Source organism: Streptomyces sp. NPDC044571, assembly GCF_040647115.1.
Lineage (GTDB): Bacteria > Actinomycetota > Actinomycetes > Streptomycetales > Streptomycetaceae > Streptomyces.
Genome location: NZ_JBEZBN010000022.1, coordinates 1 through 104,165, shown reverse-complemented (window position 1 = coordinate 104,165; position 104,165 = coordinate 1). Strand labels below are relative to the sequence as shown.

The window sequence follows — 104,165 nt, the reverse complement described above, 5'->3', positions numbered from 1 at the left end:
GGGTTGGGTGGCGCCCGGCCGGGCGGGGGCCCCCCCCCCCCCCCCCGCGCCCGCCGGGGGGGCCCCCCCCGCCGGGCCCCCCCCCGCCCGCCCCCCGCCGCCGACCCTCAGCTCAGCACGCGCAGCAGCTGAACCGACCGCGCCGGGACCGTCAGCGTCTGCCCGCCCCGGTGCCGGGTACCCGGGGGGGCGGCCTGGTCCTCCCGCGAGGTGTCCAGCACCAGTTCGTACTCGGCCGCCCACGGAGGACCCGGCAGCACCCACGGCACCGGCCGGTCCCCGGTGTGCAGCAGCGTCAGGAAGCTGTCGTCGCTCACCTGCCGGCCCCGCTCGTCGCGGCCCGGGATGTCCCGGCCCGACAGGTACATCCCCAGCGCGGCCGCCGGCGCGTACCAGTCCCGCTCCGTCATCTCCGTACCGGCCGGGGTGAACCAGGCCAGGTCCCGCAGCCCGTCGGCGCCCTGCGGCCGCCCCGAGAAGAACGCCCGCCGCCGCAGCACCGGATGCGCCTGGCGCAGCGCCACCAGCCGGGAGGCCAGCGCGAACAGCTCCCGCCAGACCGGGTCCTCCAGCAGCGACCAGTCCACCCAGCCCGTCTCGTTGTCCTGGCAGTAGGCGTTGTTGTTGCCGCCCTGGGTGCGGCCGAACTCGTCGCCCGCGACCAGCATCGGCACCCCGGTCGACAGCAGGAGGGTGGTCAGCAGATTGCGCAGCTGCCGCCGCCGCAGCCCGCCGATCCGGGCGTCGTCCGTCTCGCCCTCCGCCCCGCAGTTCCAGGACCGGTTGTCGTGGGTGCCGTCCCGGTTCGCCTCCCCGTTGGCCTCGTTGTGCTTGCGCTCATACGAGACCAGGTCGCGCAGGGTGAAACCGTCGTGCGCCGTCACGAAGTTCACCGAGGCGTACGGCCGCCGCCCGCCCCACGCGTACAGGTCGCTCGACCCCGACAGCCGGTACCCCAGGTCCCGTACGTCGGGCAGCGCGCCCCGCCAGAAGTCTCGGACGGCGTCCCGGTACCGGTCGTTCCACTCCGTCCACAGCGGCGGGAACGCCCCCACCTGGTAGCCACCCGTGCCCACGTCCCAGGGCTCCGCGATCAGCTTGACCCGGCGCAGCACCGGGTCCTGGGCGATCACCGCGAGGAACGGCGAGAGCATGTCCACGTCGTGCATCGAGCGCGCGAGCGCCGCTGCCAGGTCGAAGCGGAAGCCGTCGACCCCCATCTCCGTCACCCAGTAGCGCAGCGAGTCGGTGATCAGGCGCAGCACGTGCGGGCGCCCCGCGTGCAGGGTGTTCCCGCAGCCCGTGTAGTCGGCGTAGCGGCGCTGGTCGGACTGGAGCCGGTAGTAGCCCCGGTTGTCGATCCCGCGCAGCGACAGCGTGGGGCCCAGCTCGCCGGCCTCCGCCGTGTGGTTGTAGACCACGTCGAGGATGACCTCGATCCCGGCGGCGTGCAGGGCCCGGACCATCCGCTTGAACTCGCCGACCTGCTGTCCGGCCGTACCGGAGGAGGAGTACCCGGCGTGCGGGGCGAAGTAACCGATCGAGTTGTAGCCCCAGTAGTTGCGCAGCCCCTTGCGCAACAGATGGTCCTCGTGCGCGAACTGGTGCACCGGCAGCAGCTCGACCGCCGTCACCCCGAGCCGGGTCAGGTGCTCGACCGCCGCCGGGTGGGCGAGCCCCGCGTACGTGCCGCGCAGTTCCTCGGGGACGCCCGGATGGCGCATGGTGAACCCGCGCACGTGCAGCTCATAGATCACCGAGTCGGCCCACGGGGTCTTCGGCCGGACGTCGTCGGCCCAGTCGTCGTCATCGTGGACCACGACCCCCTTGGGCACGAAAGGGGCCGAGTCCTGGTCGTCGCGCACCGTGTCGGCGATGTACTGCTGGGGCCAGTCGCGCACGTGCCCGTACACCTGCGGCGGCAGCGTGAAGTCGCCGTCCACGGCCCGCGCGTACGGGTCCAGCAGCAGCTTCGCCGGATTGAACCGGGCGCCGGTCCACGGGTCCCAGCGGCCGTGCACCCGGAACCCGTACCGCTGCCCGGGGTGCACGCCCGGCAGGAAGCCGTGCCAGATCTCGTGCGTGAGCTCGGTGAGCGCGCACCGGGTCTCGGTGCCGTCCGCGTCGAAGAGGCAGACCTCCACCGCCTCCGCGCCCTGGGCCCACAGCGCGAAGTTGGTGCCGGCCGTGCCGTCCGGGCCGCTGTGGAAGCGGGCCCCCAGCGGGTGCGAGGACCCGGGCCACACCGCGGGGCCCGGAAGCGCGCGGACCCGTAAGGCCGGCCGGCCGTTGACCTGGGGGAGGGGCGGGGCGGCGCCCTTGCCCCGCACCCCGTTCCCGGCGGCCACGGGGTGCGCGGCGACGACGGCCTTCACCGCCCCGGCGGCTTCGACGACCTCGGCCGCGTTCACGGCATCCACGGCATCCACGGCCTCCATGGCGTTCGCGGCCTCCACGGCCTCCACGGCGGCGGGTTCCACCGCCTCTTGCTCGGCTGCGCTCGACACTGCCCGCCTCCACGGCTCCTGGGTACCGTCGGGGGAGGGAGTGCGGCCCCGGGCGTCCCGGCCCGGGCCCGCCCCCCGTCTGGTCCTTCCCACTGTTCTGCCCGGACAGTTCTGCCCGGAACGTGCCCCGCCCTCACGTTTCCCCCGGAGGGGGCCGGTCGTTGGAGGGATCGTGACACTTCTGACGAGGCGGGCAGGGGCGGGATTGGCCGCCGTGGCGGCATGGGCGGCCCTGCTGGGCGGACTGGCCGGCTGCACCGGGGGCGGCGGGGCGCCGGTCGAGATCCAGCTGCCCGGCAAACCCCGGTCGCCGGACGAGGCCATCCGGATCACCCCCGAGGACAACGCCAAGGGCGTCCCGGCGGATGGCCCGCTCACCGTCAGGGTGCCCGAGGGCCGGCTGGAGCGGGTCGTGGTCACCAAGGTCGAGGACGCCCAGGAGGAGAAGGTCCCCGGCGCGATCGCCGCCGACGGCCTGAGCTGGAGCCCCGACCCGGCCCACGGACGGCTCGCGCTCGCCGCCAAGTACACCGTGGACGCGGTCGCGCTCGACGGGCACAACCGCCGCCAGGCCCGGCACACCACCTTCACCACCTACGTCCCCGAGGAGCGGTTCATCGGCTACTTCAAACCCGAGAACCGCTCCACCGTCGGCACCGGCATGATCATCTCCTTCAAGTTCAACCGGTCGATCGAGAACCGCGCCGACGTCGAGCGCGCCATCACCGTCACCTCGAAACCCGCCGTCGAAGTGGCCGGCCACTGGTTCGGCCGCGAACGACTGGACTTCCGGCCCAGGCGGTACTGGAAGCCCGGCACCGAGGTCACCGTGAAGATGAGCCTGCGGGACGTCCAGGGCGCCCCCGGCTCGTACGGCATCCAGGACAAGACCATCTCCTTCACGGTGGGCCGCTCCCAGGTCTCCACCGTGGACGCGGCCGCGCACACGATGGAGGTCCGCCGCGACGGGCAGCTCGTCTCCACCCTCCCCATCACCGCGGGCGCGCCCAAGAACACCACCTACAACGGGAAGATGGTGGTGATGGAGATGTTCGACGTCACCCGCATGAACGGCCAGACGGTGGGCTTCGGCGGCGAGTACGACATCCCCGACGTGCCGCACGCCATGCGGCTCACCACCTCGGGGACCTTCCTGCACGGCAACTACTGGGCCAGCCCGGACACCTTCGGCTCCACCAACGTCAGCCACGGCTGCGTGGGACTGCGCGACGACAAGGGCGGCGGCTCGGACACCCCGGCGGGCTGGTTCTTCGACCGGACCCTGATCGGGGACGTGGTGGAGGTCGTGAACTCCCAGGACAAGACCGTCGCCCCCGACAACGGGCTGGGCGGCTGGAACATGTCCTGGGCCAACTGGGTCGCCGGCTCCGCCGTCAGCTGAGTGACGGTGGGTCGGTCCCGGCCGACCTCCCGATTCTTGGTGCGGAACGGTGACATGACCGTTTCTCTTCGTGATCCCTGCATGTGATTTCCTGTCGGCAAGCGCGCGACTGTCCGCGCGCGGGGGACATGGGGAGAAACAGAGTGAACGTGCAGCCGATACGCGGCCGCGCCCGCCGCACCGGCCTGCCGGCCCTCCTGCTCGGAGCGGCCCTGCTGCTCACCAGTGCGTGCAGCGGCGGTGGTACAGGCGGCGGAGGCGGCGACAACGCCGGTGGCGGAGGGGGCGGCAAGACCGGCACCGAGGCCTCCAAGGCCGTGGTCAGCGTCAAGCCGGACGACGGGGCCAAGGAGGTCGCGACCAGCGGCGTCCTGAAGATAACCAGCACCGGCGGCAAGCTCACCACGGTGACCGTCGCCGACACCAAGGGCAACGCCGTCGAAGGCAAGCTCGCCGCGGACGGCGCGAGCTGGGAGCCGGCCCGGAACCTGGCGTCCGCCACCGAGTACAAGGTGCACGCGGTCGCGAAGGACGAGGCCGGCCGGGAGTCCGCCAAGGACACCACGTTCACCACCCTCACCCCGACCAACACCTTCGTGGGCCACTACACGCCCGAGGACGGCGAGACCGTCGGCGTGGGCATGCCGGTGTCGATCAACTTCAGCCGCGGCATCACGAACACCGACGCCGTCGAGAAGGCCATCACGGTGACGGCCGAGCCGTCCGTACCGGTCGAGGGCCACTGGTTCGGCAACGACCGCCTCGACTTCCGCCCCGAGAAGTACTGGGCCGCCGGCACCAAGGTCACCGTGAAGATCGCCCTCGACGGCGTCGAGGGACGCCCCGGCGTCTACGGCAAGCAGACCCGCACGGTCAACTTCACCATCGGCCGCTCGCAGGTCTCCACCGTCGACGCGAGCGAGCACACGATGCAGGTCGTCCGTGACGGCCAGGTGCTCAAGAACCTTCCGATCACCGCGGGCGCCCCGTCGACGACCACCTACAACGGGCAGATGGTCATCAGCGAGAAGTACAAGGTGACCCGGATGAACGGCGCGACGGTCGGCTTCGGCGGCGAGTACGACATCTCCGACGTCCCGCACGCGATGCGCCTGTCGAACTCCGGCACCTTCGTCCACGGCAACTACTGGGCCTCCTCGGGCACCTTCGGCTCGGAGAACGTCAGCCACGGCTGCGTCGGCCTCAAGGACGTCCGCGGCGCCGGTGACGGCAACCAGCCCGCCGCCTGGTTCTTCAACGAGTCGCTGATCGGCGACGTGGTCATCGTGAAGAACTCCAAGGACAAGCAGATCGCCCCGGACAACGGCCTCAACGGCTGGAACATGGACTGGGCGGAGTGGATCAAGTAGCCACCCCGAGCGCGTAGTGCGGTGGCCCGGTGCTGTGACCCACAGCACCGGGCCACCTTGCGTTAACCGGCGCTAACCTTCCCCGTATGACCATCTCTCTCGAAGTCTCCGAAGGCGTCGGCACCATCCGCCTGGACCGGCCGCCCATGAACGCCCTGGACATCGCCACCCAGGACCGGCTGCGCGAGCTCGCGGTGGAGGCCACCGAGCGTGCCGACGTCCGTGCGGTGATCCTCTACGGCGGCGAGAAGGTGTTCGCGGCCGGCGCGGACATCAAGGAGATGCAGACGATGGACCACGCGGCGATGGTCGCCCGGTCCCGCGGACTGCAGGACGCCTTCACCGCCGTGGCCCGGATCCCCAAGCCGGTCGTCGCGGCCGTCACCGGCTACGCCCTGGGAGGCGGCTGCGAGCTGGCGCTGTGCGCCGACTTCCGGATCGCCGCCGACAACGCCAAGCTGGGCCAGCCCGAGATCCTGCTGGGCCTGATCCCCGGGGCCGGCGGTACCCAGCGGCTGTCCCGGCTGATCGGCCCGTCCAAGGCCAAGGACCTCATCTTCACCGGCCGGATGGTCAAGTCCGACGAGGCGCTCGCCCTCGGGCTCGTGGACCGCGTCGTGCCCGCCGCCGAGGTCTACGAGCAGGCCCACGCCTGGGCCGCCCGGCTCGCCCAGGGGCCGGCCCTCGCGCTGCGCGCCGCCAAGGAGTGCGTGGACGCGGGCCTGGAGGCGGACATCGACACCGGCCTGACCATCGAACGCAACTGGTTCTCCGGCCTGTTCGCCACAGAGGACCGCGAGCGCGGCATGCGCAGCTTCGTCGAGGAAGGCCCCGGCAAGGCCAAGTTCCTCTGAGACCAGGCGGATCCGCCGGAACCCCGGTGACCGGTTCCTTCCTGGGGGTGGATTAGCCAGGCCTTAAAGGACCCTTAAGGCAGGGTGGTGATCCACTCTGGGTGATCGTCTCCTCGCCCGGTGTCATCCCAGGTCAACCCGCATCGCACGGGGGCCGGTTGCCTCGCGCATATGACGGGACGCCCCCTCGGGAGCATCTGCTCCGGGGGGTGTTTTCCCGCGGAACGGCCCGGGCGGGCCGGTCGGCCGTCCATGATGGGTGCATGGCGGGCCTGGAGGGTGTGGAACAGCCGCGGCAGCGCAACAGCGCTTCCGCCGTACGGCTGACGGCGGCGGCGCTTGAGGACGAACAGGGCCTCAAGGCGCTGGAGTTGTACGGGAATCCCGCCGAGGCGGAAGTGACGCTGCCGTCCATGCCCGAGTCGGCGAGCACCGCCCGCCGGCTGACCCAGTGCGTGGTGATCCGCCTCTGGGGCTTCTCCCCGCAGATCGCCGAGCACACCGTCCTGCTGGTCTCCGAGCTCGTGGGCAACGCGGTGCGCCACACCGGGGCGCGCTCCTTCGGTCTGCGGCTGGTGCGCCGGCGCGGCTGGATCCGCGTCGAGGTGCGTGACCCCTCCCGCGGGCTGCCGTGCCTGATGCCGGTCCATGAGCTGGACACCACCGGGAGGGGGCTCTTCCTCGTCGACAAGCTCTCCGACCGCTGGGGCGCCGACCTGCTGCCGCGCGGCAAGATCACCTGGTTCGAGATGCGGGTGGCCGACCGCTGAGCCCCCGGATGCGCCAGAAGCCCCCGTCCGCCGCTGGTGGGGCGTCGTGGGGGCTTCATGGGTGCGCCGAGGATCGAAGGGGGTGTGATCCTCGGCGTGGCGACTTCGCTCGGGTCAATGGGGAAGCCGTGATTCCGACTATGGCAGACGGGCGAGCAAACGCCAAAAGTCCCAACTTGGACATAAGTGTGCATATCCTAAGAGTTTCCACCTAAATCCTAGGTGAGGTCGGCCACTCACCTCGCAATCCATGAATGACTATCCACCGCTGTGGGTGAATCGTTGATCGCACAGCGAACAGGCCCCCCATGTGGCCCTGCTCGGCAAACATCCCGAAATGGGTCAATCATTACCTTCCGGGTCATCCACCCCTTAAATGGGCGGGTGCTCTGCTACCCGGACCGCCGATCAGCTCTCCGCGCGGGCGCGGCGGTCGCCGCCGGTACCCTCGCCGCCGCCTGCGGGACGGACACCCGCACCCCGTCCGCCCGACCGGCCGCCACGCCCGGCGACCGCGGAGCGCCCCCGAAGTCCGGCCGGGCCCAGGCGGCCGCCCCGGCCCCCGCCCCGCGCCGGTTCCCCGGGCAGCCCGTCGAAATCGCCCACGGCCCGCGCGAGCGCCCCCGGGTCGCCCTCACCTTCCACGGCAACGGGGATCCCGCCACCGCCCGCGCCGTCCTCGCCGAAGCCGAGAAGGCCGGTGCGCGGGTCACCGTCCTGGCCATCGGCAGCTGGCTCGACGCCCATCCCGACCTGGCCCGCCGGGTCCTGGACGGCGGCCACGAGCTCGGCAACCACACCCAGCGCCACCTCGCCATCAACGCGATGCCCGAAGCGGAGGCCTATGCCGAGATCACCGGCTGCGCGCAGCGGCTCAAGCGGCTCACCGGCTCCATCGGCACATGGTTCCGCCCCTCGCAGACCCAGTACGCCACCCCGCTCGTCCAGAGGCTGGCCCAGCGGGCGGGCTACCCGCACGTCCTCTCGTACGACGTGGACTCCCTCGACTTCACCTCGCCCGGCGCCGCGGCCGTCATCCGCACCGTCACCGGGACGATCCGCAGCGGATCGGTGGTGAGCCTGCACTTCGGCTACGCGGACACGGTCGACGCGATGCCGTCCCTCCTCGAAGAACTCGCGCGCCGCAAGTTGCGCGCGGTGACCACCACGGAGCTGCTGACCTCATGACGACCACCCGCCTTCCCCGGAAGGCCACCGTGCTGCTGGCCGGTCTGGTCCTCGCCGCCCTGGCCGGCTGCGGATCGGCCGACAAGAGCCCCGCCGAGGCGCTCGGCTCCGAAGCCCCGGCCCTTCCCCCCGTCAAAGCCGTCCCGGCACCGCCGCCGGGACTGGCCGGAATGCCACCCCTGATCGACCCCCACGACGTGTACGCGGCCGACCGGCCGAACCAGCTCTCCCCGGTGGTGAAGAACTTCCCCTCCCGCGTCTACGTGCCGAACACGACCTCCAACACGGTGTCCGTCATCGACCCGAAGACGTACAAGGTCATCGACACCATCCCGGTCGGCGTCCAGCCGCAGCACGTGGTGCCCTCCTGGGACTTGAAGACCCTGTGGGTCAACAACAACCGCGGCCACACCCTCACCCCCATCAACCCCGCGACCGGCGAGGCCGGCCATCCCGTCGAGGTGCACGACCCGTACAACCTGTACTTCACGCCCAACGGCAAGTACGCGGTCGTGATGGCCTCCATGGACCGCGAACTCGTCTTCCGCGACCCGCACACGATGAACCGGGTGAAGACCGTCCCGGTGACCTGTTTCGGCGTCAACCACGCCGACTTCTCCGCCGACGGCCGCTACTTCATCGTGAGCTGCGAGTTCTCCGGCGAGCTGCTCAAGGTCGACACCGAGCGGATGGAGGTCATCGGCCAGCAGAAGCTGCCGTTCGAGGGGGCGATGCCGCAGGACGTGAAGGTCTCCCCGGACGGGAAGACCTTCTACGTCGCGGACATGATGGCGCACGGCATGTGGGTGCTCGGCGGCGACGCCTTCGACACCCCGAAGCTGCTGCCCACCGGCAAGGGCTGTCACGGCCTCTACGTCAGCCGCGACTCGAAGGAGATGTACATCTCCAACCGCGGCGAGGGCAGCATCTCCGTCTTCGACTTCACCCAGAACAAGCTCACCAAGAAATGGGAGCTGCCGGGCGGCGGCAGCCCCGACATGGGCGGCGTCTCCGCCGACGGCAAGGTGCTCTGGCTCTCCGGCCGCTACAACTCCGAGGTCTACGCGATCGACACGGCCACCGGCCAACAGCTCGCCCGGATCCCCGTCGGCGGCGGCCCCCACGGCCTGGCCGTCTACCCGCAGCCCGGGCGCTACTCCCTCGGGCACACCGGCATCTTCCGGTAGGGCGGGCGCAGGGCATGACGATGCCCCGGGAGCCCGCACAAGCTCCCGGGACACCGTCGTCCACTCACCAGGCGACGGGAAGCCGTTCCGGCAGCCGCTTGATGAAGCCCGTACGCCAGACCAGGTTCTCCGCGGGCACCGCGAGCCGCAGTTCGGGCAGCCGCTCCACCAGCACCCCCAGGGCGATCTCGGCATGGGTCCGGCCCAGCGCCGAGGCCGGGCAGAAGTGCCGGCCCGCGCCGAAGGCGAGGTGGGCGTTGGCGCTCTGGCGCTCCAGGTCCAGCTCCTGCGGACGCTCGAAGGCATCCGGGTCGAAGTTGGCCCCCTCCAGCAGGACGAGCACCAGCTCCCCCTCCTTGACCAGCACCTCGCCGACCTGGACGTCCGCCAGGGCGATGCGCGGCAGGCCGTCACCCACGGACAGGTTCCAGCGCAGCAGCTCGTCGACGGCACCGCCCATGCGCTCGGGGTGGCGGCGCAGGTAGCCGATCAGCTCCGGCTTCTGGAGCAGGGCGAGGACGGCGAGGGTCAGGAACGCCGACGTGGACACGGCCCCGGCGCCGAAGAGCGACACGGCGACCGTCGCGAACATCTCGTCGGTCAGATGCGCCGACTCCGGGTCGGCCTCCCGCAGGTCCGCGAACCGGCCGAGCAGCCCCGTACGCTCCTCGGCGGGCCGTGCGAGCTGCGCGTGGAACCGGTCGACGAAATAGCCGACGTCCTTGTACCAGTTGAGGGCCGAGTCGGCGAACGGCTCGCGCGCGGTCATGAACGCGACGTCCAGGCCGGACATCAGCCGCCGCCAGTCCTCGAAGGGCACCCCGAGGACCTGGCAGTGCATGGCCGCCGAGAAGGGGTCGGCGAACCCCGCCCGGAGGTCTGCGGGGCCGCCCTCGGCGATGATCGCGTCGAGGAGCTCCCCCGCCGTGGCGCGCAGCCGGTCCTGCAGCCCCTTCTGGCGCGGGTTGAGCGCCTTCATCACCGCGTTGCGCAGCCCGGCGCTGTTGATGTTGCCCATGTTGTTGACGACCTCGGGCGGGATCGTCAACGCGTACTGGCGCGGAACGCCGGCGTTCGCCGTGTCCTTGAGGCTGAAGCGCTCGTCCTCCAGCACCTGCTTGGCCAGCGCGTAGCTGCTGACCAGCCAGGCCGGATCCCCGGTGAGGGTGCGGACCCTCGCGACCGGGGCCTTCTCGCGCAGCCAGGTGCACTCCTCGGGGAGCACGTCGCCGCGGCGGGAGAGGGGGAAGTCGAGGAGGGCCTCGGTGTGGCTGCGGCGGTCGGCTGCGTGGCTGCCCTCAAGCTGCTCGACGCTCATCGACGGTCCCTTCGGTCGGTGCATGGATCGTGGGCGGCGCGGACGCAGCGGCCTCGGGCCGTACGACGGCGTACGCCTGGTTGCGGGTCGCGCGCAGGCCGCCGCCGCGCGCGAAGAGGACGTCCGTCAGCGGCATCTTGACGTGGTAGGCCGCCACCGAGGACGGCACGTCGAGAATGCTGGGGGTGTCCACGAAGAACGGCAGCTCTGCCGCCATGTAGTCGAAACACACCTGCAACTGCCCGGTGGTGATGGATTCACCTTCCGGCAACTTCGAGCCGACAAAGTGGAGGGCCATTTCCTCGCAGCCCTTGCGGAATTCGTCATCGGTCTCAAGGAAATGCAGTACGCGTCGGTGCAGTAGTTGGTAAACGGGGTTCGGTTGGAACTCTGAAAGTGCCCTCACGCGGATCTCCGCATGGGGGTCGCCTGCTTCCTCCACGCCCTTGAGAATCCGCCGTCGCACCGCTTTGATCTCCTTTGTGGCGCGCTTCTCCGCGTGCTCCCGGGTGTAGCCGAAAGCGGCGAACATCCGGTCCACGTGCAGATCTGCGTACACGAAGTCGACCTGCGCGAAGCGGGCGGTGGCCCATCGGGCGAGACTGCTGATGCGCTCGGAGCTGAAGTAGCTGTTTCCAGGACTCACTCCGATGAGCACATGGTCGCCGTCTTCCCAGATATGGCGGCAAGTGCGGGTGAAGGGCAGAACTTCGAATGATGCGTCGGCTGTGATCGTCACCTGTGTGATCGCCCTTGTTGCCGCTTGTCCCTGGGAGCCCTGCGCTCCTGGTGTGGCGGCAATGTCGGTACGTTATGCCGTGACCCCGGAACGTGACAAGTCCGGGGCCGATTTCTTGGCTGGAATTGTTGCTTCCGCATCGCGGAAGAGCAATTGAATTTCTATCTGCCGGCCGAACGGGACCCGCGGGACGGGCGTGGTCCGGCTGGCGCTACCCTGAGCCGGTCAACAAGCACCAAGAAGGGGTGGACCCAGTGGCGGACATCGAGAACGCGCGGACGACGTTCGGCAAGTTCGACGCGAACGGCGACGGCTTCGTCACGGCCGACGAGTTCCGTGCGGCCATGGCGGAGATGGGCGACCCGTTCGTCACCGGCCCGGTCGCGGACGCCGTGATCGCCGCCAAGGACGCGAACGGCGACGGCCTGCTCAGCTTCGACGAGTTCTGGGCCTCCCTGAACAAGTAGGCGTCACGCCGGGCCCCCGTCCCGCCCCGTGCCGGGCGGGACGGGGGCCTGCGGCTGCCCGTCGGCGGCGGTCATGTCCTCGACCACGCTGACGGCCTCCTCCAGCCAGTGCAGCCAGAACGTCTCCAGGCTGATGCCGCCGTGCAGCACGAGCCGGCGCAGCCGGTCCTCGTCGGAGGCCGGCCCCGGGCGGAAGTCCTTCTCCTCGATGGCCTCGTACGTGGCCAGCTGGCGGCGGTGCAGGTCGCGGTGGCGGCGCAGTTCCGCGGCCAGGCCCTGCGGACCGACGACACCGGCCGCCCGGATGCGCAGCAGCAGCGGGTCCCGGATGGCCTTCGGATCCTGGCTCTCGCCGACCCACCGGGCGAGCTCCGCGCTGCCCGCGGGCAGCACCTCGTACTCCTTCTTCTGCCCCCGTACGGGTGCCTCGCTGGGCAGCGCCCGGATCAGGCCCGCCTCCTCCAGCCGGCCGAGCTCCCGGTAGATCTGCTGGTGCGTCGCCGACCAGAAGTACCCGATCGACTTGTCGAACCGCCGGGTCAGCTCCAGCCCGGACGAGGGCTTTTCGAGCAGGGCGGTGAGGATGGCGTGCGGGAGCGACATGCGGTCATCCTAGGTTCGCGGCGGTCTCAGGCGTCGGGCGCCGCCAGGGACGCCAGGGCGCCGGGCGTGCGCGGGCCCGGAACGTGCGGCGCCAGCAGGCCGTGGGCGCGCAGGAAGGCCGTCACCGCCGGGGACCAGGCCTGGCGCAGGCCGGCCGAGGCCAGCAGCTCCGGGTCCGAGAGGAGGCTCTCGGCCGGGCCGAAGCGGATCCCCGCCGGGGTGAGCACCGCCGCGTCGTCGGCCCAGCGGACCGCCAGGTCCACGTCGTGCGTGGCCATGACGACCGTGGTGCCCTGTGCCCGCAGACCCGCCAGGACGTCCAGGAGGCGTTCCTGTCCGTCCGGGTCGAGGCCGGCCGTCGGCTCGTCCAGGATCAGCACCCGCGGGGCCATCGCCACCGCGCCGGCGATCGCCGCGCGCTTGCGCTGCCCGTAGGACAGCAGATGCGTGGGGCGCTCCCGCAGGGCGGTGATGTCCAGCGCCGCGAGCGCCGCGTCCACCCGCTCCCGGACCTCCGGCAGCGGTAGGCCCAGGTTCATCGGACCGAAGGACACGTCTTGTTCGACCGAGGCCGCGAACAGCTGGTCGTCCGGGTCCTGCACGACCAGCTGGACGGCGGAGCGCAGCCGGGTCAGCCCGGCGCGGTCGTGGGCCACCGCGCGCCCGCCCAGGCGCAGTTCGCCCGGCGCCGGACGAAGGCCCCCGCTCAGCAGCCGCATCAGTGTGGTCTTCCCGCTGCCGTTGCGGCCGAGCAGGACCAGCGCCCGGCCCTCGGCGATGGCGAAGTCCACGCCGGACAGGACCGCCGGGCCGTCCTCGTACGCATAGCCGGCGCCGGACAGTTCCACCAACGGGTTCACAGGTAGAGCCCCTTCAGGGTGAGGGTCAGCGTGATCAGGGCGGCGAGCAGGGCTCCGGACGCCGCCAGGAACCGCCAGGACACGGCCGCCTCGGGTACGAGCACCCGCAGCGCGCCGTCGTAGCCCCGCCCGGCCAGGCCCACCTGGAGCCGGGCCGCGCGGTCGAAGGCCCGTACGAACGAGGTGGCGGCGAGCCCGGCGAGCGAGCGCCACACCGCCGCCCGCCCCGCCTGCCCCAGCCGGGCCGCCTGGGCGCGCCGCACCTGGGCCAGGGAGTCCAGCAGCAGGAAGCCGATCCGGTACATGACCAGCGCCACGTCCACCACCGGTGCCGGGACCCCGGCCCGGACCAGCCGGGGCAGGACGTCCGAGACCGGGGTGGTGAAGGCGAACAGCAGTATCCCGAGGGAGGCCGCGGAGGTACGCAGCAGCAGCTCGGCGGCGTGCCGCGGGCCGTCCGGGGCCGGCGCGAGCAGCCCCGCCGGGCCGCCCACCGCGAACAGCAGGGGCACCGCCCCCGTGAAGCAGAAGCCCAGCGGAATCCGGAAGGCGCGCCAGAGCTGCCGGCCGGACACCCCAGCCGGGCCGAGGAGCACCGCGAGCGTTGCGGCGGCGGTCAGGGGCCCGCCCGGCCAGGGCGGCAGGCACACGGCCGTGACCGTGAGCCCGAGCCCCAGGAGGGCCTTCTCCAGTGGATGGCGGCCTCGCCAGCGGCTGCTGTGGGCCGCCACGTCGATCGGCAGCACCGGCTACGACTCCGCCGACTCTGCTCCGGCCTCGGCCCGCGCCTGGGCGAGCCCCTGGCGGCGGCCCTTGCGCACCCCGAAGTAGTACGCGAGCACGCCCGCGCCCAGCGCGGCCTGCAGGGCGAACAGCGCCGACTCCACCTCGCCGGAGGGGGGCTCGTACAGGGGCGAGAACCACGGCTCGTAGTCCGGCTTGAGCTCCGTGATGGCCATCTCCGCCTGGGCGTCCGCACCGGTGAAGGGCTCCTCCTTGCCCTCGCCCATGCCCAGGGCGATCGGCAGGACGGCCAGCGCGGCCACCAGGAGCAGCAGCAGGCCGTTGACCTTCGCGTTGCGGCTCATCTTCCGGCTCATCAGACGGCCGCCTTCTGCTCGGTGGAACCGGTGAGCTTCGCCACGCCCAGCCGGACCAGGTCCGACTTGCTGGACTGCATCAGCAGCCGCATCACGAGGACGGTGAGCAGGCCCTCGCTGACGGCCAGCGGGATCTGCGTGACCGCGAAGATGCCGCCGAACTTCAGGAGCGCGCCCGGGAAGCCGCTGCCCGGGTCCGGGAAGGCCAGGGCCAGCTGCACGGAGGTCACGCAGTAGGTGACCAGGTCGGCGAAGAAGGCGCCGAAGAAGACGGTCACCATCAGCGGGACGCCGGAGCGCCGCAGCAGCACGTAGACCCCGTAGCCCGCCCAGGGGCCGGCGATGGCCATGGAGAAGACGTTCGCGCCGAGTGTGGTCAGGCCGCCGTGGGCCAGCAGCAGCGCCTGGAAGAGGAGGGTGATCGTGCCGAGCACCGCCATGATCGGCGGCCGGAACAGGATCGCCCCGAGCCCGGTCCCGGTGGGATGCGAGCAACTTCCCGTCACCGAGGGGATCTTCAGGGCGGACAGGACGAACGTGAACGCACCGGACGCTCCGAGCAGCAGCGTGCTCTCCGGGTTCGCCTTCACCTCGCGGGTGAGGGCGCGTACGCCGTGGACGACGAACGGAGCGGACGCGGCGCCCCAGGCGACCGCGTGCAGCGGGGGCAGGAAGCCCTCGGCTATATGCATGAGTGGGAGACCTCTCCAGCACCTCGTGGATGGACAACGCGCCCCGGCCGGTCTCCTGGCTCACGGGTGATGATGCCCGGGCTCCGCCTTCCCGGGCCGTGCGAAGACTCCCGCGCAGCCCAGTGGCTTCCCGCTGGGGGCACCCCAGTGGTGGCTGGGGGAGGAGCCGGACTTCCCGTTCACAGTGGCGAGGGCCGCACCGGATTTCCACCGGTTTCCCGAACACCAAGGCCCGCTGACCCTAGTCGGCCGGACGGACCGGTAACAACCCGGCCCAAACCCGCCCACAGGACGGAGGGATTCCGTTTCGTCGCCCCGCCTCCCGTCCCCCGCACGGGTGCGGCCCGGTGGCGGCCCCGGTCGCCCGTGCCCAGGCTGGGGGCGTGGCTGCCGACTACGACTACTCCGACCTCAGCGCCGTCTACGTGAACTGCACCCTCAAACGTTCCCCCGAGACGAGCAACACCGAGGGGCTGATCGACCGGAGCCGGGCCGTCATGGAGGCGGCCGGCGCCCGTACTTCGCTGATCCGCGCCGTCGACCACGACATCGCGACCGGCGTCTGGCCGGACATGACCGAGCACGGCTGGGAGAGCGACCAGTGGCCCGTCCTCTACAGCCAGATCATGGCCGCCGACATCCTCGTGCTGTGCGGACCGATCTGGCTCGGCGACAACAGCTCCGTCATGAAGCAGGTCGTCGAGCGGCTCTACGCCTGCTCCTCGCTCCTGAACGAGCAGGGGCAGTACGCCTATTACGGACGGGTCGGCGGTGCCCTGATCACCGGCAACGAGGACGGCGTGAAGCACTGCGCCATGAACGTCCTCTACAGCCTCCAGCACCTCGGCTACGCCATCCCGCCGCAGGCGGACGCGGGCTGGATCGGGGAGGCCGGGCCGGGACCCTCCTATCTCGACCCGGGATCGGGCGGCCCCGAGAACGACTTCACCAACAGGAACACGACCTTCATGTCCTGGAACCTGATGCACCTGGCCGCACTGCTCAAACGCGCGGGCGGGATCCCGGCCCACGGCAACCAGCGCTCGGAGTGGGACGCGGGCTGCCGCTTCGACTTCCCGAACCCCGAGCACCGCTGAGGCCGCCGGTGCCGGTCAGCCGCAGGTGTTGCGGTGGGCGACGTCCAGCACGAACCGCTCGGGCGCGTGCAGCGTGAAGGTGCGGAAGGCCGGCTTGCCCCGGAAGGCTGCGCCGAAGGTGACGTACCCCTCGAAGTCACCGGTCAGCGCGAGCCCCTTCAGCCGGGGCAGATGGATCGTGACGAGCTTCGGGCCGTGGTAGACGCTCTGCCCGGCACGGTTGTGCGCCTCGGCGGGATGCAGGCGGATCTGGAGGAAGTGCGTGCCGGCCAGGGGTACGGGCTTGCCGGACCCGTCCTGGACCAGCTTCGGCACGCGGGTGACGGCGACCTGGGGGACGTGCCCCCGCAGGTCGATGACGATCCGGTCGTACGTGCAGTGCCCGCCCCAGCGGGCGTTGACGACGAGCGGAGTGCGCGGGGCGGTGGCGGTGGCCGGCGCGGTGGAGGCCGGAGCGGCGAGAGCGGTCCCGGCGGTGAGCAGGGCTCCGGTGGCGAGGGCCACCACCCGCCGGCGGTGCGGATGGTTCATGGCGTCCCCCTGATTCGGGAGAGACGGGGACAGTGTCATCGGGAAAGACATCCCCGCTCTTCCCGCGGTTCCACCCGAAACGGGCAAAATCGGTAAAAACTTCTCAGCGGGTCAGGAGGGCGTCCAGCTCGGCGTCGAGGTCGTAGTACCGGTGCTCCCGGCCCCGCGGCACCAGCTCGACCAGCCGCCGGCACAGCATGCGCACGTCCTTCGCGCGGGCGGAGACGACGCAGCCGTGCACACCGTTGCTGAAGGAGAGGAAGACGCGGGGCTCGCTGCCCGCCCACCCCGGCCACACCCGCACGTCCCCGTCACCGGTGGCGCAGGCCTCCCCGTCGAGCAGCAGGTCCCGGGCGAACACCCAGCGGGCCAGGCGGGTCCCGTCCCCCAGGAAGTCGACGCACAGCTCGTAGGGCCGCTCGGGCCGGTAGACGAATGCGCCGAGGATCGGCAGCGGGGCCGGTGCGGCATCCAACAGGAGGGGGAGGACGCCGTGCTCGGTGCCGGTCATGGGGTGGGCCTCTCTTCGGGCGCGGGTCAGGCGCGGGCGAGGATCGCGGGTGTACCCGCGACTACCCCCGTCCGGCGAAAGTCCTCACTCCCAGGCCCCTGATTTCCCCGAATCCGCCGTCCGGCCCAACCCCGCCGGGCGCCCCGGGCCCCTCAGCACTCGATGACGTTGACCGCGAGGCCGCCGCGGGCCGTCTCCTTGTACTTGACCTTCATATCGGCGCCCGTCTCCTTCATGGTCTTGATGACCTTGTCGAGGGAGACCTTGTGGGAGCCGTCGCCGCGCATCGCCATCCTGGCCGCCGTGACCGCCTTGACCGCGGCCATGCCGTTGCGCTCGATGCACGGGATCTGCACCAGGCCGCCGACCGGGTCGCAGGTCAGGCCCAGGTTGTGCTCCATGCCGATCTCGGCCGCGTTCTCCACCTGCTCCGGGGAGCCGCCGAGGACCTCGGCCAGGGCGCCGGCCGCCATCGAGCAGGCCGAGCCGACCTCGCCCTGACAGCCGACCTCGGCGCCGGAGATCGAGGCGTTCTCCTTGAACAGCATGCCGATCGCGCCCGCCGCCAGCAGGAAGCGGACCACGCCGTCCTCGTCCGCCCCCGGGACGAAGTTCATGTAGTAGTGCAGGACCGCCGGGATGATGCCCGCGGCGCCGTTCGTCGGGGCGGTGACCACCCGGCCGCCCGCCGCGTTCTCCTCGTTCACGGCCATCGCGTAGAGGGTGATCCACTCCATCGACAGCGCCTGCGGGTCGCCCTCGGAGCGCAGCTTGCGCGCGGTGTTCGCGGCCCGGCGCTTGACCCGCAGGCCGCCCGGCAGGATGCCCTCGCGGGACATGCCGCGCGCGACGCAGGACTGCATGACCCGCCAGATGTCCAGGAGGCCCGCGCGGATCTCCTCCTCCGTACGCCAGGCCTTCTCGTTCTCCAGCATCAGGGAGGAGATCGACAGGCCGGTCTCCTTGGCCAGGCGCAGCATCTCGTCGCCGCTGCGGAAGGGGTACTTCAGCACCGTGTCGTCGAGCTTGATCCGGTCCTCGCCGACCGCGTCCTCGTCGACCACGAAGCCGCCGCCTACCGAGTAGTACGTCTTCTCCAGCAGCGGGGCCCCGGAGGCGTCGTACGCGAAGAGGGTCATGCCGTTCGCGTGGTACGGCAGGGACCGGCGGCGGTGCAGGATCAGCTGGGTCGCCTCGTCGAAGGCGATCTCGTGCGCGCTCCCTATCTCCGCGCCGAGCAGGCGCAGCCGGCCGCTCTGGCGGATGCGCTCCACCTCGTCGTCCGCGGTCTCCACGTTCACCGTGCGCGGGGAGTGGCCCTCCAGGCCCAGCAGGACCGCCTTGGGGGTGCCGTGGCCGTGGCCGGTCGCACCGAGGGAGCCGAACAGCTCGGCGCGCACCGAGGCGGTCTCGGCGAGCACGCCGTCCTTCTTCAGCCGCGTCACGAACATGCGCGCCGCGCGCATCGGGCCGACGGTGTGCGAGCTGGACGGACCGATGCCGATCGAGAACAGATCGAAAACGGAGATGGCCACGTTGGCGGACTCCCGGGTCATCCCCATGGTGGTGGGGAGCGGACCGTCCAGTCGCTCTCGCACGGTGGCGAGGCGGCCGACGGAGGGGCGGACTTTGCAGGGATTTGGGCAAAGGGCGCCTCGTGGGCACCCTTGCCCGGTTCATCAGCGTACGTCAGTTCGTGCGGGGGACGGTTACGCCGGCCTGTACGGCGGCTGTCGCGGTCTCGACGTACAGGACCGCGGGTCCGGACCACGAGAAGGGCCCGGCCCTGTGCGGAGCAAGGCCGGGCCCTCCCAAGCCGTTGCCTAGAGCGACGGGTACAGCGGGAACTTCGCGGCGAGCGCCGAGACGCGCGCCTTCAGGGCCGCGCTGTCGTACGTCGGCTTCAGCGCCTCCGCGATGACGTCGGCGACCTCCGTGAAGGCCTCCGCGTCGAAACCGCGGGTGGCCAGGGCCGGCGTACCGATCCGCAGACCCGAGGTGACCATCGGCGGCCGAGGGTCGTTCGGGATGGCGTTGCGGTTGACCGTGATCCCGACCTCGTGGAGGCGGTCCTCGGCCTGCTGGCCGTCCAGCTCGGAGTTGCGCAGGTCGACCAGGACCAGGTGCACGTCGGTGCCGCCGGTGAGGACGTCCACGCCCACGGCCTTGACGTCGTCCTGGACCAGGCGCTCGGCGAGGATCTTCGCGCCGGCCAGGGTGCGCTCCTGGCGCTCCTTGAACTCGGGCGAGGCCGCCACCTTGAACGAGACGGCCTTGGCCGCGATCACGTGCTCCAGCGGGCCGCCCTGCTGACCGGGGAAGACCGCGGAGTTGATCTTCTTGGCCAGCTCCTGCGTCGACAGGATGACACCGCCGCGCGGACCGCCGAGGGTCTTGTGCGTGGTGGTGGTGACGACGTGGGCGTGCGGCACCGGGTTCGGGTGCAGGCCCGCGGCGACCAGACCCGCGAAGTGCGCCATGTCGACCATCAGGTACGCGCCGACCTCGTCCGCGATGCGGCGGAAGGCGGCGAAGTCCAGCTGGCGGGGGTAGGCGGACCAGCCGGCGACGATCAGCTGCGGCTTGGACTCCTTGGCCAGGCGCTCGACCTCGGCCATGTCGACCTGGCCGTCCTCGCCGACGTGGTACGGGACCACGTTGTAGAGCTTGCCGGAGAAGTTGATCTTCATGCCGTGGGTCAGGTGACCGCCGTGGGCCAGGTTCAGGCCCATGATCGTGTCGCCCGGCTTCAGCAGCGCGAACATCGCGGCGGCGTTCGCCTGCGCACCGGAGTGCGGCTGGACGTTCGCGGCCTCGGCGCCGAAGAGCGCCTTGATGCGGTCGATCGCGATCTGCTCGACCACGTCGACGTGCTCGCAGCCGCCGTAGTAGCGGCGGCCGGGGTAGCCCTCGGCGTACTTGTTGGTCAGGACCGAGCCCTGGGCCTCCATGACGGCGACCGGAGCGAAGTTCTCCGACGCGATCATTTCCAGGGTCGACTGCTGGCGCAGGAGCTCGGCGTCGACGGCGGCGGCGACGTCCGGGTCGAGCTCGTGGAGAGGGGTGTTCAGAACAGACATCAGGGTCCCCTGGGGGTCAGTTGCCGGCGGTGAGCTTGGCGTACTCATCGGCGGAGAGCAGGTCCTTCGGCTCGTCCGTGATGCGTACCTTGAACAGCCAGCCGCCCTCGAACGGTGCGGTGTTCACGAGGGCCGGGTCGTCGACGACGTCCTGGTTGAACTCGACGATCTCGCCGGTGACGGGGGAGTACAGGTCGCTGACCGACTTGGTCGACTCCAGCTCGCCGCAGGTCTCGCCCTCGGTCACCGTGTCGCCGACCTCGGGGAGCTGGGCGTAGACGACGTCACCGAGCGCGTTGGCCGCGAACTCCGTGATGCCGACCGTCGCGACGCCGTCCTCGACGTCCGACAGCCACTCGTGCTCCTTGCTGTAACGCAGCTGCTGGGGGTTGCTCATGACCTGATTCTCCTGGATGCGGGGGAGTGCGAACGAACAGTGGTCTTGCGTACTGAGACGGCTCGGGAGGCGGCCGGGGCCGGCCGGCCCGGCCGGGCCGGGGTACGGAGCGTTACTTCTGCCGCTTGTAGAACGGCAGGGCCACGACCTCGTACGGCTCATGCGTACCGCGAATGTCCACGCCGACGCCGGAGGTGCCGGGCGCGGCGTGGGCCGCGTCCACGTACGCCATCGCGATCGGCTTGCCCAGCGTCGGGGACGGGGCGCCCGAGGTGACCTCGCCGATGACCTGACCGTCGGCCACGACGGGGAAGCCGGCGCGCGGGACGCGGCGGCCTTCGGCCACCAGGCCGACCAGCTTGCGCGGCGGGTTCGTGGCGGCGCGCTCGGCGGCGGCCTCCAGGGCGGCGCGGCCCACGAAGTCGCCCTCCTTCTCGAACTTCACGACCCGGCCCAGCCCCGCGTCGAAGGGGGTCAGGGCGGTGGTCAGCTCGTGCCCGTACAGCGGCATGCCCGCCTCCAGGCGCAGGGTGTCGCGGCAGGAGAGGCCGGCCGGGACCAGGCCGGCGCCCTCGCCCGCCTTGGTCAGCGCCTGCCACAGCTCCACGGCGTGCTCGGGGGCGATGAACAGCTCGAAGCCGTCCTCGCCGGTGTAGCCCGTACGCGCGATCAGCGCGGGCACGCCCGCGACCGTGCCCGGCAGGCCGGCGTAGTACTTCAGCCCGTCCAGGTCGGCGTCGGTGAGGGAGGCGAGGATGCCGGGGGACTCCGGGCCCTGCACGGCGATCAGCGCGTACGCGTCGCGGTCGTCGCGGACCTCGGCGTCGAAGCCGGCGGCGCGCTCGGTCAGGGCGTCCAGGACGACCTGGGCGTTGGAGGCGTTCGCGACGACCATGTACTCGGTCTCCGCGAGGCGGTAGACGATCAGGTCGTCGACGATCCCGCCGTCCTCCTGGCAGATGTGCGTGTAGCGGGCGCGGCCGACGCCGACGGTGGAGATGTTGCCGACCAGCGCGTAGTCCAGGGCCTTGACGGCCTCCGGACCGGTCAGCGTGATCTCGCCCATGTGGGACAGGTCGAACAGGCCGGCCTTGGTGCGGACGGCGTTGTGCTCGTCGCGCTCACTGCCGTACCGCAGGGGCATGTCCCAGCCCGCGAAATCGGTCATGGTCGCACCGAGCGAACGGTGCAGCGCATCGAGGGCGGTCAGGCGGGGGGCGTTGCTCATGGGTGTGGCTCCCGGGTCCCAGGGCATGACATGACGAGGACGGTCCTCCCCATCTGTCATCGGAACCTGAGAGGTTCGCCGAAAGGTCCCGGCCCGGCCGGGATGCGTCGACTTGCACCTTGGGTGGAGCCTGCGCCGGTTCCGTCACGGCGGACGGCGGCGCTGCTCGCTTTTCAGATCTGCCTCATCCACGCGGTACGGGGCCTGAGAGATTCAAGGGAGGAACTTGCTCCTTCGGCGCCCGGACACGGCCTGTCGGCCTGCCGGGACTCTCCCGCGCGGATTCAAGCGGCCGGTATGCAGTTGGTCCAGATGGCGCACATCATTGCACGCCCCGGCGGTGATCGGGCGGGTGGGCCCGCAAGAACGTGCGGACGTGAGACGGCCCGGCCGGAACCGCGGCCGCCGGATTACCGTCTTTTTACATTCAGTGGGCATGGGGTCGTGAGGACCCGGATCGGGGGGAGGCGATCACCGTGCGGAGATTCGGACTGCTGGCGACGACGACCGGGACCGTGGACGGGGTGCCGGCCCAGCGCAGCCGCGCCGAGCAGGTCCTTCCGGTACGTGACCTGCGCGGACGCGGGACGCGGGGCCCGCGCTGGCTCGGCTTCGCGGAGGGGGACATCGTCGTGGTCTCGGGCCTGCCCGGAGGCGGCAAGAGCACGCTGATCCGGCGGGCCGCCCAGGGCCGCGGCATCGACTCGCAGGACGTCCGCGAGCGCTGGGAGCAGCGGATGCCCGGGGCCCTGCCGTACGCCGTGTACCGGCCGCTGGTCCGCGCCGCGCACTACTGGGGGCTGTGGCGCACGCTCCGCTCCGGAGCCTCCGCGGTGGTCCACGACTGCGGCACCCAGGCCTGGGTCCGGGCCCTGCTCGCGGCGGTGGCGCGGCGCCGCGGCCGGGCCCTGCACCTGCTGCTGCTGGACACCACCCCCCAGGAGGCCCTGTCCGGGCAGGCGGCCCGGGGCCGCGGCGTGTCGGCGTACGCCTTCGCCCGGCACCGGGGGGCGGCCGCCCGCCTGCTGCGCGCCGCCGAGTCGGGGCGGCTGCCGGCGGGCTGCGCCTCGGTGGTGCTGCTGGACCGCCCGGCGGCCTCCCGGGTGACCCGGATCGCCTTCCGCGGGCAGTGAATCGGGGGCGGCCCGGGGCGGGAGAGCCCCGGGGCAGGGGCGCGCCCCGAGCCCTCCACGCCGAGCCGTTAATCTCGGGCGGGCAGACCTTGGGCGAAACAGCGGAGGCGTAGATGCACGGCGGCGGCTGGCCGGAGAACGAGCTGGAGCAGGTGCTCGGGGCGGCGCTGGGGCAGGCGGACGCCGGTGCGCGGATCGTCGAGGTGCTCGGGCGCAGCCGGGTCTGGGTGCCGCTGCCCGCCGGCGGGAGCCCGGACGGGCCCGGTCTGACCCTGCCCACCATGGACATCGGCGGCGCCGCGTTCGTCCCCGTCTACAGCTCGGAGGGCCAGCTGCGCGCGTGCGCCGGCCCCGCGCTGGACTTCGCCGTGGCCCCCGCCGTCGAGTTCGCGCGCGGGCTGCCCCCGCAGCTCGGCATCGCCGTGAACCCCGGCGGGGCCGTCGGCGTGCCGCTGCCGCCCCCGGCCGTCGCCGAGCTCTGCCGCACCGGGCGCACCCCGCTCGACGGCCCGGCCGGCGGCGGGCGGGTGCGGCTGTACGAACCGGACTGGCAGGAGGACCCGGTGGACTTCCTGACCGCCGCCGCGGAGGAGTTCCGCGCCACCGGGCTGGTCGCCGCCGCCCACCGCTGCCTCGCCAGCGTGGAGGGCGGGGCCCCGGAGCTGTACATCGGTGTCCGACTGGTGGGACGGGAGGCCGAGATGCGAAATGCCCCGCTGGAGGCCCTCGGCCGGGCCCTGACCCGCGTTCCGCCGCCCTGGCCCGTGCAGTTGATCCTGCTGGACGCCGCCGAGGACCCGGTGGTCGACTTCATTTGTGAGCGCGTACGCCCCTTCTACCTCCCGTAGGGCCGCTTAAGCTGGTGGCCGATACGGGTGTATGCCGTGCGCTCGCGCGGACGAAGCGGACGAAGAGGGGTACCGGGTGAGTGCGTCAGGCACGGCCGCGGCCGGGCAGGTCGAGCACATGATGCGCCAGGTGACTCCCGGGCGCTATGAGGGCTACGAGTCGCTCCTGCACGCCCTGGCCGAGGGCCGGCTGTGGATGCTGCTGTGGCAGGGGCAGCCGGGCTCCCCCGACGCCCAGTACGGCGGCATGGAAATCGAGGGCCTCGGATACGCGCCCTGCGTCACCTCCCCCCAGGAGCTGGCCGCCAGCGGCTGGAACCGCGGCTACGAGGTGGTCACCGGCCGGGACATCGCCCGCGCCCTCTACCCGGACCGCTGGGGCCTGTGGCTGAACCCGCACGCCCAGGGCGGCGGCCTCGGCATCCCCTGGGCCGATCTGCGCCGCATCGCCACCGGGCTGGACCGGATGCCGGCGGGCCCGCTGCGGCTCTCCGAGCCCACCCTGGAGCTCCCGCAGTTCTACGGGCTGCTGACCCAGCACGCGCACCGCACGCCCGCCGTGCGCTCGCTGCGCCGCGCGTGGGTGCAGCCCGCGCTGGGCTCCCCGTACCTGGCGGTGGGGCTCGACCTGTACGACGCCTCCGCGCCCGCGCTGGAATCCGTACGGGAGATGATGCGCCAGTCCGTCGGCGCCGTCCCCGACGGCGTACCGGTGTGCACGGTGGCGCTGGCGGACGAGCACGACCCCGTCGCGATGTGGCTGCGGGCCCAGACCCGCCCCTTCTACGACCGCGAGGGCCACGCTCCGGCCTACTGACCGGGGCTGCCCGGACCCTGAGACATCCGGACAGGGCGCCACCCGAGGCCGCAGGGAACCACCGTTCCCTGCGGCCTTCGCCTTGTCCGGATTTCGCCGTGGATGTGGGCCCAAAAGGCATGCGAGTCCGGCGAGTTGGGTGCCATGTCCGATTGCGTACCGAACAGACGGTCTTGCTCCGCTGAGACGAGAGCGAAGTCCGGATAACGGGAACCCGACCCTCACATCACGGTTGCGCATCCATTGGCCTGCGGGTCTGGCGGCTGATCGCGGGCCCGATGAAGACTCCCCACCCAAGAGCCGGTCAGTCCTCCAAGACGCGGTTCGGCACCTGCACTTCGCACGTCTTCCTGCACGGCTGCCCAGGCAGCACCTGCACAGCACCGCGTACCGCACCATCTGCCATTCCTGCACCTCAGCACGCGTACTGCGTATCACCACGCACTCCGAGCGCCACTCCGCACCAACGCCGCCACAGCGGCGGGCATGGGCCGGCAAACCCGTCGGCCGAGAGGGGTCCCCACCACGATGACGGCACCACTGCATGACACGAGCGCGGAATCGCCCGCACCCGTGTCCGTAGCCGACGTCCCTGCCAAGGCCATCGAAGGCCGCTCGCCCGGTCGCATCGCCTGGATGCGGCTCAAGCGCGACAAGGTCGCGCTGACCGGCGGCGTGATCGTGATCTTCCTGATCCTGGTGGCGGTCTTCGCCCCGCAGATCGTGAGCCTGCTGGGCCATCCGCCCAACGAGTTCCACGAGGACCTGATCGACCCGGACCTCGGCACGCCGCTCGGCTCCTTCGGCGGCATGAGCTCCGACTTCCTGCTGGGGGTCGAACCGACCAACGGCCGCGACGTGTTCAGCCGGATCGTCTTCGGCGCCCGCATCTCGCTGGTCGTCGCCTTCCTGGCGGCCTTGGTCTCCGTCGTCATCGGCAGCCTGCTCGGCGCGCTCGCCGGCTTCCTCGGCGGCTGGGTCGACGCAGTCATCAGCCGCACGATGGACCTGCTGCTGGCCTTCCCGCAGCTGCTGTTCACCATCGCCCTGGTCTCGGTCGTCCCCAACTCCCTGTGGGGATTCGAGGGTTCGGGCGTCCGGATGGGCGTGCTGATCGTCGTCATCGGCTTCTTCGGCTGGCCGTACATCGGCCGCATCGTCCGGGGCCAGACGATCTCCCTGCGTGAACGCGAGTACGTCGAAGCCGCCCGCAGCCTCGGGGCCGGCCGCGGCTACATCCTGGTCAAGGAGCTGCTGCCCAACCTGGTCGCACCGATCCTCGTCTACTCGACGCTGATCATCCCGACCAACATCCTGACGGAGGCGGCCCTCAGCTTCCTCGGCGCAGGCGTCAAGCCGCCCACCGCGTCCTGGGGAAAGATGCTCTCCGACGCCGTCCCCATCTACCAGGACGACCCCACGTACATGGTGGTCCCCGGTATCACGATCTTCATCACCGTCCTGGCGTTCAACCTCTTCGGGGACGGGCTGCGTGACGCACTCGACCCCAAGGGCAGCTGAACCGCTTCACCGATTCACCCACCAATGGAGGTTGGACAACCGTGATCCGCAGAAAGCAGGCACTCGCGATCACCGCAGTGATCGCCGCCCTGTCCCTGACCGCCGCGTGCGGTGGCAAGGACGGCGACAAGAAGGACGAGGGCAAGGGCGGCGGTGCCGCAGCCTTCAACGCGGCCACCACCGGCTTCGTGAACCCCTCGGACGCCAAGGGCGGTGAGCTCAAGCTCTGGTCGCCGCAGGACGTCGACTACCTCGACCCGGCGCGTGCCTACTACGGCTTCGTGTGGGACATCCAGCGCCTCTACGTGCGCCAGCTGCTCGCCTACGACAGCAAGCCGGGCAAGGACGGCAGCAAGCTCGTCCCGGACCTCGCCGAGGCCCTGCCGGTCCTGAGCAACGAGGGCAAGACGTACACCCTCAAGCTCAAGGACGGCGTGAAGTTCGAGGACGGCTCGCCGATCACCTCGAAGGACATCAAGTACGGCATCGAGCGCGTCTTCGCGCAGGACGTGCTGTCCGGCGGTCCCACGTACCTGATCGACATCCTCGACCAGGGCCAGAAGTACCCCGGCCCCTACAAGGACACCGACCCCAACAAGATGGGTCTGAAGTCCGTCGAGACGCCGGACGACAAGACGATCGTCTTCAACCTGGCGAGCGCCAACTCCGACTTCAGCTACCTGCTGGCCATGCCGTCCTCCTCGCCGGTCCCGGCGGCCAAGGACACGGGCGCCACCTACACCAACAAGCCGGTCTCCACCGGCCCGTACAAGGTGGAGAGCTTCACCGCGAGCAAGGGCGCCACCTTCGTCCGCAACGAGAACTGGGACCCGAAGACCGACACGATCCGCAAGGGTCTGCCGGACAAGGTCTCCTTCACGGTGACCACCAACCCGGACGACATGGACGCGCGTCTGCTGTCGGGCGACATCGACCTCGCCATCGACGGCACGGGCATGCAGCAGGCCGGCAAGAACAAGGTCCTCAAGGACGAGAACCTCAAGAAGAACGCGGACAACCCGTTCACGGGCTACATCCGCTACTTCGCCTTCCCGACGACGGTCGCGCCCTTCGACAACATCGAGTGCCGCAAGGCCGTCATCTACGCGGCCGACCCGAAGTCCCTGCAGACCGCCCGCGGCGGCCCGACCAGCGGTGACCTCGGCGCCAACATGCTGCCGCCCGGCATCCCCGGTGCCGACAAGAGCTACGACCCGTACAACCTGACGAAGGGCGAGCCGCAGGAGGCCAAGGCCAAGGAGGCCCTCAAGGCCTGTGGCAAGCCGGACGGCTTCGAGACCACCATCGCGGTGCGCAACAACCGCGCCCCCGAGGTCAAGACCGCCGAGTCCCTGCAGGCGTCCCTCGCCAAGGTCGGTATCAAGGTCACCATCGACCAGTACGACGGCAAGCTCTCCTCCTCCACGATCGGTTCGCCCGAGAACGTGAAGAAGAAGAACTACGGAATCATCGTCATGGGCTGGGGCGCCGACTACAACTCCGGCTCGGGCTTCCTGCAGCCGCTGGTCGACGGCTCGTTCATCCAGCCCAACGGCAACAACAACTACACGATGATCAACGACCCGGAGATCAACCAGCTGTTCAAGACGGCCGCGGCCGCCAAGACGCCGGAAGAAGCCGCGCCGTTCTACACCCAGATCAACCAGAAGGTCATGGAGAAGGCGCTCTACCTGCCGATCAACTTCGACAAGGCCTTCGTCTACCACAACCCGCGCCTGACCAACGTCTACTTCAACGACTCCATGGGCAAGATCGACCTTGCCACCGTGGGCATCGCTGCCAAGTAACCGAAAGTCAAGCTCAGCAGGCAAGTAAGTAAGTGCCTTCACCGCACATGCGCTAGTCCGAAGGGCAGGTGAAGGCCGCAGGCGGCGGCTGTCGTCCCCACGAGGGACGGCAGCCGCCCGCCCCGGGCGGCCGACTGCAGTGCTCGTCTACCTCATACGGCGGCTTTTCAACGTCGCCGCCACGCTGCTGGTGGTCTCCGTGGTCACCTTCGGCATCTTCTTCGCGGTCCCGAAGCTGACCGGCAGTGATCCCGCGCTCATGTACGCCGGCCGCGAGACCAACGAGACCGCCCTGGCGGGCATCCGCGTCAAGATGGGCTTCGACAAGCCCATCTCCGAGCAGTACCTGACCTTCGTCAAGGGCATCTTCGCCGGCCGCGACTACGACGGCGGCACCGATGTCACGCACTGCGCGGCGCCCTGCTTCGGCTACTCCTTCAAGACCGAGGCGCCCGTCTGGGAGACCATGGTCGACCGCATGCCGGTCACCCTGTCCCTCGCCCTCGGCGCGGCGGTCATCTGGGTGCTCGCAGGTGTGGCCACCGGCGTCGTCTCCGCCCTCAGGCGCCGGACCGCCATCGACCGCACGGTGATGGTCGGCGCACTCGCCGGCGTCTCCCTGCCGATCTTCTTCACCGGCATGGTCGCTCCCGCGATCTTCGTCTACAGCCTCGGCTGGCTGGACGTCTCCAACTACAAACCCCTCACCGAAGACCCGGTGGCCTGGCTCAACTCCATGATCCTGCCCTGGGTGACCCTGGCCTTCCTCTTCGCCGCCACCTACGCCCGCATCACCCGCGCCACGATGCTGGAAGTGCTCGGCGAGGACTACATCCGCACCGCCCGCGCCAAGGGACTCAAGGAGGGCGTGGTCATCCGCAAGCACGCCCTGCGCTCCACCCTCACCCCGATCGTCACGATGTTCGGTCTGGACCTCGGCGGACTCCTCGGCGGTGCGGTGCTCACCGAGACGACCTTCAACTTCCAGGGTCTGGGGACGGCGGCCGTCGCCGCCATCGGCCAGGGCGACCTCCCCGTGATCATGGGTGTCACCCTGCTCGCCGCGCTGTTCGTGGTGATGGCCAACCTGATCGTGGACATGCTGTACGCCGTCATCGACCCGCGCGTGAGGCTGACGTGACCGAGACCCCTCCCTCTTCTTCCGGCACCGCCGGCCCCGGCTCCGGTGCGACCCCCGAGGACGGGCCCGCGTTCGTCCCCGAGGAGGCCGGCCCCCGCGACGGCGCCTTCCTGTCGGTGCGCGACCTCAAGGTGCACTTCCCGACCGACGACGGCCTGGTCAAGTCCGTCGACGGGCTCTCCTTCGACCTGGAGCGCGGCAAGACGCTCGGCATCGTGGGCGAGTCCGGCTCGGGCAAGTCGGTGACCTCGCTGGCCATCATGGGCCTGCACCGCACCGGCAACGCGCGCAGCCGCCCGCACATCTCGGGCCAGGTCGTCCTCGACGGGGAGGACCTCGTCCGGGCCGACGCGGACCACGTACGCAAGCTGCGCGGCCGCAAGATGGCGATGGTCTTCCAGGACCCGCTGTCCGCGATGCACCCGTACTACTCGGTCGGCAAGCAGATCATCGAGGCGTACCGCACCCACCAGGGCGTCGACAAGAAGACCGCCCGCACCCGGGCGGTCGAGATGCTCGACCGGGTCGGCATCCCCGAGCCCCACCGGCGCGTGGACGCGTACCCCCACGAGTTCTCCGGCGGTATGCGCCAGCGCGCGATGATCGCGATGGCGCTGGTCAACAACCCCGAACTGCTCATCGCGGACGAGCCGACCACCGCCCTGGACGTCACCGTCCAAGCGCAGATCCTCGACCTGATCCGCGACCTGCAAAAGGAGTTCGGCTCCGCGGTCATCATGATCACGCACGACCTCGGCGTGGTCGCCGAGATGGCCGACGAGATCCTCGTGATGTACGGCGGCCGGTGCGTGGAGCGCGGCACCGCGGAGAAGGTCTTCTACGGGCCCCGCCACCCCTACACCTGGGGCCTGCTCGGCTCCATGCCGCGCATCGACCGCGACCAGACCGAGCGCCTGATCCCGGTCAAGGGCTCCCCGCCCAGCCTCATCAACATCCCGAGCGGCTGCGCCTTCAACCCCCGCTGCCCCTACGCCGACGTCCCCAAGGGCGGCATCACCCGCACCCAGCGGCCCGAGCTCACCGAGGACGACAGCCGGCACTGGTCCGCCTGCCACATGTCGCAGGAGGAGCGGACCCGGATCTGGACCGAAGAGATTGCGCCGAAGCTGTGACCGACATGAAGAAGGACACCGTCCCCGCGAAGGACTCCGCCTCCGAGGCGGAGCCGCTGCTGAAGGTGACCGGCCTGGTCAAGCACTTCCCCATCAACAAGGGGCTGCTGCGCCGGCAGGTCGGAGCCGTCAAGGCCGTGGACGGCATCGACTTCGACGTCCGGCGCGGTGAGACGCTGGGCGTGGTCGGCGAGTCCGGCTGCGGCAAGTCGACCATGGGCCGGCTGATCACGCGCCTGCTGGAGCCGACGGGCGGCACGGTCGAGTTCGAGGGGCGCGACATCACGCACCTCGGGGTCGCCGGGATGCGTCCGCTGCGCCGCGACGTGCAGATGATCTTCCAGGATCCGTACGGCTCGCTGAACCCGCGGCACACCGTGGGCACCATCGTCAGCGCCCCCTTCAAGCTCCAGGGCGTGGAGCCGGAGGGCGGGCTCAAGGCGGAGGTGCAGCGCCTCCTGTCCCTGGTGGGCCTCAACCCGGAGCACTACAACCGCTACCCGCACGAGTTCTCGGGCGGCCAGCGCCAGCGCATCGGCATCGCCCGGGCGCTGGCCCTGAAGCCGAAGCTGGTCGTCGCGGACGAGCCGGTCTCGGCGCTGGACGTGTCGATCCAGGCCCAGGTGGTCAACCTGTTGGACGACCTCCAGGAGGAGCTCGGCCTCACGTACGTGATCATCGCGCACGACCTGTCGGTCATCCGGCACGTGTCCGACCGGATCGCGGTGATGTACCTCGGCAAGATCGTGGAGCTGGCCGACCGCAAGTCGCTGTACGAGAACCCGATGCACCCGTACACCAAGGCGCTGCTGTCGGCCGTGCCTGTGCCGGACCCGCGCAGGCGCGGGGCGAAGAGCGGGCGGATCCTGCTCAAGGGCGACGTCCCGTCCCCCATCTCCCCTCCCTCCGGCTGCCGTTTCCACACGCGGTGCTGGAAGGCCACGCAGATCTGTACGACGCAGGAGCCGCCGCTGGCGGCGCCGGCGACCGGCCACCAGGTGGCCTGCCACCACCCGGAGAACGCCCCCGACCAGGCCCCGGGCGACGCCGCCCTGCCGGGCGCGGCGGACGCGGTGGCGGTGGTCTCGGAGTAACCCGAAGCCAGCCGGTGACCCGGGCCGAGTAGCGGTCGCCCCCGGGCCACCGGCTCACTTTCTTCACCACGCCGCGCCCGGCGGGGTCCGCGCGCCCCAGGCTGCGCGCCTGGCCCCGCCGTGCGCTCTCTCGCTGCGCGCCTCGCGGGCCCGGGCGCGCAGCAGCCAAGCCGTGTCCGCCGGGGCGTCGGGCGCGCCTGCCGACCGCGGGTGGCCCCGGCCCAGCCTGCGGGTGCCGGGGTTTGGCCGGCCCGCCGCGTGCCGGGGTGGCCGTTCGGGCGCGGAGAGGCCGGCCCTCGCGGCGCGGGCCCGGGCGCGCAGCAGTCAAGCCGTGTCCGCCGGGGCGCCCGCCACGCCCGCCGACCGGGTGCCCCCGGCCCAGCCTGCGGGTGCCGGGGCGGCGTGAGCCGGCAGCCGTGGACGGCTCCCGGCCGAGGGAGCGCCGGGCCGCCGGGCCGGCAGCGGCCCGGCTCCGTGAAGCCGCCGGCCAGGCGAGCGGCACAATGGGGCCGTGCTCCACGATCTCTTCCCGCCCGGCATCCAGCACGCCCTGGACCTCGCGGGCATCTTCGTCTTCGCCACGGCGGGCGCCCTGCTCGCCGTCCGCAAGAACTTCGACGTCTTCGGCATCGCCGTCCTCGCCCTGGTCACCGCCCTCGGCGGCGGCCTCTTCCGCGACCTCGTCATCGGCGCCGTCCCGCCCGCCGCCTTCGGCGAACTCAGCTTCTTCGTCACCCCGCTGATCGCCGCCGCGATCGTCTTCTTCCTGCATCCCGAGGTCCAGCGGATCAACACCGCCATCAACGTCTTCGACGCCGCCGGCCTCGGCCTGTTCTGCGTGACCGGCACCACCAAGGCCTACGAGTTCGGCCTCGGCCTCACCGCCTCCGCCGCGCTCGGCCTGGCCACGGCCGTCGGCGGCGGCGTCCTGCGCGACGTCCTCGCGGGCGAGGTGCCCCGGCTACTGCGGGACCGCGAGATGTACGCCGTCCCCGCCACCGTCGGCTCCTCCATGGTGGCCGTCTTCATCGGCTTCGACGTCCTGAACGCCCTGACCACCGCCCTGGCGATCGTCACCACCTTCGTTCTGCGCCTCCTCGCCATGCGCTTCCACTGGCGGGCCCCACTGGCCTGGAACCGCCGTTCCGCAGTGGCCGAAGAGCCCTAGCAAAAGCTACCGCTTAGTAGCTTGCCGTTGTAGGGTCGTTCCATGTCTTACGCAGCGGCCCAGGCCTCCATCGGCGACAGCGAGTTCGACCGCGACACCACCCTCACCGCACGCGCGGACGAGCCCGGGGTGTACGACGCGGAGCTCTCCGCCGGATGGACCATCATCAGCGCCGTCAACGGCGGCTACCTGCTGGCCCTGGTCGGCCGGGCCCTGTCGGCGGCCCTGCCGCACCCGGACCCGTTCACCGTCTCCGCCCACTACCTGACCTCCTCGGTGCCCGGCCCCGCCGTGGTCCGCACCGAGGTGGTCCGCGTGGGGCGCACCCTCTCCACCGGCCAGGCCTCCCTCTTCCAGTACGACGAGAACGGCGCCGAGGTCGAGCGCATCCGCGTCCTCGCCTCCTACGGCGACCTCGCCGCCCTCCCGGACGACGTCCGCACCACCGCCGTGCCGCCGCAGATCCCGCCCTACGAGGACTGCCTCGGCCCGGAGGCCGGCCCGGCCCCGATCCCCGGCAGCAACGCGATCGTGGACCGGCTCCGGCTGCGGCTGGACCCGGCCACGGCGGGCTGGGCGCTCGGCGCGCCGTCCGGCAAGGGCGAGATGCGGGCCTGGTTCGAACTGGCCGACGGCCGCGACGCGGACCCGTTCTCGCTGCTGCTGGCGGTGGACGCGCTGCCGCCGACCTGCTTCGACCTGGGCCTGATCGGCTGGAGCCCGACCGTGGAGCTCACCACGCACATCCGGCAGCGGCCGGCGCCGGGCCCGCTGCGCATCGCGATCACCACGCGGAACCTGGCCGGGGGCTTCCTGGAGGAGGACGCCGAGGTCTGGGACTCGGCGGACCGCCTGGTGGCCCAGTCCCGCCAACTGGCCCGCGCCCCGCGCTAGCCCCGCACTGCGCATCCCCGGGCCGCACGCCGGCCCCGTCGCACCGGCGTACGGCCCGGGGGCCGGGGCTCGTAGAATCGGAGGATCATGGCCTACCTCGACCACGCAGCCACCACCCCGATGCTCCCGGAGGCCGCCGCGGCGATGACCGCGCAGTTCGCCGCCACGGGCAACGCCTCCTCCCTGCACGCCGCCGGCCGCCGCGCCCGCCGTACCGTCGAGGAGGCCCGCGAGGCCCTCGCCGAGGCGCTCGGGGCGCGGCCGAGCGAGGTGGTCTTCACCGCCGGCGGCACGGAGGCCGACAACCTCGCCGTCAAGGGCCTCTACTGGGCCCGCCGCGGCGCCGACCCCGCCCGGACCCGGGTGCTCGCCAGCCCCGTCGAGCACCACGCCGTCCTCGACGCGGTGCACTGGCTCGCCGAGCACGAGGGAGCCCGGGTCGAGTACCTGCCGGTCGACCGGTACGGGCGGGTGCACCCCGAGGCCCTGCGTGAAGCCGTCGAACGCAACCCCGACGACGTGGCGCTGGCCACCGTCATGTGGGCCAACAACGAGATCGGCACCGTCATGCCGGTGCACGAACTCGCCGCGGTGGCCACCGAGTTCGGGATCCCCCTGCACTCCGACGCCGTCCAGGCCGTCGGGCAGCTCGACGTCCGCTTCGGCGACAGCGGGCTCGCCGCCATGACCGTCAGCGGCCACAAGATCGGCGGCCCGTACGGCATCGGCGCGCTGCTGCTCGGCCGCGACCAGAGCCCCGTCCCCGTCCTGCACGGAGGCGGCCAGGAGCGGCACGTACGCTCCGGGACCCTCGACGTGCCCGCCGTCGCGGCCTTCGCCGTCGCCGCCGTCCTCGCCGCCGAGCGGCGTGAGCGGTTCGCCGCCGAGATCGGCGCCCTGCGCGACGAACTGGTCACCGCCGTGCGCGCGGCGGTGCCGGACGCCGTCCTCGGCGGGGACCCGGTCGACCGGCTGCCCGCCAACGCCCACTTCAGCTTCCCCGGCTGCGAGGGCGACTCCCTGCTGCTCCTGCTCGACGCCCAGGGCATCGAGTGCTCCACCGGCTCCGCCTGCACCGCGGGTGTGGCCCAGCCCAGCCACGTCCTGCTGGCCACCGGCACCGACCCGGACCTGGCCCGCGGAACCCTGCGGTTCTCGCTCGGACACACCTCCACCAAGGAGGACGTCGCGGCCGTGGCCGCCGCGATCGGCCCGGCCGTCGCGCGCGCCCGTACGGCCGGATTGGTCTGAGCCCCTGAGGGGCCGCGGTGCGCGCGGCCGGAGCGGCTACTGGAGCTGGGAGAGGTCGACGGATTCACCCGGCCGCGGGGTGCCGGCGGGCACCGGCTTGTCGTAGTCGGAGAAGTCGGCCTTCCCCTTCTGGCCGTCCTGCCGTCCCTCGACCCGCAGCAGCCGGGGCTTGCCCTCGGTGGCGACGTAGTACGTGCTCGACTCGTCCTCGGAGCGGCTGGTGACGGTGATCGCCTTCGCGCCGTCGACGGTGGCCTTCCCGCCCTTCGCAAGGCTCTCGGAGGCCGGCCGCGATGCGTACTTGCGCTGGAACCCGGACAGATCGCAGACCTCGCTGAACTCGTGCAGCAGGGCGTTGCGGGTGCTGCCGTGGATCCAGCGGCCGTTGATCAGCTCGGCCGCGTCCTTGCCGCTGGCACCCGGGATCTGGGACTGGAAGAACTTCGCGTCGGGTTTCAGCCACACGTCCTCCCCCCGCTTGACGATGTCCGCGTGACCGCCGTTCCCGGGCAGCCCGACGGCGCCGGTGCAATTGCCGTCCACGTCGAAGCGGAGGTCCAGGGTCGTCGTCCCCGCCGCGTCCTCGACCTGTGCCTGCATCCGGACGGACTTCGCCTCGTCCAGCGCCTTCCGCGCCTTCTGGACGATCACCTGGGCGCTGTCGTCCTCGACGCCGTTCCCCTGGGGGGCCGCGACTCCCGTCAGCAGTCCACCGAGCGCCCCGGCGGCCAGGCCCAGCGCCGCGCCCCGCAACCCGGACATCGCCTCACCTCCGACGAAAACCCGTCCCCGATCAGCCTAAGCCGGACGCCTGCACCCCGCAGTCCCGCCCGCCTCAGGCGGCCATGAGCGAGCGCACCAGGCCGAGGTACCGGTCCCAGTCCCAGTGCGGCCCCGGATCGGTGTGGTCGGCGCCCGGGACCTCCGCGTGCCCCAGGATGTGCCGGCGGTCCACCGGTATGCCGTACCGGCGGCAGACATCGGCGGCCAGCCGCGCCGAGGCCGCGTACATGGCGTCCGTGAAGTCCTGCGGGCGGTCCACATAGCCCTCGTGCTCTATGCCGACGCTGCGCTCGTTCATAGAGCGGTTCCCCGAGTGGAAGGCCACGTCCAGCTCGCGCACCATCTGCTCCACATGCCCGTCCTGGCGCACGATGTAGTGGGCCGAGGCCCGGTGCCACGGGTTCTTGAAGGCATCCACCGAGGACGCGAAGCTGCCCTGCGTGACATGCACGACGATCCGGTCCACCCGGTAGTCGTCGGGCCGGTCCGCCAGCCGCCAGTTCGCCGGCGAGGCCGCCGTCCAGCTCGCGCCCGCGTGGTCCAGCGCGCCCTCCTGGCGCGGCTTGCCCACACCCGGCAGCAGCCACCAGGCGCGGCCGATCTCGTCCCGTCCGGCGACCGCCGCCACCGTGAAGACCCCGAGACCCCCGAACAGCACCGCCCTGCGGGTCCTGCCCTTGTTCCCCATGTGATCCACCCCCCGCATCCGAGAACGCGCTGTGACCCGTCCCGGTTCCCCCGTACCCTGGACGGTGCTATGACTGAGAACCTGCCGCGCACCGCCCGCCCCCTTCGCGTCCTGGCCGCCATGTCCGGCGGCGTGGACTCCGCCGTCGCCGCCGCCCGCGCGGTCGAAGCCGGGCACGACGTGACCGGCGTCCACCTCGCGCTCTCCGCGAACCCGCAGTCCTTCCGGACCGGCGCCCGCGGCTGCTGCACCATCGAGGACTCCCGCGACGCCCGCCGCGCCGCCGACGTCATCGGCATCCCCTTCTACGTCTGGGACCTCGCCGAGCGGTTCCGCGAGGACGTCGTCGAGGACTTCATCTCCGAGTACGAGGCCGGGCGCACCCCGAACCCCTGCCTGCGCTGCAACGAGAAGATCAAGTTCGCGGCGCTGCTCGACAAGGCCCTCGCCCTCGGCTTCGACGCCGTCTGCACCGGCCACTACGCCACCGTCGTCGAGAACGCGGACGGCTCCCGCGAGCTGCACCGCGCCTCCGACATGGCCAAGGACCAGTCGTACGTCCTCGGCGTCCTCGACGAGAAGCAGCTCGCCCACGCCCTCTTCCCGCTCGGCGACACCCTCACCACGAAGGACGAGATCCGCGCCGAGGCCGAGCGCCGCGGGCTGGCCGTGGCGAAGAAGCCCGACAGCCACGACATCTGCTTCATCGCCGACGGCGACACGCAGGGCTTCCTGGCGAACCGCCTCGGCAAGGCCGAGGGCGACATCGTCGACGAGGCCGGGGCGAAGGTCGGCACCCACGACGGCGCCTTCGGCTTCACCATCGGCCAGCGCAAGGGCCTGCGGATCGGCCACCCCGCCCCCGACGGCAAGCCGCGCTACGTCCTCGACATCTCCCCGGTGAACAACACCGTCACCGTCGGCCCCGCCGAGGCCCTCGACGTGAGCGCCCTCACCGCGATCCGCCCCCGCTGGTGCGGCTCCACGCCCGCCGCCCCGGGCACGTACACCGCGCAGCTGCGCGCCCACGGCGGCGAGACCGAGGTCTTCGCCGAGCTCGTGGACGGCGAGCTGCGCGTCTCCTTCACCGAGCCGGTCCGCGGCGTGGCGCCCGGCCAGGCGATCGTCCTCTACGACGGCACCCGCGTGGTCGGCTCCGCCACGATCGCCACGACGGAGCGCGTCGCCGCCGGCGTCTGACGCCGCGGATCAGGCCACCGTCAGGACGATCTTGCCGGTGGTCCGGCCGCGCTCGCCGAGCTCGTGGGCCTGCGCGGCTTGCGCCAGCGGCAGCACCGTGTCGATGACGGGGCGCAGCCGCCCGTCCTCGACCAGCGCCGCGATCTCCACCAGGCCCCGGTAGTCGGGCTCCACCAGCGTCCAGCCGGTGTGCACGCCGTCCGCCCCGTCCGGCACGTCGTCCGGGGAGGGCAGCGTCACCAGGTGCCCGCCGGGCTTGAGCACCTTCAGTGAGTGCTGCCCGTTGTCCCCGCCGAGCGAGTCGATCACCACGTCCACGTCGGACACCGCCTCGGCGAAGTCGGTGGTGCGGTAGTCGATCACCTCGTCGGCGCCCAGCTCGCGCAGCAGCTCGTGCTTGGCCGCGCTCGCGGTGCCGATGACGTACGCGCCGCGCGCCTTCGCGATCTGCACCGCCAGGTGGCCGACCCCGCCGGCCGCGGCGTGCACCAGCACGCGCCGGCCGGCGGTGACCCCGGCCGTGTCCACCAGGGCCTGCCAGGCGGTGAGTGCCGCCAGCGGCAGCGCGGCCGCCTGCGCGTGGTCGAGAGAGGCGGGCTTGCGGGCGAAGTGCCGGGCCGGACCCACCACGTATTCGGCGTAGCCGCCCGCCTGCCGCGGGAAGCTCGGCATTCCGTACACCTCGTCCCCGGGGGCGTAGAGCGTCACGCCCGGGCCGACCGCCTCGACGGTGCCGGAGACGTCCCAGCCCACGATCGGGGTCTCGCCCCAGGCGATCAGGCCGCCGCTGGCCCGGGTCTTCCAGTCGACGGGGTTCACACCGGCCGCGTGGACGCGTACCAGGATCTCGTTCAGGCCCGGCTCCGGGCGGTCGATCTCCCGCTCCACCAGGGTCTCGGGGCCGCCCCATCCGTTCACGACGATCGCACGCATGCCTGTTTCCTCATTCCATGGGATTCCGTCCGATACCGGGTCCTCCCCGGCGACACGTCCCACACTCGGGCATCGCAGGACTCCTTGGTATTGGCCGGATGGCCAGGGTGTGACAGGATCTGGCCATGCAGAGCGCACGGAAAACGACAGCGGAGGCCGTGGCCGGCCGGCGTACCCACCGGGTCGCGGTACTCGCGCTGCCCGGTGTTCCCCCCTTCGAGCTGGGCATCCCCTCCCGCGTCTTCGGCAGCGCCGTGGACGAGGCCGGGCAGGCCCTGTACGAGGTCACCGTCTGCACCGCCGACGGCCGCCCCGTGCTCAGCGACGCCGGGTTCACCGTCCAGCCCGCCGCGGGCCCGGAAGCCCTCGCCGCCGCCGACACCGTGATCGTCCCGCCCACCCACGCGATGCCCGAGCTGGCCCACGGCGGACCGCTGCCCCCCGAGGTCACGGCCGCCATCGCCGGGATCCGCCCGGGCACCCGCCTGGTCTCCATCTGCACCGGCTCCTACGTCCTGGCCGCGGCCGGCCTCCTCGACGGCCGCCCCGCCACCACGCACTGGAACCTCGCCCCCGAGTTCCGCCGCGCCTACCCGCGCGTGCTGGTGGACGAGGACGTGCTGTTCGTGGACGACGGCGACGTCCTGACCTCCGCCGGGGTCGCCGCCGGGGTGGACCTGTGCCTGCACCTGATCCGCCGGGACCACGGCACCACCGTCACCAACCGGGCCGCCCGGATGTGCGTCGTCCCGCCCTGGCGCGACGGCGGCCAAGCCCAGTACATCGACCGGCCCGTCCCCGCCCCCACCGTCGCCACCACCACCGCCACCCGCGCCTGGGCGCAGGAGCGGCTCGGCGAGCCCCTCACCCTGGCCGAGCTGGCCGACCACGCACGGATGAGCCTGCGCACCTTCACGCGCCGCTTCCGGGACGAGGTCGGCATGACGCCGGTGCAGTGGCTCACCGGCCAACGCCTCGAAGTGGCCCGTCAGTTGCTGGAGTCCAGCGACCTCCCGGTGGACCTGGTCGCACACCGGGCGGGCTTCGGCTCGGCCAACTCACTGCGCCAGCACATGCGGACGGCACTCGGCGTCTCCCCGATCGCCTACCGCCGCACCTTCCAGCCACACGGCCCGGCCGCCTCCGCCGTGACCCCGGAGGTAATCGCCACCGGGGCCGTCCTCTGACAGCATCGGCTCAACGGCGCGGAACACCGGGCCGGTTGACAGGGGAGACGACCATGACCGCCTATGCCATCGGCCACATCCGTCCCGAGACCATGAACGAGGACATCCTCCGGTACATCGAGGAGATCCAGTCGACCATGGACCCCTTCGAGGGCCGGTTCCTCGTCCACGGAGCGAAGGTCGAGGTCCTGGAGGGCGCCTTCCCCGGGGACCTGGTGATCATCGCCTTCCCGGACATCGAGCGCGCCCGAGCCTGGTACGCCTCACCCGCCTACCAGGAGATCCTCCCGCTGCGCACCCGCCACATCCCGGGCGACGTCCTCCTCGTCGAGGGCGTCCCGACCGACTACGACCCCACCACCACGGCCGCCGCCCTCCGCACGGCCGCCGGCCTCTGATCCGGCCGACTGCCACCGGCTCCGCGGGCGGGGGACGCGGTGTGACCCCCGCCCGGGTGCGCGGACGGGCACTGCGGGCGGGGCGCGGACACTGCGGTGGTGAGTCGAGGACGAGCGGTCACCGCCGGGTCCTGCCGGGACTCGGCCAGGATCCGCGAGCCGAGACGAACTTCCGGAGTGGCCCCCCCGCCCCGCCACCCCACGCTCCCGCGCGGCACCGCCACGGCCCAGAAGCCCCCGCCCGCTGGAGCGGCCCGGACCCGGGGCCGGCCAACCGCCCGCCCCACCCGACCCGCGCCAGGGCACAGCTCCGCAGCCGGCCGCGGGCCGACCCGCCCCGGCCGCAGCCCAGGCCGCCGGGCCGATGCCGGCCGGCCCGGGGACCCGGCCCACCGGCACCTGCGAGCATGACCCCATGCCTACTCACCTGATCACCGGCGCCGGCTCCGGCATCGGCGCCGCCGTCGCCACCCGCCTGCACGCCCGCGGCGACGACCTCGTCCTCCTGGCCCGCGACGCCGCCCGCGCCAAGCAGCTCGTCGAGCGCTACCCCGGGTCCCGCACCCTCGTCGGGGACCTCGCGGACCCCGACCGGCTGTCCTGGGCCTTCTCCAAGCAGGCCGTCCCCGAGCGGATCGACTCCCTCCTCCACATCGCCGGCATCGTGGACCTCGGCCCCGTCGGTGAGCTGCGCCCCAAGACCTGGCACCAGCAGCTCAACGTCAACCTGATCGCCCCCGCCGAGGTCACCCGGCTGCTGCTGCCCACTCTGCGCGCCTCCAAGGCCACCGTCGTCTTCGTGAACTCCGGCGCCGGCCTGACCGCCCACGCCGACTGGAGCGCCTACGCCGCCTCCAAGCACGGCCTCAAGGCCCTCGCCGACTCCCTGCGCGCCGAGGAGAAGGCCAACGGCATCCGGGTCACCTCCGTCTACCCGGGCCGTACCGCCAGCCCCATGCAGGCCAAGGTGCATTCCCAGGAGGGCAAGGCGTACGACCCCGCCGCCTGGATCGACCCCGAGTCCGTGGCGACCACCATCGTCATGGCCGTCGACCTGCCCCGCGACGCCGAGGTCAACGACCTGAGCGTGAGGCCGGGCCGATGAGCGCGAACGCCACGGGAGTCGGGTCCCTGCCCGGCGGTGACGCCCGCGAAGCCGCCAAGACGGTCACCGGATCCTTCGAGGAGTTCCCGTACCTGCCCGAGCTGCCAGCCCGCGGGCCCGGCGCGGACATGATCGGCCGCTCGCTCGGCCTGCTCGTCGAGCTGTACGCGCACGTCGAGCCCAGCGGCTGGCGGATCAGCGACCGCCCCGGCCGCGACACCCGGCGCGCCCGGTCCTGGCTCGGCGAGGACCTGGACGCCCTGGAGGAGTTCACCCAGGGCTACGAGGGCAGGCTCAAGGTCCAGGCCGTCGGGCCGTGGACCCTGGCCGCCGCCCTGGAACTGCACGGCGGCGAGGCCGTCCTCCAGGACGCCGGGGCCTGTCGGGACCTGGCCGCCTCGCTCGCCGAGGGCCTGCGCGGACACCTGGCCGACGTCCGCAGGCGCATTCCGGGCGCCGAGATCGTCCTCCAGTTCGACGAGCCCTCGCTCACCGCCGTCCTCCAGGGCCGGGTCCGCTCCGCCAGCGGCTACCGCACCTACCGGGCCGTGGACCGCCAGGTCGTCGAGGGCACGCTGCGCGACCTGTTCGCCGTCCACGAAGGGGAGGTGATCGTGCACTCCTGCGCCCCCGAGGTCCCCTTCGGCCTGCTCCGCCGGGCCGGCGCGGCAGGCGTGTCGTTCGATTTCTCCTTGCTCACCGAGCGCGAGGACGACGCCATCGGGGAAGCCGTCGAAGGCGGGGCGAAGCTCTTCGCCGGAGTGGTGCCGGGCACCGACACCCCGTTGTCGGACCCGGGCGGTAGCGTCATGGGTGTCAGGAAGCTTTGGCGCAGGCTGGGGCTGTCCCCGGGGACTCTCGCCGAGTCCGTGGTGGTCACCCCGTCGTGCGGTCTGGCGGGCGCTTCGCCCGCCTATGCCCGCGCGGTGCAGGCGCACTGCGTCAGGGCGGCGAGGTCGCTCGCCGACAACCCTGAGTGACGGACGAGACGGGCCACGGGAGGACACGGCATGGCAGCCGAACAGAAGCAGGCCGGCGACGGCACGGCGGCACCGGCGGCGGTGCGTGAGCAGCACGCGCTGCTGGCCGAGCAGGTCGAGGAGCACCGCTTCCGGTACTACGTGAACGACCAGCCGGTCGTCAGCGACGCCGAGTTCGACCAGCTGCTGCGCTCGCTGGAGGCGCTGGAGGACCAGTACCCGGAGCTGCGCACGCCCGACTCGCCCACCCAGAAGGTGGCCGGGGCGTACGAGACGGACTTCGCCTCCGTCCAGCACCGCGAGCGCATGCTCTCCCTCGACAACGCCTTCGACGACGAGGAGCTGACGGCCTGGGCCGACCGGGTGGCGCGGGACGTCAACACGCCCGATGTCCACTTCCTGTGCGAGCTCAAGGTGGACGGCCTCGCCGTCAACCTCACCTACGAGAAGGGCCGGTTGACCCGCGCCGCCACCCGCGGCGACGGCCGCACCGGCGAGGACATCACGCCCAACGTCCGCACCATCGCGGAGATCCCGGACCGCCTCAAGGGCGACCGGATCCCGGAGCTGGTGGAGATCCGCGGCGAGGTCTTCTTCCCGATGGAGAAGTTCGAGGCGCTCAACGCGCGGCTGGTCGAGGCCGGTGAAAAGCCCTTCGCCAACCCGCGCAACGCGGCGGCCGGGTCCCTGCGCCAGAAGGACCCGAAGGTCACCGCCACCCGCCCGCTGCACATGGTGGTGCACGGCATCGGCGCGCGCGAGGGCTTCGAGATCGACAAGCTCTCGCACGCGTACGGGCTGCTGCGCGAGTGGGGCCTGCCGACGGCCCGGCACAACAAGGTGGTCTCCTCGCTCGCGGAGGTCAAGGAGTTCATCGCGTACTTCGGCGAGAACCGGCACTCCGTGGAGCACGAGATCGACGGCGTGGTCGTCAAGCTCGACGAGATCCCGCTCCAGGGCCGCCTCGGCTCCACCGCGCGGGCGCCGCGGTGGGCCATCGCCTGGAAGTACGCCCCGGAAGAGGTCAACACCAAGCTGGTCGACATCAAGGTCGGCGTCGGCCGGACCGGGCGCGTGACCCCGTACGCCCAGGTGGAGCCGGTCACGGTGGCCGGGTCCGAGGTCGAGTTCGCGACCCTGCACAACCAGGAGGTCGTCAAGGCCAAGGGTGTGCTGATCGGGGACACCGTCGTGCTGCGCAAGGCCGGCGATGTGATTCCGGAGATCCTCGGCCCGGTGGTGGACCTGCGCGACGGCACCGAGCGGGAGTTCGTGATGCCGGCCGACTGCCCCGAGTGCGGGACCGCCCTGCGGCCGATGAAGGAGGGCGACATCGACCTGCGCTGCCCCAACGGGCGGACGTGCCCCGCCCAGTTGCGCGAGCGGCTCTTCTACCTGGCCGGCCGCCAGTGCCTGGACATCGAGAACTTCGGTGCGGTGGCCGCGGCCGCCCTCACCAACCCGCTGGAGCCGGCCGAGCCGCCGATGCGCGACGAGGGCGACCTCTTCGGCCTCACGATGGAACAGCTGCTCCCCATCAAGGCGTACGTGCTGGACGCCGACAGCGGACTGCCCAAGCGCGATCCGAAGACCGGCGAGGAGAAGATCGTCACGGTCTTCGCCAACCAGAAGGGCGAGCCGAAGAAGAACGCCCTGGCCATGCTGGAGAACATCCGGGCCGCCAAGGAGCGCCCGCTGGCCCGGTTCATCAACGGCCTGTCGATCCGGCACGTGGGACCGGTGGCGGCGGAGACCCTGGCGCGCGAGTTCCGCTCCATCGAGCGGATCGAGGCGGCCACCGAGGAGGAACTGGCCGCGACCGAGGGCGTCGGACCGATCATCGCGGCGGCCGTCAAGGAATGGTTCGCCGTCGACTGGCACCAGGAGATCCTGCGCAAGTGGCGGGCCGCCGGAGTCCGGTTGGAGGAGGAAGGTTCCGCCGAGGAGGCGGGGCCGCGCCCCCTGGAGGGCCTGACGGTCGTCGTGACCGGCACCCTGCAGAGCCACACCCGCGACGGTGCGAAGGACGCCCTGCAGAGCCGGGGCGCCAAGGTGACCGGCTCCGTCTCCAAGAAGACCTCCTTTGTCGTGGTCGGCGACAACCCGGGCTCCAAGTACGACAAGGCCGTCCAGTTGAAGCTGCCCATCCTCGACGACGCGGGCTTCGCGGTGCTGCTGGAGCAGGGCCCGGACGCGGCACGCGAGGCGGCGCTCGTGGTGGACGGCGCCCCCGGAGCGGAGTAATACCTCTGGAGGGACTCGTCCCGGGAGGCGGTCCGGGCGAATGGATGCGTGGCGTGCGGCCGGACGGGCGGGCGTACGCCGGGCGCGACAGCGGGGGGCAAACGGCTGGTACAAGGCTGTTCGCAGGGCGGTGAGCTGTCGGATCATCGGATGGGTGACCCGGGGGTCCTGGTCCCGGCTCACCCGTTCGGCGGATACCGTACTGATGAGGATGGCTGGGTCGCATTCGGGCAACCGCCGCCGACCGCTGCCCCTGGGAGCCTCTCGCGTCCTACTGTTGAGGGGTGCGCCTGTCGTGCGCGGCTGCGTGATGGGTATTCCAGCCGTGATGGCATGACATCGGGGCCATCGCGTGACATCGGCATCCCCGGCTGTGAGAGGGACGGGCATGAAACCCACCGAAAGCGCCGACCCGTCACCTGATTTCGGCGGGGAGATCCCGTCCATGCGGACGGGCCGGCCCGGTGTCCTGGGTGCCAGGACACCGGACACCCGTCCGCTCGACGGCGGAGCGGGCCCCGGCGGAGCACGGCAGCGCACGGTGCTGCCCTTCCTCGTCGTGGGCCTAGCCGTCGTGGTGCTCGTCGCCGGCATCGCGTCCGCGCTGACCGACCGTCATGCCCTGTTCCCCGGCGGACCGGTCGGCTGGGCACTCGCCCTCCTCACCGGTGTCATCGTCGGGCACCTGGTCGCGCTGGGCCGCGACCGCTGGTGGGGCGGCACCGGCTCGGGCGCGGCGCTCACCCTGGGCGTGCTCGTCCTCTACGGGTGGGTGCCGGCCGCGCTCGTCTCCCTCGCGGTGGTCTCCCTGGTCGGGGCCGCGCGCCGGCACCGCTGGAGGCAGGGGCTGCTGCACGGCTGCGCCGACATCCTCGGCATCGGCGCGGGGGCGCTCGTCCTCGCCGCGTTCGGGCACGTCCCGACCGTCGAGGCGCCGTGGACGCCGACCGGCTGGGGGCTGGACGCCGCCCCCGAACTCGTCTTCGTTGCCGTGGCTTACCTGGTGGTCACCCGGACCCTGCTGTGGGCCGCCCTCGCGCCGCGCGGCAGACGGCCCGGCCTCGACCGGGCGGCCCTGCTCCGGCACGCCTTAGTCGCCGTCGCGCTGCTCGGCATCGCCCCGCTGATCTGCGTGGTCGCCGTGACGCAGCCGGTGCTGCTGCCGCTGTTCGCCGTACCGCTGATCGCCCTGGACTCCACCCTGTGGATCGCCCGCGCCCGCGCCGAGGAGCAGCTGCGCGATCCGCTGACCGGGCTGCCGAACCGGCAGTGGCTGCTGGAGCGGGCCTGGAGCGCCCTGGACGAGGCTGAACGTTTGGGCACCCGGTCAGCTCTTGTGCTGATCGACCTGGACCGCTTCCGCGCGGTCAACGACACCCTGGGCCACCTGGCGGGGGACCGGCTGCTGCTCCAGATCGCCGACCGGCTGCAACAGGCCCTCCCGGAGGACGCTGAGGCGGCCCGCCTCGGAGGCGACGAGTTCGCGGTCCTGCTGCCCACCACCGACTCCACCACCAGCGCCCAGCGGGTCGCCCGCCACCTGGTCGCCGAGCTGAGCTCCCCCCTCGACCTGGACGGGCTCACGCTCGTCCTGGAGGCCAGCGCCGGTCTCGCCGTCTTCCCCGACCACGCCCTGGACGCGGAGGGGCTGCTGCGGCGCGCCGACGTGGCCATGTACCAGGCGAAGCGGGACCGCACGGGCGTGGAGGTGTACGAGTCCAAGCGGGACAGCAACACCCCCGACCGGCTCGGCCTCCTCGGGGACCTGCGCAGAGCCCTGGACGCCGGCGAGGTGGAACTGCACTACCAGCCCAAGGTCCGCTTCGACGGGCAGGTGGCCGGCCTCGAAGCCCTCGTGCGGTGGGTCCACCCGGAGCGGGGGCGGGTCTCGCCGGACGAGTTCATCGCGATCGCCGAGACCTCCGGCCTGATGCCGCACCTCACCGAGTACGTCCTGGAGACCGCCTTGGCGCAGGTGGCCCGCTGGCGTGCCCAGGGCCTGAAGGTCCCGGTGGCCGTCAACGTCTCGCCGCGCGACGTCCACACCCCGGGCTTCGCCGGGGCGGTGGCCGCACGGCTGGCCCGGCACGGGGTCCCGGCGAGCGGTCTCCAGCTGGAGATAACGGAACACGTCCTGCTGGAGGACCCGCAGCGGGCGGCGGACACGATGGCGGGCCTGACGGGCCACGGCGTCAAGATGTCGCTGGACGACTTCGGCACGGGCTACTCCTCCCTCGTTCACCTGCGCCGGCTGCCGGTGAGCGAGCTGAAGATCGACCGCTCGTTCGTGGCCCGGCTGGCCGTGGACACCCAGGACGCGGAGATCGTCCGCTGCACGGTGGACCTCGCCCACTCCCTGGGCCTGCTCGTGGTCGCCGAGGGCGTGGAGGACGACGAGACGTGGGAGCGCCTGCGCGACCTCGGCTGCGACGCCGTCCAGGGCTGGCTGGTCGCCGCCGCGATGCCCCCGCAGGAGGCGACGGCCTGGCTCCTGGCCCGCGGCGAACGCGGCTGGCGCCGCCCCGCGGACATCACCGCGGAACTCTCCATCGCCCCCACCCGGGCGGAATCCGCCCCCTGACGGCCCCCGCCCGGGGCCGCCGCGCAGGCAGCGGGACGGCCGTCCCGGGCGGGATTTCCCGGGGGTCCGGGGGAAACGGTTTCGTGGGTCCGGGGCCCGGCCCCATAGGATTGGGCACGAAACTACACACTCACCACCCCCAGAGGATCGCTGCATGCCTGGCATCACGCGCGAGGAGGTCGCCCACCTCGCTCGGCTGGCACGTCTGGAGCTCAAGGCCGAAGAGCTGGACCACTTCGCCGGACAGCTCGACGACATCATCGGCGCGGTCGCCCGCGTATCCGAGGTCGCCGACCAAGACGTCCCGCCGACCTCCCACCCGCTGCCCCTGACGAACGTCATGCGCGCGGACGAGGTCCGACCGTCGCTCACCCCCGAGCAGGCGCTTTCCGGCGCTCCCGCCCAGGAGCAGCAGCGTTTCAAGGTGCCGCAGATCCTGGGGGAGGACTAAGAAGCCATGACCGACATCATCAAGCTCACCGCAGCCGAGACCGCCGAGAAGATCGCCTCCGGCGAGCTCACGGCCGTCCAGGTCACCGAGGCCCACCTCGCCCGCATCGACGCGACCGACGAGAAGGTCCACGCCTTCCTCCACGTCGACCGGGAGGGCGCCCTCGCCCAGGCCCGCGCCGTCGACGCCAAGCGCGAGCGCGGCGAGAAGCTGGGCCCGCTGGCCGGCGTCCCGCTCGCCCTCAAGGACATCTTCACCACCGTCGGGGTCCCGACCACCGTCGGTTCGAAGATCCTCGAAGGCTGGATCCCGCCGTACGACGCCACCCTGACGCGCAAGCTCAAGGAAGCCGACGTCGTCATCCTCGGCAAGACCAACATGGACGAGTTCGCCATGGGGTCCTCCACCGAGAACAGCGCCTACGGCCCCACCGGCAACCCCTGGGACCTCACCCGCATCCCCGGCGGCTCCGGCGGCGGTTCCGCGGCCGCCCTCGCCGCCTTCCAGGCCCCCCTCGCCATCGGCACGGACACCGGCGGCTCCATCCGCCAGCCCGCCGCCGTCACCGGCACCGTCGGCGTGAAGCCCACGTACGGCGGCGTCTCCCGCTACGGCATGGTGGCCTTCTCCTCCTCCCTCGACCAGGGCGGCCCGTGCGCCCGTACGGTCCTGGACGCGGCCCTCCTGCACGAGGTCATCGCCGGCCACGACCCGCTGGACTCCACCTCCATCGACGCCCCGGTCCCGCCGGTCGTCGAGGCGGCCCGCAACGGCTCCGTCGCCGGCATGCGCGTCGGTGTCGTCAAGCAGTTCGCCGGCGAGGGCTACCAGGCCGGCGTCGTCCAGCGCTTCAACGAGTCCGTGGAGCTCCTCAAGGAGCTGGGCGCCGAGATCGTCGAGCTGGACTGCCCGTCCTTCGACCTCGCGATGGCCGCGTACTACCTGATCGCGCCGTCCGAGTGCTCCTCCAACCTGGCCCGCTTCGACGCCATGCGCTACGGCCTGCGCGTCGGCGACGACGGCACCAAGTCCGCCGAGGACGTCACCGCGCTCACCCGCGAGGCCGGCTTCGGCGACGAGGTCAAGCGCCGCATCATCCTCGGTACCTACGCGCTGAGCTCCGGCTACTACGACGCGTACTACGGCTCGGCCCAGAAGGTCCGCACGCTCATCAGCAAGGACTTCGAGAAGTCCTTCGAGCAGGTCGACGTGATCGTCTCGCCGACGACCCCGACCACCGCCTTCCCCATCGGCGAGCGCACCGACGACCCGCTGGCGATGTACCTCGCCGACCTGTGCACCATCCCGACCAACCTGGCCGGCAACGCCGCCATGTCGCTGCCCTGCGGCCTGGCGCCGGAAGACGGCCTGCCGGTCGGACTGCAGATCATCGCCCCGGCGATGAAGGACGACCGGCTGTACAAGGTCGGTGCCGCCGTCGAGGCCGCCTTCACCGCGCGCTGGGGTCACCCGCTGCTTGAGGAGGCTCCGTCGCTGTGAGTTCGAGTGCGCTGTCCAAGGCCAAGGGCTTCAAGAAGTCCAAGTCCGGTACGTACCTGTCGATCGGCACCACCGCCTTCGGTGCCATCAGCGTGATCAAGCAGGCCCGCAAGGCCCGCACCGAGAACGACACGCTGAAGCTGGTCGACGCCGTTGTGTCCGCCGCCGCCATCGTCACCGGCCTCGCGATCCTGTACCGCGAGCTGAAGCGCCTCGGCGACGACGACGTCCTGCTGGGCTGAGAGGGAAGTTTCACTGTGACCGTCACCGAACTGCTGTCGTACGAGGACGCCCTCGCGTCGTACGACCCCGTCATGGGCCTGGAGGTCCATGTCGAGCTCGGCACCAAGACCAAGATGTTCTGCGGCTGTTCCACCGAGCTGGGCGCCGAGCCCAACTCGCAGACCTGCCCCACCTGCCTCGGCCTGCCCGGCTCCCTGCCGGTCGTCAACGCGATCGGCGTCGAGTCGGCCGTCAAGATCGGCCTCGCGCTGAACTGCGAGATCGCCGAATGGTGCCGTTTCGCCCGGAAGAACTACTTCTATCCGGACATGCCGAAGAACTTCCAGACCTCCCAGTACGACGAGCCCATCGCCTTCAACGGCTACCTCGACGTACAGCTGGAGGACGGCGAGGTCTTCCGCGTGGAGATCGAGCGCGCCCACATGGAGGAGGACACCGGCAAGTCGCTGCACGTCGGCGGCGCCACCGGCCGTATCCACGGCGCGTCCCACTCCCTGCTGGACTACAACCGCGCCGGGATCCCGCTCATCGAGATCGTCACCAAGCCGATCGAGGGCGCGGGCGTACGGGCCCCCGAGGTCGCCAAGGCGTACGTCGCCGAGCTGCGCGAGGTCATCAAGGCGCTCGGCGTTTCCGAGGCCCGGATGGACAAGGGCCAGATGCGCTGCGACGTCAACCTGTCGCTGCGCACCAGCCCCGACGCCCCCTTCGGCACCCGCTCGGAGACGAAGAACGTCAACTCGCTGCGTTCCGTGGAGCGCGCGGCGCGCTTCGAGATCCAGCGCCACGCGGCCGTCCTCAGCGGCGGCGGCACCATCGTGCAGGAGACCCGGCACTTCCACGAGGAGGACGGCTCCACCACGGCCGGCCGCATCAAGGACAACGCCGAGGACTACCGGTACTTCCCGGAGCCCGACCTGGTGCCCGTCGCCCCGGCCCGTGCATGGGTCGAGGAACTGCGCGCCGGACTGCCCGAGATGCCGCGCGTGCGCCGCAACCGGCTCCGCGAGGAGTGGGGCGTCTCCGAGCACGACATGCAGTCGATCCTCAACGCGGGCGCCGTGGACTCCATCGTCGCCACGATCGAGGCGGGTGCCGACTCGGCCGCCGCACGCAAGTGGTGGATGGGCGAGCTCGCCCGCAACGCCAACGAGCAGGGCGTCTCGGTCGACGAGCTGCCGATCACCCCGGCCCAGGTCGCGCGCGTCGCGGCGCTGGTCGCGGCGGGCGACCTGAACGACAAGCTGGCCCGCCAGGTCATCGAGGGCGTCCTCGCCGGCGAGGGCACCCCGGACGAGGTCGTCGAGAAGCGCGGCCTGAAGGTCGTCTCGGACGAGGGCGCGCTCGGCGCGGCCGTGGACGAGGCCATCGCGGCCAACGGCGCGATCGCCGACAAGATCCGCGGCGGCAAGGTCGCCGCCGTCGGCGCCCTGGTCGGCGCGGTCATGAAGACCACCCGCGGCCAGGCCGATGCGGCCCGCGTCAAGGAGCTCATCCTGGAGCGCCTCGGCGTCTCCGCGTAGTCGCTCCGTCCGTACCACGGCGGCCCTGCACCGGATTCCGGTGCGGGGCCGCCGTGCGTCCGGCCCGGCCCTGGCCGGGGGCGCTGCCCGGTGGGGCGCTGCCCGGCGCGGCACGGTGCGGCTCGGGTCAGCGGTCAGCGGGTCAGCTGGGGGGCGGCGATGACGACGGTGCCGTTGTCGCAGCCCATGTCCACCTTGACGCGCAGCCGCAGGGCTCCCGTCACGTCCACCGACTGCGTGGCCGGCTTCCCGAGCTCGACGAGCTCGGAGAAGGCCGCAGGCTTCCCGTCGAGCGAGATGCTGCCCCGTCCCTTCTCGTGGCTGGAGCCGTCGTCGATCCCGGCGGTGAACTGCTTCCACTCGTGGTTGAGGTCGAACTCCGTGATCGCCTCGTCGTTGCAGTCGGGCTGCGCGATGAAGGCCGCCCCGTACTGCTTGGTGTTGATCTTCGCCGCCCCGACGGTGAAGTTGCCCAGCCCCGCGATGGGCGCCAATGGGGTCAGGTCCGCGGCCTTGATGTCCGGCGCGACGCCGCCCGGCCGGGTACCGCTCGCCGTGGGGTCGGGCGTCGCGGCCTCCGGACTCTCGCTCTCGCTCTCCGAGGGGTTGGGCGTCGGGGACTCGGCCTCCGCTGCGGCCGCGTCGGAGGCGGAGTTGCCGCCCTTGTTCCCCGAGGCCGCCTGGTCGGCGCCCTTGTCCTTGTCCAGAAGGCGTACGCCGAGCACCGCGAGGGCCGCGACGACCAGTACGGCGGCCACCGAACCCAGGACCAGCCCGGTCCGCCGCTTCTTCGACCGGGCCCGCCCCGGGGGCGGGGACTCGTGCAGCGGGTACGTCGGCCCGTATCCGGAGGGTACGTGCGCCTGCTGCGCCTGCTGCGCCTGCTGCGCCTGCTGCGCCTGCTGCGCCTGCTGCGCCTGCTGCGGGGCCGGGGGGCGGGGCCGGCGTGTGGGCCGGCGGCGGGCCCGCAGGCTGCGGAGGCACCACCGGCCTCGCCGGTACGGGAGCCGCAGCCGCAGCCGGATCGGGAGCCGCGTCCTGCACGGCCCGTTGCGAGGTGGAGGGGGTGGTGGACACCACCGCGTGCCGTACGTCCTTCATCCACGCGGCCAGGCTTATGGGCCGCTGCGTCGGGTCGCCCGCGTAGACGGCGGTGATCCGGTCCCGCTGCTCGGCGTCCAGGACGGCGATCTGTGGCAGCCCGGCCATCGCCCGGGCCGGCTGCTCCGGCGAGCTGGGCGGGGACTCCCCGCTCAGCAGGAAGTACGCGATGGCCCCGAAGGCGTACCGGTCGGCGGCCGGAGTCCGCTTGCCGTCGAAGACCTCGGGAGCCGCGTATCCCGGGGTGAACCGGACCTCGGCCGTCAATTTCCCCCCAGCGCCGATGCCTTGAGTGGCCATCAGCCTGGCCTGGCCGGAATCACACGGTCAATCGGAATGGTCAGTTTGCCGTGGGGAGGGCGCTCCGGTCGCCAGGGCCGCCGGCTCCCCGTCCTCCTGCGGGGCGTGGAGGAAGACGAGGCGGGCCTTCTTCGCCGGGAGGTGGACCTCGGGCAGGTCGATCTCGGGCAGGTCGACCTCCGGGCCGAGGACGAAGCCGGAGCGTTCCAGGAAGGCGAGGACCTTGGCGTTGCGCACGTCCGGCTCCCCGACCACCCGGCGGGCGCCCGCCGCGGAGAACAGGTAGGCCGTGAAGGCGCTGACCAGGGCCGCGCTGAAGCCGTGTTCGGGGTCGCCCTGTGGGGGACCGATCAGCAGGTGGATGCCGATGTCGCCGGGCCGGACCTCATAGCAGTCGCTGATCCGGTCCTCCGCGCAGTCGTACGTCTGGAACAGCGCGACCGGTTCGCCGTCGCGGTGGACGAGGAAGGCGTGGTGCGTGGTGCGGCGGTCGACGTCCTCGTAGATCTCCTGGACCAGCTCCCGGCTCGCCTCGCCCATGCCCCAGAAGCGGGCCCGCTCCTCGGTGACCCAGCGGTGGACGAGCGCGGAGTCGGCGGCCGGGTCGAGGGGGGTGAGGGTGACGGTGCCGAAGCCTCGGATGCGGCGGGTGAAGACGGCCTGCCGGGTGGAGGCCGGGGCGGGGCTCATGTCGATTCCTTGGTGAGGCGGGCCCAGTCGGTGACGACGGGGACGAGTGCGCAGCGGGCCCAGAGCGGGAGCTGGTCGCGGTGGTGGGCCGAGCCCGTGACGCCGTCCGCGCCGAGTGGGACCACCCAGAGGCTGTCCTCGCGGCGGGCGAGGTCCCATACGTAACGGGCCGCCGATGCGCGGGCGGTGAGGTCGGTGTAACCCGGGACGCTGGAGGTGGCGTTCACGCAGTCGTGGTCGCCGCTGAGGCCGGGCCACTCGGCCTCCGGGTCCGGGAGCGCCGCCCAGGGCGCGAGGCGGTGCACCTGGGACCACGGGATGTCGGGGGAGCCCGCCGCGGCCGTCTCCTCCAGGGCGGCCCGTACGTGGGCGACCCGGTCGAGATCGGGCAGGAGCGGGGTGGTCAGCAGCCCCTCCAGGGCGTAGCCGACGCGGGGGAGCAGGTACAGCCAGGGGTGGAAGACCTCGGGGCCGGTGGGCGCACCCGCCAGGTCCGCGAAGACGGGATCGGCGGCGAGGCGGCGTACGGTCCTGGCCCGGAAGGCCGAGAAGACGGTGGCGTCGGTGCTCTCGGGCGCCATGTGCCGGTCCCAGGCGAGCAGTCGGGTGCGCAGCGCGTCCGCAGCGGGGGACAGGCCGTCGAGCCCGGGCAGCAGGTCCAGCAGCGGGGCGGCCGAGGCCAGGTACGTGTCCCGGTGTACGTCGGCCATCGCCTTCGGGGACCAGTCGGCCGAGCCGGAGAGCAGCGCGCGGATGCGGTTGGCGCGGTGCGGGGGCGCGAACTCCACCCCGAGCGGGGAGGCGATGCCGCGGGCGTTGGCCATCACGGCGAAGCCCTGCACCGGCTCGGCGGGGGTCTCGGCCCAGCCCTGCCAGGCGTGCTGCGGATCCCACGCCGGCACCGGGCGCAGGCGGTTCGTGCGGTGCCGTAGCGGGACGGCGCCCGCGACGCGGTGCATCAGGCCGCCCTCGGAGTCGGCCGCGAGGACGACGTTGACGGGCTCGGCCCAGCCGTCGAGGGCGCGGTCGATGTCGGCGACAGTGCGGGCGCGCAGGAGTGCGGGCAGGGCGGCGAAGCCGAGGTCCGCGCGGACGCGGGGCGGGTAGCGCAGGGAGAGGGTCTGTTCCCCGTTCTCCCCGTTCTCCGCGTACGCCGCATTCTCCGCGCTCTCGATCTCCGCGTTGTGCATGGGGTGCTCGCGGGTGATCACCGGGCCGCGGGCGGTCTCCAGGACCTCCACCTCGACCGGGTCGGCCCCGGCGACGGTGATGGTCTCGGTGTGGCGGTGGACGGGCTCCCAGGTGCCGTCAGGGCCCAGGGCCTCGTAGCCGCCTGCGCCCGTCGGGCGCACCTGCTCCACGTACAGGTCCTGGTAGTCCGCCATCGCGTTGGTGATGGCCCAGGCGGCGGTGCCGGTGTGGCCGAAGTGGGCGAGGCCGGGCACGCCGGGGACGGCGAGGCCCAGGACGTCGTACTCGGGGCAGGCGAGCCGTATCTGCTGGTAGACGCCCGGGTCCTCGATGAACCGGTGCGGGTCGCCCGCGATGATCGCCGCACCGGTGGCGCTCCGCTCGCCGGGTACCAGCCAGCCGTTGCTGCCTGCGGTGCCGGGGCCGTCGGTGGCGAAGAGGGTGACGGCCTCGTCGCCGAGGGCGCGCGCCACGCGCTCGCGCCACAGCTTGGTGGCGAAGCCGGCGAAGAGGATGTGGGTGGCGATCCAGATGCCGAGCGGGACCCACGGCTCCCAGGGGGCGGGCGCGTGGCCGGTGCGTGCGAAGCGCTCGTCGCGGGCGCAGCCGCGGGCCAGGCCGTCGTTGACCCCGTCGACGTAGGCCCCGACCCAGGCCGCGGTGTCCGGGTCGAGGGCCGCATAGCAGCGCCGGGCGGTGTCGTCGAGGCGGCTCCGGCGGGCGAACCGGTCCCAGGTGACGCAGTCGGGGCCGAGGAAGGCGGCGCTGGTCCCCTGGGCGCGGCAGCGCTCGACCTCCAGCTGCCAGGCGCGGTCGGGGGCGGTGGTGCGGCCCTGCGCGTAGGCGAGCCCGAGCGGGTCGGCGGCCCGCAGATGGGGGATTCCCCAGTCGTCCCGGTACAGCTCGAAGGCATCCGCCTCCGCGGCTTCGGCGGTGTTCGCAAGACTCACTCGCACTCCCTGTTGTTAGGTAAGGCTGACCTAACTATAGAGAAGCTCGCGCGGGGAAGTGCTCAGGCTCCCGTGGTGCCGTCGATGCCCTCGCGGAGGAAGTCGGCGTGGCCGTTGTGCCGTGCGTACTCGTGGATCAGATGCAGCATCACCAGCCGCAGCGAGGCCTCCGCCTGCCAGCTGGGCACGTACGCCGTCACGTCGAGCGATTCGGTGGCCGCCTCGATCCGGCGGGCATGCCCTACCTCGGCCTCCCAGGCGGTGAACGCCTCCTCGCGGGTCGAGCCTGTGGCGTCGTAGGCGGCCTGGAAGTCGTGGTGGTCGGACCAGAGGTGGGGGAGGTCCTCCCCGTTCAGAATGCGGCGGAACCAGTGGCGCTCGACCTCGGCCATGTGCCGCACCAGCCCCAGCAGCGAGAGGGTGGACGGCGGCATGGAGGTGCGCCGCAGGTCCTCGTCGCCGAGGCCCTCGCACTTCCAGGCGAGGGTGGCCCGGTGGTAGTCGAGGTAGGCACGCAGGGTGTCGCGCTCATTGCCGGTCAGGGGCGGTCCGATGCGATCCATGGGTCGATCTTGCCCCGGCGGGCCGGGCCGGTGGAAGGCTTTCGCCCTGCCGCAGCCCGGCGCGGTGTCAGCCGGCCGGGGCCGTCCACACCCACGGCACCGTCACGCCCAGGACCCCGAAGCCCAGCCGCTCCAGGATCGGGCGGCTGTCCTCGGAGGCGTCCACCTGGAGGTAGGGGATGCCGCGCTCGGCGGCGACCCGGGCCCGGTGGGCCACCAGGAGCCGGTAGATGCCCCGGCCGCGCCACTGCGGGAGGGTGCCGCCGCCCCACAGTCCAGCGAAGGAGCACCCCGGGCGCATCTCCATCCGGGCCGCGCTGACCGGGGTGTCCCCGGCCATCGCCACCACCGCCGCGATGGTCTCCGGCTCGTCCTCCAGCAGGCTCAGCATCAGCTGCCGGATCCCCGGGCGGTCCGTCCCGAAGGCCCCGGCGTGCACCTGCATCACCAGGTCCACGCCCGCCTCGTCGGTCACCGGCCGCAGGGTGATGCCCTCCGGCGGTTCCACCGGCAGCGAGGCGAGCTCGTCCGTCCGCCCCACCAGCAGGGTTTCGGCCGGCTCGGGGGTGAACCCCGCCGCGCGCAGCCGCTCCCCGAGGTCGGCCGGCCGGTCGTGGCCGTACAGCTTCCACTCGAAGGCGGACGCTCCCCGCCCCGCGAAGTGCGCCACCTGCGCCGCGATCTCCGCGTCCGCCGTCCCTTCGTCGAGGTCGGACCAGAGCACGCCGTTCCACCCGTCCCCGGGTGTCGTCTGACGTACCACTGCGCCCGCCCGCTCGACCCGCGCCCGGGTCGAGTCCGGCAGCGCCTCGCGGCGCATCTCCCGGTCGTACCGGGCCCGTACCCTCAGCAGTTCATCATGATCCATGGTCATCGTCCCCAGCCGACCAGCCGCCGGGCGGCCCGCGCAACTGCATTAACCTCGGCCCGTGAACGACGACTCCCTCTACACCGGCAAGGCCGCGCCCGACGCCGCCACCGACCGCGGCTGGCTCCTCGGTCACTTCAAGGACCCCGCCGATCCGCGCCACAGCAAGGACGTGGAGATCAAGTGGGGTGTCCACCCGCAGGGCGAGGAGCGGGCCCAGTGGGTGACCGGGGAGGAGCGCACCGCGCTCCAGGTCCTGATCAGCGGACGCTTCCGGCTGGAGTTCCCGGGCCGTACGGTCGTCCTCGCCGAGCAGGGGGACTACGTCGTGTGGGGTCGCGGAGTCGACCACTCCTGGTACGCGGAGGAGGACTCGGTGGTCCTCACCGTCCGCTGGCCCTCCGTCCCCGGCTACCGCGCCGAGGACTGACCTGCAAGGCCCCCCGGATCCCCCCTTCCTGTGACGATGCACACGAAGGGGACCAACGATCACGAAACGCTGGGATCGTTGGGGTGTAGACCACCACCTCCGGCCGTCCCCGGGCGATCCCCGGGCCCCCGGCCGGGCCTTCACGAGTTCTAGTGTTCTTTGCGTCGGGCGTCTCCCGGTAAAGATCCGAACCACCAGGGAGCACGTCCGTTGGCAGCAATCGCACGGTGGTGCATGCGGCACCGCCTGGTGGCCGTCCTGCTCTGGCTGCTCGCGCTCGGCGGGAGCGCCGTCGCCGCAGGGACCGCCGGAGCGGCCTTCTCCAACCACTACGAGGTCCCCGGCACCGAGTCCGGCAAGGCGCACGCCCTGCTGCGCGAGGGCTTCCACGGCCAGGGCGGGGACACCGACACCATCGTGTGGCGGGCCCCCGAGCACCAGTCGGCCCGAAGCCCCGGTGTGGAACAACGCATGACGCGGGCCCTCGACACCATCGCCGCGCTCCCCGGCGTCGGCTCGGTCGCCGGCCCCTACGGATCCGGCCCGGAGAGCGCCGCACGGATCAGCCGCGACGGCAGGACCGCCTACGCCCTGGTCACCTTCGACCAGCCGGCCGACTCCGTACCCAAGGCGCAGGCCAAGGCCGTCGTCGCCGCGGCGAAGAACCCCACGACCGAGGCGGACGGGCTGCAGGTCGAACTCGGCGGCCCGGCCATCGCCCTCACCGAGGCGCCCACCGCCCACCTCGCCGAGGTCATCGGCGTGGGCGTCGCCGCCCTGGTCCTCCTCCTCGCCTTCGGCTCGCTCGCCGCGAGCCTGCTGCCCATCGCGACCGCCCTGGTCAGCGTGGGCACCGCCTATTTCGGCATCACCCTCCTCGGGCACGCCATGGCCGTCGCCGACTTCGCCCCGATGCTCGGCACCCTCATCGGCCTCGGTGTCGGCATCGACTACGCCCTGTTCCTCGTGACCCGGCACCGCAAGGGCCTCAAGAGCGGCCTCCCCGTCGCGCAGGCGGCCGAGTGCGCCGTCGCCACCACCGGCCGGGCGGTCGTCTTCGCCGGAGCCACCGTCTGCATCGCCCTGCTCGGCATGCTGGTGCTGCGGCTGAACTTCCTCAACGGGGTCGCGATCGCCGCCTCTCTCACCGTGGTCCTGACGGTCGCCGCCTCGGTCACGCTGCTGCCCGCCCTGCTCTCGTACATCGGCATGCGTGCGCTCTCGCGCCGTGAGCGCCGCACCTTGGCGGCCGAGGGGCCGCAGCCCGAGACGCCCACCGGCTTCGCCGCCCGCTGGTCCGCCTTCGTGGAGCGCCACCCCAAACCGCTCGGCCTTCTCGCCGCCGCGGCCATGGTCTTCCTCGCACTGCCCACGCTCTCGCTGCACCTGGGCACCTCGGACCAGGGCAACAACCCGGCGAGCTCCACCACCCGGCAGGCGTACGACCTGCTCGCCGAAGGTTTCGGCCCGGGCGCGAACGGCCCGCTCACCGTCGTCGCCCGCCTCGACGGCGCGGGCGACCGGGTGGCCGTCGCGCAGCTGGCCGAGGCGCTGCGCACCACCGAAGGCGTGGCCTCCACCGGCCCTGCCGTCTTCAACCGCAGCGGCGACACGGCCGTCCTGAGCGTCGTACCGGACTCCGCCCCGCAGTCCCGGGCCACCAGCGAGCTCGTCGAAAGGCTGCGGCAGACGGTCATCCCGCGCGCCGGGCACGGCAACACCATGGCGGTCCACGTCGGCGGCGTGACCGCGGGCTACGACGACTTCGCCGGCGTCATCGTCGGCAAACTGCCGCTCTTCGTCGGGGTGGTCATCACCCTCGGCTGTCTGCTCCTGCTGCTGGCCTTCCGGTCCCTCGGGATACCGCTCAAGGCGGCGGCCATGAACGTCGCCGCCGTCGCCTCCTCCTTCGGCGTCGTCGTCGCCGTCTTCCAGTGGGGCTGGGGCAGCGAACTGCTGGGCCTGGGCAGCGCCGGGCCGATCGAGCCCTTCCTCCCCGTGATCATGGTCTCGGTCCTCTTCGGCCTGTCCATGGACTACCAGGTCTTCCTCGTCAGCCGGATGTACGAGGAGTGGCTGGAGACCGGCGACAACCGGCGGGCCGTCCGCGTCGGCCTCGCCGAGACCAGCCGGGTCATCAACTCGGCCGCGGTCATCATGATCTCCGTCTTCCTGGCCTTCGTCCTCAGCGGCGACCGGATCATCGCCATGTTCGGCATCGCACTCGCCGCGGCCGTGGCCCTCGACGCCTTCGTCCTGCGCACCCTCCTCGTCCCGGCACTGATGCACCTGCTCGGGGCAGCGAACTGGTGGCTGCCGCGCTGGCTCGACCGCAGGCTGCCGAAGATCAGCATCGAGCCCCCGGAACCCGGTCCGCATGCGACACTTCCCGCGCAGCGGCCCGGCAAGGACCCCGCTACGAGCGAGGACGTCGCCGAGCCCGCCACGACATCCCGGTGACCCGGCGGCCACCCGCCGTATGAGACCCAAGGAAGAAGCCGCATGTTCTCGATAGACCTCGCCGAAGACGCCCAGCTGTTTCCGCTGGAGATCTGGCACGCCGAGGAGTTCCTGACCCACATGGACCGCGGCCGGGAGTACATAGGCGAGCACATCGTCCTCGCGGACTTCGTCACCGACCTCGACTCGGCGCAGGGCTTCCTGTCCGCCTACGCGCAGAAGACGGCGGCCGACGGCGGCCGCATCTACGGCATCCGCGTCGACGACACCCTCGTCGGCGGCGTCCTCTTCCGTACCTTCGACACCGGGACGGGCAACTGCGAGGTGGGCTGCTGGCTGGAGCCGACCGCCGCCGGCCGGGGCCTGGTCACCAAGGCCTGCCGCGTCCTGATCGACTGGGCCTTCCACGACCGCGGGATGCACCGCGTCGAATGGCACGCCTCCTCCGCCAACAAGAAGAGCCTCGCCGTCGCCGAACGACTCGGCATGACCCGTGAGGGCGTCCTGCGCCAGGCTTACCCCTACCGGGGCGTCCGCCAGGACACCGAGATCTGGGCGGTCCTGGCCCACGAATGGCCCCCGGCCGCCTGACACCGGGCGCCCCCGGGCCGGCGGCCCACCCGCGGCCGGCCGCGCTCGGCCGGCACGGCGGCCTCTCAGAAACCTCTCAGACAAGCCGCCTACGGTGCCCCGCATGGACACCACCAAGACCGCCGCCCCGACCGCTCCCGACGCGGACACCGCCGAACAGGGCACTCCCCGGGCCGCCGATGCCCGCCCGGCCCTCCAGGACGCCCCCGAGGACACCGCGGCCCCCGCGTCCGCCGAGGCCGGCGACGAACAGGAGCTCGACGAAGACCTCCGCGGTGACGGGCTCCTCGGCGAGCAGGACGACCCGCAGGAGCAGCCCACCGGGGTCGGCTCCGCGGCCGGCGCCGTCGTCGCCGCCGGGCTCGGGCTGGTCGCCCTCAGCGGCAGCTGGGTCTCGCGCGTCATCGCCGAACGCCAGACCCTGATAGGCCAGATCGAGTCGGTGAACGCCGCGACCACCGAGGCCAAGATCCAGGCCCTGTACGGCGACGCCTGGCACATGACCGCCCTGGTCAACGGTGTCCTGTCGACGCTCGCGCTGCTCCTCGCCGTCTTCGTCCTGGCCCGCCCCGCCTTCTCCGTCCCCGGCCGCGTCCACCCGACCTGGGTCCGGGCCGTCTCCTGGGCCGCCGTCGCGCTCGGCGCCCTCGGCATCCTGCTGTTCGGCCTCATGTACTTCGACATCCTCGTCCCCCTCCCCAAGGCCGCCTAGGACCCTGCTTAGGACTCCCCGGTCCGTACCGGGGAGCCGCGGGGCCCGGTCTAAGGACCCCCGGCTCGTACAGATGCGGCATGCTCCCGATGCCCCGGGGCCCCCTGGGACGCGAATCTTGGATCACACCGAACGAGGTGCCCGAGAACACGCAACCAGGGAGTACGGGATGTTCGAGTACGAGATCGCCATGGCCCGCCGCGCCGACCTCATCCGCGAGGCCGAGGCCTACCGCCGGGTCCAGGAGGCGGCCAAGGCGCACAGCGGGTCTTCGCGCAGCCAGGAACCCGAGAGGCCGGTGAGAGGAGCCCGGGGCCGCTTCGCCCGGGCCGCGTGAACCGCGCCGCCGCCCCGCTGCGTGGACCGGCCCGTGATGAGAAGCGCACCAGAAACGAGTGCCCCCGACCCGGACTCCTGTGCGATGCTCGGCGACGTGGAGACCAGATCTGTCAGCCCGGTGTTCGTCGGCCGAGCCGACGAACTGGCCGTACTCGTCGACGCATTGGCGCGCGCCGCCGGCCAGGAGCCGCAGGCGATGCTCATCGGGGGAGAGGCCGGGGTCGGCAAGACCCGCCTCACCGAGGAGTTCCTTTGCGAGGCGGCCCGGCGCGGCGCGGTCGTGGCCGTCGGAGGCTGTGTGGAGATCGGGGCGGAGGGGCTTCCCTTCGCCCCGTTCTCGACGGCGCTGCGCGCCCTGCACCGCAGGCTCCCCGAGGAGTTGGCCGCCGCGGCGGCAGGCCAGGAGGGCGAACTCGCCCGGATCCTGCCGGAACTCGGCGACACCCCCCGCGGACCGCACGACGAGGAGAGCACCGCCCGACTCTTCGAGCTGACGGCCCGGATGCTGGAGCGGCTCGCCGTCGACCGCACCGTCGTCCTCGTCCTGGAGGACCTGCACTGGGCGGACACCTCCACCCGCCACCTGCTGTCCTACCTCTTCCGCACCCTCACCAGCGGCCGGCTCGTCGTGGTCGCCACCTACCGCGCCGACGACATCCACCGCCGCCACCCGCTGCGCCCGCTGCTCGCCGAACTGGACCGGCTCCGCACCGTCCAGCGCATCGAACTGCCGCGCTTCAACCGGGCCGAGGTACGCCGCCAGCTCGCCGGGATCCTCGCCTCCCAGCCCGACGAGGCCTTCGTGGACTCCGTCTTCGACCGCTCCGACGGCAACGCCTTCTTCGTGGAGGAACTCGCCGCCTGCCGGGAGAGCGGCTGCCGCGCCGGGCTCACCGAGTCCCTGCGCGACCTCCTGCTCGTCCGTGTCGAAGTCCTGCCGGAGGCCGCCCAAGGGGTGGTGCGGATCGTCGCCGAGGGCGGCTCCACGGTGGAGTACCCGCTCCTGCGGGCCGTGGCCGGACTCACGGAGGACGAGCTGATCGAGGCCCTGCGGGCCGCCGTCGGCGCCAACATCCTCCTCGCCACCCCCGACGGGGACGGCTACCGCTTCCGCCACTCGCTGGTCCGCGAGGCCGTGAGCGACGACCTGCTGCCCGGCGAACGGGCCCGGGTCAACCGCCGCTACGCACAGGCCCTGGAGGCCGACGACTCGCTGATCCGGGCCGAGGAGCGGGTCATCCGGCTCGCCAGCTACTGGTACTACGCGAACGACGCGGCCAAGGCCCTGCCCGCGGTGCTCGCCGCCTCGGTCGCCGCCCGCCGCCGGCACGCCTACTCCGAACAGCTGCGGCTGCTGGAGCGGGCCTTGGACCTGTGGGAGAGCGCCCCCGAAGAGGTCCGCGAGGCACTGCGCCCGGTGGACTACACCGAGGTCTACCCGCCCTGCGGCTGCGACCCGGCCACCACCCCGCTCCAGCGGCTCGACCTGCTCGCCGAGGCCGCGGTCGCCGCCCGGTTCGGCGGTGAGCGGGAACGCGCCCTGAAGATCACCAAGACGGCGTTGCGGCTGCTGGAGGCGGACGCGGACCCGCTGCGGTCCGCGTGGTTCTGGACCGAGCGCTCCCGGCTGGTCGCGGCCCTCGGCCGGGGCGACGGCTGGGAGGAACTCGCCAAGGCCCAGGAGCTGGTCCGGGGGCTGCCCCCCTCCCAGGTGCACGCCGAGGTCCTGGTCCGCGCCGCGGGCTGGGGGATGCTGCACAACCCCGGCCCAGGCAACCTCGACGCCGCCGAACGCGCGGCCGCCTACGCCCGCATGCTCGGCGCCGAGGAGATCGAGCTCAACGCCCGGATCACGGTCGGCTCCCTGCTCACCGACGCCGGCGACCCCGAAGGCGGCCTCGCCGAGCTGCACGCGGTGCGCCAACGCGCCACCGAACTCGGGCTCCTCATGCTCGCAGGACGTGCACATATCAACCTCACCTCTCAGTTGGAAAGCATGGGCCGCTCACAGGAAGCGGTGGAACTGGCCCGGCACGGAGCCGAATTGGTCAAAACCTCCCGGCTGTTGGACACCGAGGCATGGATCTGCGGAAACATGGCGGAGAGCCTGTACAGCCTCGGCCGCTGGGACGAGGCCGCCGAGGCGGCCCGGCGCACCCTGCGGGTCGGCCAGAGCGCCGCCCCGCGCGGCTCCGCCGCCGCCCGCCTGTCGTACCTGGCCCTGGCGCGCGGCGAACTCACCGAGGCCGCAGCCCAGCTCGCCGCCGCGCACGCCCACTTCGGCACGCACGACACCCAGCCCCAGCACCGCCTGCCGCTCTACCGCCTCGCGGTCGGCCTGGCCGCGGGGGAGGGCCGGATATCCGACGTCCGCGCCGAGACCGCCGAGGCCGTCGCCTACGGCTTCCCGCTCGGCCACCACCGCTACGCCTGGCCGCTGCTGCTCGCCGCCGCCTCCGCGGAGGCGGACGCCCTCGGCCTGCCCGCCGCCGACGAAGGCCGCGAGGCCGCTCTGGACGTGCTGCGCGGCGCCGCCCGGGCCCTGGCCACCCCGAGCCCGGTGTGGGCCGCCCACGCCGAGTTCGTCCGGGCCGAACTGCTCCGCGCCGAAGCCCGGGACACCGCCGCCGACTGGACCGCCGTGGAGCAGGCCGTCCACCCCCTGGAGCGCCCCTACCTGCTGGCGCGCGCCCGCCACCGCCTCGCCGAGGCCCTGCTCACCTCCGGCGGCGCGCGGGAGGCCGCGGCCCTCCTGCTCCGCGAGGCCCACGCCACCGCCGACCGGCTCGGCGCACGCCGGCTCCGCGAGGACCTGGCCCTGCTCTCCCGGCGCGCCAGGCTCCCGCTCACCGAGGCCGAGCCACCCCCGGCCCTGCCCGCACCGGACACCGACGCGGCGGAGTCCCTGGGCCTGACCACCCGCGAACGGGAGGTGCTGCGCCTGGTCGCCGCCGGCTACAGCAACCGGCGGATCGCCGAGGAGCTCTTCATCTCCCCGAAGACGGCCAGCGTGCACGTCTCGAACATCCTGGCCAAGCTGGGCGTCGCAGGCCGCGGCGAGGCGGCCGCCCTCGCCCACCGGCTGCGCCTGTTCGGCCCGGCAGCCGTCCCGGCTACTTCCGTTCCGGCGGCTCCGCGGGGCGTATGAGCACCTTGCCGGAGTCCAGGTCTATCGGCCCCCGTCCCGGATCGCCGTCATGCACGTCGGTCCGGGACAGCTCCAGGCGCTTCTTCTCCTCGTGGGTGTGCTTACGTCCCGGGTTGAACAGCTCCTCGATCATGTTGAACACTGCGTCCACCGCACCTCTCGTCCCCCACCGGGGGCATGCCGGTCACCGCACCGTCAGTGTCAGGATCCTGTCGTCGCCGGGCTCCGGCGATCCCCGCCCGTCCGTCTCGCTCGTGACCAGCAGCAGTCTGTCCCCGCCGAGCGCCACCACCGTCCGCAGCCGGCCGTACTTGCCCTCCAGGAAGGCCTCCGGCTCCGCCGCCAGGGCCGTACCCGCCAGCGGGATCCGCCACAGCCGCGCACCCTTCAGCCCGGCCATCCACACCGATCCCTGCGCCCAGGCGATACCGCTCGGCGACGCCTCATCGGTCCTCCACACCGCGACCGGATCACGCAGGCCCGGCTTGCCGGCCTTGCCCTCCGCCTCCGGCCAGCCGTAGTTCACTCCCGGCTCGATCAGGTTCAGCTCGTCCCAGGTGTGCTGGCCGAACTCGGCGGCCCACAGCCGCTTGTCCTTGTCCCAGGCGAGACCCTGCACATTGCGGTGCCCGTACGAATAGACGACGGAATCGGCCTCCGGATTGCCGTGCACGGGCCGGCCGTCCGGCGTCATCCGCAGGATCTTGCCGCCCAGCGACTTCTTGTCCTGCGCGAGAGCCTGCTCACCGGTCTCGCCCGTCCCCGCATAGAGCATCTTGTCCGGGCCGAAGGCGATCCGGCCGCCATTGTGGATGAGCCCCTTCGGAATGCCGCGCAACACCGTGTCGGGCGCCCCCAGTTGCTGTCCGGGATCTCTGTGCTCGTCATACCGCATCCGGGCGATGCGGTTGTCGGACTCCGTCGTGAAGTACGCATAGACCATCCGGTCCGAGGCGAACGAGGGGGACAGGGCCAGCCCCAGCAGCCCTCCCTCGCCGCCCGGGGCCACCCCCGGCACCTCGCCGATCGGCACCACCTTGCCCGTGGCCACCGCGACCCGGCTGATCGTCCCCCTGTCCCGCGAGGCCACCAGCAGATCCCCGTCGGGCAGCGGGGCCACGCCCCACGGCGACTCCAGATCCTTGGCGATCTCCCCCGACACCGTCACCGAGCCCTTGGCCGGCGGCGCGGAGACCTCCGCGGAACCGGACGGGCCGCTCGTCGAGGGCGTGGGCGCCGCCCGGGGCGGAGACGAGCCGGTCCCGGTGCCGGCGGTACCCGCCGGGGAGCATCCGGCCGCCAGCAGCACCCCGCATCCGGCCAGCGCGGCCACCGCCAGCGCTCCCCGGGTCCGGGCGCGCGGGGCAGCGTGCCCCCCGGGCGCCTCGGAGCCACCCCGCGCCGCGTACCCCTCGTACCGCTCGTGTTCCCCGTACCGCTCGTGTCCCCGCGTCCGTCCGTATCGCATCGTCCTGCTCCCCTCCGGTCCCGCGATCGTGCCCTTCACCCGTCTCAACAGCTGCGGCACTTCCCGAAGTTCCACCACTCGTACACCCGATCGAGTGGTTGTTCCGTCAGTCCCAGGCTCCCACCGCGGACGGCAGCGCCGCGATCTCCGCCAGGTCACCGGCCGTGAGCCGCACCCGCGCCGCCCCCGCGTTCTCCGCCGCCCACCGCGCCCGTTCGGCCCCCGGCACCGGCACCACCTGCGGCCCCTGCGCCAGCACCCACGCCAGCGCCACCTGCGCCGCCGTCACCCCGGCCCCGTGCCGCCGGGCCACCCGGCGCAGCCCCGCCACCAGCACCTGGTTCGCCGCCATCGACTCCGCCGTGAACCGCGGATGCCGCGCCCGTACGTCCTCCCACTCGAAGCCCTCGCCCGGCGTGAGCGTCCCCGTCAGGAACCCGCTGCCCAGCGGCATCGCCGCCAGGAACCCCACGCCCCGCGCCGCACACCACGGCAGCAGCGTGCGCACCGCCTCCGGCGACCACACCGACAGCTCCGCCTGCACCGCGCTCACCGGGAACACCTGCTGCACCCGCTCCAGATGCCGCAACGTCACTGCATAGTTCCGGTCCCCGCGCCGCCCCGCCCCGGGCCCGGCCCCCGCGCCCAGCGCACAGAACCCCAGCGCCCGCACCTTCCCGGCACTCACCAGCTCCGCCATCGCCCCCCAGGACTCCTCGACCGGAACCTCCGGATCCACCCGGTGCAGCTGGTAGAGGTCGATGACGTCCGTCCGCAGCCGCCGCAGCGAGGCATCGCACGCCCGCCGCAGATATCCGGGCCGCCCGTCGGCCACGACGTGCTGCTCCCCGGCCCGCAGTCCCACCTTGGCCGACACGAACGCCTCCGAACGCCGCTCGCGCAGCACCCGTCCGAGCAGCAGCTCATTGGTGAACGGCCCGTACATGTCGGCCGTGTCCAGCAGGTTCGCCCCCAGGTCCAGGGCCGTGTGCACGGTGGCCAGCGAGTCCTCGCCGCGGCGCCGCGAGGGGGCGTAGGCCCAGCTCATCGGCATGCACCCGAGCCCGACGGCGCCCACCGCCAGCGCCCCTGCCCCGATCACCCTGCGCTCCACCCGTGCGTCCCCTCCCGCTCGGCACCAAACTAACGGCTTGATCAGGATCCCTTGGCATAGCCTCGTGATCATGACTGCAAAGACCGCGGACGTGTGGCTCCCGTTCCCCGCCGAGGAGGTCGAGGGCCTTCCCGACTCCTTCCACTACCGCCACTGGGACGGCGAGGAGACCTTCCCGGCCGATCCGGCCGCCTGCGTCTTCTACGTCACCCCCTACATGAAGTCCCCCGAGGCCACCCTGCGGCCCCTCGCGGCGATGCCGGACCTGCAGGTGATCCAGACACTGACCGCGGGCATCGACGCCCTCGTCGGCGGACCGGGCGGCCTCGGCGGCCTGCGCCCCGGCATCCGCCTGTGCAACGCCCGCGGCGTGCACGAGGCCAGCACCGCGGAGCTGGCGCTCACCCTCACCCTCGCCTCGCTGCGCGGCATCCCCGGCATCGTGCGCGGCCAGGACCGGGAGGAGTGGCGTTACGGCTTCTACGACGCCCTGGCCGACAAGTCCGTGTTGATCGTCGGATACGGATCCATCGGCGCCGCCATCGAGGACCGGCTCGCCCCCTTCGAGTGCGCGCGGATCACACGGGTGGCACGCTCCGCGCGCACCACCGCGAGCGGACCGGTCCACGCCCTCGCCGACCTGCCGCGACTGCTGCCGCAGGCCGACGTGGTCATCCTCTCCACCCCGCTGACCGACGCGACGCGGGGCCTGGCCGGCGCCGACTTCCTCGGCCGGATGAAGGACGGGGCCCTCCTCGTCAACGTGGCCCGCGGACCCGTCGTTGACACCCCGGCCCTCCTGGCGGAACTGGAGTCGGGCCGGCTGCGCGCGGCCCTCGACGTCACCGACCCGGAGCCGCTGCCCGCCGGACATCCGCTCTGGCACGCTCCGCAGGTCCTGATCACGCCTCATGTGGGCGGAGCCAGCTCGGCGTTCGAGCCGCGGGCGAAGCGCCTGGTGGCGCGCCAGCTCTCCCGGTTCGCCGCGGGGGAACCCGTGGAGAACACCGTCCTGATCACCACCTAGGTCACGCGCGCACACGCTCCGCATCCGTCCGAGCGCACCCAGTGGTCACAACTCCCCGCGTGGTAACGGAGAGTAGAGCACCTATGTCCCTGAGTGACGAAAGTGGTGTATCGTCCGGAACAAGGGGCTGCGCCACGAACGTCTGGCGCTGGGGAGTGATCGGACACTTTGGGGGGCGACGGGCGATGCACGGCCAATGGACGAAGGATCCGATGCGGCACAGCCGCCGGAGGCGACGATGGGGTGCGCCACCAGCCAGCGAGGGGGACCGGTGAGTGCGCCGGGGGCGGCGCTGCTGGCCCGGCCGCCGGTCCCGGGCGGGGGCAGGAGCCCGGCGATGCAGCTCCTGCTCGCCGTGGTCAGCGGGGGGTACGCCGTCGGCGCCGCCCTCGGCTGGGGCTCCGAGGAAGTCGCCGAGGTCATGGGCGACTTCGGGCTCAGTGCGGCCGCTCTGCTCGCCGCCGTCTCCTGCTACAGCTATGCGCGGGCGATCGACAGCCGTGAGCGGCCAGCCTGGCTGCTCTTCGCGTTCTCCTCCCTGATGGGAGCCTGCGGCAACGCCGTCTGGGGCTGGTACGAGGTGATCCTCGGCGAGGCCGTCCCCAAGCCCTCGCTCGCCGACTTCGCCTTCCTGTGCTTCGCCCCGCCCGCCATCGTGGGCCTGCTCGTCCTCGCCAAACGCCCGGTCACCCGAGCGGGCTGGGTCTGCCTCGGGCTCGACTCCTGGCTCATCGGCGGCTCCCTGCTCACCCTCTCCTGGAGTCTGGCCCTCGCCCACACGGCCCGGACCGCCCAGTCCGGCGCCCCGGGCAGCGTTCCGCGGGCCGCCCTCTCCCTCGCCTATCCGCTGCTGGACATCGCGCTCGTCTCGATGGTGCTCGTCCTGCACTTCCGGCGCTCCGAGACCAACCGCTCGGCCGTCAACACCGCGATCGCGGCCCTCGCCCTGACCGTCCTCAGCGACGCGCTGTTCACCTCGCCGCTGCTCAGCGCGGGCTACCAGTCGGGGCAACTGCTCGACGCCGGCTGGTTCGCCGGCTCGCTGCTGCTCGCGTACGCCCCCTGGGGGGCCCGGCGCATGCAGCCGGCTCCCGGCGCCCCCGCCCGACCGCTGCTCGACCGCCCGGTCAGCCGCCCCATCACGGGCTCGCTGCCCGCCCTCACCCCGTACCTCGCGGCCGCCGTCTGCACCCTGGGCATCCTCTACAACGTGGTGGACGGCCGGAAGGTCGACCGGGTGGTGGTCTTCACGGGCTGCACGGTCGTGCTGGCCCTCGTGATCCGCCAGGGCATCATGCTCCTCGACAACATCGCGCTGACCCAGGAACTGGCCCAGAAGGAGAACCACTTCCGCTCCCTGGTCCAGGGCTCCAGCGACGTGATCATGATCGCCGCGCCCACCGGCACCCTGCGCTACGTGAGCCCCGCCGCCGCCGGGGTCTACGGCCGGGAGGCCGAGGAGCTGGTGGGCACCGAGCTGGCCGCCCTGATCCACCCCCACGACCTGGGCCGGGTGGTCCACGAGGTACGCCGCTTCCTCGCCGCCCCGCCCGCCGAGGAGCCGACCACCCGCATCGAGTGCCGCTTCAAGTCCGGCAGCGGCGAATGGCTCAATGTGGAGTCCACCGTCAACCGCCACCAGGGCGGCCTCATCCTCAACAGCCGCGACGTCACCGAGCGGGTCCGCCTCCAGGCGCAGCTCCAGCACAGCGCCGAGCACGATCCGCTGACCGACCTGCCCAACCGGGCCCTGTTCACCCGCCGGGTCCGCCAGGCCCTGACCGGGCGCCGGGCCGGAGACCACAGCACCGCCGTGCTGTTCATCGACCTCGACGGGTTCAAAGCGGTCAACGACACCATCGGCCACCAGGCCGGCGACGAACTGCTGGTCGAGGCCGGGCGCCGCCTCCAGGACTCGGTGCGGGCCGGGGACACGGCCGCCCGCCTCGGCGGGGACGAGTTCGCCGCCCTGATCCTCGGTGACGGCAGCCGCGACCGCAGCGCCCGCGAGTATCAGGTCCACGAGATCGCGGACCGGCTGCGCACCGCGCTGGCCCAGCCCTACCGGGTCGCGGGCCACGAGGTCCGGGTGGCCGCGAGCATCGGCGTGGCCTTCGCCGACCCGGGCATCACCCCTTCGGACCTGATGCGCAACGCGGATCTCGCGATGTACCGGGCCAAGGCGGGCGGCAAGGACCGCGTCGAGCTCTACGCGCCGCAGATGCAGGCCGAGGTCGTACGGAAGGCCGAGCTGGCGGGGCGGCTGCGCAGCGCACTCCACGAGGGAGAGTTCGCCCTGCTCCACCAGCCCGTGGTCTCGCTCGCCACCGGCGCCGTCACGGCCGTCGCCGCGCAGGCCCGCTGGCGTTCCGGGCAGGGGATCCTGTTCACCCCGGCGGAATTCCTCCGGGTGGCCGAGTTCAGCGAGGGTGCGCCGCCGCGGCCGGACGCCCCCGGCCCCGGGACTTCCTCCCGCACGGCCGAGCTGGGGCGCTGGCTGCTGGAGGAGGCCGTGGGGCAGGCAGCCGAGCGGCACCGGCTCGGACACGACGTACCGGTGGCCGTCCGGATGAGCGCCCGGAGGCTGCTGGACCGGTCCATGCCGCTCGGCTCCGTGGAAGCCCTGCTCAACCGGCACGGGCTGCCCGCCGGGGCCCTGATGATCGAGCTGGCGGACAGCGACCCCAGGGTCCCCTTCGAGGAGCTGGAGCGGCGTCTCGCGGCCCTGCGCCGGCTCGGAGTGCTGATCGCCCTGGACGGCTTCGGCAGCGGCTACGCGGCCATCAGCGCCCTGCGCCGCCTTCCGGTGGACATCCTGAAGCTCGACCGCAGCCTGGTCGAAGGGGTGGTCGAATCCGCCCGCCTCCACAAGATCACCGCAGGCCTGTTGCGCATCGCAAACGACCTGGGCATGCAGTCCGTGGCCGACGGGGCGGACCTGCCCGAACAGGTCACGGCACTGCGTGCAATGGGGTGCACTCACGGCCAGGGACTGGCTTTTTCCGGCCCGCTCGACGAGTACAGGCTGCGGCGGGCGCTCGTGCGCGGTACGTTCCCAGTACCGGGCGGGGCGGCCCAGCCCGCCTTGGCCGGTGGCTCGTCCAGTGGCTCGATGGCCATGCGCAGAGGCTCACATAATGAGACGCCCGTCCCACCCACTTGACATCCCCCTCCCGCCGGAGGGAGGGTCAATGCCATGCGCACCCGAATTCTCGTACTTGGAAAGCGCGTCGGCTGAAGCTGGGACCTGCATGTCCCCGCTCCGCGAACCCGACGCGCTCCCCTCGCTTGCCCACCGGCACGAGGGGTTTTTTGTTGCACTGGCACACCTTCGAATCCGCGTAAAACCCTCAGCTTCGAGAAGAGAATGCCGATGACCGAGCAGGCCACCGGGGCCCACCATCCGCAGCCGCGGCCCCGTTCCGGCGGACAGCCGTCCGCCGCAGTTGAGCACGTCACGGGTGCGCAGTCCCTCATCCGCTCTCTCGAAGAGGTGGGGTGTGACACCGTGTTCGGTATTCCGGGTGGTGCCATCCTTCCGGCGTACGACCCGATGATGGACAGCACCCGGGTGCGTCACATCCTGGTGCGGCACGAGCAGGGTGCGGGTCATGCCGCGACCGGTTACGCGCAGGCCACGGGCAGGGTCGGGGTCTGTATGGCGACCTCCGGTCCGGGTGCCACGAACCTGGTGACGCCGATCGCGGACGCGCACATGGACTCGGTTCCGCTGGTCGCGATCACCGGCCAGGTCTCGTCGAAGGCGATCGGTACGGACGCCTTCCAGGAGGCGGACATCGTCGGCATCACGATGCCGATCACCAAGCACAACTTCCTGGTGACCAGGGCCGAGGACATTCCGAAGACGATCGCGGAGGCGTTCCACATCGCTTCCACGGGCCGTCCGGGTCCGGTCCTGGTGGACATCGCCAAGGACGCCCTGCAGGCGAAGACGGTCTTCACCTGGCCGCCGAGCCTGGACCTGCCGGGCTACCGGCCGGTGACGAAGCCGCATGCGAAGCAGATCCGTGAGGCGGCGAAGCTGATCTGCCAGGCCAAGCGTCCGGTGCTGTATGTCGGCGGCGGTGTGATGAAGTCCGGGGCGACGGCCGAGCTGAAGGTGCTGGCGGAGCTGACGGGTGTGCCGGTCACGACGACGCTGATGGCGTTGGGTTCGTTCCCCGACAGCCATCCGCTGCATGTGGGGATGCCGGGTATGCACGGTGCGGTGACGGCGGTGACGGCGTTGCAGAAGTCGGACCTGCTGATCGCGCTGGGGACTCGTTTCGATGACCGGGTGACGGGCAAGCTGGACAGTTTCGCGCCGTTCGCGAAGGTCATCCACGCGGACATCGATCCGGCGGAGATCGGCAAGAACCGGGAGGTCGACGTCCCGATCGTGGGTGATGCGCGTGAGGTGATCGCGGATCTGATCCAGGCGGTCCAGGCGGAGCACACCGAGGGGCATGCGGGGGACTACTCGGCCTGGTGGAAGGACCTCAACCGCTGGCGCGAGACCTACCCGCTCGGCTACGAAACCCCCGCCGACGGCATGCTCTCGCCGCAGCAGGTCATCCAGCGCATCGGTGAGCTCGCCCCGGAGCACACCATCTACGCGGCCGGCGTCGGCCAGCACCAGATGTGGGCCTCACACTTCGTCAACTACGAGGAGCCCCGTACCTGGCTGAACTCCGGCGGTGCCGGAACCATGGGCTATGCGGTTCCGGCCGCGATGGGTGCCAAGGTGGGCCGGCCGGAGCGCACGGTGTGGGCGATCGACGGTGACGGCTGTTTCCAGATGACCAATCAGGAGCTGGTCACCTGTGCGCTGAACAACATCCCGATCAAGGTCGCGATCATCAACAACGGTGCGCTGGGGATGGTCCGCCAGTGGCAGACCCTCTTCTACAACCAGCGCTACTCCAACACCGTGCTGCACGCCGACGAGACCGGTCACGAGACGGTCGGCTCCCAGCTCGGCGAGTCCACCGCCCCCCGCAAGGGCACCCGCGTCCCCGACTTCGTCAAGCTGTCCGAGGCCATGGGCTGCGTGGCGCTGCGCTGCGAGGACCCCGCGGACCTGGACAAGGTCATCGCCGAGGCCAACGCGATCAACGACCGCACGGTCGTCATCGACTTCATCGTCCACGAGGACGCCATGGTGTGGCCGATGGTCGCCGCCGGCACCTCCAACGACGAGGTCATGGCAGCCCGGGGCGTCCGCCCCGACTTCGGCGACAACGAAGACGACTGAGCCGAGAGAGCCTGAGAGAGAGAACGACTCACATGTCCAAGCACACGCTCTCCGTCCTGGTCGAGAACACGCCCGGCATCCTGGCCCGGATCGCCGCGCTGTTCTCCCGCCGCGGGTTCAACATCGACTCCCTCGCGGTCGGCGTCACCGAGCACCCCGACATCTCCCGCATCACCATCGTCGTGAATGTCGAGGACCTCCCGCTGGAGCAGGTGACCAAGCAGCTCAACAAGCTGGTCAACGTGCTCAAGATCGTCGAGCTGGAGCCGCACAACGCGATCGAGCGCGAACTCGTTCTGGTGAAGGTCCGGGCCGACAACGAGACCCGCTCCCAGATCATCGAGATCGTCCAGCTGTTCCGCGCCAAGACGGTCGACGTCTCCCCGGAGGCCGTCACCATCGAGGCGACCGGCGGATCCGACAAGCTCGGCGCGATGCTCAAGATGCTGGAGCCCTTCGGCATCAAGGAGCTCGTGCAGTCCGGCACGATCGCCATAGGGCGTGGCGGACGGTCCATCACGGACCGCAGCCTGCGCGCCCTCGACCGCAGCGCCTGAGCCGGGCGTTCGGCCCGAGCGCCCGATCGAAGAGCCTGACCGGCACCGCCCCGTCGCGTTGCCTCTCGCATGGCGAGACCAAGAAACTTCCTCTACGTTCCCCGCCGTACGGTGGGAGCAACACCAGCGCACCAAGGAGATATCCCAGTGGCCGAGCTGTTCTACGAGAACGACGCCGACCTGTCCATCATCCAGGGCCGCAAGGTCGCTGTCATCGGCTACGGCAGCCAGGGCCACGCCCACGCGCTGTCGCTGCGTGACTCGGGTGTGGACGTCAAGGTCGGTCTGAAGGAGGGCTCGAAGTCCAAGGCGAAGGCCGAGGAGCAGGGCCTGACGGTCGTCCCGGTGGCCGAGGCCGCCGAGTGGGCCGACGTCATCATGATCCTGACCCCGGACCCGCTGCAGGCCGAGATCTACGAGGAGTCCATCAAGGACCACCTCAAGGACGGCGACGCGCTCTTCTTCGGCCACGGCTTCAACGTCCGCTACGGCTTCATCAAGCCCCCGGCCAACGTGGACGTCGCCCTGGTCGCTCCCAAGGGCCCGGGCCACCTGGTCCGCCGCCAGTACGAGGAAGGCCGCGGCGTGCCCTGCATCGCCGCCGTCGAGCAGGACCACTCCGGCAACGCCTTCGCCCTCGCCCTCTCCTACGCGGCCGGTATCGGCGGCACGCGGGCCGGCGTCATCAAGACCACCTTCACCGAGGAGACCGAGACCGACCTGTTCGGCGAGCAGGCGGTCCTGTGCGGTGGCGCCTCCGCGCTGGTCAAGGCCGGTTTCGAGACGCTGACCGAGGCGGGTTACCAGCCGGAGATCGCGTACTTCGAGTGCCTGCACGAGCTGAAGCTGATCGTGGACCTGATGTACGAGGGCGGTCTGGAGAAGATGCGCTGGTCGGTGTCGGAGACCGCCGAGTGGGGCGACTACATCACCGGCCCCCGCATCATCACCGACGCCACCAAGGCCGAGATGAAGAAGGTCCTCGCGGAGATCCAGAGCGGTGAGTTCGCGAACACCTGGATGGCCGAGTACAAGGCCGGCCTGCCGAAGTACAACGAGTACAAGAAGGCCGACTCGGAGCACCTGCTGGAGACGACCGGCAAGAAGCTCCGCAAGCTCATGAGCTGGGTCGACAGCGACGAGAGCTGATCCGTACGGGGGGTCGGGACGGTACGCCGTCCCGATCCCCCTCGGGCCGCTTGTCCACCCCGGCCAACCCCGGACGGGTGATCCTTCCGTACAGGCGGAATCCCGGTCCGGCTGCACCACTAGACTGCTGAATACAACGCGTCAGGCCCACAGTGTCGTGCGTCTTCCACGCGGCTACCCCCTCCACCGCCTGCGGCCGTCGGGACGGCCGTCCGCACTGGACTTGTGAGGACCCACGTGAGCTCGAAACCTGTCGTACTCATCGCCGAAGAGCTGTCGCCCGCCACCGTCGAGGCGCTCGGCCCGGACTTCGAGATCCGGCACTGCAACGGCGCCGACCGCGCGGAGCTGCTCCCCGCGATCGTGGACGTCGACGCCATCCTGGTGCGCTCCGCGACCAAGGTAGACGCGGAGGCCATCGCGGCCGCCAGGAAGCTGAAGGTGGTCGCCCGCGCCGGCGTCGGCCTGGACAACGTCGACGTCTCGTCCGCGACCAAGGCCGGCGTGATGGTCGTGAACGCCCCGACCTCCAACATCGTCACCGCCGCCGAGCTCGCCTGCGGCCTGCTCGTCGCCTCCGCCCGCAACATTCCGCAGGCCAACACCGCCCTGAAGAACGGCGAGTGGAAGCGGAACAAGTACACGGGCGTCGAGCTCAGCGAGAAGACCCTCGGTGTCGTCGGCCTCGGCCGCATCGGCGTCCTGGTGGCCCAGCGCATGTCGGCCTTCGGGATGAAGATCGTCGCCTACGACCCCTACGTACAGCCCGCGCGTGCCGCCCAGATGGGCGTCAAGATGCTGGCGCTGGACGAGCTGCTGGAGGTCGCCGACTTCATCACGGTGCACCTGCCCAAGACCCCCGAGACCCTCGGTCTCATCGGGGACGAGGCCCTGCACAAGGTGAAGCCGTCCGTCCGCATCGTCAACGCCGCCCGCGGCGGGATCGTGGACGAGGCCGCGCTGTACTCGGCGATCAAGGAGGGCCGGGTCGCCGGCGCCGGCCTCGACGTCTACGCGAAGGAGCCCTGCACGGACTCCCCGCTCTTCGAGCTCGACCAGGTCGTCTGCACCCCGCACCTCGGCGCGTCCACGGACGAGGCCCAGGAGAAGGCCGGCATCGCCGTCGCCAGGTCCGTGCGCCTCGCGCTCGCCGGCGAACTGGTGCCGGACGCGGTCAACGTCCAGGGCGGCGTCATCGCCGAGGACGTCCGTCCCGGCCTGCCGCTCGCCGAGAAGCTCGGCCGCATCTTCACCGCCCTCGCGGGCGAGGTCGCGGTCCGCCTCGACGTCGAGGTCTGCGGCGAGATCACCCAGCACGACGTCAAGGTGCTGGAGCTCTCCGCCCTCAAGGGCGTCTTCGAGGACGTCGTCGACGAGACGGTCTCCTACGTCAACGCCCCGCTGTTCGCGCAGGAGCGCGGTGTCGAGGTGCGCCTGACCACCAGCTCGGAGTCCCCGGACCACCGCAACGTGGTGACCGTACGCGGCACCCTGGCCGACGGGCAGGAGGTCTCGGTCTCCGGCACGCTCGCGGGCCCGAAGCACCTCCAGAAGATCGTCGGCATCGGCGAGTACGACGTGGACCTGGCGCTCGCCGACCAGATGCTGGTGCTCCGCTACACCGACCGCCCGGGCGTGGTCGGCACCGTCGGCCGCATCCTCGGCGAGGCCGGTCTGAACATCGCCGGCATGCAGGTCGCCCGCGCCGAAGAGGGCGGCGAGGCGCTCGGCGTGCTCACCGTCGACGCCGAGGTGCCGGTGAACGTGGTCGCGGAGATCTCCGCCGAGATCGGCGCCGTCTCGGCGCGTACGGTCAGCCTCACCTGATGGCCGGCCCCGCCTGACCATTCGGGCGACAGCTGCGCCAGGATCGCGAGAAGGGCCCGGGGGCAGACCCCGGGCCCTTCTCGCGTTCCCGTACGGCGGTCAGACCGTGACGGCCGCGATCTCCTCGGCCTGTTCCCCGGGGCCGGCGGCCGGGGTGGCCGCCGCCCGCATCAGGGCCACGGCCAGCCCACCGGCCGTGACCAGCAGGGCCGCGCCGCCCCAGGCCGCGTACTGCATGCCGTGGACGAAGGCGCCCCGGGCCAGGTCCAGCACCTGCCCGCCCGCCTCGCCACCGAGCTGCCGGGCGGTGGCGACCGCGCCGCCCAGGGTCTCCCGTACGGCCGCGGGTTCGGTCCCGGCCAGGTCGCTGCGGTAGACGGCGGTGCCGAGGCTGCCGAGGACCGCCATGCCCAGCGCCCCGCCGAACTCCGAACCCGTCTCCAGCAAGGAGGCGGCAGAACCGGCCTTCTCGGCCGGGGCAGCCCCCAGGGCCATGTCGGAGACCAGCGACAGGACGACGACCAGGCCCGATGACAGCACCCCGGCGCCGACGAGCAGCAGCCGCAGGGAGTCGGATCCGACCAGGCTGATCAGGGTGAATCCGGCGGCGCCGATGAGGAAGCCGCCGCCGATGACGTAGGCGCGGTCGACGGTGCGGGCGAGGACGCCGGCGAGGGGGGCGGCAGCGCCGATGGCGACCGACGGGGCAAGGCTCCACAGGGCGGCCTCCAGGGTGCCCATGCCGAGCACCGACTGCAGGTACTGGGTGGTGAAGTAGGCCGAGCCCATGATGGCGAAGGCCGCGATGGTGTTCAGGAGGATGCCGGCGCCGAAGCCGCGGTTGCGGAACAGGACCCGGCTGACCATGGCGTCGTCACGGGTGCGTTGGCGGCGGACGAAGACGAACCCGACGAGCAGGCCGAGTGCGATGCAGGCGCCGCGGACGGGGGACCACCCCTCGGCGGCGATCTCCTTCAGCCCGTACACGACGGGGAGCACGCTGCCCATGGACAGCGGCACGCTCAGCAGGTCGAAGCGGCCGGGCGCCGGGTCCTTGAACTCGGGCACCAGCACGGGAACGAGGGTCAGCAGGAGCAGCATGGCGGGCACGTTGACCAGGAAGATGGAGCCCCACCAGAAGTGGTCCAGCATCACGCCGCTCATCACGGAGCCGAGTGCGATGCCGCCGGTCATGGCGGCGGACCAGATGCCGATGGCCCGGCCGCGCTGCGCGGCGTCCTGGAAGAGGTTGCGGACGAGGCCCAGCGTGGACGGCATCAGGGTCGCGCCGCCGATGCCGAGCAGGACGCGGGCCAGGATCAGCAGTTCGGCGCTCGGGGCGTAGGCGGCGAGCGTGGAGGCGAGTCCGAAGGCAGCCGCCCCGATCAGCAGCAGTTTCCGCCGTCCGATCCGGTCACCGAGCGAACCCATGGTGATGAGCAGTCCGGCGAGGGCGAAGGCGTAGCTGTCGAAGATCCAGAGCTGCTGGGTGGCGCTCGGGTCGAGCTCCCGGGTGATCGCCGGGATGGCGAAGTAGAGGACGGAGACGTCCATCGAGACCAGCAGCAGCGGCAGGAGGAGAACGGTGAAGGCGATCCATTCCCGGCGGCCGGCGAGACGTGCGGCGGAGTTCGTCATGGGCAGGACGGTACAAGCCGTGTATACGATTGTCTAGTACGCTCGTATAGAACTCTCGTCTAGGACGGTTGTCTTGATACCGTGGCGGCATGGGACATCGTGAGGATCTGCTCGCAGGCGCCAAGCAGTGCTTGGTCGACAAGGGGTTCGTGCGCACCACGGCGCGCGACATCGTGAAGGCTTCCGGCACCAATCTGGCGTCGATCGGCTATCACTACGGTTCGAAGGACGCCCTGCTCACCCAGGCCTTCATCGAGCTCATCCAGGAATGGGGGGAGGGTTTCCAGAGTGGTCTGGGCGGCGAGGGCGGTTCGCTGGAGCGCTTCCGCGCGGTCTGGGACGGGGTCCTGTCGCAGAAGGAGAGCGCAGGGCCGATCTGGTCGGCCAGCCTGGAGGTGGCGCTGAGCGGGGACCGGTTGCCCGATCTGCGGAGCATGCTCGCGGCCTCCCAGGTGGAGGGGCGCAAGGGCATGATCGCGATGTTCACCGGACGGCCCGAGGAGGAGCTGACGGAACGGGACGTCCGCACCCTGGGCACCTTCTACCAGGCGCTGCTGAACGGCCTGATGATCCAGTGGCTGTTCGATCCGGAGTCGGCCGCCACGCCGGAGGAGTTCACGGAGGGCATGCGGCAGGCGGCGCAGGCACTGACGGGACCTCAGGGGGAGCCGGACCCGGCCGCGCAGTAGGCGGACGCAGCAGGCGGACGCGGGGACCGGGTCGGCGTCGGGGCCGCACCCCCGCGTGGGCGGCCCCGGATTCCCCTCAGGCCAGGCGGGCGGACTTGAGCGCCATGTGGAGCAGCAGGCGGTCCTCGCCTTCGTCCAGATCGAGGCCGGTCAGCTGCTCCACCCGGTTCAGGCGGTAGTACAGGGTCTGGCGGTGGACGCCGAGGGCCGCCGCCGCCCGGCCCGCCTGGCCCGCGCAGTCCAGGAAGACCTCGGCGGTACGGGCCAGTTCCCGGTGCGCGGGGGCCAGCAGGGCCCGCGCGGCCGGGTCGTCCACCGGTTCGCCGGCCGCGAGCACCGCCAGCATCCGGTACGGGCCGATCTCCGACCACCGCGCCACCGGACCGAGGCGGGACTGCGCCGCGGAGGCCCGCGCTGCCGCCGAGGCCTGGGCCCAGGCGTCGGAGAGCTCCGCCAGTCCCCTGCAGGGCTCGGCGATGCCGGCGGTCGGCGCGGTAGGCGGGGCCCCCGCCGGGGCGGACGGCCCGAGCAGCCGGGTCGCCGCGGTCACGGCAGGGGCCAGGACGTCCGCCGAGCGCAGCCGGACCAGCACGGCGAGCGCCTGCCCGGCCTCCGGCCCGCCCGCCGGCCCCGCCGCCGACGGCCCGACTCCGCCGCCGGCCCCGGCCGCTGCCCGCGCCCCGGACCCCGGCCGCGCGACCGCCCCGGAGCCGCCGCGCGCGACGGCCCGGGCTCCGGCTGCGGCCCCCGATCCGCCGACGGCCCCCGCCCCGGCAGGGGCTCCGGTGGCCGGACCGCGGGCCGGCTGGGCCTCGTGCGCGCGCCCGCGCCACGGGACCAGTGATACCGCCGCCGCCCCCGGGACCGACGCCGGAGCCTCCCCGGACCACGGCGCCACACACACCACCGTGTGCAGCCCGTCCGCCCCCGGGCCCAGCGCCAGCCGCAGCGCCGCCACCGCCATGTCGTGCTGCCATCCGCGCCCGGCGGTGAGCACGGCCCGGAACTCGCGGGACAGGTCCGCCCCCGCCTTCGCCTCCTCGGCGAGCAGGATCCCGATCCGCTCGGCCACCTCCATGGCCGCGGCCAGGGCCTCCGGCCCGGGGCCCGGCTCCCGGTCGAGCAGCCACACGTACCCCTGGACGATCCCGCGGTACCGCACGGGCAGGCAGATCCGCCCCCGGAAGACCCCCGCATCGGGCGCCGCGGGGATCCGCACCGGCCCGGTGGCGCGGGCGATGCCGAAGCCCTCGAACCAGGCCCGCACGGCCGCCGTCGACTGGCGGGTCAGGATGGAGCGGGTCCGCACCGGGTCCATCGCCAGATCGTCGTCGCTGTCGTGTGCGCCGAAGGCGATGAGGCGGAAGTCCCGGTTCTCCAGCGTCGCCGGGGCGCCGAGCAGCGCCGAGATCTCGTCCACCAGGTCCTGGTAATCGCCCTTCACCCGGATATTCTCCCACCCCGCGGCCGCGTCTTCAGACATGTGTATGAGGTCGCCGGCACGGATGCGTGACAGCTGTCGATGGCAGAGGATCGTCTCGATCCCTAGGTTTCACGGTGGTTTTACATGCGTTTTCCTTACGGCCCCCGGCCACCCCCGCGGGAACCGTATGCCTGCTTCTGCCACCTGTTGGAGGTGCCCCGTGCTGGGTCCCGCGATCCTTGCCGCTTCTCGCAGCGAGAAGATGCGCCGCATCGTCTCCGCCGCCCCGGTGACCAAGCCCGTGGTGAACCGGTTCATCCCCGGTGAGACGGTCGACGAGGTCATCCCGATCGTCCGGGACCTCACGCAGAAGGGCCTGGAGGTCACCCTCGACGTGGTGGGCGAGGACATCACCACCGTGGAGCAGTCCCACGCCGCGCGTGACGCCTACCTGGAGCTCATCGAGCGCCTCGCCGACCTGGGCCTGGGTGAGAAGGCCGAGATGTCGGTCAAGCTGTCGATGTTCGGCCAGGCGCTGGAGGGCGGCCACGAGCTCGCGCTCGCCAACGTCCGCCCGGTCGTCGAGGCCGCCGCCGCGATCGGCACCACGGTCACGCTGGACGCCGAGGACCACACCACCCTCGACTCGATGTTCGCGATCCACGAGGAACTGCGCCGGGACTTCCCGCAGACCGGCTGCGTGATCCAGGCGTACCTCTTCCGCACGGAGGCCGACGCCCGCCGCCTGGCCGCCGCCGGAAGCCGCGTCCGGATCGTGAAGGGCGCGTACAAGGAGCCCGCCGAGGTCGCCTACCAGGACAAGACCGAGATCGACAAGGCGTACGTCCGCATCCTGAAGACCCTCATGGACGGCGAGGGCTACCCGATGATCGGGTCCCACGACCCGCGCCTGATCGCCATCGGACAGGAGCTCGCCCGCAAGGCCGGGCGCAAACTGGACGAGTACGAGTTCCAGATGCTGTACGGCATCCGCAGCGAGGAGCACCTGCGGCTGGCCGCCGAGGGACACCGCATGCGCGTCTACACCGCGTACGGGACGGACTGGTACGGCTACTTCATGCGGCGCCTCGCGGAGAAGCCCGCCAACCTGCTCTTCTTCCTCCGCTCGATGATCACCAAGAACTAGGTCCGAAGAACAAGGTCAAGGAGTTACCAGACCCATGGATGCTGTGACCCAGGTCCCCGCCCCGGTCAACGAGCCGGTCCACTCGTACGCCCCCGGCAGCGCCGAGCGCGTGCGGCTCGAAGAGCAGCTCAAGCAGCTGTCCGAGAACCCGATCGACCTGCCCATGACGATCAACGGCGTGAAGCGGATGGGCGGCGGTGAGCGCTTCGACGTGGTCCAGCCGCACGACCACAAGTCCGTGCTCGGCACCTTCGCCAACGCCACCCAGGCCGACGCGCAGGACGCCATCGACGCCGCCCTGGCCGCCGCCCCGGCCTGGCGCTCGATGTCCTTCGACGACCGCGCGGCGATCATCCTGCGCGCCGCCGAGCTGCTGTCCGGCCCGTGGCGCGAGAAGATGGCCGCCTCGACGATGCTGGGCCAGTCGAAGACCGCGCAGCAGGCCGAGATCGACACCCCGTGCGAGCTCGTCGACTTCTGGCGCTTCAACGTGCACTTCGCCCGCCAGATCCTGGCCGAGCAGCCGGTCGCGAACTCCGCCGGCGTGTGGAACCGCAGCGACCACCGCCCGCTGGAGGGCTTCGTCTACGCGATCACGCCGTTCAACTTCACGGCCATCGCCGGCAACCTGCCGACCGCCCCCGCCCTCATGGGCAACGTGGTCGTCTGGAAGCCGTCCCCGACGCAGACCCACTCCGCCGTCCTCCTGATGGAGCTGCTGGAGGAGGCCGGCCTGCCGAAGGGCGTCATCAACCTGGTGACGGGCGACGGCATCGCCGTCTCCGAGGTGGCCCTGAACCACCCCGAGCTGGCGGGCATCCACTTCACCGGCTCGACCAAGACCTTCCAGTACCTGTGGAAGACGGTCGGCAACAACATCGAGAAGTACAAGTCCTACCCGCGCCTGGTCGGCGAGACCGGCGGCAAGGACTTCGTCGTCGCGCACCCCTCCGCGGACCGCGCGGTCCTGAAGACGGCGCTGACCCGCGGCTCGTTCGAGTTCCAGGGCCAGAAGTGCTCGGCGTCCTCCCGCGCCTACGTCCCGGCCTCGATCTGGAACGACGGCTTCAAGGAGGCCTTCGCCGCCGAGGTCGACGGGATCGCCATGGGTGACGTCCGCGACCTGTCGAACTTCATCGGCGCCGTGATCGACGAGCGCTCGTTCGCGAAGAACAAGGCCGCCATCGACCGTGCCAAGGCCGACCCGACCTGCACGATCATCGCGGGCGGCACGTACGACGACTCGGAGGGCTATTTCGTCCGCCCGACCGTCATCGCGTGCACCGACCCGGAGAACGAGGTCTTCACGACCGAGTACTTCGGCCCGATCCTCGCCGTGTACGTCTACGAGGACGAGAAGTTCGACGAGATGCTCGCGCAGATGGAGTCCGTCTCGGCCTACGCGCTGACCGGCTCGATCATCGCCGCCGACCGCTACGCGGCCGCGGACGCGATGGAGAAGCTCCGCTTCGCGGCGGGCAACTTCTACATCAACGACAAGTCGACCGGCGCCGTCGTCGGCCAGCAGCCCTTCGGCGGCGGCCGCGCCTCGGGTACGAACGACAAGGCGGGCGCGGCGACGAACCTGCAGCGCTGGACCTCGACCCGCTCCATCAAGGAGACCCTGGTCGCGCCGACGGACTACGCCTACCCGCACATGGGCTGACCTCCACCCCACTGAGCCCCGCCCCCGTCCCGGTACCCCCAAGTCCGGAACGGGGGCGGTTCCAGTTGCCGGCCCCCCCCGGTGACCAGGTCTCAGGGGACCAGGACCACCTTGCCGAGGTTGCGCCGCTCCTCGATGATCCGGTGGGCCGCGGCGGCCTCGGCGAGCGGCAGCGTGTCGTGCACCGTGATGCGCAGCGCGCCCGCCCGGTGGAGTTCCCACTGCTCGCGCCGCCGGCGCTCGTACAGCTGCGGCTCGCCCCGGGCGATGGCCGCCATCTGGAAGCCGATCACCGAGGCGCCGCGGACCAGGAGTTCGTACGCCTCCACCGTGCCGCCGCCGGAGCTGAAGGCCACCAGGCGCCCGCCCGGCGCCAGGGCCCGGACGGCGGGGGCGAGCAGGTCGCCGCCGACCCCGTCGAGGACCACGTCGTACGGGCCCCACTGCGCGGCCTCCTCGTACAGCACGACCTCGTCGGCGCCGAGGCCGCGGACGAATCCGGCCTTGCCGGCGCTGCCGACGGCGGCGACGACCCGCCCGGCGCCGGCGGCCCTGGCGTACTGGAGGGCGTAGGTGCCGACCGCGCCGGCCGCTGCGGTGACCAGGACCGTTTCACCGGGTTCGATCCGTCCGGCCGCCTGCGCCCCGCGCGCCACCAGCCCGCTGCGGACCAGCGCGACGGCCTCGACGGCGCTCGCCCGGTCGGGGACCGGGGAAAGCATCGCAGCGTGCACGAGGGCGTGTTCGGCGTAGCCGTGCGCGAAGCAGAGCCCGGTGACGCGGTCCCCGGGGGCGAAGCCGCTGACGCCTTCCCCGAGGGCTTCGACGGTTCCGGCGACCTCGCCGCCGAGGTGGGCCGGCTCCGCGGCCTCGCGGACCTTGCGGACGGTGGGCAGGGTGACGCCGATGGCCTCCACCCGGACCAGCACCTCCCCGGGGCCGGGCACGGGGACGGCGACGTCCTCGGCGAACAGCACCTCGGGCCCGCCGTTGACCTCGTAGCGGATGCGCAGCACAGGACCTCCCCGGGACGGAATTCATTGGACGTCCCAACGATAAGCCAGATCGTGGGGAAGTCCAACGAATTCGCTAGAGTGGCGGCATGACCTCCCCTCTCGGGCACATCCAGTCCCTGCCGAGCTGGCTCGCCGGCCGCGTCGCCGCGCGGGGCCGTGGCCTGGTCGCCGAGGCGCTGGCCGCCGAGGGGCTCAAGCTCCCGCATCACGCGGTCCTCGCGGCAACGGCGGAGTACGGCCCCCTCGCCCAGGCCGACCTGGGCCGCCGCCTGGCCGTCGACCCCAAGGACCTGGTCGGGATCCTGAACCACCTGGAGTCCGCGGGGCTCGTGGTCCGCGCCCCGGACCCCGCCGACCGCCGCAAGAACGCCGTCACCGTGACACCGGCGGGCACGGCCGCGCTCGCCCGCTGCGCCGCCCTGGCGGAGGCCGCCAACGCCGAGCTCCTCGCCCCGCTCACCCCGGCCGAGCGGGACACCCTCATGGCCCTCCTGACCCGCCTCCATCAAGCCCCGTAGGCCTCGCGGCCGCCGATGGCCGCCGATGGCCGCCGATGGCCGCGGTCCGGGCGGACCGGCTCGACGCGCTCACCGCCCGCGGCTGGGCCGCCCTGGCCGGGTACGGCATACGCACCGTGGTGGAACTGCGCAACGAACGATTTCCGGCCCTTCCTGGAGCGGTTCCCGGACCGGTGGCCGCCGTCGTGCGGGCGGTCGCCGAGGCGCCGGCCGGGGGAGTGGCCTTCCACTGCGGCCTCGGCGCCGCGACGGTGGAGCGGCTGCGCGGGCGGCTGGCCCAGGGGGGCGAGGGCGAGGGGGCCCGGCGGCATTCGGGGGGACGGGCCGCCGGGCCGGGGCGGGTCAGCCCGAGATGCTGGGGGTGCCCGTTTCGATGTGGCCCGTGTAGCGGCGCGACCAGGTGCCGTCGCTGTCCGCCAGGATCGTGAAGTCGTACCAGCCGTTGCTGTAGGCCACCGCGTTGAAGTAGTCCTCCCGGGAGGAGCCCGCGGGGACCGTGTAGGTCCACGGGCCGTCCGTCCGGTAGGCATTCGAGCGGATGGTGAAGGTGACCGCGGCCGACGACCTGTTGCTCATCTTGAAGTGGACCGCGGTCTTGCCCGTGCCCGGCTCGACCGCGAAGCGGGCCGCCACCTCGATGTCCTTGCCCGCCTTCGACGCGTCGCCGATGAACCGCCGCAGGAAGCGGTTCGGCCCGTACATCGAGATGTCGTACTTGCCCGAGCCGCTGCCGAGTCCGATGTTGAAGTAGTCCGTCGACGTGGCGCCCGGGTCGACCGTGTACTGCCAGGCGGCCGTGTCGCGGTACTGGTGCGGGTGGATCGAGAAGTGCGCCGCCCGCTTCGCCTCCGCGCCCTGGTTGGTCATCGAGAACCAGGCCAGGATCTTGCCGGCCGCCCCGAACTCGAAGCGGTCCAGGTTGCCGTTCACCTGGTACGGAAGGGCCCGCGCGGGCCGGGTCCCCGGCTCCTGCGCCGGCAGCGCGTTGTCCTGCGGCGCCGGGTTGGGCAGCGGGCCGCAGGTCGACTGGCCGATCACCTTGGCGGTGGACGGCAGCCCGGACGGCACCCCGTACACGGGGTGCGCGAAGTCGAAGACGCCCGTCAGGTCGCCGACCACCCTGCGCCGCCAGGCGCTGATGTTCGGGCAGAGCGCGGGCGTGCCGAGCGCCGTCGTCCACGTCTCCATGAAGCGGAGCACCGAGGTGTGGTCGAAGACCTCCGAGCTGACCCAGCCGCCGCGCGTCCAGGGGGACATGACCAGCATCGGCACCCGGAAGCCGAGTCCGATCGGCACGCCGTCGATGTACTCGCCCGGGGTGCCCGGCGGGGCGACCGGCGGCGCGACGTGGTCGAAGAAGCCGTCGTTCTCGTCGTAGTTGAGGAAGAGGACGGTGGAGTCGAAGACCTCCGGGTTCGCGGAGAGCGCCCGGTAGACCAGGTCCACGAAGTGCGCGCCGTCGCCGGGCGGGGCGTACGGGTGCTCCGAGAAGGCCTCGTTCGCCACGACCCAGGAGACCTGCGGCAGCGTGCCGGCGACGACGTCCGCGCGGATCGCGGCCGCGATGTCGTCGGGGGTGGAGCCGGTGGTCCGCGGGACGGAGCCCATGCCGCGGTCCCACAGCGGATCGCCGGGGGCCGCGTCCGTGAACTTCTTGAAGTAGGCCAGACCGTTGTCCCCGTAGTTGTCCTGGGCGTTCTGGTACACCTTCCAGCTCAGGCCGGCCCGCTGGAGGGCCTCGGCGTACGTCTCCCAGGTCAGCCCGGACTCGTCGCCGCCGTCCTTGCTCCCCGCGTCGACCTTGCCGCTCCACAGGAAGGTGCGGTTCGGGCCGGTCGCGCTCAGCGTCGAGCAGAAGTACGCGTCGCAGATCGTGTAGTTGTCGGCGAGCCCGTAGTGGAAGGGAATGTCGCCCCGGTCCAGGTAGCCGAGCGTGCGGGTGTTGCCCACCGCGAGGACCCAGTTGTCCATCCGGCCCTTGTTCCAGGCGGCGTGCTGCGAGGTCCAGCTGTGCGGCAGGTCCCCGTTGCACTGCGCCAGGGTCTCGCCGTCCACCCCGCCGGCGGGCGGGGTCGCGGAGAGCTTCCACGGGTAGTGGCGGCCGCCCCAGTTGGGCTGGTTGAAGGCGCCCCAGCCGCCCGGGATGTTGCCTGCGGCGCGGTCGCCGAACCCGCGTACACCCTTCAGCCTGCCGAAGTAGTGGTCGAAACTGCGGTTCTCCTGCATGAGGATCACCACGTGCTTCACATCGGTGATCGTGCCGGTCGCGGCCGCCGCGGCCGCCGAAGCCGGTGCGATCGCGGGCAGTGCCGCCCCGGCCACCAGCCCGGCGCCGATTCCCACGAACCCTCTGCGGCTGATCGGTGTCACTGGCTACTCGCCTCCAACTCAAGTGCCCGGTCGGCACATTGACGCACAGAGTGACGGGCGCCGGGCCAAAGGTCTACATCCGTGCGGCAAGGAGTCGGTGAACACCGGGGTGGCGGGAATCAATCCCCGACGCGGACCAGCATCTTGCCCAGGTTGTCCCCTCGGAGCATGCCCAGAAATGCCTCCACGGTGTGATCGAATCCCTGCACAACGGTGGTGTCGGTGCCGATGCGGCCACTGCGCAGATGGGGCACGAGGAAGTCCTCCAGCTCGTCCTGGAGATTGGTGTGATTGCGAACCAATACCCCTTCCATGCGCAGCGACTTGTGTACGACCTCGAAGAGGTTGCGCGGGGCGGCCGGGGAGCGGTCCCCGTTGTACATCGAGATCGCGCCGACCCAGGCGATGCGCCCGTACTCCCGCAGCGCGTCGATCGCGCCCTCCAGGTGGTCCCCGCCCACGTTGTCCACGTACACGTCGATGCCCTCCGGCGCGGCCTTCGCCAGCTGCTCGCCGACCGGGCCGTCGTGGTAGTCGAAGGCCGCGTCGAAGCCGAGGACCTCGGTGAGGTGGCGGACCTTCGCCGCCGACCCCGCGCTGCCGATGATCCGGCGCGCCCCCAGCAGGCGTGCGATGTGCCCGGTCGCGGTGCCGACCCCGCCCGCCGCGGCGGAGACGAAGAGGTCCTCCCCCTCCCGGAGCCGGGCGGTCCGGGTCAGGGCGGCGTACGCGGTCAGGCCGGTGCCGCCCAGGATGCTCAGGTACGCCTCCAAGGGGACGCCCTCGTGGCCGCGGAGCCTGCGGGTGCCGTCCACGCCCAGGGTGACGAGCGCGTGCGTACGCCAGCCCTCGCGGTGGAAGACCAGGTCGCCCTCGCGCAGCCCGGGGTCCCGGGAGGCGAGGACCCGGCCCACGGCCCGGCCCTCCAGCGGGGTGTTCAGCTCGAAGCCGCCTTCGCCGCCGTCCATCAGCCCGCGGTGGTAGGGGTCCACCGAGAGCAGCAGGTTCTCCACCAGGGCGGTGCCCGGGGCGGGGGAGGGGACCGGGGCGGAGACGCAGGCGAAGTCGGTGGCGGCGGGGAAGCCGGTGGGGCGGGCGATCTGGTGGACGGCGAAAGCGGTGTTCTCGGTCATGGCGAGGACGTTAGGAAGGAATCAAGGGGCCGGGCAGAGGGTTGGGCTCATGGAAGCCGCACACGTATGAAACCTGCTCATAGAACGAGGTGAGGGCCGCCGTGGCCGAGCTCGCTCCGCATGAACTCCGGGTTCTGGTCGCCGTCTGCGAGACCGGCTCCTTCTCGGCGGCGGCCGCCCGCCTCGGCCTCACCCAGTCGGCCGTCTCGCACTCCGTGCGCGGCAGCGAGGCCAAGGTGGGCGCCGTGCTCTTCGAGCGCGGGCGCACTGGGGCCTCGCCCACCCCGGCGGGGGAGCGGGCCGTCGCCCTCGCCCGCCGGATCCTGCGGCTGTACGAGGTCCTCGGCGCGGAGGTCCGCGGCGCGGCCGGCGGCTCCGCCGGGGCCGTGGCCGGGGTGCTGCGCATCGCCGCGTTCCGCAGTGCGGCCCTGCACCTGCTGCCCCCGGCCCTGGAGCGGCTGACCGCCCGGCACCCCGGCATCCGCCCCGAGGTCCGGGTGGTGCGCGAGCTCGGTGCCGGCACCGCCGGGGAGGTGGCCGCGGGCCGCGCCGACCTCGGCATCGCCACCCTGAGCTCCCGTGGGGACGAAGCGGAGGCCGGGGCCGCCGGACTGCTGACGGGGGTGCTCGCCGAGGAGGCGTACGCCCTGGTCCACCCGGTCGGCCACCCGGATCCGAAGTCACTGCCGCTGCTGGACTGGGACGAGAACTGCGGCTCGTACACCCGGGCGTGGTGGCAGGCCCAGGACTGGATCCCGGGGGCCACGGTCAAGGCCGAGGACGATGCCATGGTGCTCACCATGGTGGGACGCGGGCTCGGTATGGCGATCCTGCCGGAACTCTCGCTGCGCGAGGCCGGTGACACCGTGCAGATCACTGATCTGGGTCCTGCGAGGCCGGTGAGGCGCGTGGGATACGTCACCACACCGGAATCCGCCGCGACCCTCGCCGTACGGGCTCTGATCAGGGAACTACGCTCCGAACAGCACTGAAACGGACCCTCGGCCCGACCTCTTCCGCGGGCTTCGGCGTCTCAGATAGTAGGAAGCCCAAGTAATTGCGGAGACATACAGCGCGAGCTGCCCTAGCTTTGTAGGAGCCGAACGTCTCGCTGATCCGGCGAATGGCGGCCGATGGCGCGCGCCCCTGGCAGGCAACCCCTGCGGCGCACCCGCCCCCGCCCCTTCCGGCGCCTTGAAGGAACCCCTCATCCGTGGCCCCGCCACGCCGTGATCTCAAGGAGTCGATCACCATGACCGCACGCACCGCAGCCCGCCGCGTCCGCCACTCCTCCTCCGCTGACGCCGACCGCAAGAACGCCGCCGCCGCCCTCCAGCGCGCCCTGGACCGCCGGGACAACGGCGGATCCACCGGCCACTGACGCCGCCCCCCCAGCCGGCCCAGGACATATTGCGTCCAGATGGTGGACGCAATATGTCTGAGGGCTGGGACACGGAGTACGGTTCCGCCATGTCGACCAGCATCAATCTCGCAGTGATCCCCGGTGATGGCATCGGCCAGGAAGTCGTGGCTCAGGGCCTCAAGGTCCTTACCGCGGTCCTGCCCCAGGATGTGAAGCTGGAGACCAAGCAGTACGACCTCGGTGCCCAGCGCTGGCACCGCACCGGCGAAACCCTCCCGGACGCGGAGCTGGAGGCGCTGGGGCACCACGACGCGATCCTGCTGGGCGCCATCGGCGACCCGTCGGTCCCGTCGGGCGTGCTGGAGCGCGGCCTGCTGCTCAAGCTCCGCTTCGCCTTCGACCACTTCATCAACCTGCGCCCCTCGAAGCTCTTCCCGAACACGGCCACCCCGCTCGCCGGCCGTCCGGAGATCGACTTCGTCGTGGTCCGCGAGGGCACCGAAGGCCCGTACACCGGCAACGGCGGCAGCCTGCGCACCGGCACCCCCGCCGAGGTGGCCACCGAGGTCAGCATCAACACCGCGTACGGCGTGGAGCGCGTCGTCCGCGACGCGTACGAGCGGGCCAATGCCCGCCCCCGCAAGAAGCTGACGCTGGTCCACAAGAACAACGTCCTCGTGTACGCGGGCCACCTGTGGAAGAACATCTTCGACAAGGTCGGCCAGGAGTACCCCGAGGTCACCACCGACTACCTGCACGTCGACGCCGCGACGATCTTCTTCGTCACGCAGCCCGAGCGCTTCGACGTCATCGTCACCGACAACCTCTTCGGTGACATCCTCACCGACCTGGCCGCCGCCGTGACCGGCGGAATCGGCCTGGCCGCCTCCGGGAACATCAACCCGACCGGCGCCTTCCCGTCCATGTTCGAGCCCGTCCACGGCTCCGCCCCGGACATCGCGGGCACCGGCAAGGCCGACCCGACCGCGACGATCCTGTCCGTCGCCCTCCTGCTGCGCCACCTGGGCCACGAGGCCGAGGCCGCCCGCATCGAGGACGCGGTCTCCGCCGACCTGGCGGAGCGCGACGGCACCTTCCGCTCCACCGACCAGATCGGCGACGCGCTCGCCGCTCGGGTAGCCGGCTGACCCGGCAGCTCCACCTCAGGAAGCCGCCGGGTCGCGCGACCGACGCCCCCGGCGGCTTTTCCTGTACGGCCCCGGGTGCCACCATCTCCCCTGGGCCGCATTCTCCCCGTTTCACCGCAGCGAGGCCTCGCGTGATAATCGAACGCGAGGCCGCGGAATGCGGGGATGCTCGGACGTCCTAGTACGCCGTGAGCGCGGTCCGCCATACACAACCGGTGAAGGACAAGCACTCATGACGACGCCCACGATCGAGCTCAAGCCCTCCTCGACTCCGCTGTCCGACGCGGAGCGCGAGGCGATCCTGGCCAGCCCCGGCTTCGGCCGCCACTTCACCGACCACATGGTGACGATCAAGTGGACCGAGGGCCGCGGCTGGCACGACGCCGAGCTGGTCCCGTACGCGCCGCTGTCGATCGACCCGGCGAACATGACCCTGCACTACGCGCAGACGATCTTCGAGGGCCTGAAGGCCTACCGCCAGCCCGACGGCACCGTCGCCACCTTCCGCCCGCAGGCCAACGCCGAGCGCTTCCAGGCCTCCGCCCGCCGGATGGCGATGCCGGAGCTGCCGACCGAGCTGTTCATCGAGGCCTGCGACGCGCTCATCAAGCAGGACAGCGCCTGGGTGCCCTCCTCCGGCGAGGCCTCCCTGTACCTGCGCCCGTTCATGTTCGCGTCCGAGGTCGGCCTGGGCGTCCGCCCGGCCAACGAGTTCCTGTTCATGGTCGTCGCCTCGCCCGCGGGTGCGTACTTCCCCGGCGGCGTGAAGCCCGTCTCCGTCTGGCTGTCCGAGGAGTACGTCCGCGCCGTCAAGGGCGGTACGGGCGCGGCCAAGACCGGCGGCAACTACGCGGCCTCCCTCGTCGCCCAGGCCGAGGCCGCCTCGCACGGCTGCGACCAGGTGGTCTGGCTCGACGCCGTCGAGCGCCGCTGGATCGAGGAGATGGGCGGCATGAACCTGTACTTCGTGTACGGCGACCGCATCGTCACCCCGGAGCTGACCGGCTCGCTGCTGCCCGGCATCACCCGCGACTCCCTCCTCACCATCGCCCGCGACCTCGGCTACACCGCCGAGGAGGGACGTATCTCCACCGAGGACTGGAAGCGCGACAACGAGAACGGCACCCTGACCGAGGTGTTCGCCTGCGGCACCGCCGCCGTCATCACCCCGGTCGGCTCGGTCAAGTCCGAGCGCGCCCACTGGACCCAGGGCAACGGCGAGCCCGGCGAGGTCACCATGAAGCTCCGCAAGGCCCTTCTGGACCTCCAGACCGGCCACACCGCCGACACCCACGGCTGGATGCACCCGCTGGGCTAGAGCCCGTACCGTCGAAAGGCCCGCCCCCGGATCCGGGAGCGGGCCTTTCGTACGTACGGGGAGCTGGTCAGACGGCGGCCGGCTCCTCGGCGGCGGCCGCGGCGGCCGCGGGGGCGGGGGCGCGCCGGGCGGTCAGCGCCGCGTAGACCAGACCGCCCGCCAGGCCGGAGAGGACGAAGGAGCAGTCCACCCCGCCGGTGAGGGCGAGCAGCGGGCCCTCGTAGAAGGGGGTCGTCACCGCGAGCAGCCCGACGCCCGCGCCGATGGCCCAGGAGGCGGTGGCGGCCGTGTTCCAGCCGGCCCGGTACCAGTAGACGCCGCCCATCGAGCGGCGGTTGAAGACCTGCAGCGCATCGGCGTCGTACGTGCCGCGGCAGCGGACGTACCCGATGAGGGTGATCACGGCCCAGGGGGTTCCGATCGCGGTCAGCAGCAGGACGAACGAGGTCATCACGGACTGCACGTCCCACTCGAAGGAGCCGATGAAGACGAACGCGGTGGCGACGCCCGCCGCGACCAGGGTGGCCTTGGCGCGGGTGGCCCTGGGCACGATGGCGTCCAGGTCGAGGCCCATGGAGTAGAGCATCAGCCCGGCGTTGCCCACCGAGCCGGCCGCGGCGGCCGCGAGCAGCGGGACCAGGTACCAGAAGGGGGTGGCGTCGACCAGCGGCCCGGCGTAGTCGGCCCCGGCCTTGGCGGCGAGCGCCGTGTAGGTGCCGAACAGCTGCGGGATCAGCAGGCCGACCAGCAGGCCCAGGCACGTGGCCCAGTAGACCTTGCGGGAGCTGTGCCGGGCGGGGGAGATGTACCGGGTGTAGTCGCCGAGCAGGGTGATGAAGGCGACGGGCCCGCTGAGCCCGGCGGCGACGGCGGCGAGGATCCAGGTCGGCCAGAAGGAGCCGAGCAGGAGCTCGGTGTCCGGCGGCGCGGCGACGGTGAAGTCGGGGGCGTAGGCGTAGAGGCCGACGGCCAGCAGGACCACCATGCCGAGGGACAGCACCTTGCTCATGCGCAGCAGGAGCCGGTAGCCGAAGACGGCGCCGACGACGGTGAAAGCGGCCAGTACGCCGTACATGACGGCCCGGGTGAGACCGGTGTCCGGCAGCCCGACGAGCCGCGACAGCGTGCCGACCATCACGTCGCCGCCGATCCACAGGGTCAGCGCGGTGTAGCCGAGTGCGAGCAGCAGGCCGACGACGGAGCCGACGAGCCGGCCGCGGACGCCGAACTGGGCGCCGCTGGAAGTGGACAGGTTCGTGGCGGTGCGCAGGGACACCAGCGCCAGCGGCGCGGTGAAGGCGATCCCGACGAGGGTGCCGGTCACGATGGCGGTGACCGAAGGCCACAGGCCCAGTCCGAAGGACGGGGGAAGCCAGCCGAAGACGATCACACCGAGACAGAGGTTGGAGCCGAGCAGGATCGATATCAGGTCGCGGGGACCGCTCGTCCGCTCCTCCTCCGGGATGGTGTCGACTCCGCGCTGTTCGATGGGCATGGGGGACTCCCTTGGCAGGGCGGCGGGACGGCGCAGCAACGTGTCTGAAATGTTTGAGCGACATTCAATGTGACCTAAGCCAAGCGCCCAGGTCAATGATTCCCTGCAAGGAAATGAAGAGTTAGAGTGATGCTCTAACCCATCGACTCAAAAGGTGGTGGATCGGCGTGCGGCTGACCCCTACGGAGCGCGACCGGCTGCTGCTGCGCAGCGCCGCGGAACTGGCCAGGGCCCGGCGGGCCCGGGGCCTGCGGCTCAACGTCCCCGAGGCCACCGCGCTCATCGCGGACACGGTCTGCGAGGCGGCCCGGGACGGCAAGCGGCTGGCGGAGGCCATCGAGGAGGCCCGCGGCGTGCTCGGCCCGGACGACGTCCTGCCGGGCGTGGCCGACGTGGTCACCGAGGTCCACGTGGAGGCCGTCTTCGACGACGGTTCCCGCCTCGCGGTGGTCTCGGCCCCGATCCGGGGAGCCGCCTCGCTCGGCGACGACGCCCCCGGAGCGGTCGTCCCGGGCCCCGGTGCCCCGCAGCCGGAGCCCGTCCTGCACCTGCGCGTGCGCAACACCGCCTCCGTGCCGGTGAGCGTCACCTCTCACTTCCACTTCTTCGAGGCGAACCCCCGCCTCGACTTCGACCGCGCCGCCGCCTACGGCATGCGGCTGTGCGTACCGGCGGGCTCCTCCGTTCGGTTCGGCCCCCACGGCGAGGGCGAGGTCGGCCTGGTCCCGATCGGCGGCGACCGCATCGCCGTCGGCTTCGCCGGACTGGTCGACGGCCCGCTGGACGCCCCGGGCGCCAAGGAGGAGGCCCTGGCCCGCGCGGCCGCCTGCGGCTACCTCGGCGCCACCGAAGACCACCCGGAAGGGAACCCGGCATGAGCCGCCAGACCCCGCACAGCGACCACTGCGCGCCGGGCAGCCGGCACATCGACCCGCACGAGTACGCCTCCGTCTTCGGCCCCCGCGCCGGGGACCGGGTGCGCCTCGGCGACTCCGGGCTCACCGTCCGCGTTGAGCACGACGCCCAGAAGCCGGGCGACGAGTTCCTGGCCGGCTTCGGCAAGACCGCCCGCGACGGCCTGCACCTGAAGGCCGCCGCCGTCCGCGAGACCTGCGACGTCGTGATCAGCAACGTCCTCGTGATCGACGCCGTCCTCGGCATCAAGAAGGTCTCCATCGGCATCCGCGAGGGCCGCATCCACGCCATCGGCCGGGCCGGCAACCCGGACACCCTCGACGGGGTGGACGTCGTCGTCGGCACCGGCACCAGCATCGTCTCCGGCGAGGGCCTGATCGCCACCGCCGGCGCCGTTGACACCCACGTCCACCTGCTCTCCCCGCGGATCATGGAAGCCTCGCTCGCCGCCGGTGTCACCACCGTCATCGGCCAGGAGTTCGGGCCCGTCTGGGGCGTCGGCGTCAACTCGCCGTGGGCCCTCAAGCACGCCTTCAACGCCTTCGACGCCTGGCCCGTGAACATCGGCTTCCTGGCCCGCGGCTCCTCCTCCGACGCAGCCCCGCTGGTCGAGGCCCTGGCCGAGGGCGGCGCCTCCGGCTTCAAGGTCCACGAGGACATGGGCGCCCACACCCGCGCCCTCGACACCGCCCTGCGCGTGGCCGAGGAGCACGACGTCCAGGTCGCCCTGCACAGCGACGGCCTGAACGAATGCCTCTCCGTCGAGGACACCCTGCGCGTCCTGGACGGCCGCACCATCCACGCCTTCCACATCGAGGGCTGCGGCGGCGGGCACGTCCCCAACGTGCTCAAGATGGCGGGCGTGCCGAACGTGATCGGCTCCTCCACCAACCCCACCCTGCCCTTCGGCCGGGACGCCGTCGCCGAGCACTACGGCATGATCGTCTCCGTCCACGACCTCAAGCCGGACCTGCCGGGCGACGCTGCCATGGCCCGCGACCGGATCCGTGCCGGGACGATGGGCGCCGAGGACGTCCTGCACGACCTGGGCGCGATCGGCATCACCTCCTCCGACGCCCAGGGCATGGGCCGGGCCGGCGAGACCATCCGGCGCACCTTCGCCATGGCCGCCAAGATGAAGGGCGAGCTGGGCCCGCTGGCCGGCGACGGCGAGGGCGACGACAACGCCCGCGTCCTGCGTTACATGGCCAAGCTGACCATCAACCCCGCCATCGCCCACGGCCTGGCCCACGAGATCGGCTCCATCGAAGTCGGCAAGCTCGCCGACATCGTGCTGTGGCGCCCCCAGTTCTTCGGCGCCAAGCCGCAGCTGGTGCTCAAGTCCGGCTTCCCGGCGTACGGGGTCACCGGCGACCCCAACGCCGCCACCGACACCTGTGAACCGCTGGTCCTCGGCCCGCAGTTCGGCTCGTACGGGGCCACCGCGGCCGACATCTCCGTCGCCTTCGTCTCCGCGGCCGCCGCCGGGCTCGGCAGCGACCGGATGCCCACGCGCCGTCGCCGGGTCGCCGTCCGCGGCACCCGGGGCATCGGCCCCGCGGACCTCCTCCTCAACTCCCGGGTGGGCGCGGTCGATGTGGACGCGCGCAGCGGACTCGTCACCCTCGACGGTGACCCGCTGCGCTCCGAAGCGGCCGATTCGGTCTCCCTCAACCGCCTGTACTTCCTGTGACCAGCCCAGCCCGTAAGGACCCTCCCATGAGCAAGCCTGTCGCCGACGGATTCCGGATGCCCGCCGAGTGGACGCCCCACGAGCGGACCTGGATGGCCTGGCCCAGCCCCAACCCGACCTTCACCAACGAGCAGGAGCTCGCCGAGGCCCGCGAGGCCTGGGGAGCCGTGGCCCGCGCGGTGCGCAGCCACGAGCCCGTGACCCTCGTCGTCTCGCCCGGCGACGCCGAGAGCGCCCGCGCGATCGCCGGAAGGGGCGACGGCCATGAACTGGTGCTCGTCGAGCGGGAGCTCGACGACGCCTGGATGCGCGACATCGGCCCGACCTTCGTCACCAACGACGCCGGCGAGCTGGCCGCCGTTGACTGGACCTTCAACGGCTGGGGCGCCCAGGAATGGGCCCGCTGGGAGCACGACTCGAAGATCGCCCGCCACGTCTCCGACCTGGTCGGCACCCGTACGTACAGCACCGCGCTCGTCAACGAGGGCGGCGCCATCCACGTGGACGGCGAGGGCACCGTGCTCCTCACCGACACCGTGCAGCTGGGCCAGGGCCGCAACCCCGGCTGGACCCGCGAGCAGGTCGAGCAGGAGATCCACGCCCACCTCGGCACCACCAAGGCGATCTGGCTGCCGTACGGCCTGGCCGGCGACTACGGCACCTACGGCACGCAGGGCCACGTGGACATCGTGGCGGCCTTCGCCCGCCCCGGCGTGGTGATGGTCCACACCCAGCCCGACCCCGCCCACCCCGACCACGAGCGTTGCAAGACCATCGCCGCCATCCTGCGCGCGTCCACCGACGCGCGGGGCCGGCAGCTGGAGGTCGTGGAGATCCCCGCGCCGACCGTGCTGGAGGACGACGGCGAGTGGGTCGACTACTCGTACATCAACCACTACCTCTGCAACGGCGGCGTGGTGCTGTGCTCCTTCGACGACCCGCGTGACGAGGAGGCCGCCGAGATCTTCCGCGGGCTGTTCCCCGAGCGCACCGTGACCCTCGTTGACGCACGTACGATTTTCGCCGGGGGTGGCGGTATCCACTGCATCACCCAGCAGCAGCCGAAGGTGTGACCTGCGGCACGACGTTCTGAGGAGTGGCCCATGGCGGCGGGTGGAGTACGCGCGGCGCGGAAGAACGCGCCGCCGCGCGAGGACGTACTCGTCGCCGCCATGGCCACGATCGCCGAGCGCGGCCTGGAGGGGCTCACCATGGCCGGCCTGGGCCGCCAGGTCGGCATGAGCAGCGGCCACCTCCTCTACTACTTCCGCAGCAAGGACGAGCTCCTGCTGCAGACGCTGGAGTGGAGCGAGGCCGCCCTCGGCACCGAGCGCCGGGCCCTGCTGTCGCGCCGCGGTCCGGTACGCGAGCGGCTCCAGGCGTACGTCGACCTGTACGTGCCCGAAGGCGCCCGCGATCCGCACTGGACCCTGTGGCTGGAGGTCTGGAACCGCTCGCAGAACGCCGGCCCGCGCGAACGCGACCGGCAGGCCGCCATCGAGGGCGCCTGGCACCGCGACCTGGTGGCCCTGCTCGCCGAGGGCATCTCGCGCGGGGAGTTCCGGCCCGTGGACCCCGACCGGTTCGGGGCGCGGCTGCGCGCCCTGCTCGACGGGTTCAGCATCCAGGTCGCCGTGGGCCTGCCCGGCATGGGTCGGGACGACATCCTGGCCCACGTCTCGGAGTTCCTCGACGAGGCTCTCGTATCGTGAGACGGGTCGCGTGCGCGGTGAGACGGTGTGACACACTGCGGACGTGCTTGCTCAGCTCGTGATTATCGGCAGCAGCGCGCCGGTCCGCAGCGACCGCTGACCCGTGGAAGAACTTCGCGGCGGCGGCCACCGTGTCCCAGACCCGCGCGCAGACCTCTCGCACCCGCGAGGGGTTTTTTCGTTTCCCGGCTCCATTCCTGCCGGGACCGGACAGCGCGCGATGATGGGGGCAGTGGAACCCGGGTATCCGGAACCACTCATCCGACAGGAGTCAGATCAACATGACGACGACCGAGGCGACAGTGCCGGCACAGGTCCCGACCGACGACACCGACAGCTTCCACGTCTTCGACACCACCCTGCGAGACGGCGCCCAGCGTGAGGGCATCAACCTCACCGTCGCCGACAAGCTGACGATCGCCCGGCACCTGGACGACTTCGGAGTGGGCTTCATCGAGGGCGGCTGGCCCGGCGCCAACCCCCGCGACACGGAGTTCTTCGCCCGCGCCCGCGCCGAGATCGACTTCAAGCACGCCCAGTTGGTCGCCTTCGGCGCGACCCGCCGAGCCGGCGGCTCGGCCGCCGAGGACCCGCAGGTCCGGGCCCTGTTGGAGTCGGGTGCGCCCGTGATCACCCTGGTCGCCAAGTCCCACGACCGGCACGTCGAGCTCGCACTGCGCACCACGCTGGACGAGAACCTGGAGATGGTCCGCGACACGGTCTCGCACCTGGTCGCCCAGGGCCGCCGCGTCTTCGTCGACTGCGAGCACTTCTTCGACGGCTACCGCGCCAACGCCGAGTACGCGAAGGCGGTCGTCCGCACCGCCCACGAGGCCGGCGCCGACGTGGTGATCCTCTGCGACACCAACGGCGGCATGCTGCCCGCGCAGGTCTCGGCGGTGGTCGCGACCGTGCTCGCCGACACGGGAGCCCGGCTCGGCATCCACGCCCAGGACGACACCGGCTGCGCGGTGGCCAACACCCTGGCCGCCGTCGACGCGGGCGCCACGCACGTCCAGTGCACCGCCAACGGCTACGGTGAACGCGTCGGCAACGCCAACCTCTTCCCCGTCGTCGCCGCGCTGGAGATCAAGTACGGGCGAAAGGTGCTGCCCGAGGGCGCCCTCGCCGAGATGACCCGCATCTCGCACGCCATCGCCGAGGTCGTCAACCTGACCCCCTCCACCCACCAGCCGTACGTGGGCGTCTCCGCCTTCGCCCACAAGGCGGGCCTGCACGCCTCGGCGATCAAGGTCGACCCGGACCTCTACCAGCACATCGACCCCGAGCGGGTCGGCAACACCATGCGGATGCTCGTCTCCGACATGGCCGGACGCGCCTCCATCGAGCTCAAGGGCAAGGAGCTCGGCGTCGACCTCGGTGGCGACCGCGCCCTGATCTCGCGGGTGGTCGAGCGGGTCAAGGAGCGCGAGCTCCAGGGCTACACCTACGAGGCCGCCGACGCCTCCTTCGAGCTGCTGCTGCGCGCCGAGGTGGAGGGCCGCGCGCGCAAGTACTTCCGCACGGAGTCCTGGCGGGCCATCGTCGAGGACCGCCCGGACGGCACCCACGCCAACGAGGCCACGGTCAAGCTGTGGGCCAAGGGCGAGCGGATCGTCGCGACGGCGGAGGGCAACGGCCCGGTCAACGCCCTGGACCGGGCGCTGCGGGTCGCCCTGGAGCGCTTCTACCCCCAGCTCGCCAAGTTCGAGCTGGTCGACTACAAGGTGCGCATCCTGGAGGGCAAGCACGGCACCGAGTCCACTACCCGCGTGCTGATCTCGACGACGGACGGCACCCACGAGTGGGCGACGGTGGGCGTCGCCCCGAACGTGATCGCGGCCTCCTGGCAGGCCCTGGAGGACGCCTTCACCTACGGTCTGCTGCGCGCGGGCGTGGAACCGGCCGAGTAGTCCCCCGCCCCGGCGGGAGCCCGGCGGAGCCCGGGCCGTTGTTGCGGAGCGACGGCCTTATGTCCGGCTCACACGGGAAAGTCGTGGTTCCGGTAGCGTCGGAAGCATGAGGACCAGGCTGATGTCCGTACTCTCCGCCCTGCTGCCGGCCCTGTGCGCGACGGCTCTCGTCTTCGCGCCGCAGGCCTCGGCCGCCACCGGGCCCGCCACCGTGGCCGAGGCCCTCAAGAAGGGGCCGGTCTACGTCGATCCGCGGGCCGCGGCGCAGCTGTCGCCGGGGCAGGCGGACGCGCTCGCCAAGAAGATCAAGGACGCGGACAAGCCGGTCTTCGTGGCCGTGCTGCCCGCCACCTCCGAGTTCCCCGCCGCGAGCGTGCTGCGCACGATCCGCGCCGAGACCGGGATCACCGGCCTCTATGCGATCCGGCTCGGCGACGGCTTCAACGCCGGCGCCGACCGCGCGGTCATGCCCTCCAACGCCGTCCGCAACCTGACCGACGCCGTGAAGGCCGGCGGCCCGGTGGACGCGAACACCCAGCTGAACAACTTCGTCGACCAGGCCCTGGCCCAGGTCGGGGGCGGAGCCCCGGCTTCCTGGGGCGGCAGCGCCGACAGCGGCGGCGCCCCGGTCGGCGGGCTGATCACCCTCGGGGCCGTGGCCCTGGTGGGCGGCGGCGGTGCGTACGCCGTGGTGCGCCGCAACCGCAGGAGGAGGGAAGAGGAGGAGCGCGAGGCCGTCGAGAAGCTGCGCGTGGTCGTCGACGAGGACATCACGGCCTTCGGCGAGGAGCTCGACCGGCTGGACTTCCATCCCGGTGAGCCGGGCGCCGACGACGCCATGCGCGCCGACTACGCGCAGGGTCTCGACGCCTACGAGCGGGCCAAGTCCGTCATGGCCTCCGTCCAGCGCCCCCAGGAGGTCAGGGCAGTGACCCAGGCCCTGGAGGACGGCCGGTTCGCCCTCGCCCGCCTGGACGCCCGCCGGCAGGGCCGGCCGCTGCCCGAGCGCCGCTCGCCCTGCTTCTTCGACCCGCGCCACGGGCCGAGCACCGAGGACGTGGAGTGGTCGCCGGCCGGTGGGACGGTGCGTACCGTCCCCGTGTGCGCGGCGGACGCGGTCCGGCTGCGCGAGGGGCAGAACCCGATGGTGCGTACGGTCGACACCGAGTACGGGCCGCGCCCGTACTACGACGCCGGCCCGGCCTACGGACCGTGGGCCGGCGGCTATTTCGGCGGCGGCATTCTGCCCGGCCTGCTGGTGGGCACACTGCTCGGCTCGATGATGACGTCCGGCCCCGCCTACGCCTCCGACCTGGGCGCGGGCTACGAGGGCGGGGACTTCTCCGGCGCCGACTTCAACCCCTCCGACTTCGGGGGAGGCGACTTCGGCGGCGGCGGGGGATTCGACGGGGGAGGCGGCTTCGACGGCGGGGGCGGCTTCTGAGCGCCGCCCCCCGGCCGAACTGCCGTCCGGTCAGGCCGGGCCCGGCAGGGCCCGGCAGGCGGCCGTGGCGCCTCAGGCCTGCTTGACCGCCGAGATGTCGAAGGTCAGCTTCACCTTGTCGCTGACCATGACGCCGCCCGCCTCCAGCGCGGCGTTCCAGGTCAGGCCCCAGTCGGAGCGCAGGATCTCGGCGGAGCCCTCGAAGCCGACGCGCTCGCTGCCGTAGACGTCGGTGGCCGAGCCGTTGAACTCCAGGTCGATGGAGAGCGGGCGGGTGACGTCCTTGATGGTCAGCTCACCGGTGATCCGGTACGTGTCGCCCCCGATCCGGGCCGCCTCGGTCGAGCGGAAGGTCATCAGGGGGAAGGCCTCGGCGTCGAAGAAGTCACCGCTGCGCAGGTGGGCGTCGCGGTCGGCGATGCCCGTGTCGACGGAGGCGATCTGCACGTCGATGGAGGCGGTGGAGCGGGAGGGGTCCGCGCCGTCCAGCCGGAGGGCTCCCTCGTAGGCGCCGAAGCTGCCGCGGACGTTGGTGACCATCGCGTGGCGGACGGTGAAGCCGATGCTGCTGTGGGCGGCGTCGATGGTGTAGTCGCCGGTGAGGGCGGCGAGCGCCGGGTCCACCTCCAGCGTGGCGACGGCGGTCGTGGTGTTCTCCTGGCTGCGGCGGGTGAAGAGACCCATGGCTTCCTCCTCGGGAGCGTGATGGCTGTCCTGGAACAGTTCGTTGAATGTTCAACGAGAATGACTCTAGACCCATTCCGTTGAAGTTTCAACAACTGGACGAGGTGTCAGGTCGTTTTATGGAACCTCCACAAAGGGTCGGGGTCCCGCCTGGTGGTGTTCGCGCATCACCCTGCGGTTCTGTCCGGGCCAAACAGCGGAACACACCCGAGACTGTGCGGAACCAACGGAGGTTTTTGCCCCCGGGCTTCGTAAGGTCGGTACATGACCGTTGTGGACCAGATTCCGAGCGAGCCGGCGGACGCCCGCGGGCGCGTGGCCGAACTGCACTCCCTGCGCGAGCAGGCGCGGCGCGGCCCCAGTGACCGGGCGACCGAGGCCCAGCACGCCAAGGGCAAGCTGACCGCACGCGAGCGCATCGCGCTGCTGCTCGACGAGGGTTCCTTCAAGGAGGTCGAGCAGCTGCGCCGCCACCGGGCGAGCGGCTTCGGCCTGGAGGGCAAGAAGCCCTACACCGACGGTGTTATCACCGGCTGGGGCACGGTCGAGGGCCGCACGGTCTTCGTCTACGCGCACGACTTCCGGATCTTCGGCGGCGCGCTGGGCGAGGCCCACGCCACCAAGATCCACAAGATCATGGACATGGCCATCGCCGCCGGCGCCCCCCTGGTCTCCCTGAACGACGGCGCGGGCGCCCGTATCCAGGAGGGCGTCTCCGCGCTCGCCGGGTACGGCGGCATCTTCCAGCGCAACACCAAGGCCTCGGGTGTCATCCCGCAGATCTCGGTGATGCTGGGCCCGTGCGCCGGTGGTGCCGCGTACTCCCCGGCACTGACGGACTTCGTCTTCATGGTCCGCGAGACCTCGCAGATGTTCATCACCGGCCCCGACGTCGTCCGCGCCGTCACCGGTGAGGAGATCTCCCAGAACGGCCTCGGCGGCGCCGACGTGCACGCCGAGACCTCGGGCGTCGCGCACTTCGCGTACGACGACGAGGAGACCTGCATCTCCGAGGTCCGCTACCTCATCACGATGCTGCCGTCCAACAACCGGGAGAACCCGCCGGTCCACCAGACCTCCGACCCCGCCGACCGGCGCTCGGACGTCCTGCTGGACCTGGTGCCGGCCGACGGCAACCGCCCGTACGACATGCACAAGGTCATCGAGGAGCTCGTCGACGACGGCGACGTCCTGGAGATCCACGAGCGCTGGGCCCGCAACATCATTTGCGCGCTCGCCCGCCTCGACGGCCAGGTCGTCGGCATCGTCGCCAACCAGCCGCAGACGCTGGCCGGCGTCCTCGACATCGAGGCCTCCGAGAAGGCCGCGCGCTTCGTCCAGATGTGCGACGCCTTCAACATCCCGATCATCACGCTGCTGGACGTCCCCGGCTTCCTGCCCGGTGTCGACCAGGAGCACGGCGGCATCATCCGCCACGGTGCGAAGCTGCTGTACGCGTACTGCAACGCCACCGTCCCGCGCATCTCGCTGATCCTGCGCAAGGCGTACGGCGGCGCGTACATCGTCATGGACTCCCAGTCCATCGGTGCCGACCTCACCTACGCCTGGCCGACCAACGAGATCGCGGTCATGGGCGCCGAGGGCGCGGCCAACGTCATCTTCCGCAAGCAGATCGCCGAGGCCGAGGACCCGGAGGCGATGCGGGCGCGCATGGTCAAGGAGTACAAGGCCGAGCTGATGCACCCGTACTACGCGGCCGAGCGAGGCCTCGTCGACGACGTCATCGACCCCGCCGAGACCCGCGAGACGCTGATCAGCGCCCTCGCGATGCTCCGGAGCAAGCACGCCGACCTGCCGTCGCGCAAGCACGGCAACCCGCCGCAGTAAGAAGCGAAGGAGAGCTGCCACCCATGTCGAAGACCGACACCCTGCTGCGCGTGGAAAAGGGCAACGCCAAGCCCGAGGAGCTGGCCGCGATCACCGCGATCCTGCTGGCCCGCGCCGCCTCCACCCCCGAGGACCGCCCGGTGCACCGCATCGGCTCCCAGGCCCGCTGGCGCCGCCTGGAGCGCACCCCGGGCTTCCGCGCCCCGCACAGCTGGCAGGGCTGACCGCAGCCCCGTCGTTCAGGCCCCGCACCCCTACCGGGTGCGGGGCCTGACGCATGCCCGGGGGCATGGGAACGGGCCCGCGCGCGGGCGCCCGTACGAGGAGGCAGGCCACGGCGCGGGCCCGTCGGGAACGGCGAAGGCCCCCGGGCCCGCAGGGACGGACTCGGGGGCCTTGCTGCACACGGGCCGCGGCACGGCCGGGCGGCTACCGCAGGCGGGCCATGAGGGCGTGCTCCACGAGCGTGATGAGCGCGCTCTTGGCGTCCGCGCGGTGGCGGGCGTCGGTGGTGATGATCGGAGCGTCCGGGCCGATCTGCAGCGCCTCGCGGACTTCCTCCGGCGTGTACGGCTGGTGCCCGTCGAAGCCGTTGAGGGCGATGACGAACGGCAGGCCGCTGTTCTCGAAGTAGTCGACCGCGGGGAAACAGTCCGCCAGACGCCGCGTGTCCACGAGGACGACGGCGCCGATGGCGCCGCGGACGAGGTCGTCCCACATGAACCAGAAGCGGTCCTGTCCGGGGGTACCGAAGAGGTACAGGATCAG

General features: G+C 71.8%; 92 protein-coding genes and 2 riboswitches. Of the genes, 59 read left to right on the top strand and 33 right to left on the bottom strand.

What is annotated here, in order from left to right:
• Nucleotides 1–107 precede the first annotated feature (107 nt).
• Nucleotides 108–2,507: a glycogen debranching protein GlgX gene (gene glgX, locus AB0B01_RS14650; RefSeq protein ID WP_361717634.1), complete on the bottom strand. Its 2,400-nt coding sequence runs from the start codon at nucleotides 2,505–2,507 to the stop codon at nucleotides 108–110.
• Between the two features lie 181 nt (nucleotides 2,508–2,688).
• Here glgX and AB0B01_RS14645 point away from each other — a divergent pair, with 181 nt between their 5' ends.
• The 6 genes from AB0B01_RS14645 (at nucleotide 2,689) to AB0B01_RS14620 (ending at nucleotide 9,278) form a co-directional block, all read left to right on the top strand.
• Nucleotides 2,689–3,909 carry an Ig-like domain-containing protein gene (locus AB0B01_RS14645; RefSeq protein ID WP_361717663.1) on the top strand — a complete coding sequence of 407 codons (1,221 nt, stop codon included), beginning with the start codon at nucleotides 2,689–2,691 and terminating at the stop codon, nucleotides 3,907–3,909.
• Between the two features lie 149 nt (nucleotides 3,910–4,058).
• Nucleotides 4,059–5,279, top strand: coding sequence for an Ig-like domain-containing protein (locus AB0B01_RS14640; protein WP_361717661.1), 1,221 nt, complete (start codon nucleotides 4,059–4,061; stop codon nucleotides 5,277–5,279).
• A gap of 86 nt (nucleotides 5,280–5,365) precedes the next feature.
• On the top strand, nucleotides 5,366–6,133 hold the full coding sequence (locus tag AB0B01_RS14635; protein ID WP_361717632.1) for an enoyl-CoA hydratase-related protein: 768 nt from the start codon (nucleotides 5,366–5,368) through the stop codon (nucleotides 6,131–6,133).
• Between the two features lie 263 nt (nucleotides 6,134–6,396).
• Nucleotides 6,397–6,903: an ATP-binding protein gene (locus AB0B01_RS14630; RefSeq protein ID WP_361717629.1), complete on the top strand. Its 507-nt coding sequence runs from the start codon at nucleotides 6,397–6,399 to the stop codon at nucleotides 6,901–6,903.
• Nucleotides 6,904–7,287: 384 nt separating this feature from the next.
• Nucleotides 7,288–8,091 (top strand): polysaccharide deacetylase family protein, encoded by an 804-nt coding sequence (locus tag AB0B01_RS14625; RefSeq protein ID WP_361717626.1) that lies wholly within the window; start codon nucleotides 7,288–7,290, stop codon nucleotides 8,089–8,091.
• The gene (locus tag AB0B01_RS14620) at nucleotides 8,088–9,278 is read left to right on the top strand and encodes a YncE family protein (RefSeq protein WP_361717623.1); all 1,191 of its coding nucleotides are present in this window, start codon (nucleotides 8,088–8,090) and stop codon (nucleotides 9,276–9,278) included. The genes AB0B01_RS14625 and AB0B01_RS14620 overlap by 4 nt, the downstream gene beginning before the upstream one ends.
• 64 nt (nucleotides 9,279–9,342) lie before the next feature.
• Here the strand turns inward: AB0B01_RS14620 and AB0B01_RS14615 are convergent, their stop codons facing one another.
• The gene (locus AB0B01_RS14615) at nucleotides 9,343–10,596 is read right to left on the bottom strand and encodes a cytochrome P450 (RefSeq protein ID WP_361717620.1); all 1,254 of its coding nucleotides are present in this window, start codon (nucleotides 10,594–10,596) and stop codon (nucleotides 9,343–9,345) included.
• The gene (locus tag AB0B01_RS14610; protein ID WP_361717617.1) at nucleotides 10,577–11,335 is read right to left on the bottom strand and encodes a tRNA-dependent cyclodipeptide synthase; all 759 of its coding nucleotides are present in this window, start codon (nucleotides 11,333–11,335) and stop codon (nucleotides 10,577–10,579) included. The genes AB0B01_RS14615 and AB0B01_RS14610 overlap by 20 nt, the downstream gene beginning before the upstream one ends.
• A gap of 254 nt (nucleotides 11,336–11,589) precedes the next feature.
• Between AB0B01_RS14610 and AB0B01_RS14605 the strand changes: the two genes are divergently transcribed.
• Nucleotides 11,590–11,802 (top strand): EF-hand domain-containing protein, encoded by a 213-nt coding sequence (locus AB0B01_RS14605; protein ID WP_356851130.1) that lies wholly within the window; start codon nucleotides 11,590–11,592, stop codon nucleotides 11,800–11,802.
• 3 nt (nucleotides 11,803–11,805) lie between these two features.
• On the opposite strand, the gene AB0B01_RS14600 is transcribed toward AB0B01_RS14605, so the two are convergent.
• The 5 genes from AB0B01_RS14600 to AB0B01_RS14580 are packed head-to-tail and all read right to left on the bottom strand — an operon-like array spanning nucleotide 11,806 to nucleotide 15,057.
• Nucleotides 11,806–12,405 (bottom strand): PadR family transcriptional regulator, encoded by a 600-nt coding sequence (locus AB0B01_RS14600; RefSeq protein ID WP_361717614.1) that lies wholly within the window; start codon nucleotides 12,403–12,405, stop codon nucleotides 11,806–11,808.
• 26 nt (nucleotides 12,406–12,431) lie between these two features.
• Nucleotides 12,432–13,265, bottom strand: a complete 834-nt coding sequence (locus tag AB0B01_RS14595) for an ATP-binding cassette domain-containing protein (protein WP_361717611.1) — start codon at nucleotides 13,263–13,265, stop codon at nucleotides 12,432–12,434.
• Nucleotides 13,262–14,011, bottom strand: a complete 750-nt coding sequence (cbiQ, locus tag AB0B01_RS14590; protein ID WP_361717609.1) for a cobalt ECF transporter T component CbiQ — start codon at nucleotides 14,009–14,011, stop codon at nucleotides 13,262–13,264. The genes AB0B01_RS14595 and cbiQ overlap by 4 nt, the downstream gene beginning before the upstream one ends.
• Nucleotides 14,012–14,014: 3 nt before the next feature.
• Nucleotides 14,015–14,353 (bottom strand): energy-coupling factor ABC transporter substrate-binding protein, encoded by a 339-nt coding sequence (locus AB0B01_RS14585; RefSeq protein ID WP_361717658.1) that lies wholly within the window; start codon nucleotides 14,351–14,353, stop codon nucleotides 14,015–14,017.
• An 11-nt stretch (nucleotides 14,354–14,364) separates the two neighbouring features.
• Nucleotides 14,365–15,057, bottom strand: coding sequence for an energy-coupling factor ABC transporter permease (locus AB0B01_RS14580; RefSeq protein ID WP_361717606.1), 693 nt, complete (start codon nucleotides 15,055–15,057; stop codon nucleotides 14,365–14,367).
• A 27-nt stretch (nucleotides 15,058–15,084) separates the two neighbouring features.
• A riboswitch (cobalamin riboswitch) is annotated at nucleotides 15,085–15,326 on the bottom strand.
• Between the two features lie 114 nt (nucleotides 15,327–15,440).
• Between AB0B01_RS14580 and AB0B01_RS14575 the strand changes: the two genes are divergently transcribed.
• Entirely contained in the window at nucleotides 15,441–16,154 is a 714-nt protein-coding gene (locus AB0B01_RS14575) for a flavodoxin family protein (protein WP_361717604.1), read from the top strand.
• A gap of 15 nt (nucleotides 16,155–16,169) precedes the next feature.
• On the opposite strand, the gene AB0B01_RS14570 is transcribed toward AB0B01_RS14575, so the two are convergent.
• The 6 genes from AB0B01_RS14570 to gcvT form a co-directional block, all read right to left on the bottom strand.
• The gene (locus tag AB0B01_RS14570) at nucleotides 16,170–16,685 is read right to left on the bottom strand and encodes a hypothetical protein (protein WP_361717601.1); all 516 of its coding nucleotides are present in this window, start codon (nucleotides 16,683–16,685) and stop codon (nucleotides 16,170–16,172) included.
• A 103-nt stretch (nucleotides 16,686–16,788) separates the two neighbouring features.
• The gene (locus AB0B01_RS14565; protein ID WP_361717598.1) at nucleotides 16,789–17,196 is read right to left on the bottom strand and encodes an SsgA family sporulation/cell division regulator; all 408 of its coding nucleotides are present in this window, start codon (nucleotides 17,194–17,196) and stop codon (nucleotides 16,789–16,791) included.
• A 152-nt stretch (nucleotides 17,197–17,348) separates the two neighbouring features.
• Nucleotides 17,349–18,731 carry an L-serine ammonia-lyase gene (locus AB0B01_RS14560; RefSeq protein ID WP_361717655.1) on the bottom strand — a complete coding sequence of 461 codons (1,383 nt, stop codon included), beginning with the start codon at nucleotides 18,729–18,731 and terminating at the stop codon, nucleotides 17,349–17,351.
• A 288-nt stretch (nucleotides 18,732–19,019) separates the two neighbouring features.
• A complete protein-coding gene (gene glyA, locus AB0B01_RS14555; protein WP_361717595.1) occupies nucleotides 19,020–20,276 on the bottom strand; it encodes a serine hydroxymethyltransferase in 1,257 nt (418 codons plus the stop codon).
• Between the two features lie 16 nt (nucleotides 20,277–20,292).
• A complete protein-coding gene (gcvH, locus tag AB0B01_RS14550) occupies nucleotides 20,293–20,673 on the bottom strand; it encodes a glycine cleavage system protein GcvH (RefSeq protein ID WP_361717593.1) in 381 nt (126 codons plus the stop codon).
• Between the two features lie 112 nt (nucleotides 20,674–20,785).
• Nucleotides 20,786–21,901 carry a glycine cleavage system aminomethyltransferase GcvT gene (gene gcvT / locus AB0B01_RS14545; RefSeq protein WP_361717590.1) on the bottom strand — a complete coding sequence of 372 codons (1,116 nt, stop codon included), beginning with the start codon at nucleotides 21,899–21,901 and terminating at the stop codon, nucleotides 20,786–20,788.
• A 183-nt stretch (nucleotides 21,902–22,084) separates the two neighbouring features.
• Nucleotides 22,085–22,188: riboswitch (glycine riboswitch) on the bottom strand.
• Between the two features lie 228 nt (nucleotides 22,189–22,416).
• On the opposite strand from gcvT, the gene AB0B01_RS14540 reads away from it, so the two are divergent.
• The 11 genes from AB0B01_RS14540 (at nucleotide 22,417) to AB0B01_RS14490 (ending at nucleotide 34,709) form a co-directional block, all read left to right on the top strand.
• Nucleotides 22,417–23,034: an AAA family ATPase gene (locus tag AB0B01_RS14540; protein ID WP_361717652.1), complete on the top strand. Its 618-nt coding sequence runs from the start codon at nucleotides 22,417–22,419 to the stop codon at nucleotides 23,032–23,034.
• Between the two features lie 113 nt (nucleotides 23,035–23,147).
• On the top strand, nucleotides 23,148–23,882 hold the full coding sequence (locus AB0B01_RS14535) for an enhanced serine sensitivity protein SseB (RefSeq protein ID WP_361717587.1): 735 nt from the start codon (nucleotides 23,148–23,150) through the stop codon (nucleotides 23,880–23,882).
• 76 nt (nucleotides 23,883–23,958) lie between these two features.
• The gene (locus AB0B01_RS14530; RefSeq protein ID WP_361717584.1) at nucleotides 23,959–24,699 is read left to right on the top strand and encodes an enhanced serine sensitivity protein SseB C-terminal domain-containing protein; all 741 of its coding nucleotides are present in this window, start codon (nucleotides 23,959–23,961) and stop codon (nucleotides 24,697–24,699) included.
• A gap of 528 nt (nucleotides 24,700–25,227) precedes the next feature.
• Nucleotides 25,228–26,220 (top strand): ABC transporter permease, encoded by a 993-nt coding sequence (locus AB0B01_RS14525; RefSeq protein WP_361717581.1) that lies wholly within the window; start codon nucleotides 25,228–25,230, stop codon nucleotides 26,218–26,220.
• A gap of 41 nt (nucleotides 26,221–26,261) precedes the next feature.
• On the top strand, nucleotides 26,262–28,028 hold the full coding sequence (locus AB0B01_RS14520; RefSeq protein ID WP_361717578.1) for an ABC transporter substrate-binding protein: 1,767 nt from the start codon (nucleotides 26,262–26,264) through the stop codon (nucleotides 28,026–28,028).
• A 139-nt stretch (nucleotides 28,029–28,167) separates the two neighbouring features.
• The gene (locus tag AB0B01_RS14515) at nucleotides 28,168–29,169 is read left to right on the top strand and encodes an ABC transporter permease (RefSeq protein ID WP_361717575.1); all 1,002 of its coding nucleotides are present in this window, start codon (nucleotides 28,168–28,170) and stop codon (nucleotides 29,167–29,169) included.
• A 110-nt stretch (nucleotides 29,170–29,279) separates the two neighbouring features.
• Entirely contained in the window at nucleotides 29,280–30,302 is a 1,023-nt protein-coding gene (locus tag AB0B01_RS14510; RefSeq protein WP_361717649.1) for an ABC transporter ATP-binding protein, read from the top strand.
• A 5-nt stretch (nucleotides 30,303–30,307) separates the two neighbouring features.
• The gene (locus tag AB0B01_RS14505; protein WP_361717646.1) at nucleotides 30,308–31,396 is read left to right on the top strand and encodes a dipeptide ABC transporter ATP-binding protein; all 1,089 of its coding nucleotides are present in this window, start codon (nucleotides 30,308–30,310) and stop codon (nucleotides 31,394–31,396) included.
• A 511-nt stretch (nucleotides 31,397–31,907) separates the two neighbouring features.
• Nucleotides 31,908–32,564, top strand: a complete 657-nt coding sequence (locus tag AB0B01_RS14500; protein ID WP_361717572.1) for a trimeric intracellular cation channel family protein — start codon at nucleotides 31,908–31,910, stop codon at nucleotides 32,562–32,564.
• 42 nt (nucleotides 32,565–32,606) lie between these two features.
• Nucleotides 32,607–33,458, top strand: a complete 852-nt coding sequence (locus AB0B01_RS14495; RefSeq protein WP_361717569.1) for a thioesterase family protein — start codon at nucleotides 32,607–32,609, stop codon at nucleotides 33,456–33,458.
• An 87-nt stretch (nucleotides 33,459–33,545) separates the two neighbouring features.
• On the top strand, nucleotides 33,546–34,709 hold the full coding sequence (locus AB0B01_RS14490) for a cysteine desulfurase family protein (RefSeq protein ID WP_361717566.1): 1,164 nt from the start codon (nucleotides 33,546–33,548) through the stop codon (nucleotides 34,707–34,709).
• 36 nt (nucleotides 34,710–34,745) lie between these two features.
• On the opposite strand, the gene AB0B01_RS14485 is transcribed toward AB0B01_RS14490, so the two are convergent.
• The gene (locus AB0B01_RS14485; RefSeq protein ID WP_361717563.1) at nucleotides 34,746–35,471 is read right to left on the bottom strand and encodes a hypothetical protein; all 726 of its coding nucleotides are present in this window, start codon (nucleotides 35,469–35,471) and stop codon (nucleotides 34,746–34,748) included.
• Nucleotides 35,472–35,544: 73 nt separating this feature from the next.
• The gene (locus tag AB0B01_RS14480; protein ID WP_361717560.1) at nucleotides 35,545–36,180 is read right to left on the bottom strand and encodes an N-acetylmuramoyl-L-alanine amidase; all 636 of its coding nucleotides are present in this window, start codon (nucleotides 36,178–36,180) and stop codon (nucleotides 35,545–35,547) included.
• Nucleotides 36,181–36,249: 69 nt separating this feature from the next.
• Between AB0B01_RS14480 and mnmA the strand changes: the two genes are divergently transcribed.
• Nucleotides 36,250–37,380, top strand: a complete 1,131-nt coding sequence (gene mnmA / locus AB0B01_RS14475; protein WP_361717557.1) for a tRNA 2-thiouridine(34) synthase MnmA — start codon at nucleotides 36,250–36,252, stop codon at nucleotides 37,378–37,380.
• 9 nt (nucleotides 37,381–37,389) lie between these two features.
• Here mnmA and AB0B01_RS14470 read toward each other — a convergent pair whose 3' ends face one another.
• Nucleotides 37,390–38,313, bottom strand: coding sequence for an NADP-dependent oxidoreductase (locus AB0B01_RS14470; RefSeq protein ID WP_361717554.1), 924 nt, complete (start codon nucleotides 38,311–38,313; stop codon nucleotides 37,390–37,392).
• A gap of 125 nt (nucleotides 38,314–38,438) precedes the next feature.
• Between AB0B01_RS14470 and AB0B01_RS14465 the strand changes: the two genes are divergently transcribed.
• From AB0B01_RS14465 to gatB, 10 genes are all read left to right on the top strand, one after another.
• Nucleotides 38,439–39,500 carry a helix-turn-helix domain-containing protein gene (locus AB0B01_RS14465; RefSeq protein ID WP_361717551.1) on the top strand — a complete coding sequence of 354 codons (1,062 nt, stop codon included), beginning with the start codon at nucleotides 38,439–38,441 and terminating at the stop codon, nucleotides 39,498–39,500.
• A 53-nt stretch (nucleotides 39,501–39,553) separates the two neighbouring features.
• On the top strand, nucleotides 39,554–39,898 hold the full coding sequence (locus tag AB0B01_RS14460; protein ID WP_361717548.1) for a DUF1330 domain-containing protein: 345 nt from the start codon (nucleotides 39,554–39,556) through the stop codon (nucleotides 39,896–39,898).
• A 415-nt stretch (nucleotides 39,899–40,313) separates the two neighbouring features.
• Complete coding sequence (locus tag AB0B01_RS14455; RefSeq protein WP_361717545.1) at nucleotides 40,314–41,003, top strand: SDR family oxidoreductase; 690 nt, start codon at nucleotides 40,314–40,316, stop codon at nucleotides 41,001–41,003.
• Nucleotides 41,000–41,983 carry a methionine synthase gene (locus AB0B01_RS14450; RefSeq protein WP_361717543.1) on the top strand — a complete coding sequence of 328 codons (984 nt, stop codon included), beginning with the start codon at nucleotides 41,000–41,002 and terminating at the stop codon, nucleotides 41,981–41,983. Before AB0B01_RS14455 ends, AB0B01_RS14450 begins: the two co-directional genes overlap by 4 nt.
• A 30-nt stretch (nucleotides 41,984–42,013) precedes the next feature.
• Complete coding sequence (ligA, locus tag AB0B01_RS14445; protein WP_361717540.1) at nucleotides 42,014–44,227, top strand: NAD-dependent DNA ligase LigA; 2,214 nt, start codon at nucleotides 42,014–42,016, stop codon at nucleotides 44,225–44,227.
• A gap of 388 nt (nucleotides 44,228–44,615) precedes the next feature.
• The gene (locus AB0B01_RS14440) at nucleotides 44,616–46,808 is read left to right on the top strand and encodes a bifunctional diguanylate cyclase/phosphodiesterase (protein WP_361717538.1); all 2,193 of its coding nucleotides are present in this window, start codon (nucleotides 44,616–44,618) and stop codon (nucleotides 46,806–46,808) included.
• Between the two features lie 154 nt (nucleotides 46,809–46,962).
• A complete protein-coding gene (gene gatC / locus AB0B01_RS14435; RefSeq protein WP_010984178.1) occupies nucleotides 46,963–47,259 on the top strand; it encodes an Asp-tRNA(Asn)/Glu-tRNA(Gln) amidotransferase subunit GatC in 297 nt (98 codons plus the stop codon).
• Between the two features lie 6 nt (nucleotides 47,260–47,265).
• Nucleotides 47,266–48,759 carry an Asp-tRNA(Asn)/Glu-tRNA(Gln) amidotransferase subunit GatA gene (gene gatA, locus AB0B01_RS14430; RefSeq protein ID WP_361717533.1) on the top strand — a complete coding sequence of 498 codons (1,494 nt, stop codon included), beginning with the start codon at nucleotides 47,266–47,268 and terminating at the stop codon, nucleotides 48,757–48,759.
• The gene (locus tag AB0B01_RS14425; protein ID WP_030295076.1) at nucleotides 48,756–49,001 is read left to right on the top strand and encodes a hypothetical protein; all 246 of its coding nucleotides are present in this window, start codon (nucleotides 48,756–48,758) and stop codon (nucleotides 48,999–49,001) included. Before gatA ends, AB0B01_RS14425 begins: the two co-directional genes overlap by 4 nt.
• 15 nt (nucleotides 49,002–49,016) lie before the next feature.
• Nucleotides 49,017–50,525 carry an Asp-tRNA(Asn)/Glu-tRNA(Gln) amidotransferase subunit GatB gene (gene gatB, locus AB0B01_RS14420; RefSeq protein ID WP_361717530.1) on the top strand — a complete coding sequence of 503 codons (1,509 nt, stop codon included), beginning with the start codon at nucleotides 49,017–49,019 and terminating at the stop codon, nucleotides 50,523–50,525.
• A 134-nt stretch (nucleotides 50,526–50,659) separates the two neighbouring features.
• On the opposite strand, the gene AB0B01_RS14415 is transcribed toward gatB, so the two are convergent.
• The 5 genes from AB0B01_RS14415 to AB0B01_RS14395 all read right to left on the bottom strand — a co-directional run bounded on the left by AB0B01_RS14415 (nucleotide 50,660) and on the right by AB0B01_RS14395 (nucleotide 56,188).
• Nucleotides 50,660–51,283: an NPCBM/NEW2 domain-containing protein gene (locus AB0B01_RS14415; protein WP_361717527.1), complete on the bottom strand. Its 624-nt coding sequence runs from the start codon at nucleotides 51,281–51,283 to the stop codon at nucleotides 50,660–50,662.
• Between the two features lie 670 nt (nucleotides 51,284–51,953).
• Nucleotides 51,954–52,616 carry a GNAT family N-acetyltransferase gene (locus AB0B01_RS14410; protein WP_361717524.1) on the bottom strand — a complete coding sequence of 221 codons (663 nt, stop codon included), beginning with the start codon at nucleotides 52,614–52,616 and terminating at the stop codon, nucleotides 51,954–51,956.
• Nucleotides 52,613–54,757: a penicillin acylase family protein gene (locus tag AB0B01_RS14405; protein WP_361717521.1), complete on the bottom strand. Its 2,145-nt coding sequence runs from the start codon at nucleotides 54,755–54,757 to the stop codon at nucleotides 52,613–52,615. Before AB0B01_RS14405 ends, AB0B01_RS14410 begins: the two co-directional genes overlap by 4 nt.
• 62 nt (nucleotides 54,758–54,819) lie before the next feature.
• A complete protein-coding gene (locus AB0B01_RS14400) occupies nucleotides 54,820–55,320 on the bottom strand; it encodes a DinB family protein (protein WP_361717518.1) in 501 nt (166 codons plus the stop codon).
• A gap of 67 nt (nucleotides 55,321–55,387) precedes the next feature.
• Nucleotides 55,388–56,188: a GNAT family N-acetyltransferase gene (locus AB0B01_RS14395; RefSeq protein WP_361717515.1), complete on the bottom strand. Its 801-nt coding sequence runs from the start codon at nucleotides 56,186–56,188 to the stop codon at nucleotides 55,388–55,390.
• A gap of 61 nt (nucleotides 56,189–56,249) precedes the next feature.
• On the opposite strand from AB0B01_RS14395, the gene AB0B01_RS14390 reads away from it, so the two are divergent.
• From AB0B01_RS14390 to AB0B01_RS14365, 6 genes are all read left to right on the top strand, one after another.
• Nucleotides 56,250–56,618, top strand: coding sequence for a signal peptidase I (locus AB0B01_RS14390; protein WP_356853498.1), 369 nt, complete (start codon nucleotides 56,250–56,252; stop codon nucleotides 56,616–56,618).
• Between the two features lie 210 nt (nucleotides 56,619–56,828).
• A complete protein-coding gene (locus AB0B01_RS14385) occupies nucleotides 56,829–59,078 on the top strand; it encodes an MMPL family transporter (protein WP_361717511.1) in 2,250 nt (749 codons plus the stop codon).
• Nucleotides 59,079–59,120: 42 nt separating this feature from the next.
• Nucleotides 59,121–59,669: a GNAT family protein gene (locus AB0B01_RS14380; RefSeq protein WP_361717508.1), complete on the top strand. Its 549-nt coding sequence runs from the start codon at nucleotides 59,121–59,123 to the stop codon at nucleotides 59,667–59,669.
• A gap of 103 nt (nucleotides 59,670–59,772) precedes the next feature.
• A complete protein-coding gene (locus AB0B01_RS14375) occupies nucleotides 59,773–60,381 on the top strand; it encodes a hypothetical protein (protein WP_361717505.1) in 609 nt (202 codons plus the stop codon).
• 169 nt (nucleotides 60,382–60,550) lie between these two features.
• The gene (locus AB0B01_RS14370) at nucleotides 60,551–60,718 is read left to right on the top strand and encodes a hypothetical protein (protein ID WP_361717502.1); all 168 of its coding nucleotides are present in this window, start codon (nucleotides 60,551–60,553) and stop codon (nucleotides 60,716–60,718) included.
• A gap of 84 nt (nucleotides 60,719–60,802) precedes the next feature.
• Nucleotides 60,803–63,868 carry an AAA family ATPase gene (locus tag AB0B01_RS14365; protein WP_361717643.1) on the top strand — a complete coding sequence of 1,022 codons (3,066 nt, stop codon included), beginning with the start codon at nucleotides 60,803–60,805 and terminating at the stop codon, nucleotides 63,866–63,868.
• On the opposite strand, the gene AB0B01_RS14360 is transcribed toward AB0B01_RS14365, so the two are convergent.
• From AB0B01_RS14360 to AB0B01_RS14350, 3 genes are all read right to left on the bottom strand, one after another.
• Nucleotides 63,834–64,019, bottom strand: coding sequence for a DUF6191 domain-containing protein (locus tag AB0B01_RS14360; RefSeq protein ID WP_361717499.1), 186 nt, complete (start codon nucleotides 64,017–64,019; stop codon nucleotides 63,834–63,836). The two genes, AB0B01_RS14365 and AB0B01_RS14360, sit on opposite strands and share 35 nt — an antisense overlap.
• Before the next feature lie 33 nt (nucleotides 64,020–64,052).
• Nucleotides 64,053–65,336, bottom strand: a complete 1,284-nt coding sequence (locus tag AB0B01_RS14355) for a PQQ-dependent sugar dehydrogenase (protein ID WP_361717496.1) — start codon at nucleotides 65,334–65,336, stop codon at nucleotides 64,053–64,055.
• Nucleotides 65,337–65,442: 106 nt separating this feature from the next.
• A complete protein-coding gene (locus AB0B01_RS14350) occupies nucleotides 65,443–66,450 on the bottom strand; it encodes an aldo/keto reductase (protein WP_361717493.1) in 1,008 nt (335 codons plus the stop codon).
• A 70-nt stretch (nucleotides 66,451–66,520) separates the two neighbouring features.
• Here AB0B01_RS14350 and AB0B01_RS14345 point away from each other — a divergent pair, with 70 nt between their 5' ends.
• From AB0B01_RS14345 to serA, 6 genes are all read left to right on the top strand, one after another.
• On the top strand, nucleotides 66,521–67,477 hold the full coding sequence (locus AB0B01_RS14345) for a 2-hydroxyacid dehydrogenase (RefSeq protein WP_361717490.1): 957 nt from the start codon (nucleotides 66,521–66,523) through the stop codon (nucleotides 67,475–67,477).
• Between the two features lie 337 nt (nucleotides 67,478–67,814).
• Complete coding sequence (locus tag AB0B01_RS14340; protein ID WP_361717640.1) at nucleotides 67,815–70,640, top strand: EAL domain-containing protein; 2,826 nt, start codon at nucleotides 67,815–67,817, stop codon at nucleotides 70,638–70,640.
• Between the two features lie 204 nt (nucleotides 70,641–70,844).
• Entirely contained in the window at nucleotides 70,845–72,731 is a 1,887-nt protein-coding gene (locus AB0B01_RS14335) for an acetolactate synthase large subunit (protein ID WP_361717487.1), read from the top strand.
• Between the two features lie 32 nt (nucleotides 72,732–72,763).
• Entirely contained in the window at nucleotides 72,764–73,288 is a 525-nt protein-coding gene (ilvN, locus tag AB0B01_RS14330) for an acetolactate synthase small subunit (RefSeq protein ID WP_361717484.1), read from the top strand.
• Nucleotides 73,289–73,435: 147 nt separating this feature from the next.
• Nucleotides 73,436–74,437, top strand: a complete 1,002-nt coding sequence (gene ilvC, locus AB0B01_RS14325) for a ketol-acid reductoisomerase (RefSeq protein WP_361717481.1) — start codon at nucleotides 73,436–73,438, stop codon at nucleotides 74,435–74,437.
• A gap of 237 nt (nucleotides 74,438–74,674) precedes the next feature.
• Nucleotides 74,675–76,264 carry a phosphoglycerate dehydrogenase gene (gene serA, locus AB0B01_RS14320; protein ID WP_361717478.1) on the top strand — a complete coding sequence of 530 codons (1,590 nt, stop codon included), beginning with the start codon at nucleotides 74,675–74,677 and terminating at the stop codon, nucleotides 76,262–76,264.
• 99 nt (nucleotides 76,265–76,363) lie between these two features.
• On the opposite strand, the gene AB0B01_RS14315 is transcribed toward serA, so the two are convergent.
• Nucleotides 76,364–77,902 (bottom strand): MFS transporter, encoded by a 1,539-nt coding sequence (locus tag AB0B01_RS14315; RefSeq protein ID WP_361717475.1) that lies wholly within the window; start codon nucleotides 77,900–77,902, stop codon nucleotides 76,364–76,366.
• 89 nt (nucleotides 77,903–77,991) lie between these two features.
• On the opposite strand from AB0B01_RS14315, the gene AB0B01_RS14310 reads away from it, so the two are divergent.
• Nucleotides 77,992–78,591 carry a TetR/AcrR family transcriptional regulator gene (locus AB0B01_RS14310; protein WP_361717472.1) on the top strand — a complete coding sequence of 200 codons (600 nt, stop codon included), beginning with the start codon at nucleotides 77,992–77,994 and terminating at the stop codon, nucleotides 78,589–78,591.
• A gap of 76 nt (nucleotides 78,592–78,667) precedes the next feature.
• Here AB0B01_RS14310 and AB0B01_RS14305 read toward each other — a convergent pair whose 3' ends face one another.
• On the bottom strand, nucleotides 78,668–80,035 hold the full coding sequence (locus AB0B01_RS14305) for a helix-turn-helix domain-containing protein (RefSeq protein WP_361717469.1): 1,368 nt from the start codon (nucleotides 80,033–80,035) through the stop codon (nucleotides 78,668–78,670).
• Between the two features lie 199 nt (nucleotides 80,036–80,234).
• Between AB0B01_RS14305 and AB0B01_RS14300 the strand changes: the two genes are divergently transcribed.
• Both AB0B01_RS14300 and pruA read left to right on the top strand, forming a co-directional pair.
• A complete protein-coding gene (locus AB0B01_RS14300; protein WP_361717466.1) occupies nucleotides 80,235–81,161 on the top strand; it encodes a proline dehydrogenase family protein in 927 nt (308 codons plus the stop codon).
• Between the two features lie 34 nt (nucleotides 81,162–81,195).
• Nucleotides 81,196–82,827 (top strand): L-glutamate gamma-semialdehyde dehydrogenase, encoded by a 1,632-nt coding sequence (gene pruA / locus AB0B01_RS14295; RefSeq protein WP_361717463.1) that lies wholly within the window; start codon nucleotides 81,196–81,198, stop codon nucleotides 82,825–82,827.
• 92 nt (nucleotides 82,828–82,919) lie between these two features.
• On the opposite strand, the gene AB0B01_RS14290 is transcribed toward pruA, so the two are convergent.
• Nucleotides 82,920–83,843 carry a zinc-binding dehydrogenase gene (locus tag AB0B01_RS14290; RefSeq protein ID WP_361717460.1) on the bottom strand — a complete coding sequence of 308 codons (924 nt, stop codon included), beginning with the start codon at nucleotides 83,841–83,843 and terminating at the stop codon, nucleotides 82,920–82,922.
• An 86-nt stretch (nucleotides 83,844–83,929) separates the two neighbouring features.
• Here AB0B01_RS14290 and AB0B01_RS14285 point away from each other — a divergent pair, with 86 nt between their 5' ends.
• Together AB0B01_RS14285 and AB0B01_RS14280 are read left to right on the top strand one after the other, a co-directional pair.
• Nucleotides 83,930–84,361 carry a MarR family transcriptional regulator gene (locus AB0B01_RS14285; RefSeq protein WP_361717457.1) on the top strand — a complete coding sequence of 144 codons (432 nt, stop codon included), beginning with the start codon at nucleotides 83,930–83,932 and terminating at the stop codon, nucleotides 84,359–84,361.
• Nucleotides 84,253–84,789 carry a tyrosine-protein phosphatase gene (locus AB0B01_RS14280; protein ID WP_361717637.1) on the top strand — a complete coding sequence of 179 codons (537 nt, stop codon included), beginning with the start codon at nucleotides 84,253–84,255 and terminating at the stop codon, nucleotides 84,787–84,789. Before AB0B01_RS14285 ends, AB0B01_RS14280 begins: the two co-directional genes overlap by 109 nt.
• Here the strand turns inward: AB0B01_RS14280 and AB0B01_RS14275 are convergent.
• On the bottom strand, nucleotides 84,704–86,731 hold the full coding sequence (locus AB0B01_RS14275; RefSeq protein WP_361717454.1) for a phosphocholine-specific phospholipase C: 2,028 nt from the start codon (nucleotides 86,729–86,731) through the stop codon (nucleotides 84,704–84,706). The two genes, AB0B01_RS14280 and AB0B01_RS14275, sit on opposite strands and share 86 nt — an antisense overlap.
• A gap of 119 nt (nucleotides 86,732–86,850) precedes the next feature.
• Nucleotides 86,851–87,864 carry an NADP-dependent oxidoreductase gene (locus AB0B01_RS14270; RefSeq protein ID WP_361717451.1) on the bottom strand — a complete coding sequence of 338 codons (1,014 nt, stop codon included), beginning with the start codon at nucleotides 87,862–87,864 and terminating at the stop codon, nucleotides 86,851–86,853.
• 101 nt (nucleotides 87,865–87,965) lie between these two features.
• On the opposite strand from AB0B01_RS14270, the gene AB0B01_RS14265 reads away from it, so the two are divergent.
• The 4 genes from AB0B01_RS14265 to AB0B01_RS14250 all read left to right on the top strand — a co-directional run bounded on the left by AB0B01_RS14265 (nucleotide 87,966) and on the right by AB0B01_RS14250 (nucleotide 91,693).
• Nucleotides 87,966–88,856, top strand: a complete 891-nt coding sequence (locus tag AB0B01_RS14265) for a LysR family transcriptional regulator (protein WP_361717448.1) — start codon at nucleotides 87,966–87,968, stop codon at nucleotides 88,854–88,856.
• A gap of 260 nt (nucleotides 88,857–89,116) precedes the next feature.
• Complete coding sequence (locus tag AB0B01_RS14260) at nucleotides 89,117–89,245, top strand: hypothetical protein (protein ID WP_356853685.1); 129 nt, start codon at nucleotides 89,117–89,119, stop codon at nucleotides 89,243–89,245.
• A gap of 89 nt (nucleotides 89,246–89,334) precedes the next feature.
• Complete coding sequence (locus AB0B01_RS14255; protein ID WP_361717445.1) at nucleotides 89,335–90,375, top strand: 3-isopropylmalate dehydrogenase; 1,041 nt, start codon at nucleotides 89,335–89,337, stop codon at nucleotides 90,373–90,375.
• Nucleotides 90,376–90,607: 232 nt separating this feature from the next.
• Complete coding sequence (locus tag AB0B01_RS14250) at nucleotides 90,608–91,693, top strand: branched-chain amino acid aminotransferase (protein ID WP_361717442.1); 1,086 nt, start codon at nucleotides 90,608–90,610, stop codon at nucleotides 91,691–91,693.
• Nucleotides 91,694–91,760: 67 nt separating this feature from the next.
• On the opposite strand, the gene AB0B01_RS14245 is transcribed toward AB0B01_RS14250, so the two are convergent.
• Complete coding sequence (locus tag AB0B01_RS14245; protein WP_361717439.1) at nucleotides 91,761–93,188, bottom strand: cytosine permease; 1,428 nt, start codon at nucleotides 93,186–93,188, stop codon at nucleotides 91,761–91,763.
• A gap of 167 nt (nucleotides 93,189–93,355) precedes the next feature.
• Here AB0B01_RS14245 and ureA point away from each other — a divergent pair, with 167 nt between their 5' ends.
• The 6 genes from ureA to AB0B01_RS14215 all read left to right on the top strand — a co-directional run bounded on the left by ureA (nucleotide 93,356) and on the right by AB0B01_RS14215 (nucleotide 100,865).
• Nucleotides 93,356–94,066 (top strand): urease subunit gamma, encoded by a 711-nt coding sequence (ureA, locus tag AB0B01_RS14240; protein ID WP_361717436.1) that lies wholly within the window; start codon nucleotides 93,356–93,358, stop codon nucleotides 94,064–94,066.
• Nucleotides 94,063–95,796, top strand: coding sequence for an urease subunit alpha (locus AB0B01_RS14235; RefSeq protein ID WP_361717433.1), 1,734 nt, complete (start codon nucleotides 94,063–94,065; stop codon nucleotides 95,794–95,796). Before ureA ends, AB0B01_RS14235 begins: the two co-directional genes overlap by 4 nt.
• A 26-nt stretch (nucleotides 95,797–95,822) precedes the next feature.
• The gene (locus tag AB0B01_RS14230; RefSeq protein ID WP_361717430.1) at nucleotides 95,823–96,869 is read left to right on the top strand and encodes an agmatine deiminase family protein; all 1,047 of its coding nucleotides are present in this window, start codon (nucleotides 95,823–95,825) and stop codon (nucleotides 96,867–96,869) included.
• Nucleotides 96,870–96,899: 30 nt separating this feature from the next.
• Nucleotides 96,900–97,508 carry a TetR/AcrR family transcriptional regulator gene (locus AB0B01_RS14225; protein WP_361717427.1) on the top strand — a complete coding sequence of 203 codons (609 nt, stop codon included), beginning with the start codon at nucleotides 96,900–96,902 and terminating at the stop codon, nucleotides 97,506–97,508.
• A 281-nt stretch (nucleotides 97,509–97,789) separates the two neighbouring features.
• Nucleotides 97,790–99,421 carry a citramalate synthase gene (gene cimA / locus AB0B01_RS14220; RefSeq protein WP_361717424.1) on the top strand — a complete coding sequence of 544 codons (1,632 nt, stop codon included), beginning with the start codon at nucleotides 97,790–97,792 and terminating at the stop codon, nucleotides 99,419–99,421.
• A gap of 106 nt (nucleotides 99,422–99,527) precedes the next feature.
• Nucleotides 99,528–100,865: a hypothetical protein gene (locus AB0B01_RS14215; protein ID WP_361717421.1), complete on the top strand. Its 1,338-nt coding sequence runs from the start codon at nucleotides 99,528–99,530 to the stop codon at nucleotides 100,863–100,865.
• Between the two features lie 72 nt (nucleotides 100,866–100,937).
• Here the strand turns inward: AB0B01_RS14215 and AB0B01_RS14210 are convergent, their stop codons facing one another.
• Nucleotides 100,938–101,549, bottom strand: a complete 612-nt coding sequence (locus AB0B01_RS14210; protein ID WP_356853854.1) for a YceI family protein — start codon at nucleotides 101,547–101,549, stop codon at nucleotides 100,938–100,940.
• Nucleotides 101,550–101,813: 264 nt separating this feature from the next.
• Here AB0B01_RS14210 and AB0B01_RS14205 point away from each other — a divergent pair, with 264 nt between their 5' ends.
• Nucleotides 101,814–103,397 carry an acyl-CoA carboxylase subunit beta gene (locus AB0B01_RS14205; RefSeq protein WP_361717417.1) on the top strand — a complete coding sequence of 528 codons (1,584 nt, stop codon included), beginning with the start codon at nucleotides 101,814–101,816 and terminating at the stop codon, nucleotides 103,395–103,397.
• 23 nt (nucleotides 103,398–103,420) lie between these two features.
• Nucleotides 103,421–103,621, top strand: coding sequence for an acyl-CoA carboxylase subunit epsilon (locus AB0B01_RS14200; RefSeq protein WP_361717415.1), 201 nt, complete (start codon nucleotides 103,421–103,423; stop codon nucleotides 103,619–103,621).
• A 205-nt stretch (nucleotides 103,622–103,826) separates the two neighbouring features.
• Here AB0B01_RS14200 and AB0B01_RS14195 read toward each other — a convergent pair.
• The coding region (locus AB0B01_RS14195; protein ID WP_361717412.1) for an ATP/GTP-binding protein at nucleotides 103,827–104,165 on the bottom strand (339 nt) is incomplete at its 5' end.

Coding starts and splice junctions, on each gene's coding strand:
- AB0B01_RS14210 (WP_356853854.1), bottom strand. CDS start 101,549: ATGGGTCTCTTCACCCGCCGCAGCCAGGAGAACACCACGACCGCCGTC.
- AB0B01_RS14400 (WP_361717518.1), bottom strand. CDS start 55,320: ATGGATCGCATCGGACCGCCCCTGACCGGCAATGAGCGCGACACCCTG.
- pruA (WP_361717463.1), top strand. CDS start 81,196: ATGGATGCTGTGACCCAGGTCCCCGCCCCGGTCAACGAGCCGGTCCAC.
- AB0B01_RS14395 (WP_361717515.1), bottom strand. CDS start 56,188: ATGGATCATGATGAACTGCTGAGGGTACGGGCCCGGTACGACCGGGAG.
- AB0B01_RS14285 (WP_361717457.1), top strand. CDS start 83,930: ATGACCTCCCCTCTCGGGCACATCCAGTCCCTGCCGAGCTGGCTCGCC.
- gcvT (WP_361717590.1), bottom strand. CDS start 21,901: ATGAGCAACGCCCCCCGCCTGACCGCCCTCGATGCGCTGCACCGTTCG.
- AB0B01_RS14440 (WP_361717538.1), top strand. CDS start 44,616: ATGAAACCCACCGAAAGCGCCGACCCGTCACCTGATTTCGGCGGGGAG.
- AB0B01_RS14570 (WP_361717601.1), bottom strand. CDS start 16,685: ATGAACCATCCGCACCGCCGGCGGGTGGTGGCCCTCGCCACCGGAGCC.
- AB0B01_RS14200 (WP_361717415.1), top strand. CDS start 103,421: ATGTCGAAGACCGACACCCTGCTGCGCGTGGAAAAGGGCAACGCCAAG.
- AB0B01_RS14470 (WP_361717554.1), bottom strand. CDS start 38,313: ATGCGTGCGATCGTCGTGAACGGATGGGGCGGCCCCGAGACCCTGGTG.
- AB0B01_RS14580 (WP_361717606.1), bottom strand. CDS start 15,057: ATGCATATAGCCGAGGGCTTCCTGCCCCCGCTGCACGCGGTCGCCTGG.
- AB0B01_RS14230 (WP_361717430.1), top strand. CDS start 95,823: ATGAGCAAGCCTGTCGCCGACGGATTCCGGATGCCCGCCGAGTGGACG.
- AB0B01_RS14630 (WP_361717629.1), top strand. CDS start 6,397: ATGGCGGGCCTGGAGGGTGTGGAACAGCCGCGGCAGCGCAACAGCGCT.
- AB0B01_RS14345 (WP_361717490.1), top strand. CDS start 66,521: ATGACTGCAAAGACCGCGGACGTGTGGCTCCCGTTCCCCGCCGAGGAG.
- AB0B01_RS14335 (WP_361717487.1), top strand. CDS start 70,845: ATGCCGATGACCGAGCAGGCCACCGGGGCCCACCATCCGCAGCCGCGG.
- AB0B01_RS14255 (WP_361717445.1), top strand. CDS start 89,335: ATGTCGACCAGCATCAATCTCGCAGTGATCCCCGGTGATGGCATCGGC.
- AB0B01_RS14495 (WP_361717569.1), top strand. CDS start 32,607: ATGTCTTACGCAGCGGCCCAGGCCTCCATCGGCGACAGCGAGTTCGAC.
- AB0B01_RS14505 (WP_361717646.1), top strand. CDS start 30,308: ATGAAGAAGGACACCGTCCCCGCGAAGGACTCCGCCTCCGAGGCGGAG.
- AB0B01_RS14410 (WP_361717524.1), bottom strand. CDS start 52,616: ATGAGCCCCGCCCCGGCCTCCACCCGGCAGGCCGTCTTCACCCGCCGC.
- AB0B01_RS14600 (WP_361717614.1), bottom strand. CDS start 12,405: ATGTCGCTCCCGCACGCCATCCTCACCGCCCTGCTCGAAAAGCCCTCG.
- AB0B01_RS14620 (WP_361717623.1), top strand. CDS start 8,088: ATGACGACCACCCGCCTTCCCCGGAAGGCCACCGTGCTGCTGGCCGGT.
- AB0B01_RS14260 (WP_356853685.1), top strand. CDS start 89,117: ATGACCGCACGCACCGCAGCCCGCCGCGTCCGCCACTCCTCCTCCGCT.
- AB0B01_RS14635 (WP_361717632.1), top strand. CDS start 5,366: ATGACCATCTCTCTCGAAGTCTCCGAAGGCGTCGGCACCATCCGCCTG.
- AB0B01_RS14585 (WP_361717658.1), bottom strand. CDS start 14,353: ATGAGCCGCAACGCGAAGGTCAACGGCCTGCTGCTGCTCCTGGTGGCC.
- cimA (WP_361717424.1), top strand. CDS start 97,790: ATGACGACGACCGAGGCGACAGTGCCGGCACAGGTCCCGACCGACGAC.
- AB0B01_RS14250 (WP_361717442.1), top strand. CDS start 90,608: ATGACGACGCCCACGATCGAGCTCAAGCCCTCCTCGACTCCGCTGTCC.
- AB0B01_RS14455 (WP_361717545.1), top strand. CDS start 40,314: ATGCCTACTCACCTGATCACCGGCGCCGGCTCCGGCATCGGCGCCGCC.
- AB0B01_RS14270 (WP_361717451.1), bottom strand. CDS start 87,864: ATGACCGAGAACACCGCTTTCGCCGTCCACCAGATCGCCCGCCCCACC.
- AB0B01_RS14355 (WP_361717496.1), bottom strand. CDS start 65,336: ATGCGATACGGACGGACGCGGGGACACGAGCGGTACGGGGAACACGAG.
- ilvN (WP_361717484.1), top strand. CDS start 72,764: ATGTCCAAGCACACGCTCTCCGTCCTGGTCGAGAACACGCCCGGCATC.
- AB0B01_RS14370 (WP_361717502.1), top strand. CDS start 60,551: ATGTTCGAGTACGAGATCGCCATGGCCCGCCGCGCCGACCTCATCCGC.
- gcvH (WP_361717593.1), bottom strand. CDS start 20,673: ATGAGCAACCCCCAGCAGCTGCGTTACAGCAAGGAGCACGAGTGGCTG.
- AB0B01_RS14375 (WP_361717505.1), top strand. CDS start 59,773: ATGGACACCACCAAGACCGCCGCCCCGACCGCTCCCGACGCGGACACC.
- gatA (WP_361717533.1), top strand. CDS start 47,266: ATGACCGACATCATCAAGCTCACCGCAGCCGAGACCGCCGAGAAGATC.
- AB0B01_RS14535 (WP_361717587.1), top strand. CDS start 23,148: ATGCACGGCGGCGGCTGGCCGGAGAACGAGCTGGAGCAGGTGCTCGGG.
- gatC (WP_010984178.1), top strand. CDS start 46,963: ATGCCTGGCATCACGCGCGAGGAGGTCGCCCACCTCGCTCGGCTGGCA.
- mnmA (WP_361717557.1), top strand. CDS start 36,250: ATGACTGAGAACCTGCCGCGCACCGCCCGCCCCCTTCGCGTCCTGGCC.
- AB0B01_RS14460 (WP_361717548.1), top strand. CDS start 39,554: ATGACCGCCTATGCCATCGGCCACATCCGTCCCGAGACCATGAACGAG.
- AB0B01_RS14380 (WP_361717508.1), top strand. CDS start 59,121: ATGTTCTCGATAGACCTCGCCGAAGACGCCCAGCTGTTTCCGCTGGAG.
- AB0B01_RS14315 (WP_361717475.1), bottom strand. CDS start 77,902: ATGACGAACTCCGCCGCACGTCTCGCCGGCCGCCGGGAATGGATCGCC.
- AB0B01_RS14450 (WP_361717543.1), top strand. CDS start 41,000: ATGAGCGCGAACGCCACGGGAGTCGGGTCCCTGCCCGGCGGTGACGCC.
- AB0B01_RS14225 (WP_361717427.1), top strand. CDS start 96,900: ATGGCGGCGGGTGGAGTACGCGCGGCGCGGAAGAACGCGCCGCCGCGC.
- AB0B01_RS14565 (WP_361717598.1), bottom strand. CDS start 17,196: ATGACCGGCACCGAGCACGGCGTCCTCCCCCTCCTGTTGGATGCCGCA.
- AB0B01_RS14525 (WP_361717581.1), top strand. CDS start 25,228: ATGACGGCACCACTGCATGACACGAGCGCGGAATCGCCCGCACCCGTG.
- AB0B01_RS14485 (WP_361717563.1), bottom strand. CDS start 35,471: ATGTCCGGGTTGCGGGGCGCGGCGCTGGGCCTGGCCGCCGGGGCGCTC.
- AB0B01_RS14480 (WP_361717560.1), bottom strand. CDS start 36,180: ATGGGGAACAAGGGCAGGACCCGCAGGGCGGTGCTGTTCGGGGGTCTC.
- AB0B01_RS14235 (WP_361717433.1), top strand. CDS start 94,063: ATGAGCCGCCAGACCCCGCACAGCGACCACTGCGCGCCGGGCAGCCGG.
- AB0B01_RS14365 (WP_361717643.1), top strand. CDS start 60,803: ATGCTCGGCGACGTGGAGACCAGATCTGTCAGCCCGGTGTTCGTCGGC.
- AB0B01_RS14615 (WP_361717620.1), bottom strand. CDS start 10,596: ATGAGCGTCGAGCAGCTTGAGGGCAGCCACGCAGCCGACCGCCGCAGC.
- AB0B01_RS14205 (WP_361717417.1), top strand. CDS start 101,814: ATGACCGTTGTGGACCAGATTCCGAGCGAGCCGGCGGACGCCCGCGGG.
- AB0B01_RS14245 (WP_361717439.1), bottom strand. CDS start 93,188: ATGCCCATCGAACAGCGCGGAGTCGACACCATCCCGGAGGAGGAGCGG.
- AB0B01_RS14340 (WP_361717640.1), top strand. CDS start 67,815: ATGCAGCTCCTGCTCGCCGTGGTCAGCGGGGGGTACGCCGTCGGCGCC.
- ligA (WP_361717540.1), top strand. CDS start 42,014: ATGGCAGCCGAACAGAAGCAGGCCGGCGACGGCACGGCGGCACCGGCG.
- glyA (WP_361717595.1), bottom strand. CDS start 20,276: ATGTCTGTTCTGAACACCCCTCTCCACGAGCTCGACCCGGACGTCGCC.
- AB0B01_RS14310 (WP_361717472.1), top strand. CDS start 77,992: ATGGGACATCGTGAGGATCTGCTCGCAGGCGCCAAGCAGTGCTTGGTC.
- AB0B01_RS14465 (WP_361717551.1), top strand. CDS start 38,439: ATGCAGAGCGCACGGAAAACGACAGCGGAGGCCGTGGCCGGCCGGCGT.
- AB0B01_RS14490 (WP_361717566.1), top strand. CDS start 33,546: ATGGCCTACCTCGACCACGCAGCCACCACCCCGATGCTCCCGGAGGCC.
- AB0B01_RS14215 (WP_361717421.1), top strand. CDS start 99,528: ATGAGGACCAGGCTGATGTCCGTACTCTCCGCCCTGCTGCCGGCCCTG.